Annotated in this window: 111 protein-coding genes and 2 pseudogenes (2 of these 113 running past the window's edge); 9 read left to right on the forward strand and 104 right to left on the reverse strand. The window is 40.4% G+C overall.

The window, feature by feature from the left end:
* Positions 1-903, reverse strand: the 5' portion of a protein-coding gene (locus H605_RS0104425; protein WP_029053100.1) for an NAD(P)/FAD-dependent oxidoreductase. It extends 222 nt beyond the left edge of the window; 903 of the gene's 1125 nt are visible here — the first part of the coding sequence; it begins with the start codon at positions 901-903; its stop codon lies off the left edge, out of view.
* 129 nt (positions 904-1032) lie between these two features.
* Here H605_RS0104425 and H605_RS0104430 point away from each other — a divergent pair, with 129 nt between their 5' ends.
* Entirely contained in the window at positions 1033-2133 is a 1101-nt protein-coding gene (locus tag H605_RS0104430) for a branched-chain amino acid aminotransferase (protein ID WP_376781596.1), read from the forward strand.
* A 50-nt stretch (positions 2134-2183) separates the two neighbouring features.
* Here the strand turns inward: H605_RS0104430 and H605_RS0104435 are convergent, their stop codons facing one another.
* From H605_RS0104435 to H605_RS0104475, 9 genes are all read right to left on the reverse strand, one after another.
* Positions 2184-2981 carry an ABC transporter ATP-binding protein gene (locus H605_RS0104435; RefSeq protein WP_029053102.1) on the reverse strand — a complete coding sequence of 266 codons (798 nt, stop codon included), beginning with the start codon at positions 2979-2981 and terminating at the stop codon, positions 2184-2186.
* A complete protein-coding gene (locus H605_RS0104440; RefSeq protein WP_029053103.1) occupies positions 2956-3999 on the reverse strand; it encodes an ABC transporter permease in 1044 nt (347 codons plus the stop codon). The genes H605_RS0104435 and H605_RS0104440 overlap by 26 nt, the downstream gene beginning before the upstream one ends.
* Before the next feature lie 23 nt (positions 4000-4022).
* On the reverse strand, positions 4023-5033 hold the full coding sequence (locus H605_RS0104445) for an ABC transporter substrate-binding protein (RefSeq protein WP_029053104.1): 1011 nt from the start codon (positions 5031-5033) through the stop codon (positions 4023-4025).
* A gap of 243 nt (positions 5034-5276) precedes the next feature.
* Complete coding sequence (locus H605_RS0104450) at positions 5277-6026, reverse strand: amino acid ABC transporter ATP-binding protein (protein ID WP_029053105.1); 750 nt, start codon at positions 6024-6026, stop codon at positions 5277-5279.
* 12 nt (positions 6027-6038) lie between these two features.
* Complete coding sequence (locus H605_RS0104455) at positions 6039-6698, reverse strand: amino acid ABC transporter permease (protein ID WP_029053106.1); 660 nt, start codon at positions 6696-6698, stop codon at positions 6039-6041.
* 109 nt (positions 6699-6807) lie between these two features.
* The gene (locus H605_RS0104460; protein ID WP_029053107.1) at positions 6808-7611 is read right to left on the reverse strand and encodes an amino acid ABC transporter substrate-binding protein; all 804 of its coding nucleotides are present in this window, start codon (positions 7609-7611) and stop codon (positions 6808-6810) included.
* Between the two features lie 168 nt (positions 7612-7779).
* Entirely contained in the window at positions 7780-9171 is a 1392-nt protein-coding gene (locus H605_RS0104465) for a SpoVR family protein (RefSeq protein WP_369823679.1), read from the reverse strand.
* The gene (gene yhbH / locus H605_RS0104470; protein WP_029053109.1) at positions 9168-10328 is read right to left on the reverse strand and encodes a sporulation protein YhbH; all 1161 of its coding nucleotides are present in this window, start codon (positions 10326-10328) and stop codon (positions 9168-9170) included. The genes H605_RS0104465 and yhbH overlap by 4 nt, the downstream gene beginning before the upstream one ends.
* 250 nt (positions 10329-10578) lie before the next feature.
* A complete protein-coding gene (locus tag H605_RS0104475) occupies positions 10579-12474 on the reverse strand; it encodes a PrkA family serine protein kinase (RefSeq protein ID WP_029053110.1) in 1896 nt (631 codons plus the stop codon).
* A gap of 163 nt (positions 12475-12637) precedes the next feature.
* Here H605_RS0104475 and H605_RS17380 point away from each other — a divergent pair.
* A pseudogene (locus H605_RS17380) lies at positions 12638-13500 on the forward strand (YitT family protein).
* Between the two features lie 38 nt (positions 13501-13538).
* On the opposite strand, the gene purU reads toward H605_RS17380, so the two are convergent.
* From purU to fdhF, 3 genes are all read right to left on the reverse strand, one after another.
* Positions 13539-14447, reverse strand: a complete 909-nt coding sequence (gene purU / locus H605_RS0104485; protein WP_051210464.1) for a formyltetrahydrofolate deformylase — start codon at positions 14445-14447, stop codon at positions 13539-13541.
* Positions 14448-14565: 118 nt separating this feature from the next.
* Positions 14566-15054 (reverse strand): helical membrane plugin domain-containing protein, encoded by a 489-nt coding sequence (locus H605_RS0104490; RefSeq protein WP_029053112.1) that lies wholly within the window; start codon positions 15052-15054, stop codon positions 14566-14568.
* Positions 15055-15072: 18 nt separating this feature from the next.
* Positions 15073-17997: a formate dehydrogenase subunit alpha gene (gene fdhF, locus H605_RS0104495; protein WP_037561583.1), complete on the reverse strand. Its 2925-nt coding sequence runs from the start codon at positions 17995-17997 to the stop codon at positions 15073-15075.
* Positions 17998-18259: 262 nt separating this feature from the next.
* Here fdhF and H605_RS0104500 point away from each other — a divergent pair, with 262 nt between their 5' ends.
* The 3 genes from H605_RS0104500 to H605_RS0104510 all read left to right on the forward strand — a co-directional run bounded on the left by H605_RS0104500 (position 18260) and on the right by H605_RS0104510 (position 20921).
* A complete protein-coding gene (locus H605_RS0104500; protein ID WP_029053114.1) occupies positions 18260-18601 on the forward strand; it encodes a Na-translocating system protein MpsC family protein in 342 nt (113 codons plus the stop codon).
* 15 nt (positions 18602-18616) lie between these two features.
* The gene (fdhD, locus tag H605_RS17385) at positions 18617-19441 is read left to right on the forward strand and encodes a formate dehydrogenase accessory sulfurtransferase FdhD (protein WP_037561585.1); all 825 of its coding nucleotides are present in this window, start codon (positions 18617-18619) and stop codon (positions 19439-19441) included.
* A 199-nt stretch (positions 19442-19640) separates the two neighbouring features.
* Entirely contained in the window at positions 19641-20921 is a 1281-nt protein-coding gene (locus H605_RS0104510) for an L-lactate MFS transporter (RefSeq protein ID WP_029053115.1), read from the forward strand.
* Between the two features lie 45 nt (positions 20922-20966).
* On the opposite strand, the gene ypfJ is transcribed toward H605_RS0104510, so the two are convergent.
* A complete protein-coding gene (gene ypfJ, locus H605_RS0104515; RefSeq protein ID WP_029053116.1) occupies positions 20967-21812 on the reverse strand; it encodes a KPN_02809 family neutral zinc metallopeptidase in 846 nt (281 codons plus the stop codon).
* Between the two features lie 216 nt (positions 21813-22028).
* Between ypfJ and serC the strand changes: the two genes are divergently transcribed.
* The gene (serC, locus tag H605_RS0104520) at positions 22029-23123 is read left to right on the forward strand and encodes a 3-phosphoserine/phosphohydroxythreonine transaminase (protein ID WP_029053117.1); all 1095 of its coding nucleotides are present in this window, start codon (positions 22029-22031) and stop codon (positions 23121-23123) included.
* 38 nt (positions 23124-23161) lie between these two features.
* Here the strand turns inward: serC and H605_RS0104525 are convergent, their stop codons facing one another.
* The 3 genes from H605_RS0104525 to H605_RS0104535 form a co-directional block, all read right to left on the reverse strand.
* A complete protein-coding gene (locus tag H605_RS0104525; protein ID WP_029053118.1) occupies positions 23162-24013 on the reverse strand; it encodes an STAS domain-containing protein in 852 nt (283 codons plus the stop codon).
* Between the two features lie 30 nt (positions 24014-24043).
* Complete coding sequence (locus tag H605_RS0104530) at positions 24044-24469, reverse strand: hypothetical protein (protein WP_029053119.1); 426 nt, start codon at positions 24467-24469, stop codon at positions 24044-24046.
* Positions 24470-24554: 85 nt separating this feature from the next.
* Complete coding sequence (locus tag H605_RS0104535) at positions 24555-24812, reverse strand: YqkE family protein (RefSeq protein ID WP_029053120.1); 258 nt, start codon at positions 24810-24812, stop codon at positions 24555-24557.
* 123 nt (positions 24813-24935) lie between these two features.
* On the opposite strand from H605_RS0104535, the gene H605_RS0104540 reads away from it, so the two are divergent.
* Positions 24936-25832: a hydroxymethylglutaryl-CoA lyase gene (locus tag H605_RS0104540; protein WP_029053121.1), complete on the forward strand. Its 897-nt coding sequence runs from the start codon at positions 24936-24938 to the stop codon at positions 25830-25832.
* A gap of 21 nt (positions 25833-25853) precedes the next feature.
* Positions 25854-26777, forward strand: coding sequence for an alpha/beta hydrolase (locus tag H605_RS0104545; RefSeq protein ID WP_029053122.1), 924 nt, complete (start codon positions 25854-25856; stop codon positions 26775-26777).
* Positions 26778-26845: 68 nt separating this feature from the next.
* Here H605_RS0104545 and H605_RS0104550 read toward each other — a convergent pair whose 3' ends face one another.
* The 6 genes from H605_RS0104550 to yneA form a co-directional block, all read right to left on the reverse strand.
* Entirely contained in the window at positions 26846-27082 is a 237-nt protein-coding gene (locus H605_RS0104550) for a YneF family protein (RefSeq protein ID WP_029053123.1), read from the reverse strand.
* Positions 27083-27192: 110 nt separating this feature from the next.
* Positions 27193-27633 (reverse strand): sporulation inhibitor of replication protein SirA, encoded by a 441-nt coding sequence (gene sirA, locus H605_RS0104555; RefSeq protein WP_029053124.1) that lies wholly within the window; start codon positions 27631-27633, stop codon positions 27193-27195.
* A gap of 144 nt (positions 27634-27777) precedes the next feature.
* Entirely contained in the window at positions 27778-29784 is a 2007-nt protein-coding gene (gene tkt, locus H605_RS0104560) for a transketolase (RefSeq protein ID WP_029053125.1), read from the reverse strand.
* Positions 29785-29892: 108 nt separating this feature from the next.
* Entirely contained in the window at positions 29893-30129 is a 237-nt protein-coding gene (locus H605_RS0104565) for a DUF896 domain-containing protein (RefSeq protein ID WP_029053126.1), read from the reverse strand.
* A gap of 67 nt (positions 30130-30196) precedes the next feature.
* The gene (locus H605_RS0104570; RefSeq protein ID WP_029053127.1) at positions 30197-30850 is read right to left on the reverse strand and encodes a YneB family resolvase-like protein; all 654 of its coding nucleotides are present in this window, start codon (positions 30848-30850) and stop codon (positions 30197-30199) included.
* Entirely contained in the window at positions 30847-31173 is a 327-nt protein-coding gene (gene yneA, locus H605_RS17390) for a cell division suppressor protein YneA (RefSeq protein ID WP_051210465.1), read from the reverse strand. Before yneA ends, H605_RS0104570 begins: the two co-directional genes overlap by 4 nt.
* A gap of 195 nt (positions 31174-31368) precedes the next feature.
* Here yneA and lexA point away from each other — a divergent pair, with 195 nt between their 5' ends.
* A complete protein-coding gene (gene lexA / locus H605_RS0104580) occupies positions 31369-31989 on the forward strand; it encodes a transcriptional repressor LexA (protein ID WP_029053128.1) in 621 nt (206 codons plus the stop codon).
* Positions 31990-32043: 54 nt separating this feature from the next.
* On the opposite strand, the gene H605_RS0104585 is transcribed toward lexA, so the two are convergent.
* From H605_RS0104585 to H605_RS0104980, 81 genes and pseudogenes are all read right to left on the reverse strand, one after another.
* A complete protein-coding gene (locus H605_RS0104585) occupies positions 32044-33303 on the reverse strand; it encodes a methionine gamma-lyase family protein (RefSeq protein WP_029053129.1) in 1260 nt (419 codons plus the stop codon).
* A 95-nt stretch (positions 33304-33398) separates the two neighbouring features.
* Positions 33399-33623 (reverse strand): RNA chaperone Hfq, encoded by a 225-nt coding sequence (gene hfq, locus H605_RS0104590; protein WP_029053130.1) that lies wholly within the window; start codon positions 33621-33623, stop codon positions 33399-33401.
* Positions 33624-33663: 40 nt separating this feature from the next.
* Positions 33664-34596, reverse strand: a complete 933-nt coding sequence (miaA, locus tag H605_RS0104595) for a tRNA (adenosine(37)-N6)-dimethylallyltransferase MiaA (protein ID WP_029053131.1) — start codon at positions 34594-34596, stop codon at positions 33664-33666.
* Positions 34580-35506 carry an alpha/beta hydrolase gene (locus H605_RS0104600; protein ID WP_037561588.1) on the reverse strand — a complete coding sequence of 309 codons (927 nt, stop codon included), beginning with the start codon at positions 35504-35506 and terminating at the stop codon, positions 34580-34582. Before H605_RS0104600 ends, miaA begins: the two co-directional genes overlap by 17 nt.
* A complete protein-coding gene (locus H605_RS0104605) occupies positions 35503-37143 on the reverse strand; it encodes a glycerol-3-phosphate dehydrogenase/oxidase (protein WP_029053133.1) in 1641 nt (546 codons plus the stop codon). Before H605_RS0104605 ends, H605_RS0104600 begins: the two co-directional genes overlap by 4 nt.
* A 27-nt stretch (positions 37144-37170) precedes the next feature.
* Complete coding sequence (gene mutL, locus H605_RS0104610; RefSeq protein ID WP_029053134.1) at positions 37171-38997, reverse strand: DNA mismatch repair endonuclease MutL; 1827 nt, start codon at positions 38995-38997, stop codon at positions 37171-37173.
* Between the two features lie 5 nt (positions 38998-39002).
* A complete protein-coding gene (gene mutS, locus H605_RS0104615) occupies positions 39003-41570 on the reverse strand; it encodes a DNA mismatch repair protein MutS (RefSeq protein WP_029053135.1) in 2568 nt (855 codons plus the stop codon).
* Between the two features lie 179 nt (positions 41571-41749).
* A complete protein-coding gene (locus H605_RS19695) occupies positions 41750-41962 on the reverse strand; it encodes an immunoglobulin-like domain-containing protein (protein WP_420804853.1) in 213 nt (70 codons plus the stop codon).
* 95 nt (positions 41963-42057) lie between these two features.
* Positions 42058-42198, reverse strand: coding sequence for a hypothetical protein (locus H605_RS18840; RefSeq protein WP_155979471.1), 141 nt, complete (start codon positions 42196-42198; stop codon positions 42058-42060).
* A gap of 114 nt (positions 42199-42312) precedes the next feature.
* Positions 42313-42870, reverse strand: a complete 558-nt coding sequence (gene cotE / locus H605_RS0104625) for an outer spore coat protein CotE (RefSeq protein ID WP_029053136.1) — start codon at positions 42868-42870, stop codon at positions 42313-42315.
* A gap of 120 nt (positions 42871-42990) precedes the next feature.
* A complete protein-coding gene (locus H605_RS0104630; RefSeq protein WP_029053137.1) occupies positions 42991-43425 on the reverse strand; it encodes a YlbF/YmcA family competence regulator in 435 nt (144 codons plus the stop codon).
* Entirely contained in the window at positions 43425-44972 is a 1548-nt protein-coding gene (miaB, locus tag H605_RS0104635) for a tRNA (N6-isopentenyl adenosine(37)-C2)-methylthiotransferase MiaB (protein WP_029053138.1), read from the reverse strand. Before miaB ends, H605_RS0104630 begins: the two co-directional genes overlap by 1 nt.
* Positions 44973-45119: 147 nt before the next feature.
* On the reverse strand, positions 45120-45389 hold the full coding sequence (locus H605_RS0104640) for a stage V sporulation protein S (protein WP_029053139.1): 270 nt from the start codon (positions 45387-45389) through the stop codon (positions 45120-45122).
* A gap of 92 nt (positions 45390-45481) precedes the next feature.
* Positions 45482-46279 (reverse strand): TIGR00282 family metallophosphoesterase, encoded by a 798-nt coding sequence (locus H605_RS0104645; protein ID WP_029053140.1) that lies wholly within the window; start codon positions 46277-46279, stop codon positions 45482-45484.
* Positions 46280-46346: 67 nt separating this feature from the next.
* Positions 46347-47906 carry a ribonuclease Y gene (rny, locus tag H605_RS0104650; RefSeq protein WP_029053141.1) on the reverse strand — a complete coding sequence of 520 codons (1560 nt, stop codon included), beginning with the start codon at positions 47904-47906 and terminating at the stop codon, positions 46347-46349.
* A 547-nt stretch (positions 47907-48453) separates the two neighbouring features.
* On the reverse strand, positions 48454-49515 hold the full coding sequence (recA, locus tag H605_RS0104655; RefSeq protein WP_029053142.1) for a recombinase RecA: 1062 nt from the start codon (positions 49513-49515) through the stop codon (positions 48454-48456).
* A gap of 166 nt (positions 49516-49681) precedes the next feature.
* A complete protein-coding gene (locus tag H605_RS0104660; protein ID WP_029053143.1) occupies positions 49682-50938 on the reverse strand; it encodes a competence/damage-inducible protein A in 1257 nt (418 codons plus the stop codon).
* Positions 50939-50953: 15 nt separating this feature from the next.
* Positions 50954-51532, reverse strand: coding sequence for a CDP-diacylglycerol--glycerol-3-phosphate 3-phosphatidyltransferase (gene pgsA / locus H605_RS0104665; RefSeq protein ID WP_029053144.1), 579 nt, complete (start codon positions 51530-51532; stop codon positions 50954-50956).
* A gap of 74 nt (positions 51533-51606) precedes the next feature.
* Positions 51607-52413, reverse strand: coding sequence for a helix-turn-helix domain-containing protein (locus H605_RS18345; RefSeq protein ID WP_051210466.1), 807 nt, complete (start codon positions 52411-52413; stop codon positions 51607-51609).
* Between the two features lie 27 nt (positions 52414-52440).
* Positions 52441-53235, reverse strand: a complete 795-nt coding sequence (locus tag H605_RS0104675; RefSeq protein ID WP_029053145.1) for a DUF3388 domain-containing protein — start codon at positions 53233-53235, stop codon at positions 52441-52443.
* 133 nt (positions 53236-53368) lie between these two features.
* On the reverse strand, positions 53369-54097 hold the full coding sequence (ymfI, locus tag H605_RS0104680; protein WP_029053146.1) for an elongation factor P 5-aminopentanone reductase: 729 nt from the start codon (positions 54095-54097) through the stop codon (positions 53369-53371).
* 2 nt (positions 54098-54099) lie between these two features.
* Positions 54100-55395, reverse strand: coding sequence for an EF-P 5-aminopentanol modification-associated protein YfmH (gene yfmH, locus H605_RS0104685; RefSeq protein ID WP_029053147.1), 1296 nt, complete (start codon positions 55393-55395; stop codon positions 54100-54102).
* Positions 55392-56666 carry an EF-P 5-aminopentanol modification-associated protein YfmF gene (gene yfmF / locus H605_RS0104690; protein ID WP_029053148.1) on the reverse strand — a complete coding sequence of 425 codons (1275 nt, stop codon included), beginning with the start codon at positions 56664-56666 and terminating at the stop codon, positions 55392-55394. The genes yfmH and yfmF overlap by 4 nt, the downstream gene beginning before the upstream one ends.
* A 209-nt stretch (positions 56667-56875) precedes the next feature.
* The gene (locus H605_RS0104695) at positions 56876-57829 is read right to left on the reverse strand and encodes an ABC transporter permease (protein WP_029053149.1); all 954 of its coding nucleotides are present in this window, start codon (positions 57827-57829) and stop codon (positions 56876-56878) included.
* A gap of 1 nt (position 57830) precedes the next feature.
* The gene (locus H605_RS0104700) at positions 57831-58877 is read right to left on the reverse strand and encodes an ABC transporter permease (protein ID WP_029053150.1); all 1047 of its coding nucleotides are present in this window, start codon (positions 58875-58877) and stop codon (positions 57831-57833) included.
* The gene (locus H605_RS0104705) at positions 58867-60435 is read right to left on the reverse strand and encodes an ABC transporter ATP-binding protein (protein ID WP_029053151.1); all 1569 of its coding nucleotides are present in this window, start codon (positions 60433-60435) and stop codon (positions 58867-58869) included. The genes H605_RS0104700 and H605_RS0104705 overlap by 11 nt, the downstream gene beginning before the upstream one ends.
* Before the next feature lie 273 nt (positions 60436-60708).
* On the reverse strand, positions 60709-61791 hold the full coding sequence (locus H605_RS0104710; protein ID WP_029053152.1) for a BMP family lipoprotein: 1083 nt from the start codon (positions 61789-61791) through the stop codon (positions 60709-60711).
* A 352-nt stretch (positions 61792-62143) separates the two neighbouring features.
* Positions 62144-64486: a DNA translocase FtsK gene (locus H605_RS0104715; RefSeq protein WP_029053153.1), complete on the reverse strand. Its 2343-nt coding sequence runs from the start codon at positions 64484-64486 to the stop codon at positions 62144-62146.
* A gap of 88 nt (positions 64487-64574) precedes the next feature.
* Positions 64575-66242 (reverse strand): ribonuclease J, encoded by a 1668-nt coding sequence (locus H605_RS0104720; protein ID WP_029053154.1) that lies wholly within the window; start codon positions 66240-66242, stop codon positions 64575-64577.
* Between the two features lie 113 nt (positions 66243-66355).
* Positions 66356-67246: a 4-hydroxy-tetrahydrodipicolinate synthase gene (gene dapA, locus H605_RS0104725; protein WP_029053155.1), complete on the reverse strand. Its 891-nt coding sequence runs from the start codon at positions 67244-67246 to the stop codon at positions 66356-66358.
* 46 nt (positions 67247-67292) lie between these two features.
* A complete protein-coding gene (gene asd / locus H605_RS0104730; RefSeq protein WP_029053156.1) occupies positions 67293-68318 on the reverse strand; it encodes an aspartate-semialdehyde dehydrogenase in 1026 nt (341 codons plus the stop codon).
* 117 nt (positions 68319-68435) lie between these two features.
* Positions 68436-69026 (reverse strand): dipicolinate synthase subunit B, encoded by a 591-nt coding sequence (locus H605_RS0104735; protein WP_029053157.1) that lies wholly within the window; start codon positions 69024-69026, stop codon positions 68436-68438.
* A complete protein-coding gene (locus tag H605_RS0104740; RefSeq protein ID WP_029053158.1) occupies positions 68999-69805 on the reverse strand; it encodes an NAD-binding protein in 807 nt (268 codons plus the stop codon). The genes H605_RS0104735 and H605_RS0104740 overlap by 28 nt, the downstream gene beginning before the upstream one ends.
* Positions 69798-70076 (reverse strand): YlmC/YmxH family sporulation protein, encoded by a 279-nt coding sequence (locus tag H605_RS0104745; protein ID WP_029053159.1) that lies wholly within the window; start codon positions 70074-70076, stop codon positions 69798-69800. The genes H605_RS0104740 and H605_RS0104745 overlap by 8 nt, the downstream gene beginning before the upstream one ends.
* A gap of 58 nt (positions 70077-70134) precedes the next feature.
* Positions 70135-71394 carry a M16 family metallopeptidase gene (locus H605_RS0104750; RefSeq protein WP_029053160.1) on the reverse strand — a complete coding sequence of 420 codons (1260 nt, stop codon included), beginning with the start codon at positions 71392-71394 and terminating at the stop codon, positions 70135-70137.
* Between the two features lie 83 nt (positions 71395-71477).
* The gene (gene pnp / locus H605_RS0104755; RefSeq protein WP_029053161.1) at positions 71478-73610 is read right to left on the reverse strand and encodes a polyribonucleotide nucleotidyltransferase; all 2133 of its coding nucleotides are present in this window, start codon (positions 73608-73610) and stop codon (positions 71478-71480) included.
* 139 nt (positions 73611-73749) lie between these two features.
* Complete coding sequence (rpsO, locus tag H605_RS0104760) at positions 73750-74019, reverse strand: 30S ribosomal protein S15 (protein WP_029053162.1); 270 nt, start codon at positions 74017-74019, stop codon at positions 73750-73752.
* 131 nt (positions 74020-74150) lie between these two features.
* The gene (gene ribF / locus H605_RS0104765; RefSeq protein WP_029053163.1) at positions 74151-75089 is read right to left on the reverse strand and encodes a riboflavin biosynthesis protein RibF; all 939 of its coding nucleotides are present in this window, start codon (positions 75087-75089) and stop codon (positions 74151-74153) included.
* A 12-nt stretch (positions 75090-75101) separates the two neighbouring features.
* Complete coding sequence (gene truB, locus H605_RS0104770; protein WP_029053164.1) at positions 75102-76013, reverse strand: tRNA pseudouridine(55) synthase TruB; 912 nt, start codon at positions 76011-76013, stop codon at positions 75102-75104.
* Between the two features lie 97 nt (positions 76014-76110).
* Complete coding sequence (gene rbfA, locus H605_RS0104775) at positions 76111-76461, reverse strand: 30S ribosome-binding factor RbfA (RefSeq protein WP_029053165.1); 351 nt, start codon at positions 76459-76461, stop codon at positions 76111-76113.
* Positions 76462-76483: 22 nt separating this feature from the next.
* Complete coding sequence (locus H605_RS0104780; protein WP_029053166.1) at positions 76484-76762, reverse strand: DUF503 domain-containing protein; 279 nt, start codon at positions 76760-76762, stop codon at positions 76484-76486.
* Positions 76759-79017, reverse strand: coding sequence for a translation initiation factor IF-2 (gene infB, locus H605_RS0104785; RefSeq protein ID WP_029053167.1), 2259 nt, complete (start codon positions 79015-79017; stop codon positions 76759-76761). The genes H605_RS0104780 and infB overlap by 4 nt, the downstream gene beginning before the upstream one ends.
* The gene (locus H605_RS0104790) at positions 78995-79345 is read right to left on the reverse strand and encodes a YlxQ family RNA-binding protein (protein WP_029053168.1); all 351 of its coding nucleotides are present in this window, start codon (positions 79343-79345) and stop codon (positions 78995-78997) included. Before H605_RS0104790 ends, infB begins: the two co-directional genes overlap by 23 nt.
* Positions 79342-79620 (reverse strand): RNase P modulator RnpM, encoded by a 279-nt coding sequence (gene rnpM, locus H605_RS0104795; RefSeq protein ID WP_029053169.1) that lies wholly within the window; start codon positions 79618-79620, stop codon positions 79342-79344. Before rnpM ends, H605_RS0104790 begins: the two co-directional genes overlap by 4 nt.
* 21 nt (positions 79621-79641) lie before the next feature.
* Positions 79642-80841 (reverse strand): transcription termination factor NusA, encoded by a 1200-nt coding sequence (gene nusA, locus H605_RS0104800; RefSeq protein ID WP_029053170.1) that lies wholly within the window; start codon positions 80839-80841, stop codon positions 79642-79644.
* Positions 80842-80924: 83 nt separating this feature from the next.
* On the reverse strand, positions 80925-81395 hold the full coding sequence (rimP, locus tag H605_RS0104805; RefSeq protein WP_029053171.1) for a ribosome maturation factor RimP: 471 nt from the start codon (positions 81393-81395) through the stop codon (positions 80925-80927).
* 141 nt (positions 81396-81536) lie between these two features.
* Positions 81537-85844, reverse strand: a complete 4308-nt coding sequence (locus H605_RS0104810) for a PolC-type DNA polymerase III (protein ID WP_037561594.1) — start codon at positions 85842-85844, stop codon at positions 81537-81539.
* Positions 85845-85908: 64 nt separating this feature from the next.
* Positions 85909-87603: a proline--tRNA ligase gene (locus H605_RS0104815; RefSeq protein WP_029053173.1), complete on the reverse strand. Its 1695-nt coding sequence runs from the start codon at positions 87601-87603 to the stop codon at positions 85909-85911.
* 18 nt (positions 87604-87621) lie between these two features.
* On the reverse strand, positions 87622-88881 hold the full coding sequence (rseP, locus tag H605_RS0104820; protein ID WP_029053174.1) for an RIP metalloprotease RseP: 1260 nt from the start codon (positions 88879-88881) through the stop codon (positions 87622-87624).
* Between the two features lie 36 nt (positions 88882-88917).
* Complete coding sequence (gene dxr, locus H605_RS0104825; RefSeq protein ID WP_029053175.1) at positions 88918-90072, reverse strand: 1-deoxy-D-xylulose-5-phosphate reductoisomerase; 1155 nt, start codon at positions 90070-90072, stop codon at positions 88918-88920.
* A 19-nt stretch (positions 90073-90091) separates the two neighbouring features.
* Entirely contained in the window at positions 90092-90886 is a 795-nt protein-coding gene (locus tag H605_RS0104830) for a phosphatidate cytidylyltransferase (protein ID WP_029053176.1), read from the reverse strand.
* Positions 90883-91674, reverse strand: coding sequence for an isoprenyl transferase (locus H605_RS0104835; RefSeq protein ID WP_029053177.1), 792 nt, complete (start codon positions 91672-91674; stop codon positions 90883-90885). The genes H605_RS0104830 and H605_RS0104835 overlap by 4 nt, the downstream gene beginning before the upstream one ends.
* 132 nt (positions 91675-91806) lie before the next feature.
* Positions 91807-92364, reverse strand: coding sequence for a ribosome recycling factor (gene frr, locus H605_RS0104840; protein ID WP_029053178.1), 558 nt, complete (start codon positions 92362-92364; stop codon positions 91807-91809).
* A complete protein-coding gene (gene pyrH, locus H605_RS0104845; RefSeq protein WP_029053179.1) occupies positions 92361-93089 on the reverse strand; it encodes a UMP kinase in 729 nt (242 codons plus the stop codon). Before pyrH ends, frr begins: the two co-directional genes overlap by 4 nt.
* Positions 93090-93168: 79 nt before the next feature.
* Positions 93169-94056 carry a translation elongation factor Ts gene (tsf, locus tag H605_RS0104850; RefSeq protein WP_029053180.1) on the reverse strand — a complete coding sequence of 296 codons (888 nt, stop codon included), beginning with the start codon at positions 94054-94056 and terminating at the stop codon, positions 93169-93171.
* 98 nt (positions 94057-94154) lie between these two features.
* On the reverse strand, positions 94155-94892 hold the full coding sequence (gene rpsB / locus H605_RS0104855; protein ID WP_029053181.1) for a 30S ribosomal protein S2: 738 nt from the start codon (positions 94890-94892) through the stop codon (positions 94155-94157).
* Between the two features lie 154 nt (positions 94893-95046).
* Complete coding sequence (locus tag H605_RS0104860; protein WP_029053182.1) at positions 95047-95559, reverse strand: helix-turn-helix domain-containing protein; 513 nt, start codon at positions 95557-95559, stop codon at positions 95047-95049.
* Between the two features lie 4 nt (positions 95560-95563).
* Positions 95564-95860, reverse strand: coding sequence for a hypothetical protein (locus H605_RS0104865; protein WP_029053183.1), 297 nt, complete (start codon positions 95858-95860; stop codon positions 95564-95566).
* A complete protein-coding gene (locus tag H605_RS0104870; RefSeq protein ID WP_029053184.1) occupies positions 95857-96633 on the reverse strand; it encodes a FliA/WhiG family RNA polymerase sigma factor in 777 nt (258 codons plus the stop codon). The genes H605_RS0104865 and H605_RS0104870 overlap by 4 nt, the downstream gene beginning before the upstream one ends.
* Positions 96634-96749: 116 nt before the next feature.
* Positions 96750-97244 carry a chemotaxis protein CheD gene (locus H605_RS0104875; RefSeq protein ID WP_029053185.1) on the reverse strand — a complete coding sequence of 165 codons (495 nt, stop codon included), beginning with the start codon at positions 97242-97244 and terminating at the stop codon, positions 96750-96752.
* Positions 97245-97877: a chemotaxis protein CheC gene (locus H605_RS0104880; protein ID WP_029053186.1), complete on the reverse strand. Its 633-nt coding sequence runs from the start codon at positions 97875-97877 to the stop codon at positions 97245-97247.
* Positions 97867-98334: a chemotaxis protein CheW gene (locus tag H605_RS0104885; RefSeq protein WP_029053187.1), complete on the reverse strand. Its 468-nt coding sequence runs from the start codon at positions 98332-98334 to the stop codon at positions 97867-97869. Before H605_RS0104885 ends, H605_RS0104880 begins: the two co-directional genes overlap by 11 nt.
* A gap of 13 nt (positions 98335-98347) precedes the next feature.
* The gene (locus H605_RS0104890; RefSeq protein WP_029053188.1) at positions 98348-100417 is read right to left on the reverse strand and encodes a chemotaxis protein CheA; all 2070 of its coding nucleotides are present in this window, start codon (positions 100415-100417) and stop codon (positions 98348-98350) included.
* Positions 100418-100432: 15 nt separating this feature from the next.
* Positions 100433-101511: pseudogene (locus H605_RS17400) on the reverse strand (protein-glutamate methylesterase/protein-glutamine glutaminase).
* A gap of 52 nt (positions 101512-101563) precedes the next feature.
* Entirely contained in the window at positions 101564-102430 is an 867-nt protein-coding gene (locus H605_RS0104900; RefSeq protein ID WP_029053189.1) for a MinD/ParA family protein, read from the reverse strand.
* A complete protein-coding gene (gene flhF / locus H605_RS0104905; RefSeq protein WP_029053190.1) occupies positions 102423-103535 on the reverse strand; it encodes a flagellar biosynthesis GTPase FlhF in 1113 nt (370 codons plus the stop codon). The genes H605_RS0104900 and flhF overlap by 8 nt, the downstream gene beginning before the upstream one ends.
* Positions 103535-105565 carry a flagellar biosynthesis protein FlhA gene (gene flhA, locus H605_RS0104910; RefSeq protein ID WP_029053191.1) on the reverse strand — a complete coding sequence of 677 codons (2031 nt, stop codon included), beginning with the start codon at positions 105563-105565 and terminating at the stop codon, positions 103535-103537. Before flhA ends, flhF begins: the two co-directional genes overlap by 1 nt.
* A 24-nt stretch (positions 105566-105589) precedes the next feature.
* Positions 105590-106681, reverse strand: a complete 1092-nt coding sequence (flhB, locus tag H605_RS0104915) for a flagellar biosynthesis protein FlhB (RefSeq protein WP_029053192.1) — start codon at positions 106679-106681, stop codon at positions 105590-105592.
* The gene (gene fliR / locus H605_RS0104920; RefSeq protein WP_029053193.1) at positions 106674-107450 is read right to left on the reverse strand and encodes a flagellar biosynthetic protein FliR; all 777 of its coding nucleotides are present in this window, start codon (positions 107448-107450) and stop codon (positions 106674-106676) included. Before fliR ends, flhB begins: the two co-directional genes overlap by 8 nt.
* 4 nt (positions 107451-107454) lie before the next feature.
* Positions 107455-107724 (reverse strand): flagellar biosynthesis protein FliQ, encoded by a 270-nt coding sequence (gene fliQ, locus H605_RS0104925; RefSeq protein ID WP_029053194.1) that lies wholly within the window; start codon positions 107722-107724, stop codon positions 107455-107457.
* A gap of 12 nt (positions 107725-107736) precedes the next feature.
* Positions 107737-108402 (reverse strand): flagellar type III secretion system pore protein FliP, encoded by a 666-nt coding sequence (gene fliP, locus H605_RS0104930; protein ID WP_029053195.1) that lies wholly within the window; start codon positions 108400-108402, stop codon positions 107737-107739.
* Positions 108395-109063: a flagellar biosynthetic protein FliO gene (locus tag H605_RS0104935; RefSeq protein ID WP_029053196.1), complete on the reverse strand. Its 669-nt coding sequence runs from the start codon at positions 109061-109063 to the stop codon at positions 108395-108397. The genes fliP and H605_RS0104935 overlap by 8 nt, the downstream gene beginning before the upstream one ends.
* A 9-nt stretch (positions 109064-109072) precedes the next feature.
* Positions 109073-109435 carry a response regulator gene (locus H605_RS0104940; RefSeq protein WP_029053197.1) on the reverse strand — a complete coding sequence of 121 codons (363 nt, stop codon included), beginning with the start codon at positions 109433-109435 and terminating at the stop codon, positions 109073-109075.
* Positions 109436-109457: 22 nt separating this feature from the next.
* Positions 109458-110633 (reverse strand): flagellar motor switch phosphatase FliY, encoded by a 1176-nt coding sequence (fliY, locus tag H605_RS0104945; protein WP_029053198.1) that lies wholly within the window; start codon positions 110631-110633, stop codon positions 109458-109460.
* Entirely contained in the window at positions 110626-111627 is a 1002-nt protein-coding gene (gene fliM / locus H605_RS0104950; protein ID WP_029053199.1) for a flagellar motor switch protein FliM, read from the reverse strand. Before fliM ends, fliY begins: the two co-directional genes overlap by 8 nt.
* Before the next feature lie 48 nt (positions 111628-111675).
* Positions 111676-112107: a flagellar basal body-associated protein FliL gene (gene fliL, locus H605_RS0104955; protein WP_029053200.1), complete on the reverse strand. Its 432-nt coding sequence runs from the start codon at positions 112105-112107 to the stop codon at positions 111676-111678.
* Positions 112097-112321, reverse strand: a complete 225-nt coding sequence (locus H605_RS0104960) for a flagellar FlbD family protein (RefSeq protein WP_029053201.1) — start codon at positions 112319-112321, stop codon at positions 112097-112099. Before H605_RS0104960 ends, fliL begins: the two co-directional genes overlap by 11 nt.
* Before the next feature lie 54 nt (positions 112322-112375).
* The gene (gene flgG, locus H605_RS0104965; protein WP_029053202.1) at positions 112376-113173 is read right to left on the reverse strand and encodes a flagellar basal body rod protein FlgG; all 798 of its coding nucleotides are present in this window, start codon (positions 113171-113173) and stop codon (positions 112376-112378) included.
* Between the two features lie 84 nt (positions 113174-113257).
* Positions 113258-113629 carry a TIGR02530 family flagellar biosynthesis protein gene (locus H605_RS0104970; protein WP_029053203.1) on the reverse strand — a complete coding sequence of 124 codons (372 nt, stop codon included), beginning with the start codon at positions 113627-113629 and terminating at the stop codon, positions 113258-113260.
* 17 nt (positions 113630-113646) lie between these two features.
* Positions 113647-114336: a flagellar hook assembly protein FlgD gene (gene flgD / locus H605_RS0104975; protein WP_029053204.1), complete on the reverse strand. Its 690-nt coding sequence runs from the start codon at positions 114334-114336 to the stop codon at positions 113647-113649.
* A gap of 3 nt (positions 114337-114339) precedes the next feature.
* Positions 114340-115343: the 3' portion of a flagellar hook-length control protein FliK gene (locus H605_RS0104980; protein WP_029053205.1), read on the reverse strand. 274 nt of this gene lie beyond the right edge of the window; the window shows 1004 of its 1278 coding nt (coding positions 275-1278); its start codon lies beyond the right edge, outside the window; it ends in the stop codon at positions 114340-114342.

The raw sequence follows: 115343 nt of genomic DNA on the forward strand, positions 1-115343 counted from the left end.
AGCCAATTCCGCCTTATTCAGTGCAGGTGCAACGGGTAGAACATTTGATAATACTTCCAATATCCCACCAGCTGTCGGTTGAATATCAAAATCATCTGTATCTTCGTGTGTTGCACCCGCCACGAATCTACCATCTTGGAACGGTACCAGGTACTGAGTGCTCGGTGGCATGATGACGGGCCACTCACCTGACGTCATATGCTTGGATTGTAAATGAAGTATTTGCGCTTTCTGTCCTGCTACTTGTAGCTTTTTACCTAATGGTTCTGTAAAATCACTAGCCCATGCACCTGCAGCTACGACGATTTGATCTCCTTCAATAATTTGTCCATCAACAACAACACCACAGACTTTTCCTTCTTTTATGTACGGGGTAGCGGAGCCATTTATACTTTGCACACCCCGTGTAACTGCCACACGTTTCAACGCATCGAGTAGTTGCTCGCCTTCGACTTTGGCTGCGCCAGAAATACGGACAGCTGAGTATTCATCAGATAACTCTGGAAAATAACTAGCTACCTGCTCTGGAGACAGTAATTCCACTTCTCCAATCTCGGGAGCGTGTTCTTTTCTTTTATTCAATAACTCGACTTTCTTCTCTAAACGACTTAAATCGGTATGAATCGCCAAGGCACCAACTTTCTTGTATCCTGTTTCCAGCTCGCCCTGCTCTTCCAATGAACGAATGAATTCTGGATAATAGGCAGCTCCAGCTGACGCTAATGCATACCAAGCTTTATTACGGCGCTGAGATGCCCATGGACAAATTATGCCTGCTGCAGCTTTTGTGGCCTGTCCCGGCTCCTGTCTATCGATTAGCACTACTTCTGCATGTTGCGTTGACAAATGATAAGCAGCGGAAGCACCAACGATTCCAGCGCCTACAATCAATATTTTTTTCATGAAAACTTGCTCCTTTATACAATAGTTTTGAATATCGACAAACTTTCTACTTTATTTTTTCTGAAAAAGCAGTATAATTACATTATTCGGAATTAAAGTTTTGGAATATTCTATATCTTAAGGGGTTTGATGATTATGACGAGATTACCTATGCAAATTCAACTTGCACAAAATAAAAAAGAAAAGCCTGATCCTAGCACTCTAGTTTTTGGGAAATCATTTACAGACCACATGCTCATTATAGACTATGAGGAAGGCAAAGGTTGGCATAATCATCGCATTACTCCTTACGCTCCTTTAACACTAGATCCCGCTGCAATCGTTTTGCATTACGGACAAACGGTTTTTGAAGGGATGAAGGCGTATCGATCTGAAGAAGGAACGATTCGTTTGTTCCGACCCGATCAAAATATGAAGCGCCTGAATTACTCACTTGACCGTCTATGTATGCCACGGATTGATGAAGAGAACGCATTGTACGCACTGAATCAGTTGCTGCAAATCGAGCAGGAATGGATTCCTACACTAGAAGGAACCTCATTATATATCCGCCCATTTGTCATTGCAACAGAAGCATTCCTAGGTGTAGCACCAGCAAAGAGTTATCAGTTTTACATGATTCTGTCCCCTGTTGGCTCATACTACAAGGAGGGAATTCATCCAGTAAAGATTCTCGTAGAAAATGAATTTGTCCGCGCTGCAAAAGGTGGAACGGGTAGCGCTAAAACTGCCGGTAACTACGCGTCCGCTTTAAAGGCGCAAGAGACAGCAGACAAACAAGGCTACTCCCAAGTTTTATGGCTCGATAGCGTAGAGCGTAAATATGTCGAAGAAGTTGGTAGTATGAATATCTTCTTCAAAATCAATGGTGAAGTCGTGACACCCGCAATCAACGGCAGCATTCTCGAAGGTATTACACGAAAATCAATCTTGCAGTTGCTACGACACTGGAATATGCCAGTAGCAGAGCGTCAAATCTCGATGGATGAAATTCGATCTGCCTATGAAAGCGGAGAACTGGAAGAAGTATTCGGCACAGGTACAGCTGCTGTTATTTCCCCCGTCGGTGAACTAAATTGGGATGGTTATAAAATGATTATCGCTAACGGCCAAACAGGCGAACTATCCACTCGTCTTTATGACACGTTAACGAATATCCAAACAGGTAAAGAAAAAGATCCATTTGATTGGGTATATGAAATCAAGAAACATGTAGCAAAGCTTGCCTAAAACGACGAAAAATCCCCTGTTTTCCATAATCGGAAAACAGGGGATTTTGTTTATACAGAAAGTAAAGCTGCATCGCTAGTAAGTTGTTCTCCACGAATGCGTTGGAATTCATCCATCAATTTCGCAATCGTCAAGTGCTGTTTCTGCTCTTCTTCCACCTCTAGAATGATTTGCCCTTTATCCATCATGATCAAACGATTACCAAGATCGAGCGCCTGTTGCATGTTATGCGTTACCATCAACGTCGTCAGTTGATCTTTCTCAACTAAACGTTTCGTTAAATCGGTGATCAGCTCCGCGCGAGACGGATCAAGTGCAGCCGTATGCTCGTCCAGCAACAATATAGAAGGCTGCGTAAAAGTTGCCATCAACAATGACAACGCTTGACGCTCACCACCTGACAGCAATCCTACATTCGCTGTCATACGATTTTCGAGATTTAAGTGCAATGTTTCAAGCGATGTGCGGAATAAATCTTTCCGTTTCTTATCTACTCCGCGATGCAATGAACGACGACGGTTGCGAGAATACGCCATCGCCAAATTCTCCTCAATTGTCATAGTAGGTGCTGTACCTGACATTGGATCTTGGAATACTCGCCCGATCATTTTAGAACGTTTGAATTCTGCTAAACGTGTGACGTCCTTGTTATCGATATAAATAGAACCAAAATCCGGTGTCAATGCGCCTGATATCATATTCATCATAGTGGATTTTCCTGCACCGTTACTTCCAATCACAGTAACGAAGTCACCCGGTTGTAAATGTAAGTTAATCTGGTCGAGCGCGACTTTTTCATCCGGAGTCGATTCATTAAAAATTTTATTGACTTGATCCAGCTTCAACAACGCTATGACCTCCTTGTGATGACTTCATCGCCATTCGTTTAGCTTGTCTTTTCGCTTTACGTGCCTTTTCCCGTCTCTTTTCGAGAATCTGCGGAATAATCAATGCCGCGATGACGATGACTGCAGTGATCAATTTCATATCACCTGAATCGAGAATTTTCACGCGTAGCGATAGACCGAGTACGATACGATAGATGACTGCACCGATAACTACTGCTAATGTGGTGCGGAAAATAGTTTTCGTTCCGAAGATTGCTTCACCGATAATAACAGAAGCCAACCCAATAATGATCATACCAATTCCCATGCCGTTATCTGCAAATTTTCCATACTGTGCAATTAACGAACCTGCGAAAGCTACCAGCGCGTTAGAAATTCCTAATCCAAGAATAACGAGAGTATCTGTATTGGCAGAGAAACTGCGAATCATTTTTTTATTATCGCCAGTTGCACGGATAGCCAAACCAACTTCGGTTTGCAAGAACCAGTCCGCAATGAATTTAATGATCACCACTACTAGAATCATCAAAACTACTGTTCCCCAAGTCGTTGGTAAATGCTCCAAGCCTAGTCCTGCTAAGAAGCCATTTATTGTTTCATCAATTCCAAGATTACTCCAGAAACCTTGGAACTTACTGAAAATCGTTTCTGAATTTAAAAGCGGAATATTTGGGCGGCCTACTGAGTTTTCAGAAGTCAGTCCCATTATCCGAAGGTTTATCGAGTAAAGAGCTATCATCATGAGAATTCCGGATAAAAGTGGATTGATTTTTCCTTTGGTATGTAATAAACCCGTTATACACCCAGCAAAAAAGCCGACCAAGATCGCGGTAAGTGTTGCAACAAGTGGATGATAGTCAAATACAATCATCGTAGCCGCTACTGCTGCACCTGTCACAAAACTTCCGTCCACTGTTAAATCTGGAAAATCAAGCACCCGGAATGTTAGATACACTCCGAGTGCCATGATCGCATAGATGATACCCTGCTCAACTGAGCCAAATACAGCTGAAAACATGCAAGATCATCTCCTAGTTTTATTTATTTTGCAATCTCTGCATTCCAATCATCTTGAATCTTTAAGCCGATTGCGTTTGCAGTCTCTTCATTCATCACTAACTTTAAGTTCTGTGGTAATTGAACAGGTAATGATTCAGGCGTTTCTTCACCCTTTAGAATCTTTACTGCCATTTCACCCGCTTCATAGCCGATATCGTAGTACTCAAAGCCGTATGCTCCAAGTCCACCACGTTTCACAGAATCGAATTCACCAACCATCATCGGAATCTTATTGTCGTTCGCAACAGAGATGACTGATTCCAGTGCGGATACTACTGTATTATCCGTGATGATATAGAATGAATCTACTGAACCAATTAATGATTCAGCTGCTTGTTTTACATCTGCTGAAGTCGCAACTGATGCTTCTACCACTTCCATATCCATATCTGCTAAAATTTCTTTCACATGATCTACTTGTAAGCGGGAGTTTTGCTCTCCTGAGTTGAAGATCATTCCAACTTTTTTCGCACCTACATTTTCTTTCAAGAATTTCATTGTGTTCGGAATTGCATCCGGATGGTTGTCGGTTGTTCCAGTAACATTCCCACCTGGCTCTTCATTAGATGCAACAAGTTCTGCAGCTACTGCATCTGTAACAGACGTAAAGATGATTGGAATATCTTGTGTCGCACTAGCTGCTGCCTGTGCACTTGGTGTAGAGTTAGCAAATATTAGATCTACGCCTGCGCCTGCCAAGTTGTTCGCAATTGTTGAGTTGGAGCTATTATCATTTTGTGCATTTTGTTTATCATATTCTACATTCAATCCTGCATCTTCAATCGCCTTTTGGAACCCTTCAAACGCCGCATCCAAAGACGGGTGTTCAACAATTTGTGTAACACCAATTGTATAATTTTCATCAGTGCTTGCTTTGTCATCATTTTTATCATCTGCTGCCGGATCAGATGACTCCTCTTTCCCACTACAAGCAGCTAGAATGAGCACGATACTGAATAGTGCAGCTACATAGGTCACCCAACGTTTCTTCATGTAAATCCCCCTCAACTATTATCTATTACCCGTTCGACATATTCTGAAAGGGTAATAATTATACGTAATCGTACCCTTTACAAAGTTATTCGTCAATGCATTATTCAATATTTTGCGTGAATTCTCACAAGTTAATGAACTATTAGATGAAATCTTTCATATATTACAACAATTTAGTTGGAAATTGTGCAATCTATATAAAAAATAGCGATGCGAGTATTACATTCGCATCACTATTTTTAGTTATTTACTTAACTCGTAATTCAGGAATCTCTTTGTGCGTATTTCTTTCGGTGATTTGATTACTTCATCTGGAGTACCTGATTCGACGATCATTCCATCGTCCATGAAGATCACATGATTTGCGACATTACTTGCAAATTCCATTTCATGCGTCACCACAATCATCGTCATATGCTCTTCCGCAAGATTTCTCATTACTTGTAATACTTCTTTCGTCAATTGCGGATCCAAAGCGGAAGTCGGTTCATCGAATAATAATATATCCGGATCCATCATCAACGCTCTCGCAATTGCTACACGTTGTTTCTGGCCACCCGATAGTCTAGAAGGTAATTCATCTGCTTTTGAAGCCAATCCGACCTTTTCAAGTAACTCAATACTTCTATGCCCATAATCGCCAGCTTTTTCTTTCTTCACAAGTTTCGGTGCTAGTTCCAAGTTCTGCTTTACAGTTAAATGAGGAAATAGGTTAAATTGTTGAAATACCATCCCCATTTTAGAATTGATTGTTTTACTATCGGCAGGATTTGTGTATATACCATCTTTCACAAGGTAATCCCCGTCAACTCTAATACTTCCGCCACCAACTTGCTCCAATTGAATCAAACTTCTTAACATCGTACTTTTTCCAGAACCCGAAGGTCCGATAATTGCCATTACATCATTTTTTTGAACATCAAACGATATATCCTTTAATACTTCCAATGGACCGAATGATTTCTGTAAGTTGCGTACTTCAATGAAAGACATAGTTTTCTCTCCTCAATCGTATTGCAGCTTTCTCTCTAAATACTTGAACACCACAGTCAATCCGAATGCTATTAGCAGGTAGATTCCCGCTGCAATGAAGAACGGAATGATTGTAAAGTCCCTGTTCACGACTGTTTGCGCATAGTGCAGCAGTTCAGGAACAGCTACCGCATATAAAAGCGCCGTATCTTTTACTAAAGATACCGATTCATTTGCAATAGGTGGTAGCGTTACACGAAACATCTGCGGCAAGATAACTCGCACAGTCGTTTGCCATTTCGATAAGCCGAGTACTTGAGAAGCCTCATATTGCCCTTTATCGATAGAGAGCAATCCACCGCGGAATATTTCAGCGAAATACGCAGAATAGTTCAAAATGAATGCTATTGTAGCGGCGACAAAACGGTCAAAAACTAAATACTCACCAATTACCGGCAGAAGTGGTAAACCAAATACAAAGAACAATAGCTGTAATAACAAAGGGGTCCCACGCATGACGTATATAAAGGTCTGCGCCAAATAAGAAATTGGTTTAATACTACTTCTTACGGCAAGTGTCAGCAAGAATCCGAGTGGAATGGATGAGACAATCGCTATTACAAATAATAGGACAGTCGCTTTAGCTCCTTCCAACATAGGAATCAGCATGGACATAAAATATTCATAACTCATTAGTAAATTCCTCCAAAAAACCATTCAAGGTTTTATGTACTTCTCTTACAATACAAATACCAACGGAAGTCAGAATAGCAACTTCCGTTGATATCATTTATTCTACTACTCAGCGAAGAACTTTGTCTTCTCCGAACCATTCTGTGGAGATTTCAGCGGAAGTACCATCTTCATTCATAGTGTCCAACGCCTTTTGAAGTTTTTCAAGCAATTTTTCATTACCTTTCTTCACTCCAACGCCATACTCTTCGACTGCCAATGATCCGTCAAGTTTCGTAAAGACGCCTTCTTCAGTTGTCATATAGTAATCAATGACGACTTCATCAAGTACAACTGCATCTAGACGACCTGTTTTTAAATCTGTTAACGCTAGAACATTGTCCGCAAATTCTGTAATATTCTTTATTTTTTCATGGATTGGGTGGCTCTCTAGTGCTGGTCCAGCAGATGATAATGCTTGCACGCCTACCGTTTTTCCATCTAGATCTTCAATTGCTTTCACATCAGAATCTACTAACGTCACGACGACTTGATTATTATCCAAATAAGGCTTCGTGAATAACACTTTCTCTTGACGCTCTTTTGTGATTGTATAGCCGTTCCAAATTAAATCGATTCGTCCACTGCTAAGTTCTGTTTCTTTCGTCTTCCAATCGATTGGTTGGAATTTTGCCGTAGCCCCCATATGCTCAGCCGCTGCTGTTGCCATGTCAATATCGAAACCGACTAAATTGTTTTTATCGTCACGAAATCCCATGGGTGCAAATTTGTCATCTACACCGATGATGATTTCCTTCGTTCCTTCTTTACCTGTGTCCGCTGTAGATTTTTCCCCGTCAGAAGACTTGTCCGAACATCCGGTCAACACAAGGAATAATACTGCAAATAATAAAGCGATAGTCGTCTTTTTCAATGATTTTCCTCTTTTCTCTACTCTTTAGTACGTTAATGAGTTAGTATACTATAAAAATAACATTAGATGCACGAAATGAAAAGTAGCAAAGTGAAAAAAACTGAAGGCAATCTCCATATTACTGGAGTTGTCTTCAGTCCAAGAATAAGCTGTGTCTATTGTCTTTCGTTATTTACTTCTCCTAAACACTTTGTGTCCATCGTATGAAAAGACTAGAGGTTTATTCTCGAGTACCGTTTCGATATGCACAATACGTCCCCAGAGTTGATGGATGTGGGGTAAAACATGTTCCAAATACAGTAAATCAAGTTCAGTGTCTTCGTAACGGTGAATAAGATACAATTCACCATTACGCATGTAGTCACCATCGTCTACTACTATATAAGGAAAGCCACCGTTCACTCGCTGTCCAATTAGTTGATTCCGAACAGCGTCGGTCTGTTTGTCAGAAACTTTGTATTGGTCTTCCTGCTTTTGAAATACGTACAGATCCTCTTGTTTGATCAGATCATCCGTCAAGTAATTGCGGATGAAGGATGTGTCATTTTCAATTTCACGTGCTTCGAATATTTTTTCCCGCCCTGTCATCGCTTCCTCGCCACGTCCACTAGCTTCTTTAGCCAGTATGTCATAACGTTTCTCTATATCTTCATACATTTTAACACCGAGATAATATGGATTAATTGAGGTCTTGGAAGGCTGCAGCACGCTGGCATTAAGTTTTGCGAACTCAATTGTCTCAGAAGGTGTTAAATCCATTTGGCGGAGGATGGTTTGATGCCAATAAGATGCCCAACCTTCATTCATAATTTTTGTCTCTAGCTGCGGCCAGAAATAGAGCATTTCCTCACGCAACATCGTCAAGATGTCTGCTTGCCATTCCGTTAGATTGCGACTGTTTTCAAGAATAAACAATAAGATATCTTTTTCCGGTTCTTTCGGATTCTTTTGGTGCATTTCAATCGCTTGCTGCCCAGGAATTGTTCGTTGATCTAGATCCCATAAATCTTCATATGCGGATCTTCGAGGTGGTCGGACAATAGAAGGTGATGGAATAATGTCCCGCATCATACTCGGATCCACATGTTCTTGAATGGCTAATACCGCATCAAGAAATGTTTCCACACATTTCTTACCATAGCGTACCTCATAGTCTACAATCCGTTCCGCTGTAGCGGCCATGCTTTCCACCATGTCTTTACGCGTCTTGGAGAAATAGATATTATTTTTGAAGAAATCACAATGTGCCAACACATGCGCAATAATTAATTTGTTTTGAATCAAACTATTTGTATTCAATAAAAATGCATAACACGGATTTGAATTTATCACTAACTCATAAATCTTGCTCAATCCAATATCATATTGCAGCTTCATCTTATGAAATTGTTTACCAAAACTCCAATGTGTGAAGCGTGTAGGCATTCCATAGGCACCAAACGTATACAGTATGTCTGCCGGGCAAATCTCATAACGCATCTGATAAAAATCGAGTCCAAATCCACTGGCAATCTCCGTAATCTCATCAATTGCATAAGATAGTGCCTGTTGATCAGTCAGCGTAATCCCTCCGTTCGCTTTTCGAAGAACTTCTTGAGAGCAAAGTAGACATCGCGATTTTTTTGCAAAATATAATAATTGAATTTGGGATGTTCAATTGATTTATACGCAGACATCAACGTAGACATTCTACGATGTTCATTGACTTCGGCATATCCAAACATGTTCGATATCGCCAATAATTCATCCACGTGTTCTAAGCATTTCTTATTGTCACTCGTCATATTCTCTCCGTCCGAAAAATGTACTGGATAGATATTATAACTTGTTGGTGGATAGAATTCTTTAATAACTTCGAGCGCTTTACTGTAAGCAGATGAACACCTAGTTCCACCACTTTCTCCTTTGTTGAAGAAATTTTCCTCTGACACTACTTTCGCTTCCGTATGATGCGCAATGAACTCAATTTCTACCGTTTCATACTTTGTCCGTAAAAACTTCGTCATCCAAAAGAAGAAACTTCGTGCCATATACTTCTCAAATTTCCCCATCGAACCACTCGTGTCCATCATGGCGATGACAACGGCTTTTGATTGTGGTTTTTCCACAGGATTCCATGTTTTAAAGCGTAGATCATCTTCCAGAATCGGTGCGACCTCTGCTTTCCCATTCATCGCATTACGTTTAATCGCAGATAATAGAGTTCGTTTTTTATCAATATTACCGATTAACCCCTTTTTACGGATGTCTGTGAAATCAATGTTTTCAATCGTTGTTACGGATTGCTCTTTTTGTTCCAAGTCTGGTAGTTCCAATTCTTTAAAGAACATCTCTTCCAACTCTTCAATCGAGACTTCAGTTTCATAGATATCCTGCCCTGGCTGATCACCTGCTTCTTTTCCTTTGCCTGGTTGTGCCTTCTTTTCTCCTTGCGCCACAACGTCTCCTACCGCACTATCCCCTTCACCTTGACCAACGTGCTTGGACTTTTCATGGTTGTAGCGAATTTTAAATTCATCTAATGAGCGAATTGGTATTTTGACCATGTCTTTTCCATTTGAAAGTATAATGTTTTCTTCACTAATTAAGTCGGGTAAGTTACTTTTTAACACTTCGTTTATTTTGTCTAAGTGGCGTTGCTGGTCCTGGTGGCCTTTGCGATGGAGAGACCAATTTTCTTCAGTGACAACGAATCGACTTTTCTGGTTTTCTTCCACTCGTATCCCCGCCTATCTTTCGAACAATTTGTTTCCTTATCATATGCGATAGCTGATTGAATATTGACAAAACGGTAACAAAACTAAAAAGAGACCTCATGATTTGAGGTCTCTTGGTTTTGAATTTGAACTAAAATACGTTACATCACAATGATAGTGCACATTGCATAACTACGTAGAAAATGCCTTACTTAGGCAGGAGTTGCAATCCCATCGTAGACACCACTTCTATTCACATTTCTAATCTGATTTAACGATTTAACAAACTTCCTACGTAACGCAGCAGGTCGTTTGCCGAGACGGAGTTATAGCCATGTTCGTCTACTAGCCGTGCTACAACTTCATTCATTTTCTTCAGTTGTGTCTCGTCTGGTGTGGTAGAAGTTGTAGTGATCTTCACAACGTCTTTTAGATCGGTGAATAGTTTTTTCTGGATTGCTTCACGCAAGCGGTCGTGGGAACGATAGTCGAAGCGTTGGTGTTTTCTTGCGTATGCGGAAATGCGGATTAGGATTTCTTCTCGGAATGCCTTTTTCGCATTCTCTGAAATTCCTATCTGTTCTTCTAGCGAACGCATCAATTTTTCATCAGGATTGACTTCTTCCCCTGTTAGCGCGTCGCGTAATTTATTTTTATTGCAGTACGCTTCAACGTTATCCAAGTAATTATCCATTAATGTTTTTGCAGACTCTTCATAGGAATAGACGAAAGCTTTCTGGACTTCTTTTTTCGCAATTTCATCATACTCTTTTCGCGCCATAGAAATATAGTTCATATACGTATCACGGTCTTCACTCGAAATGGAAGCGTGTTGATCAAAGCCGTCTTTTAACGAACGCAATACATCCAGTGCATTGATGCTTGGTACTTCTTTTCGAATAATTGCAGAAGAAATACGGTTGATGACGTAGCGTGGATCGATTCCGTCCATACCTTCATCTATAAATTCGTTCTTCAGTTCTTCTGCATCTGCATCGTTAAACCCTTCAACATTCTGTCCATCATACAAGCGTAATTTCTTCAAGCGATCGACACCCTGTTTTTTGGATGCTTTCAAGCGTGTCAAAACAGAAAAAATAGCGGCCACTCGCAATGCATGCGGCGCAATGTGGACATGAGCCATATCACTGTCACGAATCATTTTTTCATAGATCTTTTCTTCCGCACTTACTTTCAGATTATATGGAACTGGAATAACAATTAATCTTGAGTGAAGCGCTTCGTTCTTTTTATTACTAATAAATGATCGATATTCCGTTTCATTCGTATGTGCAACAATTAGTTCATCTGCACTAATTAGCGCAAACCTTCCTGCTTTGAAATTTCCTTCTTGTGTCAAAGACAACAAATGCCAAAGAAACTTTTCGTCAAGCTTCAGCATTTCTTGGAATTCCATCATGCCACGATTGGCCTTATTCAATTCCCCATCAAACCGGTATGCACGTGGATCGGACTCTGAACCATATTCAGCAATAGTGGAGAAGTCTATGCTTCCTGTCAAATCAGCAATGTCTTGTGACTTCGGATCGGATGGTGTAAATGTTCCAATCCCAACACGGCGGTCTTCTGAGAACAGAATGCGTTCCACTACTACATCTTCAATCTTACCTTCAAATTCTTCTTCAAGACGCAATTGATTTAGAGGCGATAAGCTACCTTCAATTCGTATTCCATACTCTTCAAAGAATGACTTCCTTAATGATTCCGGAATCAAGTGCAATGGGTCCTCATGCATTGGACACCCCTTGATAGCATACACCGCTCCTTCATCCGTACGAGAATAAGCTTCTAGCCCACGTTTCAACATTGTAACGATAGTAGATTTACCACCACTAACAGGTCCCATCAATAGTAATACGCGCTTCTTTACATCCAAACGCTTTGCTGCTGGATGAAAATACTCTTCTACTAAACGTTCTATAGACTCTTCCAGACCAAATAACTCTTTATCAAAGAAATTATAGATTTTCTTGCCGTCTTTCTTTTCAATTCCTGCGCTTTTTATCATCTCATAAATACGGGAATGGGCGGTTTGTGCCACTTCTTTACGCTCTTTTATTAATTCTAGATACTCCAAAAATGTACCTTCCCACTTCAACTCGTTTTCTTCTTTGCGATAATTATGCAACTGACGAATGATATCCAACATATCTCCTCCAATTAGGCTATGATGTTTTATTTTATGTTAGTGAAGAGTAAAAGATTCATCACGCACTTCCGAAGAAAAATTGAAAACCTTACATTCCTACTACTTTCTTTTTTAAAATTCCGTTAAGATAGAATAAATACGTTTTCAAAAGGGGAGTTTCATGAGAAAACAACATAAAAAAGAAACCGTAGGGCATTTACTTAGACGCTATTTATTCATTTCAATTGGTGTTGTCATTACAGCAGTTGCGTTAGATTTATTTCTAATCCCTAACTCCGTAATTGATGGAGGCATCATCGGGATTGCACTTATATTAAATTTCATTTCAGGAGTACCTTTTGGGATTTTAATTTTGATGTTAAACTTGCCGTTCCTGTTCTTTGGGTATAAACATATCGGCAAGAACTTCTTTTTCTCCTCTTCTTATGCGATTGCTTTGCTGGCCATTGTGGAATTCCCACTAAAAAAACTAGGTCCATTTGTAACAGACTCATTGCTAGCTACAGTCTTCGGGGGATTGTTATTAGGGGCGGGGGTCGGAACCATCATACGTAATGGCGGGGCGCTGGATGGGACGGAGATTCTTGGTATTTTACTGACAAAAAAATCCCATACAGTGTCGGAGAATTCGTCATGTTCTTCAACCTCTTCATCTTCGGATGGGCAGGCTTTGTTCTAGGACCTGAAAAAGCGATGTACTCGATTATTACATACTATATCGCCTCAAAAGCGATCGACATTGTGATTCAAGGCCTAGACGAGACCAAGGCCGTCTTTATTATCTCCGATGAATACGAAGAACTTGGTGAAGCGATTCGTTTACGACTGGGCCGGAGTATTACGAAGTTGCACGGCCGCGGTGGGTACACAGATAACGAAAAAGACGTCATTTATGTAGTCGTGACAAGACTGGAAATTTCAAAGCTAAAGCAAATCACTACCGACATAGATCCGTCTGCATTCCTAACTATCATGAACACACAGGAAACGCATGGAGCAACTTTCAAATCACCTATACATTAAAAAAACCGCCACTCATTCGGGTGGCGGTTTCGTGTCTCTTATTGGAAGACAATGGTTTTATTATTCTCTACAATCACTCGATCTTCAAGGTGCCACTTCACTGCCCGTGCAAGAACACGTCGTTCGATAGTGCGACCAATCTTCTTCAATTGAACAATATCGTCACGGTGATCCACGCGCTCGATGTCCTGTTCAATGATCGGACCTTCATCCAAATCGTTCGTTACATAGTGTGACGTTGCACCAATCAGTTTTACACCGCGTCCAAATGCTCTTTCGTAAGGACGCGCACCGATGAAGGCCGGTAAGAATGAATGATGAATATTAATGATTTGATTCGGGAAGTGACTGACGAATTCAGGTGTCAGTATTTGCATATACCGTGCCAACACAAGTACATCCACATCGTATTCTTCCATTAACTTCACTTGCTGCTTCTCCACTTCTTGGCGAATATCTTTGTTCGCAGGAATGTAGTGGAAAGGAATACCGAGTGCTTCGACCATTCCGCGGGCATCTTCATGGTTACTGATAACCACAACGATGTCAGTATTTAAATCACCATTCTGCCATTCCCATAGCAATTCCATTAAGCAATACGGTTCTTTGGAAACAAAGATCGCCGTACGTTTTAGTTCTACTGCGTAGGAAAAGTGATAGTCCATTTCATATTGTTCCGCAATGTTATTAAAATCTTCTTCCATTTCTTCTTTTTTATCCAATAGGTTGTCTAAATGGAATGCGATACGTAAATAGAACATGCCACCTTCTGGATCAGTTGAGTATTGGCTAGATTCAACGATATTTGCTTCATATTGCAGCAAAAATGTTGAAACTGCCGATACGATTCCCGGTTTATCCGAGCATTTCACAAGTAGTCTTCCGATGTTTCTCTGTGCTGTAGATTGTTCTTCTAAATGTGTTGCGATTTTACTTTGGGCCGACATGTTTTCATCTCCTACAAATAATGTTTCTTCATGAATAAGTTCCCCAGCCAGTAAGGCTAGGGAACGTGTGAACTCTTCTCATACAGTATGAAGCAAAGTGACGTTTTTCGCAAAAATCTTACTCCGCGGGTTTTTCTAAACCTCTCCCCATCCCTTTCAGGAAGTTCATACCGAATGTTAACGCACGATTGATATCAGGATCATTAATGGATTTCATCAGTTGAAGAAGGCCTGTTTTCTGCCCTTCTTCATTCCCTTGCTCCGCTTCAGATAATCCTGTTTGAACACTTTTTGAGAGCTGCTGAATCGTTGCTGGGTCTAATGCGGTTAGAATTCCAGCTCCTGCCATTAAATTATTGAGCAGGTTGGTAACAGGTTCTCTTGATACTTGACCTAACGCTATGCCGGTAATCTTTTCTTTTGAATGAAGCATTGCTTGTAATGCATCTAACGCGCCAATCTTATGCAATTCACCTGTGATCTCCATGATTTTTTGCAAAGACTCTTCCTGTTCAGCAATTTGTTTCTGTAGTTCAGCCAACTTATCCTGCTGAATTTCCAGTTCGGATCGTTCTGTTCTTTTAATAGAAGTTATCGGTGCCGCCATTGATATTCACCTCACTAATTATTGATCTGTTAATTGGACATATCCTGGTCGATTCCATTTCCGCTCTACTTCTACACCATTTTGAGGATGGCGTTTCTTGTCACGGTGGTTGCTCCTAGGTAGTGGATTATCTCCTTGCTTCTCGAGCACTTCCATGCGAACCTTCGTCTGCTTGTAAGCGGGTGTATTCGTTCGTTCATCAGTAGCAGGTCCTGTTAGGAAGTTGATAGCAGTTTGCTTATCAACTGAATTCATTGGTAAAAATAATTCATTTTTCCGTACTCTATCTGTTACCAATGCAGGTAGTTTTAATGCTCCATATGGAGAAATGAGTCTTACATAAGTACCTGTTACTACACCACGTTCTTTTGCCAACTCAGGTGAAATCTCTACAAATATATTGGGAACTTTTTCTTGGATACCTTCAGATTTATTCGTCATATTTCCTTCATGGAAATGTTCAAGCATACGGCCATTGTTGATATGAAGATCAAATTCATCAGGGAACTTTACTGGTTCAACCCAATCCGATAATGCAAAGCGTGCTTTCTTGTCTGGGAAGTTAAATCCATCTGTATAAAGAAGTGGTGTATTTTTCCCTTCTAGACTTCCCCAAAGGAAACTACCCCAACCTTCCAACATCTCGTAAGAAGCTTCTCCGAACATAGGACTCAAACTTGTCATCTCAGCGAATATATCACCTGGATGTGTGTAATTCCAGTTAGCGCCTAATCGATTGGCAACTTCTTGGATGATCCACCAATCTTGGCGGGAGTTACCTTTATTCGGCAACGCTTTATAAAGTCGTTGTACTCGGCGCTCTGTATTAGTAAATGTACCGTCTTTTTCAAGCGATGGCACTGCAGGTAAAATGACGTCTGCGTATTGTGCTGTGCGTGAGAAGAAGATATCTTGTACAACAAGAAAGTCGAGCTTTGACAGTACGTCATGAACATAGTTTGCATTGGAATCCACCAGTGCCATATCTTCCCCTACAATGTACATCCCCTTCATAACACCTTCATCAATCGAATGAAGCATTTGAATATTATCAAGACCCGGTTTACCTTCTATCTCTACACCATAAGCACGTTCAAATTTCTCTCGTGCTGCGTCGTCTGTAATGTGCTGATAGCCAGGCAGCCAACCAGGCAAACTTCCCATGTCACAGGCACCTTGTACGTTGTTATGCCCGCGTAATGGATAAGCACCTGCGCCTGGACGACGGTAATTTCCTGATGCCAGCAACAGATTGGAAATTGCCGCTGATGTATCGGAACCACCTGTATTTTGCGTAACACCCATTCCCCATAAGATACATGTACCATCTGCATCACGGATCATTTCAGCTGTTTGAATCAGCACTTCTTTTGAAACACCTGTTACTTTTTCTGCATATTCAAGTGTATAGCGATTTAATACTTCATTAAAATCATCAAAGTGAAGAACATTTTCGTCAATGAACTGCTGATCATGCCAGCCTCGGTCGATTAAGTATTTTGTCACCGCCATTAGCCATACTTGGTCCGTTCCTTGCTGAGGTGTCATAAAGATATCTGCGCGTTCAGCCATTTCATGCTTTCTGAGGTCAGCTACAATTAACTTTTGACCGTGTAGCTTATGTGCGCGCTTTACACGTGTCGCAAGAACTGGATGACCTTCTGCAGGATTTGCACCTACAATGATGACCAAGCCTGCTTCGGCAATATCTTTAATCGTTCCAGCGTCGCCACCCATTCCTACCGTACGGAATAATCCGTCTGTCGCGGGAGACTGGCAGTAACGAGAACAATTATCTACGTTATTTGTACCAAATACTTGTCGAGCAAATTTCTGAATGACATAGTTCTCTTCATTCGTGATTTTTGACGAGGAGATGACGCCGATTCCGTCTTTGCCATGCTCGTCACGGATTTTACCTAGATTTTTCGCAACTAAATCCAACGCTTCTTCCCATGATGCTTCAACAAAGTCGTCACCTTTACGAATAAGAGGCGTTGTGATCCGTTCTTCACTATTCACAAAGTCCCAACCAAATTTACCTTTGACACAAGTAGAAATCTGGTTGACAGGTGCATCGGAAACGGGTTGAATTTTTAATATGGTACGATCTTTTGTCCATACTTCGAATGAACAACCTACTCCACAAAATGTGCAGACAGTTTTCGTTTTATCGATTGTGGATTCTCTCATCGCGGATTCTACATCGGATATTGCCATGATACTGCTGTAACCTGGTTCTACATCCTTGATCAAATCAACCATAGGCTCCATCAGCTCGTCACTCATATTCGTCATAAATCCAGCTTCACCCAGCATCGTTTTTTCCATCAGGGCATTACATGGACAAACCGTAATACAATGGCCACAGCCTACACAAGAAGAATCATTAATCTTCGCTCCGCCATCCCATAGAACAATTGGACGATCACGTTCCCAGTCGATTGAAAGAGTTTCATTAACTTGTAAGTTTTGACACACTTCCACGCACTGACCGCAAGCTATACATTGATTCGGATCGTAACGATAGAACGGATGAGTGAAATCCACCGCATCTTTTGAACATTTCGGCTCGTATGGATATTTTTGTTCTTCCACTTCCATAAGTGCCACGGTATTATGTACTTTACAGTTTCCGTTATTGTTATCACAAACGGTACAATATAGTAAATGATTTTCTAAAATTCGATCCATTGCTTCCGTTTGTGCTTCCTTTGCACGCGGGGACGCTAATTTTACATCCATGCCGTCGACAGCTTGTGTTGAACAAGCACGTGTTAATTCACCATTTACTTCGACAATACATGTATCACATGTCTGTATCGGATCGACTTCTGGCAAATAACATATTTGTGGGTGCTCAATCTTATTTGCATTGATGATTTGAATGAGTGTCGACCCTGGTTCGAAGTTAAAAATCTTATCATTAATTGAAATTGACATACAGGCGTCCTCCTTCTCAAATAAAAAATCCACCATAAAAAAACCGTCATAACGATATTTTTTTATGGTGGAATAGCTTCTTAACAGAACTTGCTAAAGAACCAATCCATACTTACTATTACATGTAGGTTGATGAACTCCTAGCAATCACATACTAGATTTCCATCTGTTATGTATTTAGTATAAAGTAATAAAGCGTATAATACAATGCCTATTCTTAAATAATTAGATTATTCTGTAAATAATTAAAGGAAGTGTCCTTATGAAGAAAATTCATGAATTTAATGATATCATCCGTAAATTACGAAAAGACTTATTTGGCAAAGGTCCCGAACGAATTCATACAATATTTATTGATAATATGGTTGTCTCTACACTCTACGGTAATTTGACTCCGACAGAACAATTCATAGCAAGAACACCAGAGGGAAAAGAGATGGTCCATCGCGCACGAACTAGCATGATTCAGGCAGTCTATGCAAATGAGCCGCCGGAAGGGTTGGAACAATTAGTCGATGCGAAGTTTCTGCATTTATTCAGCGATTTTAAAATCGATGATGATATTGCGGTTTCAGTATTTTTATTCGATCGACCGATTGACTAAAAGGGAGGAAGTATTATGAAACAGCAACACCAACGTTCCATTATTCGATATCAGGATGGGACAGCCTTTGAAAAAGAAGATCCGGTCGCAGTTGAATATGCAATCACAATTAAACTAAACAATAAAGAATTTGCGACGATTGTATGTACACCAGAATATATCGAGGATATGACAGTAGGATTCTTGGCTTCAGAAGGAGTCGTACCGAAGTGGGAACAAATCAAAGACATTCGACTTGATCTGGAAAACGGCTTCATTTACGTCGATACTAACAAAGCCTATCCTTTCTTTGAACAATTGCAAAATAAGCGGTATATCACATCTTGTTGTGGCATGAGCAGACAAGGATTTATCTTTGCAAACGATGCACTGACAGCGAAAAAGATGGATGGTATTTCTGTTGAACTGACACCCGGACAAATATTTTCCTTGATGAATCAAATGGAAGAACAGGCAGAAATGTTCCGACATACTGGTGGCGTTCATAATGCTGCTTTATGCGCGCCTAATCAATTGCTATTATCTCGAATGGATATCGGCCGCCATAATGCATTAGATAAAATTTATGGTCACTGTTTGAAAAACAATATTTCTGTACGAGATAAGATCATTGTATTCAGTGGACGAATCTCCTCCGAAATTTTGCTTAAAGTCGCTAAGATCGGTTGTGAAATTGTATTATCAAAATCTGCACCTACTGAATTAGCTTTGAGCTTAGCAGACGATTTAGGAATAACGACGGTCGGTTTCATACGCGGAGGATCTTTTAACGTGTACACACATCCTGAAAGAATCGTTATGGGTGACACTACTCTTTTTTCCGACTACAGGAAAAAATAATATTGACAATTTTGTGAATTGATAATACTATAATCCTTAATCCTATGTTGCATTCCAGTAATTGCATAATTACATTCCTTTTCTTGCCACTTTATGGCTTAGTGATGTGTCAACTATCCATTTACGATACCGACTAGTCATGGGGTTAATTACTGGAATTAGAGCTGTGAAAGGGTTTGGTTAAAAAGGAGGGCTACGAATGAAAAAAACGAAGAACAGATGGCTAATCGCGTTATCTGCAGTAGGTATCCACATTTCCATCGGATCTGTTTATGCCTGGAGTAATTTCACTAATCCACTCATTGAAGAGTTTGGATGGACCACAAGCCAAGTACAGCTGACGTTTAGTATAGCCATTTTATTTCTTGGTTTATCAGCTGCTTTTTTAGGTCATTTTGTAGAAAAATACGGTCCAAGAAAAGCAGGATTACTTGCGGCTGTGTTCTTCGGAGTGGGAGTGACGGGTTCCGGACTCGCAGTAGGAATGTCTTCATTACCTATGCTGTATGTCTTTTACGGTATGCTCGGTGGAATTGGCTTAGGTGTAGGATATATTGCACCTGTTTCTACACTCGTCAAATGGTTCCCTGACCGCAGAGGTCTGGCTACGGGACTGGCTATCATGGGCTTTGGATTCGCGGCAGCTATCAGTAGTCCAATCATGGAATACTTGATCGTCAACGTAGGATTACAAAACACTTTTTATATTCTTGGTGTATCGTATTTCCTTATCATGTTGCTTTCTTCTCTTTATCTAGAAAAGCCGGAAGAAGGGTGGGCACCGCCTGGATTTATTGAAAAAGTTCGTTCAGGTAAAACTGATGTTAAAGAAGATCTTGCTCAATTAACAGCAAATCAAGCAGTCAAAACGAAACGTTTTTATTATTTATGGCTAATGCTCTTTATTAACGTCACGTGCGGTATTGCGATTCTATCTGCCGCCAAACCTATGGCGATTGACAGTATTGGTATGACGACTATTCAAGCAGCTGCACTAGTTGGTGTACTAGGTATCTTTAACGGGGCCGGAAGACTTGGCTGGGCTGCGATTTCGGATTATATCGGGCGCCCGAATACGTATACCACCTTCTTCGTCGTTCAGCTTATTCTGTTCGCTGTTTTACCGTTCACTACAAACGCAATTATTTTCCAAGTCATACTAGCCGTAATCTATACATGCTATGGAGGAGGTTTCGCTTCTATACCAGCGTATATTGGTGATATTTTTGGAACGAGACAACTTGGGGCTATCCACGGCTACATTTTGACAGCTTGGTCTGCTGCTGGTGTGGCAGGGCCGATGTTTGCCGCTTGGATGAAAGATACTACAGGTAGTTATGAAAGCAGCTTACTGTTCTTCGCTGGCTTATTCGCAGTCGCTCTAGTAATTTCCTTACTCATTCGTGTGGACATTAAAAGACTACGCAATGAAAAAGAAGAAATTATTCCAGCAGAACCTGCTATAGCCGCAACAAAATAAAAGATCGCGAACGTCATTTTAAAAACAAAATGATGTTCGCGACCTTTATTTTTCGGTTTGCTTAAATGTGTCTCCACCATCAATCGTACCTAATTCAAAGCCATGTTCAAACCAATAAATTCGTTGTTTTGCTGTACCGTGTGTGAAACTCTCTGGAACAACATACCCTCTTGCACGTTTTTGGATCGTGTCGTCACCAACCGCACCCGCGGCAGTAATCGCTTCTTGCAAATCTCCTTGCTCCAAGTAGCCCCGTCCTTTCGCATGATGTGCCCATACTCCTGCAAAATAATCTGCCTGCAACTCAAATCTCACTAAATATTTATTAAATTCCTCTTCACTCATTTTTTGACGTAACGGCATCACTTGATCCGAAATACCAAGTAGCGTCTGCACATGGTGTCCTACTTCGTGCGCTACTACATAGGCCATAGCAAAATCACCGGGTGCTTTAAATGTACTCTTTAACTCATTATAAAATGCTAAGTCAATATACAATTTTTGATCGCCCGGACAATAAAATGGCCCTGCAGCAGCACTTCCGTATCCACAGGCTGTATCCACTTGTCCTGAATAAAGAACTAGTGTAGGATTCTCATACTGAATTCCTTGTTGAGCAAATAACTCGGACCAAATATCTTCTGTATCCGCGAGCACAACCGAAACAAAATCCGCCAATTCTTTGTCTTGTTCGGTTTCCACGTACGGCTGATCGGGTACTGCTGAACTATTATCTAATAAATCAGTTGGATTTCCACCTAAAATGAGAAATAATATAATACCGACAATTCCAAGACCACCACCGCCTAATGCGATCGCACCTCCGCCTCTACCACTCCTCCCTCTTTGATCCTCTACATTTGAACTTTTTCTGCGTCCATCTGTTTTCATACTATCTCCCTCGTTTCGACTTTATCTGAGCTGATCTCTACATAATTATGTACATGCTGCTTGATTACAATTTACCCATTTTCTTAACGAAACAAACAAGACGAACATCTTATTGGTTGAGCGATTTATTGCGAATTGGCAGATAGCTATTCCCCATGTAGAGTTTTTCCTATATACTTTACTTTAGGTTTGTAAACTAATGAAGGAGTGATTTTGTTGAGTAATCAAAAGTCTGTCTATAATTTTAACGCGGGGCCATCCGCTCTTCCACGCGAAGTTCTAGAAAAAGCACAATCTGAACTAGTAGATTTCAAAGAATCCGGAATGTCTATTATGGAAATGAGTCACCGCAGTGCTACTTATGAACAAGTACATAATCAAGCAATTGAACGTTTGCGTTCGTTATTCGCAATTCCTGAAAACTATGAAGTATTATTCTTGCAAGGTGGAGCCAGTTTACAATTTGCAATGGTACCGATGAACTTCTTAGCCGAGGGTAAAAAAGCGAGCTATATCATGTCAGGCGCATGGTCAGACAAAGCACTTAAAGAAGCAAAAACAATCGGTGAAGTATACGAAGCAGCTTCTACAAAAGATGTGAATTATAATCGCGTCCCATCTTCCGAAGAAATTACATTTGAGGAAACGGATGCATACGTGCATATTACATCAAATAACACAATTTTCGGCACACAATTCCACGATTTCCCTTCCACTGGAAATGTTCCGTTGATCGCGGATATGTCAAGTGATATTCTGTCAAGACCAATCGATGTAAGTAAATTCGGAATGATCTATGCTGGCGCACAAAAAAACCTTGGGCCTTCAGGTGTTACAGTTGCAATTATTCGCAAAGACTTGTTGGATCATGCGAATAGCGGAATTCCGGCTATTTTGAAATATAGTACACATTCGTCAAGTAACTCTTTATATAACACACCACCGTCTTTCGGTATTTATATGTTGGGTGAAGTTCTTGGTTGGATGCAACAACAAGGCGGCTTGGAAAAGATCGCAAAGCGCAATGAAGAAAAAGCGAACTTAATCTATGACGTGATTGACAACAGCAATGGTTTCTATACAGGACATGCTGAAAAAGGCAGTCGTTCATTGATGAACATCACGTTCCGTGTAGCAGATGAAGAATTGGAAAAACAATTCTTACAAGAAGCCAAAGAGGCAGGATTCGTCGGGCTGAACGGCCACCGTTCCGTAGGCGGATGTCGTGCCTCAGCTTACAATGCAGTACCAGTTGAAGCATGTCAGGCCTTGCAGAAATTCATGCTCGATTTCCAAGAAAAATGTAAATAAATCATAAAAACCAAGTCACCTCATAAGTGACTTGGTTTTTACTGTTCCATAATTAGAAATTCTTTCGTGAATGCTAATTGCAAGGAACTAAATGTTTGGATATTCGTGAAATCTAAACCAAGCTCTGTCGAAGCTTGAGCAATTGCTGGCAAGATACCTGTGATCGTGCATTTTGTTCCTAATAAAGATAACACTTTTGTCACCTGGAAAATTTGTTGGGCTACCAGTGTATCAATTACGGTCACTCCCGATAAATCAATGAATAAATGTTCAATGTCAGCCTCTAAACTTTTTTCGGGAATACTTTCCAACAAAATGCGTGCTCGCAGTTCATCCATTTCTCCAATTAGCGGTACTACTCCAATTTTATCGGTAATTTTGATGACTGGTGAGCTCAATTCATTAATCAAACTTTGTTGAACATCGAACTTGCTATTGATATATTCATTATAGGTTTCTGCAAAACTGATATAAATCTGATCAAATGCATTATTAAGCGTTTCACTCCACCGCATATAATCTTCGAGTTTAATCTCATCTGCATTCACTAACTGAAATTTCTTTATTAAGCGCCAGTAAGTTATACGAAGCTTACTCAGAGCCTTTATTACTTCTTCTATGGGTGTATTGCTGTTCACTCTACTTAGAGCGACAACGGCTGCCCATTCTATTTTATTTTTTTCAAAGATTTCAGGATCATCAAGCAAACTACTAATGACTGTCAAATTCGTGAATTTATTTTGTTCCCGAAGTGTTTCTTCCATTTCAGGATGGGCACTAAGCGAATAAATTGAATCTTTTTCCACTTTTCTCATCGCTAGCCAGGAAGTAGTAATTTCAGGGAGTTTTCCTAGTAAATACTCGTAAAGTTTAACATCGAGCTGTTTCATTATATATCCTCCTGAACACGTTCTTCATTTCTATTGAATAAATACAATTAATTGATTATCTTGAAAGTCAAAGATATTTAATATGACCCCAAAAGCCGTTATGTACTTGTATAAAGATTCGTAATACGTGATACCATATTCTTTTTCATAGTGCGCAATTGGATAAATATACTGTTCTTCTGTTGGGATGGGCAAGTATTTCCAAGGTCTTGGAGAGGTCTTGGATTTTTCTGCATGTGCATCTAATAAAGTACTATAAAAATTCTCTACCTTTTCTTTTGATAGATCATAATATATAACAGAATCCAGTATTTGAATCGTTTCTAGATTCCTTTGCACCCAATGAACAATTGGATGCTCAATGGGTGCTAAATGAACACGTTTTAAATTATTTTGGGATGTAAGTTCGTTTTGAATATTTAGCTTCTCACGATACATAATATACAAAAACTTCATTAATTCCTCTCCTTTATAAAAGGTCTTTTAATAAAGCACTTCCTTAATTAGTATACGTAACCCCACACCTATTTATATAGTCTTCTTAATACTTTGTTCCATCATACCCATACTCATCTAGTAATTCTTCAAAACTTTTATTTTTTTCACGTTCTTTTCGCTCTTGAATACGCTTTTCTTTTTCCTGTTCCAATTTTATTTCTTCTTCCGCCTTCATTTCTTGTTTCATTCCTTTTAATTTAGCTAACACATCATCGCTCATTAGATCCGAAAGTGAAGTTGCAGAATCATCTACTGTATTGCTCTTTTGGTTAGTTGATGCTTTTCGTTGTTTTTTTGACATATTTTCACTACTTTCTATTTACTAAATAATTTGCATTTCATTGTTATTATCCAGTTAATTGTCAAGGGTTTTACATTGCCCTTACTCGCTTACATTACGTACAATAGATGGAGGGGGATGTTTATGTATAGTTTACCAAAAAACGTGACGTTAATCGAGGTTGGACCGCGCGATGGTTTACAAAATGAAAAAAACAGTATTCCTACTGATCAAAAATTAGCTTTTATACATTCTTTACAGCAAGCCGGCATACAGGAAATGGAAGTGACTTCTTTCGTATCGGCTAAGTGGGTTCCGCAAATGTCTGATTCTAAAGAAATTATGGACCGGGTATGTAAAACAGGCAGGCAACTTGTCCTCACACCGAACGCACATGGTGTTGAGAATGCCTTAAAAGCTGGCGCAGATAGTGTGGCGGTCTTTGTGGGTGTAAGTGACACATTCAATCGACATAATATTAATCGCTCCACTGCGGGAAGCGTGGAGACGCTACGACCTATTGTCAATCAGCTCAAAATAGATCATCACTTTGTTAGAGCCTGTATCTCCACAGCATTTCACTGTCCGTATGAAGGAGTTATTCCACCTGAACAAACTCTGGCCCTTTGCGAAAAATTTGTCGATATGGGTGTAGATGAATTAAGTGTGGCCGACACTGACGGTATGGCAAACCCTTTGGGAAGTTTTACTTTATTTAAAACACTAAAGACAAAGTTCCCAAATATTTTGATTACAGCACATTTCCATGATACGCGTAAATTAGGATTGGCTAATATTTATGCCTCTTTACAAGCAGGGGTTGATCGATTCGATACTTCTGCAGGTGGTCTTGGTGGCTGTCCTTTTGCGCCTGGTGCTACAGGTAATGTTGCAACGGAAGATGTGTTATATCTATTGCAGTCTGTCGGGATAGAAACTGGGGTTGATATGGATAAAATATGTGATTCAGTAGATGAAGTTGCACCTTATTTGTCACGTCCTATCGATACCGCAATGTATAACTTATATAAAAGAAAATAGTAAATAGAAGGGAGGATTTTGGTGAAACGTAGAGTAATGTATATTGTCGGTATTGCATCAAGTATTATTACAGCGTTTCTAACAATTTTCGGGATTCTTGTCACGAATCGACTGATGTATTTAAAAATAAAGGACTCTGAATTTATTTTGCAGCGCGAGATGATTGCTAAACGTTTTGATCATCAGTGGTTTGAAACCGTAAGAAAAGATGACATTTGGATTCCATCACCTAACGGTTATAACTTACGTGCAATTTTTTTGCGACCTTTAGATACAACGCGAACGGTTGTGATTTGCCATGGCGTAACGGAAAACAAAGTAAATTCCATCAAATATGCACGCCTGTTTGAACGCTTAGGATTTAATTCCGTTATTTTTGACCATCGGCGCCATGGTGATTCGGGTGGAAAAACAACGAGTTTTGGATTTTATGAAAAAATGGATTTGAAAGAAATTGTGACAGCTGTTCGTAAACGTGTAGGTAAGCGCGCTTTGATTGGCATTCACGGAGAATCTATGGGTGCTGCCACTACGCTGTTATACGCAGGTACGTATGAGGATGAAGCAGATTTCTATATATCAGATTGTCCATTTTCGGATTTCTCAGAGCAACTATTGCATATCATTCGTACAGAGATGCCATTTAAGACTTCCATGAGCTTGCGAATCGCCAATTTATTTTTAAAAATACGTGATGGCTATACTTCTGCAGCTGTGTCTCCCCGCGAAGTTATGAAGTTTATCGATAAACCCGTATTATTCATACACAGTATGGAAGATACTTTCATTTTGCCTCATATGACGGAAGAGTTATACGAATTAAAAGAAGGCGATAAAATGATGAAGCTTTTCACAAAAGGGGCACATGCCAAATCTTACAATGATAATCCCGATGAATATCTACAAACGGTTCATAGGTTTTTAAATCGATTCCGTTTATATTAATGACAATATTATACAGTAAAAACTAAAAAAGCTCCGTGTTAGCAAATTTGCTGATCACGGAGTTTTACTTATTTTTTTTTAGCAGGCTTATCTTGAACTTTGTTCATCTGAGCCATCATTTGATTAATTTTCTTTTGAGAAGGTTTCTGTCCCATTTGCATCATCATCATACGTAACATTTGTTCATTAATTGGCGGATTGTCCTTCAAATAATTCATCATATATTTACGTGCTATGAAAAAGCCGAGTGCTACTCCGCCGATCAAAGCGACGACGATCAATAAAATTGCTATCCATAAAGTCATTACTGCCAAACCTCCCTCATAAAAATAGTTCGATTACATACTACCAAGAAGGATTATACAACATAGCAGCAGTGAATAGCAATGACTGTACGCAAATTGTGCGGAAGTTTTTACATCATTGTATTTTCTAGAATCATGCGTTCAGAGTGTTTAAGTGGTTTGAGCCACCCACATTCTTCCTGTTCATTCATGACTGCAAAAAAACGATCTGTAGAAGATGATAGTGCTACAAATAAATCTAAGTCTAACATTCTTGAACCTTGGCAGTACACTTCTATACTGTGTGTACCCATTTTGATGAAGACCTCTCCCTTGATTAAGTGTGTCAATCGATATTCATTATGATATGAATCCAGTTCATCAAAATTTTTCCTTAAGGTATTCTGAATGATGCTATCCAGTTCCCTCTGATTCAACCGATCACATAAATATTCAATTTCTTGATAGCTTGTAGAAGGGCCTACTGTTAGCATCTCAAATAATAAACGTTCACGCCCCATTATGAAGGATTGATACGCTGACTTGATTTTAAAAATTTCATACTTTCTCATAACGAACACCTCCTACTATCTATCATAGAACTTGTCCTAAGTAAATCGTGTCAGTTTGCGGAAAACTTCATCACTATTATTGTCGTAAAGCTGCGCAAAAAAATACACGGCTCTTTAATAATAAGAGCCGTGCGTTGTGTATACTTAGTTATTTAATAGATTTGTCATTTCTTTTACAACATTTTCTACAGTAAAGCCATACTTTTCAATGACTAACTCGCCTGGAGCACTTGCACCGAAAGTATCAATTGCCATGACAGTTCCTTCATCACCTGAGTATTTATGCCACCCAAGTGAAGCTCCCATCTCAATCGCTACTCTCTTCTTAATGTTCTTTGGAAGAACAGAATCTTTATACGCTTGATCTTGCTTCTCAAATAGGTCCCATGAAGGCATTGAGACGACACTGACGTCGATATCATGCTCTTTTAGAGCTTTCTGTGCTTCAACCGCTAGACTTACTTCCGAGCCACTTGCAAGCAGTAAACCGTCCGCTTGTTCTTTAGTAGCAGGTGATACGACATACGCACCTTTTGGTACATATTCCATCGCAAGATCTTGTGATTTAGGCAATACTTCAAGGTTTTGTCTAGACAATACTAAGACAGTTGGCGTGTCTTTTGAAGTGGCAGCTATATGCCATGCCGCTGAAGTTTCGTTTCCATCAGCTGGACGGATGATAGACAATCCAGGCATTGCACGTAAAGAAGCCAATTGCTCAACAGGTTCATGTGTAGGTCCGTCTTCTCCGACCGCTACGCTATCATGTGTGAAGACATATGTTACAGGTAGGCCCATTAATGCAGACAATCGAATAGCAGGACGTACATAGTCACTAAACACGAAGAAAGTCCCGCCAAATACTTTCACTCCACCGTGAAGAGACATGCCGTTTAGAGCAGTCCCCATTGCGAATTCACGTACACCAAACCATATATTACGTCCAGCATAGTCATCAGCAGTGAAATCGCCCGCGTTCTTGATCGTCGTCTTGTTTGAACCCGCGAGGTCCGCACTACCGCCGAATAAAGCAGGAACTGCATTCGCCAACGCATTGATTGACTCACCAGATGCTGAACGAGTCGCTACAGAAGCACCTGCTTCATAAACCGGCATTTGTTCTTTTAAATCGCCAGGAAGTTCATTTGCAATTGCTTGTTTAAACTGCGCAGCCAGTTCTTTATGTTCATTTTCATAGCTTGCGAACAAATCATTCCATTGTTGCTCTGATTGAACACCAAGTCGATCCGTTGCTGAATTAAAACGGTCATAGACTTCTTCAGGAACGTAGAAGTCCTCTTCAAATGTCCACTTATAATACTCTTTCGTAAGTGCCATTTCATCTTCACCTAATGGGGCACCGTGTGCATCTGCTTTACCAGACTTGTTTGGTGAACCATAGCCGATCACAGTTTTCACTTCAATGATTGTCGGTCCGCCAGTATTGCCTTTTGCTTTTTCAATTGCATCAGAAACGGATCTTGTATCATTTCCATCTTCAACGCGTGCATAGTTCCAGCCATATGATTCAAAGCGCTTTCTAATGTTTTCAGAGAATGACATATCCAAATCGCCATCTAAAGAGATGTCGTTACTGTCATATAGCACGATTAGTTTATTTAATTGAAGGTGGCCAGCCATGGAAATTGCCTCTGCTGCTACACCTTCCATCAAATCTCCATCTCCGCACAGTGCATATGTGTAGTGATCGACAATATCGAAACCGGGTTTGTTATATGTTGCTGCAAGATGTTTTTCAGCCATTGCCATACCTACAGACATACCAATTCCTTGTCCAAGCGGTCCTGTCGTTGCTTCAACTCCTACTGTATGTCCATACTCTGGATGTCCAGGGGTCTTTGAATCCCATTGTCTGAAATTCTTTATGTCCTCAATAGTCAAGCCGTAACCGCTTAGATGCAACAAGCTGTAGAGTAACATCGAGCCGTGTCCCGCTGAAAGTACAAAACGGTCACGATTGAACCATTGTGGGTTTGATGGATTATGGTGTAAATGTTGCGTCCATAGTGTGTAAGCCATCGGTGCTGCACCCATCGGTAATCCCGGGTGACCAGAATTTGCTTTTTCAATTGCATCGATTGATAATGTTCGGATTGTCGTTATTGCCAGTTGATCGATTTTTTCGGTCATGCTGTACATCCTTTCCATCCTGTCTCATATGAGTGTTTTATAGTACATATTCCTTCTCTAGTGTAGTCAATTCTAGAGTTAATTACAATATTAATCCTTTACCTATCATCAATTTAACGGTTTTTGATTCGCTCTTGCTTGTTTAACTTTATCAGGTGTTACATCATTTCCTTCTGGATCCACTACTTTGACCGATTCGATCGTCTCACGCATGCTTGTACGGAATGATTCCAAGTATTCCTTTCTCAACCGCGTCTGTTCTTTTGCCTCTTCAATCGATAATCCTATTGTTTTCTTTTTATTTGCCAATTCATTAATACGCTTTATTTTCTTTTCTGATAGCATCTTTAAAACCCTCCAAAAGTTAGTCGTTTAATAAAATGTAAACAACCTGGAGGAAAAGTGCAACCTATTAGTGTTCTTGCGCTATAAACTCTTTATATCTTCTATGAACTGTCGCTTTACTGACCGCATGGCCTAATCCATTTAATACTGTTGCAATTTCTTCATATGTAAGACCTTTGTTACGAAGTGAGACAATTTCTTCTATTGGAAGTTCAAGTCTTTCACGCCCCGGTCCCTGGTCAATATTTCGCAAATTCTTTGATGGGTCATAGCCTCTGTCAACAGCACGCTTCATTCCTCTACGTATTTTTGCATTATGTAGTTTTCGTTGATATTCTTCTACGATTGCGAGAATTTCTAGTAACATGGAATCCATTTCATTCAGTTCAATCGTACCATTTGAATGATTGGTAATCACAGTCGTTTCACTTTTAGCAATTACATGCAAAATCGCAACCCTAGCATTCCCTCGTCCTAATCGTGTTTCATCTTGAATGAATACTGCATCCACTGTATCGTTTTGGATTTGATCCAACATGGATAGAAGACCTTCACGATCCATATCATATCCACTTTGCCGATCCGTATAGATGCCAACACAATCATAGGATAGCTCAGCAGCTAATTTTTCAAGCTCCTCTTGCTGTCTTACAATAGATTGTTCTTGTGTTTCTTTTTCCGTACTCACACGGCAGTATATTACACATTTCTTTTCTGTCATTTAGATCCTACTCCTATTTCAGCTACCCGGATATCTGTTTGTTTATTAATTTTAACAGGCACACGGAGTAATTCACCTGAAACGATTTGGTCAGTAGGTAATTCATTTAGTGAACGCACCTGTTCAATCCAGTGGTTTGTGGGTATATCTTCTGAGTAGTTAGAAGCCAGCTGCCAAAGTGTATCCCCTTCATTAATAACGATTTCTATGTAGTGATCTTCCTCGGCTATTTTATCAAATTGAACCCAGGCAAAAGATACACAAACTGCTAATAATATTGCGAAATAATAATTATTTTTGATAAATTCTTTAATAAACTCCATTTTAACTCCTCCTCGAATTTGCGTATTTAGAATGCACGTTCGGAATACTTGTTCTTAATTATAAGAGAACATATGATTCCATGTCAAGCAAAATTAGAACCTTTGTTTGATTAGTAATCGAACACATGTTATACTATATTCAAAATAATGGTTGAGTATACCATTGCTCTCAAACTAGTAGAAGAGGTGAATCTGTTGAAGAAAATATCAAAGAGACAAGAAGAAATACTTGCTTTCATAAAAGATGAAGTGCGTTTAAAAGGTTATCCCCCTTCCGTTCGTGAAATTGGAGAAGCTGTAGGTCTTGCATCAAGTTCCACAGTTCACGGTCACTTGTCACGACTCGAAAGTAAAGGTTTCATACGCAGGGACCCGACAAAACCCCGAGCTATTGAAATTTTAGATCCAGAAGGACTAGATGAACTAAAAAATGGCGTTATGCATGTGCCGTTGATTGGTAAAGTTACAGCAGGCAATCCAATTACGACGATTGAAAATATTGAAGAGTACTTCCCATTGCCGGATACATTTGGTTCCTCAGAGGATGAAATCTTTATGTTGGAGATTGTAGGAGACAGCATGATTGAAGCCGGCATCCTAAACGGAGACCGTGTGATTGTCAGACAAACGCACTCTGCAAGCAATGGTGAAATTGTCGTAGCTATGACAGAAGAAGATGAAGCAACCGTTAAACGTTTCTTTAAAGAAAAAGATTATTTTCGACTCCAACCAGAAAACTCTTCCATGGAGCCGATCATTGTAGATCAAGTTTCCATTCTTGGAAAAGTGATCGGTGTATTTCGGATGATTCATTAATGATAAAAAAAGTGTATCGAGAAACCTCAAGAGGTTTTCGATACACTTTTTTCTTTATACCAACTTCTTTTCAAGCAATTGTTCCATCGAATCTAGTATTGCAGATTTTACATGTTCATAAGTCAATCCACCTTGAATATATGCTGTGTATGGCGGTCTGATCGGACCGTCAGCTGTCAACTCAATACTGGAACCTTGAATGAACGTACCCGCGGCCATGATGACGTCATCAGCATAACCGGGCATGTAAGATGGCTCTGGGGCATATTGAGCATTAATTGGTGAGTTTTGCTGGATCATCTGACAAAACGCAATCATTTGTTCAGCATTTAAAAAGTTCACCGATTGAATTAAATCCGTTCGAAGCTCACTGTAATGCGGTGTTGTATCCATACCGAAGCTTGCGAAAAATGCCGATGTGAATAACGCGCCTTTAACCGCCTGACTGACTACGTGTGGCGCTAAGAAGAATCCTTGATACATCTCAAGTAACGTATCGAGTGAAGCCCCTGCTTCAGCTCCAAGGCCTGGAGAAGTCATACGATAAGCACACTTCTCAACCAAGTCTTTTCTGCCTGCAATGTAACCACCTGTTCTAGCAAGTCCACCGCCTGGATTTTTTATGAGCGAGCCTGCCATAAGATCTGCTCCAACTTCTACAGGCTCTTTCATTTCCACAAATTCTCCATAGCAATTATCTACAAAGACCACGACATCTTCTTTCATTTTGCGGATTTCTTTAATAATCGCTTCAATTTCATGGATTCTGAATGATGGATTACTTGAATAGCCTTTCGAACGTTGGATCGCTACGATTTTCGTCTTCTCTGAAATCGTCTCTTTTGCTTTCTCGTAATCAACAGAACCATCCTCGTTCAAATCAATATGCTGATAAGAAATCTGAAAGTCCTCAAGTGAACCCGTATCTTTGCCGTTGCCGGAAATGATAGATTCCAACGTGTCGTATGGTTTACCTGTAATATAAAGAAGTTCGTCACCTGGGCGCAATATCCCGAACAAGCTGATTGTAATGGCATGCGTGCCCGAGATAATTTGATTTCTTACAAGACAGTCTTCCGCTCCGAACACATCCGAATACACTTGTTCCAATACATCACGGCCACTGTCGTCATAGCCATAACCTGTTGAGCCTGATAAATGAAAGTCGCTTACTTGATTTTTCTTGAATGCCTGTAAGACTTTTCTTTGGTTAAAAAACGCAATTTCTTCTACTTTCTTCACATACGGAGCGATTAGTTCTTCCGCTTCTTGTGATTTTGTTAGTAATTCTTCATTAATGGGTGTAATTTGCATATGTAGTACCTCATTTCATTTGATCATATTCTATTTTACCAGATGAAGTCTATATACCAAATGAAAGACAACAAAAAAAACAGGCAAGCGCCTGTTTATTGTTCGTCTTTTAAAATAACTGGTTTTGCTGGAGCATACGTAGAAATAGCATGCTTATAAATAAGCTGTTGTTTACCATCTGTTTCTAATAGAACCGTATAATTATCATATGACTTGATGAGACCTTTCAATTGAAAACCATTTAGTAAAAAAATTGTAACGAATGTGTTGTTCTTACGTAAGGAATTTAAAAATGTATCTTGCATATTTCCTTGTGCCATTCAATTGCCTCCTTGTCCCTGTTACTTAGTTATTCCATACTCACTTCTGAAATTCCTTTATTATCTTACAAGATGTTTGAAAAACTTCTTCCCCCGACTGATTCGCATCTACCCACTGGACAGGCAATTTATTGCGGAAGTAGGTCAGCTGCCTCTTCGCGTAATTGCGTGTATTTTTCATTACCGCTTCTATTGCCTGCTCTTTTGTCAATAGTCCATCAAAATAGGAGATCAGTTCTTTATAGCCTATTGCTTGTACTGATTGATTTTGACGAATTCCTTTATTCCAGAGTTGCTGTACCTCATTAAATAATCCCGCTTGAACCATTTGTTCTACACGCAGATTGATTCGCTCATATAGTAATTCTCTAGGAAGATCTAATCCAATAATTAATGAATGATACATAGGCTGACTCCCTTGTTGTTGTTCGTGGTCTTGCTTTGTTTGACCGGTCACTTCGAGGATCTCAAGCGCACGCACTAGGCGTCTATGATTATTTGGATGAATTTTCTCTACACTTTTCGGATCCAATTCTGCTAGTCTTGCGTGCAATACATCTGCGCCTTCTGCTTCAAGCTCTCGCTCTAAACGCGCTCGCACTTTAGGATCAGCTGCTTGTTCTGTAAATCGATAATCGAATAAAACCGACTGAACATACATTCCACTGCCACCGACAATAATAGGTAATTTTCCGCGAGAGTGAATATCGGCAATCCATTGCCTGACCGCTAATTGATATTCCGCTACAGAAAATGATTCTGTTGGTTCTTTTACATCAAAGAAATGATGTGGAACCCCTTGCATCTCAGAACAATGAATCTTTGCCGTACCGATATCTAATTCTTTATATACTTGCATCGCATCGCCATTAATGATTTCTCCATTAAATAGTTTTGCAAGTGCCACGCTAAGCGCTGTTTTCCCTGAAGCAGTCGGCCCTACTACTGCTAGTACCTCAACGGGTAGGTTCATGTCGTTTCATCCATTCCACGATAGTTGTATACACTTGTTTATAGTTAGTTTCCTGAAGCATTTCATGTCTTCCACCTTCATAAAGCTGAACAGTGACTCGCTGTTGATTAGCTTTATCGAATTGTTTGGCTACTTTCCACACACCTTTAGCACGATCTCCTACTAAGTCATCTGTACCTGAAAGTAATAAAATTGGTAATTCATTCGGAATATTTAACAAGAATTCAGGCACTTCCAATGAATTCATTCCTTCAATCAACACACGAAATAGTTGAGCAGTCGGCACAAATCCACATGCCTCATCCTCTTTGTAATCAACTACACTTTCTACATCGCGTGATAGCCAAGCAAACTCGCCTTCACCAGGAAATTGTTTTGAATATCCGCCAAACACCAAACCGTTTAAAAATTTATCCGCTTGCTCTTTAGGGAATTTATTTTCTCTATACGCGGCGAATGCAATCGCAGCATGTGCAGTGAGCTTAGAATTGGTTCCAGTACCCGATAGAATAACTTTGCTTAGCGTAGAACCGTATAGCTGGATATAGCGCCTTGCAACGAAGGAACCCATACTATGTCCCAATAGTACTGCCGGCAGCTCTTTGTATTGTAGTTGATATGCTTGATTCACTTCAAACGCATCATCCACCAATTGGTCAAATGTGGCAGACCTACCTATATAGCCGTATACATGGCCGTTTTCTGTAGCCGTCTTACCGTGCCCCCTTTGGTCATGCAACGTAACGACATACCCTTGTGACTGTAAGTACTCTGCGAATCGTTTATAACGACCGCTATGTTCAGCCAATCCGTGAATGATATGCACACGAGCAACTGGCTTAGTTTCAGGTGTATAACTTGTACTATACACTTTGGTACCATCACGCATTTCTATCCACTGGTCTGTCATGAACTTGCACTTCCTTTCGCTTCCGCAATCGCATTTTTCAAGTCATTTTCATGAATAGATTTCTCACTGTCCGTGTAATGCAACAACTTTGCCATATAGTCGGTTACTTGTGTCGCCAATGACTCCACCACATCGATTTGGAAATATAAATCTCCTTTTCTACGAATAAAGAAATCACTTGGCGATGTGACCATTTCACGATGAATACCATATAAGATTTCTGCACGTAAACTTATTGGCAAATTGTTCTCCTCTGCTGAAATCGCGTGGGCGAATTGGAAAATTTCATCACTATTTCTTCCATAAAACGCAGCAAGACGCGCTCCTTGCTGTGGAGTTAAGCCGAACTGAGGCGCTCGTTCCGCCTGAAGATCAATAAATTGCTTCAACGTTGCATCGTCTATAAAGTCACTTCCTGAAACGGCGATATTCTTCGTTTCACATTTCTTGATAAATGGCTTTTCTAGCTGTTCATTAATTCGATCCACTACGACTTCCGCCATCTGCCGGTAGCCTGTTAACTTCCCTCCTGCGATCGTCAGCAATCCAGGAACTGTTTCCCACACTTCATCTCTTCTTGAAATTTCAGATGCATCCTTACCTTCTTGCGCAATCAATGGACGAATTCCTGCCCACGTAGATTCCACATGTTTTCGTTGAAGATGAATGCTTGGGAATATTTCGCGTACTGCATTAATGATGTAGTGTATATCATCTTCTGTCGCTGTAGGATGCTGTTTATTATCCGAATAAAATGTATCAGTCGTACCGATATACGTTTTATTATCTCGCGGAATGGCGAATAACATTCTCCCATCCGAGTTATCAAAATAAATTGCTTGCTGCAACGGGAATAAAGATCGATCTACTACAATATGGGCACCTTTCGTAATATGCAATCGTTTTTTATGTTTGCTGCTAATTTTCTTTTGCAACTCGTCAACCCATGGACCTGATGCATTGATCACGATAGAAGCCTCTACGGAAAATCGGTCGCCGGTTAGTTGATCACTTAAGACTGCCCCAACGATACGATCTTTCTCAAAGTTGAATTGTTCGCACTTCATATAATTTAGGCAAAGCGCACCTTTTTCTGCTGCTTTCTTCAGTACTTCAATCGTCAAACGTGCATCATCGGTCTGATACTCCACATAATGCCCGCCACCTTGTAGCCGTTCCTTTTTCAGTAATGGTTCAAGTTCAACCGTTTCTTCTTTCGTCAACATCTCACGTCGTTCTACAGGCTTTACACCTGCTAGTAAATCATAGATGAGAAGTCCAGCCGAAGTAGAGTACTTGCCATACGTTCCATTTTGATAGATCGGCAATAGCATAGGTCTTGATTTCGTGATATTTCGAGAATTACGGAAAACGATTTCTCGTTCCTTTCCCGTTTCTGCCACTATTTTCACTTCCAATTGTTTTAAATAGCGCAAGCCACCATGTATCAGTTTTGTTGAACGGCTAGATGTTCCCGCCGCAAAATCTTGCATATCAATAAGGGCAACCGAAAATCCTCTCGCAGCCGCATCCAATGCGATACCCGCACCTGTAATCCCTCCACCGACAACTAAAACATCGAATGAAAAGTTTCTCAAGTCCTGAATTCTGCTTGATCTTTCTAATGTAGAAAACATATAATCGCTCCTTTCTGATGTGCTCTGTTACATCACTCGTTTAAACATTTTCTCTAATTCATACGTTGTAAAATGGATCAATACCGGACGACCATGTGGACATGTATAAGGATTATGACAAGCCCCTAGATCAGTTAGTAATCGTTCCATATCTTCTTGCCTTAAGTAATAGTTTGCTTTAATAGATTTTTTACAACTCATCATAATGGCGCTTTCTTCACGCAATTTCTCGACATCGACTTTGCGTTTCTCAAGTACTTGCTCAATCATTTCTTCTATAATCGAGGTAGCTTGTCCTTCAGGGAACCATGAAGGATACTCTTTCACGGTATACGTCGCTGGCCCGAATGCTTCCAAAAACACACCGACATCTTCCAATGCCTCTTTACACTCTTCAATCTTTACTTGCTCATCAGCTGAGTAATGAAAAACAAGGGGTAAAAGCAATTGCTGACGTTCACCTGCATCCACCTGACCAAGTTTCACTTTAAAATATTCATATTTAATTCGTTCTTGCGCTGCGTGCTGATCGATCAAATAAAAGCCATCTTCATTTTGGGCCACTATATATGTCCCGTGAACTTGTCCGATCGGTGCAATTGAAGGGAAATGATTCATTTCCTGCTTTTCCTGCTCATAGACATCAGGCTCTTGCTGTACCGATTCTTCGTGCGGTTCAAAAATAGCTTCTGGGAAGACCGGTGTTGCTTGCTCTATAATAGGCTCTTCCACGTGTGCAATGGATGGCTGTATTTCTTGTCCTTCTAACGGAACCGTCACTTCCGGCCGGCGATAAGAAGGTGTCCAAATCGTCTGTTGTTCTGAGTCTCTTTTAACAGGCTTCTCTTTCTTTACAGCGTCAGGGATAATAGTGACTCCTTGAATAGCCTCTCTGATTGCCCCCTTTATTAAAGAGAGTAACTCCCCTTCTTTACTGATACGGATATGTCGCTTCGCGGGATGGACATTGACATCTGTCAAAATGGGATCTGCTGTAATATCAATGACCGCAATGGGAAACCTACCAATAGGTAAGTACGTATGCATCGCATCGATAGCTGCTTGCGTTCCCGCATAGCTTTTAATCCAACGACCATTCATTAGAAGTGAAATATAATTTTTAGATGCGCGTGTCATCTCAGGAAGTGTAATAAAACCCTTCACCTTGAAATCAGCATCTTCTTTTTGAAACGGTATCATTTTCCGCGCAACTCCGACACCGTATATATCTGATAATACCCGTAATATGTCTCCCGAACCCGATGTTCTAAGAACTTCATGATGATCGTGAGTTAGTGTAAAGGAAATGTCAGGATGACTCAGCGCTAATCGATTCAATAAATCTATCGTATGTCCGAGTTCCGTCTGAATGGTTTTCATATATTTTAAACGTGCTGGCGTATTGAAGAATAGATGTTGTATGAGAAAGTCTGTACCTTTTCGTAAAGCCCCCGCTTGATGTTTCAGTACTTTACCGCCCTCAATCTCTACAACTGCACCTTCTACACCATCTGAAGTCCATAATGATACTTTTGATACTGCCGCGATACTTGCTAATGCCTCTCCGCGAAACCCGAGCGTACGTATTCGAAACAAGTCATACTCATTAGTTATTTTACTAGTAGCATGCCTTTCGAAACAGCGGATTGCATCCTCTTCGGACATACCCTTGCCGTTATCGGTCACCCGAATCGAAGACAAACCTGCCTCTACTAGAGTTACTTCGATTTTAGTACTTTGCGCATCAATCGCATTTTCCACTAGTTCCTTGACGATGGAAGCAGGACGTTCCACCACTTCTCCCGCCGCAATTTTATTGGCTAGTGTGTCTTCCATGATGTGAATTTGATTCATCCGCTTCACCCCTTCTTATCTACCGTCAGGCGTTCTTTCCATTCCATCATTTTTTGCATCGTTTGCATCGGTGTCATATTCATCAAATCTATCGCTTCAATTTCGTCGAGCAATTTTTGTGTATCTACTGAAACAATCGGTTCGCTATCCGTATCAAACAAAGCGAGCTGCTCCGAAACAGAAGAAACGCCTTTCGTTGTACTATCCTCTTCAAATCGCTGTAATAAGGTTTTCGCACGTCCCACTACGTCTGCAGGAAGACCTGCTAGTTCAGCTACATGAATCCCGTAGCTTCGATCGGCTGCACCGGGTAATACTTTGTGTAGGAATACGACTTTACCATTTTGCTCCTTGGCAGCGACATGGACATTAAGTAAGCGATCTAATACATCCTCCAATTGTGTTAATTCATGATAATGGGTAGAAAATAGTGTGTTGGCTCCGATTTCCTCATGAATATACTCCATCATCGCTTGTGCGAGTGCCATCCCGTCATATGTTGAAGTTCCGCGCCCGATTTCGTCAAACAACAATAGGCTGTGGGACGACGCATGAGCCAATGCATATTGAGACTCCATCATTTCCATCATGAATGTACTCTGTCCAGAGGCTACGTCATCTGCGGCTCCTATTCGTGTAAAGATTTGATCTGTAATAGGCAGTGTAGCCTCTTCACAAGGGACGAAACAACCGATTTGAGCCATCACTACAGTCAAAGCTACTTGACGCATATACGTACTTTTACCGGACATGTTCGGACCTGTAATCAGCAACATATTTTCTTCTTCAGCTAGCGTACAAGAATTTGGGATATATAGTGAATGATTCATCATTTTTTCAACGACTGGATGTCGGCCGTTTTGAATGTCGACAGCCTTCCCTGTATGGAATTCTGGTCGGACATATTGATTCTTTTCGGATACCTTAGCAAATGAAAGTAAGACATCCAGTTCACTGATCACTGAAGCTAATTGTTGAATCCGTTGTACATCGTCCTTCACTTGATCGCGAATCGACTGGAATAAGTCCAGTTCCAATGTCCGGCTGTCCGCTTCCGCGTTTAGGATTAGTTCTTCTTTTTCTTTCAGTTCCGTCGTTATATATCGCTCCGCATTTGCGAGTGTCTGTTTACGTTCGTAGCGAGACAAGTCGGCTAAATGAATATTGGATTTAGTAATTTCAATATAATAGCCAAAGATCCGATTATAGCCGATTTTCAATGTTTTTATCCCTGTCAGTTGCCGCTCTTTCTGCTCAAGCTGTGCTAGCCATGTCTTTCCGTTACGGGATGCACTTCGAAGCTCATCTAGTTTTTCATGATAGCCATCCAAAATCAATCCACCGTCTTTACTAGATATCGGTGGGTTTTCTGCAATAGCATCCGTTAACAGTTGGAATGTTTCCCCGCAAGGATCCATTCGATCAGCAAAACGCTGTAACATAGGACGTTTCGATTCTTCAAGCAACTGTTTTAATTTCGGTATATGTGACAAGGAATTTCGTAGCTGCGCAAGATCACGTGCACTAGCACTGCCCATAGAAATTCTTCCTGCAAGGCGTTCCACATCATAAACGTCATGTAACTCCTCTAATAATTCTTCACGCAAGAAATACTCATCAACTAAGTTATTTACAGTTTCCAGACGTTCTTCAATCGCTTGGCGCTGTGCCAAAGGTTGATGAATCCACATCCGTAACTTCCTCGCGCCCATCGCCGTAACAGTTTCATCTAGTACCCAGAATAATGTTCCTTCCTTTTTACCGGTACGAATAGTTTGTACGAGCTCTAAATTCCGCATCGAGTTCGCATCAATTGATAACTTTGCATCTTTCTCTATATAGATGAAAGGTCGAATATGACCAAACACCATTTTTTGCATACGGAGTAGATACGATTGCAATTTACGGCAAGCTTCTTGCAACTCATCTGGGAGATGGTCATAAGTATCATGACCAATTGATCCTGAATGCTCCGTATCTTCAATTGAAAGCATAATCTCGCGACTTTCAAACAGTTCTGCCAAAATAACATGAAGTTGTTGATCAACGATAATTTCCTTCATGCCAAGAGCTTCGATTTCTGCCAGTAGCGTTCGCTCACTTCCTTCAATCAGCTCTACTTTTCCTTCTCCAGTACCGACGTCAAGATACGCTAATGCATAACATTGATTTCCTAAGCTATCGATGGCACCGATGAAATGATTGGCTTCGACATCAATTGTTTTACCTTCCGTTAATGTGCCAGGTGTAATAACTTTAACGACTTCACGTTTAACAATTCCCTTAACGTTTCGCGGGTCTTCCATTTGTTCACAGATCGCTACTTTATGACCTTTATGGATTAATGTTTCAATATATCCGGTCGCGGAATGATAAGGTATGCCGCACATTGGTATACGTTCCCGTGCACCTGAATCCCTGCTCGTTAACGTGATCTCTAATAATGCAGATGCGTTAACGGCATCCTCAAAGAACATTTCATAGAAGTCCCCCAAACGGAAGAATAGAAATGCGTCTGTATATTGCTCTTTAATTTTCAAATATTGTTGCATCATTGGTGTATGTTCAGACATGGTAAACCCTCTTTTTTTCGCTCATTTTCTATTCATTATACCAAACACCCTAAGGGTTAACGAATCAAAAGGGGTTGAAATAGTTCTAATAGGAAGATAGACATAAATAATTCTGTAGAAAACAAATTAAAACCATCCCCGCATTTGCTTTGCTAGAATGGCTTATAATTCTGTTGCCATTACTTACCAGGAGATCCAGGTATTAAAAATATTTTCTCTAGGCGATACTCGCCGGCTTCGAGTATTACTCCAAGAGTTTCTATAGAAAACGATTGTTGTATATTTTTTCTCGGCGCGAGCAAATAACCCAAATTAGTAAAATGTGGATTCTTATAAAACATGGAATCAGAATGCATCAGAGTGTACCACTCGTCATCTTTGAATGTTTCTATTTATTAGTATTCATCATATCCATACATGGTTTGATTGTCATTCTTCAATATCTTGTAGAATATCGGCATACCTTCCTCGTATTACGTTAAGAGATTCAGAATGTTAGACCTTGCTCATTCGATTCTACTTCCTGTTCGGGTGAAGGAGCTGTAAAAGTTTGTATTTCATTTCCTATCTCGTATGATGTCAGCAGTGTCAAGGCAAATAAAACGATAAGCCATTTTAACTTTACCATAGGTCCCTCCTATATATAGACTACATCTCCTATTGCAATATTAACTTGACCTGCATCATTTCTTCATCTTCATGCGAAAAAATCAAACAAAAAAAGCCGGTGAATACCCGGCTTTTAAAATGGTGAATCTTTACGTTGTGGTGGTTGGTGAGGCCTCTCTTGATTCGGCACTTCTTTATTCTTTTTATCTTCCATCACAACAGAAGAAGATTCTGCTTCTAGTATCGGCCATTCTTCATCATATGGATCGGGATGAATGGTTACAGAAACTTTTGTTTCACCAATCATCTCAACTAATAATTCTCTTTCAATGGAAATGGAGAAGTTTTGGCCACATTCAGAAATACTGGCCTCTGTGCAGTTGGGATGCTGTAATACCGTGACAATCGTTTCTTCTTTAGCGGATGTCGGCTCATCTCGGTAATGCAATGAGATCTTATCTTTATAAGGAATCGATTCAGTAAAGACAGACGTTTTGGAATGATCATGATGCGAGTACCAAACATTCACGTCAAAACTACCCGTCACTTCTACATACGCGCCGACTTTCTTTGCTTGTTGCGTGTGATTGATCACCCAGCAACCCAATATGCTGGAAGGACGATTGGGTGGCTTCAGCAACTCAGTAGTTTCCGATCGATGCTTCCCTTTGGCAATAACAGCTTTCGTCACAATTTGTCGTAAGTTTTTCAGTTTTCTTCCTCCTTCTTTGGCTTCTATCCATCCTATGCAACAGCAGCCCAGAAATTGAAAAAAATCGGCAAGGAATTTTCTCCTTAGCCGATTTTTTATTTAAGAAAGGGATTTTTTTTGCGTATTCTCTACGTATGACCCTGTTTCACCGCGTAATAGATCGCCGCCAGTAGACTCAATAATTTCATCTGTCACACTGTTTGCAATTGTATTGGAAACTAATTGAAGTAAGTTATTCACTTCGTCTTGAGATTGTTTAAATTCTTGTACCAATGGAATCGCATCAATTTCACCTTGAACTTGTTCAATTTTCTTTTCGATTGCTTTTAATGCACGTTCTTTTTCGTAGTTTTGGAAATTCACTGCCTGTGTTTGAAGAGATTTCATACTAGCAATTTTTTCACGTACTTTTTGATTTTCATTGATTTGTGCCTCTGCACGTTTATAAAATTCTACTTCTTCTGTGTTTGCCAACATATGTGCCAAATCGCGTGCTTTTTCTATGATTTCATCTTTCGTGAACTTCTTTTCCATTATCCCATCACCTTTTCTTGTTGGACTACTCCAATGAATTCACCATTGAGTGACCATGATTTTGCTTCTTTAATACGAACTTCTACGATCTCACCAATTACAGAACGTGGTGCTACAAAATTCACTAATTTACTTTTTTCTGTGTAGCCTGCCAGTACATCAGGATTTCTCTTACTTTCACCTTCAACGAGCACTTTAACAGTTTGTCCTTCGTATGGCTTCATTGCTTCTGCAGACATGTCGTTCACTAGTTTGAGCAGGCGTTGCAAGCGTTCTTTCTTCACTTCCATCGGTATATTGTCTTGCATTTTCGCAGCCGGCGTTCCTTCACGTGGCGAATAAATATATGTGAATGCCATATCAAACCCAACTTCACGATAGAGTGACAACGTTTCCTCGAATTGTTCTTCTGTTTCATTTGGGAATCCTACAATAATATCCGTTGTGAGCGATAAATTAGGAATTGCAGTTCTAATTTTATCAACTAGTTCCAAATAGCTTTCCCGTGTATATTTGCGAGCCATGATCTTCAATATATCAGTTGAACCTGATTGTACCGGCAAATGAATATGGTCAACCAAGTTCCCACCTTTGGCAAGCACTTCTATCAAGTGATCATCAAAATCGCGAGGATGACTCGTAGTGAAACGTATTCTCGGTATATCAATTAATCGTAACTCATCCATCAAATCACCAAGACGGTACGTAATATCATCAAAATCTTTTCCGTACGCATTCACATTTTGCCCTAGTAAGGTGATTTCTTTATACCCTTGGGCAGCCAACTGGCGAACTTCTTGAATAATATCTGCTGGTCGTCTGCTGCGTTCTTTACCGCGCGTGTATGGCACGATACAGTACGTACAGAACTTATCGCATCCATACATGATATTAACCCATGCTTTGATCTTACCATGCCGGACTTTTGGCAAGTCCTCAATTACGTCGCCTTCTTTGGACCATACTTCAATGACCATTTCTTTTGACATATATGCTTCATGTAAAATGTTTGGCAAGCGATGGATGTTATGTGTTCCGAAAATCATATCCACTTGATCATACGTTTTTAAAATTTTATTTACAACGGATTCCTCTTGTGACATGCAGCCACATACTCCAATTAATAAATCAGGGTTTGTCAATTTGAGGGGTTTATAATGACCTAGTTCACCAAATACTTTATTCTCAGCATTTTCACGGATTGCGCATGTATTGAGCAATATCACGTCTGCTTCTTTTACATTATCAGTTGCATCATATCCTAACGCCATAAGAATACCTGCAATCACTTCTGTATCATGTTCGTTCATTTGACAGCCAAATGTTCGAATAAAGAATTTACGACCTTGTCCCATTCCTTTAAAGCGTTGTTCTATTTGAAAGTTATCGTGATATTCCACTTCTTCTTTCCCGCGTTTTTTTGCGTCTTTTAGAGAAGGCCCGCTATACACAGACTCGAAATATTTGCTATAGTCTTTTTCTATGATGTCTGGTTTCGATTGATCTTTCGTTGCGAGTCCAGCTTGCAAGCGCTGTTCTTCATTCATTGCAGAAGCCCCTTTCTATTACTTATCGGGAAATAAGCATACCTGATGTTATTATACTGAACTTTTGTCTGATATGACAGCAAAGCGGGAAAATGTCGCTGGTTTGTCATGAAAAAAAGACCACGAATAATCGTGGTCTTTTATATTCTACTTACGATCTTTTTTTTCAACGAAAAGTTTGAGCGCCGTTCTAGCTTCCCCGTTGATTTCGATATCGGTGAAGGCGGGCGCGCAAATTAAGTCGCCTCCGCTTGGTGCTACGAATCCTCTTGCGATTGCAATTGCTTTCACTGCTTGATTTAATGCTCCAGCACCGACTGCCTGGATCTCGGCATATCCTTGTTCACGAATAACTGCAACCAATGCTCCTGCTACTGAGTTCGGATTTGAGCGAGATGATACTTTTAAGGGACTCACGATATTTCCTCCTTATTTTGCAATGTCTATGGAACGTGTATATTCCATACAACATCCTATGATAGGCAAGGAGGATTTAGACACCTAGATAATTAGTTTTTGAACGGATGATCTTCATTAATTCGAATTCGCTCAATTTTGAGTGCCTTGCCGGTTTTGTCATCCAATTCTACGAACATACCGTTTAACTGTGGTCTTCCACTTTTCGGTACCTCAAAGCGCGTTGGCAAGTTAGTATAGAAACGATATAATACGTCTTCTTTTCTCATTCCTAATATTTCATCATATGGGCCTGTCATGCCTGCATCTGTTAAATATGCAGTGCCTCCTGGTAAAATTCGATCGTCAGCAGTTTGTACATGTGTATGTGTTCCTACGACAACGGATACTTTTCCGTCTAAGTGCCAGCCCATTGCAATCTTTTCACTTGTTGCTTCTGCATGGAAATCTACAAAGACTAACGGTGATGTTTGCAAGGCTTCTTCCACTAATTCATCTGCTTTTGCGAATGGATCGTCATGTGGCGGCAAGAATGTGCGTCCATGTAAATTAATTACGGAAATAGTAACACCATTTTTTGTTATTGATGTCATGCCTTTACCTGGTGCTTGTTCTGAGAAGTTAGCAGGACGAATCAAGTAATCTACCTCATCAATGAAATCATAAATTTCCCGTTGATCCCATGTATGGTTTCCCATCGTGATCACATCTACACCAGCATGCAATAAATCATGATAGATGGATTTTGTAATTCCTCTGCCTGAAGCAGCATTTTCACCATTGGCGATAATCACGTCTGCTTGATATTTGCGTTTCAAGCGCGATAAATAATCAATTACCATTTCTCTTCCCATCGATCCTACGATATCTCCAATAAATAGTACTTTCATTTGTAACAACCTCTTTCCAAAATGAAAACAGCTTCCAAACGAACCGGAAGCTGTTTTTTGTTAGGTATTATTTTGCATACTCTACTGCGCGGGTCTCCCGTATGACCGTCACTTTGATATGCCCTGGGTAGTTCAATTCTTCCTCGATTTGTTTTCGTATATCACGTGCTAAGCGATGTGCGGTAATATCATCGATCTGTTCGGGGCGAACAATGATTCGCACTTCCCGTCCTGCCTGAATGGCAAATGACTTCTCTACACCTTCGTATGATTCCGAAATTTCTTCGAGTTTTTGCAGACGTTTTATATAGTTTTCCAATGTTTCACTACGAGCACCTGGTCTCGCTGCAGATAATGCATCTGCCGCTGCTACAAGTACTGCTATAACAGAAGTAGCTTCTTCATCACCGTGGTGAGAAGCAATACTGTTAATGACAACTGGATGTTCTTTATATTTCACTGCCAACTCTTTACCAATTTGCACGTGACTACCTTCTACCTCATGGTCGATCGCTTTACCAATATCATGAAGTAAACCGGCACGTCTAGCAAGTGTCACGTCTTCTCCAAGCTCTGCTGCCAGTAAGCCAGTTAAATAGGCTACTTCAATAGAGTGTTTCAAGACGTTCTGTCCGTAACTCGTACGGAAATGCAAACGACCAAGAATTTTAATCATATCCGGATGCAAGTTGTGAACACCTACATCGAATGTAGTTTGTTCTCCTTTTTCTCGGATTAACTCGTCCACTTCTCTTCTGGATTTGTCGACCATTTCTTCAATACGCGCAGGGTGGATTCGTCCATCCTGAACTAATTTCTCCAGAGCCAATCTTGCTGTCTCTCTTCGAACTGGATCAAAACCGGAAAGAATGACAGCTTCTGGCGTATCGTCAATAATCAGATCAATCCCTGTAAGCGTCTCAAGCGTACGAATATTTCGTCCTTCACGACCAATGATGCGACCTTTCATCTCATCATTCGGTAAATTAACGACGGAAACTGTAGTTTCTGCCACATGATCTGCCGCAAACCGTTGCAATGCTAATGATAGGATCTCGCGTGCTTTACGCTCAGATTCCTCTTTAGCCCGTTGCTCGGATTCTTTTGTCATGACAGCAATGTCAGTAGAAAGCTCTTCTTCTACTTCTTCCAAGATAATGTGCTTTGCTTCATCTCTTGTTAACGAAGAGATTCTTTCCAATTCAGTCTTCTGTGTAGTAACGAGTTGTTCCGCTTTGCGTTCCATCTCTTCAATATGCTGTTGTCTTTCTAATAGCGCATCTTCTTTGCGCTCTAGACCTGCTTCTCTTTTATTGAGCGCATCATCCTTGCGATCAAGGTTTTCTTCACGTTGTAAGAGACGGTTTTCCTGTTTCTGTAGTTCCGCCCTTCTCTCACGGACTTCTGTTTCTGCTTCAATCCGCAGTTCGTGAGTTTCATCTTTCGCTTCTAACAGTGCCTCTTTCTTCACTGACTCCGCTTCACGCTTCGCCTCTTCGACGAGTTGGTTGGCAGTATGCTTGGCACCAGTTACTTTTGAATCATTCACATTTTTCAATATAAAAAAGCTAACAACTGCACCGACGATGAGACTTAGCAAAACGGAGATGAGTATTTCAATACCCATTGAGGTCACCTCCTTCTGCTTATTCTTTTCTTTTCAGTCGGCTCGTATAATCAATTTTGCCACGGCGAATATATTCACTTTACTTGTTACCGGAGCTTCTCGGTAACGTCCCGACGATCTGTGAAAACGCCGAAGGCTTAACTTAATCCAACGGGTAGTAGAAAACCTGTTGTTTCGGGACTAAATTTCTATTGATGTCACTACTTTTTACTTAATTTTTTATATTGCTGAATTAAGTTAAAATCAATATACCGCCAAAAACAATTGATTGGTTTGTTAAATATAGGACGTATATAATACGCCACTTTAATTGTATAGTTGTATTTTTATTGTGTCAAGGAATGATAATGGAAAAATGATACTACTGAAGCTTTTTGTTTGGTTTGCTCGAGTATTCCCACTTTCCACTTCGCATATTTGTTTATTTGGAATTTTGGTTCCATGACTAGGCAAAGTACGTCATACTTATACATGTTAATTACTTCAAAATAAAGCTCTTTTTATAAAAAAACCGCCAATCGAAAATTGGCGGTTTTACATGAATAGCTTACTTGTCTTCAGAAAGTGTTAGTAAGTCATCAAGCTCATCTTCTTCATCATGCGCTGCGATTACATAGTTTGTAGCATTTAAACCGTATGATTCACGAATCTTGGCTGCGATTTCATCACGCATTTTCAAGTTTTCCTTCAAGAATTGCTTCGCGTTTTCACGACCTTGTCCTAAACGCTCGCCTTCATAAGAATACCAAGCACCACTCTTTTGGACAACTTCTAACTCTGAGCCAAGATCCAGAATTTCACCCTCTTTTGAAATTCCTTCACCATACATGATATCTACTTCCGCTGTACGGAATGGAGGGGCTACCTTATTTTTCACTACACGGATTCTTGTTTTGTTCCCCATAATATCATTAGCTTGTTTGATCGCTTCGCCTCTTCGTACTTCAAGACGAACAGAAGCATAGAACTTCAATGCACGTCCACCAGGCGTTACTTCTGGATTACCAAACATGACGCCTACTTTTTCACGAATCTGGTTAATGAATACAGCAATAGTATTTGATTTATTTATTGCACCAGAAAGTTTACGCAACGCTTGAGACATCAAACGAGCTTGCAAACCAACGTGTGCGTCTCCCATTTCGCCTTCGATTTCTGCTTTCGGAACAAGTGCTGCTACCGAGTCCACTACGACAATATCTACCGCGCCTGAACGAACAAGTGCTTCTGCGATTTCCAATGCTTGCTCACCCGTATCTGGCTGTGATAATAGTAAATCATCGATATTAACACCTAGTTTTTTTGCATAAACAGGGTCTAATGCGTGTTCCGCATCAATAAAAGCCGCAGTACCACCGCTTGCTTGCACTTCTGCAATTGCATGCAACGAAACAGTTGTTTTACCAGAACTCTCTGGTCCATATATTTCAATAACTCGGCCACGTGGATATCCGCCTATTCCTAATGCGGCATCCAAAGCCAGTGAACCGGATGAAGATGTATCAATTTGAAGATCTGTTTTTTCTCCCATTTTCATGACAGAACCTTTACCAAACTGTTTCTCTATTTGTTTTAATGCCATATCTAATGCCGCTTTACGATTGCTCAATTATAATTCCTCCTCAAACTCTTTTTCTACTCTTAGTATACCTTTTCTCAACGTAATACACAAGAATTAAACGAACGGGCATTCGATGAATTGGATATAGAAATTGAAAAACAAGCACAAAAAGCTGGGATGAATTGATTTTTGATAGCTAATTCAATAGCAAAATTCAATACTTCAGTTCTTTTTTCTCTTTTATTGTTTGAATGAGATAATGTAAAGCAAATTGAACGGAACGTTTACGATTTGAATTACGAGAACTTGATAGCTGTAGTTTGTAAGATGCTGTCTTCATACCTTCTGCTGCAATACCGATCCAAACTGTACCAGGTGGCTGTCCATCATGTGGTTCAGGGCCCGCTGCACCTGTCAGACTCACTCCAAATGTCGTGGTAAATCGTTCTCTAACACTTTCAGCCATAGCTTCAGCGCACTCTCCACTGACTATCCCATGGTAATCAAGCAATGAAGGTAAGATGCCTAATTGCTCGATTTTCATCTCTTTATTATACACCACAACGCCACCTTTTAGCGCGTTGCCAATTCCTGCTTCTGAACCAAGTTCCGCCATAAACATTCCGGTAGTTAGACTTTCTGCCGCAGAAATAGTCCAGTCATTTTGAAGCAAAAGTTCAGTTGTTTTGGAAGCAAGCGTATCCTCATCTACACCATAAATAAACTCCCCAACAATAGAGCGAATTTCTTGTTCTACAGGTAATATTAATTTTTGTGCTTCTTCTTCCGTTTTGGCTTTTGCGGTAATGCGTAGCTTGACCATGCCTGGTGAAGCCAGTGGTGCGATTGTAGGGTTCGTTTGCTTCTCAAGAACGGACTGGATACGGACTTCCAATTCCGATTCGCCAATTCCTTGCAACTTCAATACCTTAGAAGAAATTACATCGTGTTTTCCGTATACACCAAGTAAATATGGAATCGCTTCGTGTTCAAACATGGGCTCCATTTCATGAGGTGGGCCTGGCAATAAAATGTACTGTTTATCTTCTTTGCCTATTGCTATACCAGGTGCCATGCCATTTCGATTTGGCAATACCGTAGCTCCTTTTAATACAAGAGCTTGCTGTTTATTATTTTCTGTCATCACTTTGCCTACGTGAGTAAAATAATCTTCGATAGTCTTCATCGCCTCGTCATCAGTTACAAGCTCACAATCCAATTCACGAGCAATAGTTTGTTTTGTAAGGTCATCTTTTGTCGGTCCGAGGCCTCCACTAAAGATAAGAATATCTGCACGCTGCTGAGCTAATTGGATTGTTTGTGACAAACGTTTAGGATTATCCCCTACAACCGTGTGGCAATACACATCAATCCCAACTTCAGCCAATTTAGCCGATATGAATCTTGCGTTAGTATTGGTAATTTGCCCCAATAGAAGTTCAGATCCGACCGCAATTATTTCTGCTTTCATGAATACCGTTCCCCCTCACATTGACTCGACTAAAATTTTACGATTTTTAATGAAGTAATCAACACCTGACCAGATTGTAAACACTAGTGCTATGTATAACATAATCGTTCCGAATGGAATGCCAATCGCTTCGAAGAAAATATTATGCAATAAAAGAAATGTAATCGCTAGAATTTGCGCAACTGTTTTAATTTTACCTAATTGGTTGGCTGCTACTACTTCACCACCACCTGCTAAAATTAAACGTAATCCTGTAACCGCAAATTCTCTACTAATAATGATGATGACGATCCATGCAGGAGCCGTCCCCAATTCCACTAATAAGATAAATGCCGCTGAGACTAATAATTTATCGGCTAACGGATCCAAAAACTTCCCCATATTTGTCACTAAATTGTTTTTTCTTGCTAAGTAACCATCTAGCCAGTCAGTTGTAGAAGCTATGATGAAGATGATCGCGCCCACCAAATGTTCAATAGGCATTTCTACTCCACCTAACTGAATCATGCCCCATCCAAAGTCCACTGTAAGAAACAGGATGAAAATAGGGATCATAAATACTCTAGAGAGCGTAATCTTATTTGGTAAATTCATTACATGTCCACCTTCCTAACGGTACATTCTATTTGTAAAGAATAAAATAGTCACCTTTTTAGATGACTATTTTTCTATGGCTTTTTTAACACGATGTTTTGTGGAATGAGTTCTGTTGGGTAATCTACGCGTTGACCGTTAACAGTCAGTTCTGCGTTTTCGTAATTACCAACTCGTATTCTCAAACTTTCTGCATCGTTTGCTTCAATTTCAATTGTTTCGCCTTCTTGTACTACCCGGGCACCGCTTGGTTCAGGCATCCGTTCTACGCCGTCTTGGTCTGTTACTGAAATCCACGATTTTCCTGTCGCCTTGACAATCAATGTGATTTTATCAGCATCAGTCAATTTGAATATAGATGTTTCACCCACAGTCGAAGCGTGTTCAAATGGCTGCTTAGGTTTATCGACTCCCACTGAACCTTGTTCATCAGTCACAACTGAAGAACCGGGTTCCGATGACTCCTGATCTATATCTGGTTCTGTCGCTTTGTCTCTTAATAAAGTATAAACAATAACAAAAATCATCAAGATAAATAGTGCAACAATTATTTTTGGCATTGCTTCTCTTAACTGGTTATTCTGCTTTGAACCTGCACTACGTTGCATAGTAGCTGGTACAACGCTTTCCTGTTTCTCCTGCACTGCAGGTTCATACTCATCTTGATACAGACTCAGTATTTCATCCGCGTCCAAGTCCACCGCTTCTGCATACTGTTTAATAAAAACACGAACGTAGAAAGCGCCAGGTATAACTTGAAACTCTTCATTTTCAATTGCCGACAGATAACGTTGTTGAATTTTCGTACTGTCTTGCAAGTCTTCTAACGTCAATCCTTTTGAAATCCTCGCTTCTTTTAAACGAGCGCCAATTCCGATCAAACTTAACACCCACCTAACTCATTTCAATCAATTAAACATATTAAAACCGCCCATAGAATTACGGTTGGTTATCGGATCATTCTTTTCTAGAATGTCGTAACTGATTTCTTGATCCACAGTTGTACGTAACTCTATGATAATATCAAAATCTTCAATTGTATATTCAGATTGCTTCACGAACATATCCGGATGCTCGACTACTTTAATTGTCGGCAAGCCCATGATTTCCCGTACTAATTGCATATGACGTTCGTCAGAGGTTTTTCGTGTCACGATCCCATCAAGTATAAAGATGTTATCGTCTGAGAACTCATCCCCCATCATACTCGTTCTGATCGTTTGTTTAATCATTGTAGAAGACAAAAAGACCCATTTTTTATTGGCACAAACACTTGCTGCTACTACGGATTCTGTTTTGCCAACTCGTGGCATCCCGCGAACACCAATTAGCTTATGACCATCTTGTTTAAAAATCTCGGCTAAAAAGTCCACTAAAATTCCAAGCTCACTTCTAATGAATTGATAAGTTCTTCGGTCATCAGTACCGCGCTGAATATAGTGTCCATGACGAACAGCCAATACATCACGCAATTTAGGTTCCCTGATCTTATGGATGACAATCGCATCCATAGTAGAAGCGATTAACTCGAAACGTTTAATTTGCTGATCATGATCGGTGTGAACGAGCATACCACGGTATCTGCCATCCACCCCATTAATGGTCACGATATCAACTCGTAACATACCAAGCAAGGAAGCAATATCGCCTAGCAACCCAGGCCGATTGACTTGTAACTCATATTCGACATACCATTCTCCCATTCAACACACTCCTTCATAAAACTACTTTTTTCCAGAATGCACAAGTATGCACTTAGTTCTATAATAGCGGATAGCGAAAGCGAATAAAAGAAAAAAAGAAAAGGACAACTGGCATTGTCCTTTTCCCAAGGCCTTAAATATACCAGCCACCATTGATTTGAATTATTTCACCAGTCATATAGTCTGCTTTGCCACTCAGCATAAATTCGACCATATTCGCTATTTCCTGGGGAGTTCCGACTGACAAAAGCGGAATCTGATCGAGTACCATTTGACGCTCCTCCGTAGAAAACTCCTGATTCATGCGGGTGTCAATCCAACCTGGCGCAATGGCATTGACCCGTATGCCTGAATAGGCAGATTCCTTTGCATAGGCTTTAACGAAGGCATGCTGGGCACCTTTGACTGCCGAATACATTACCTCACCCGCAGCTCCCGCACTGCCCCATATCGATCCTATAAATGTAATATAGGAAACATCATACTTGCGTAGTTTTTCGGATAACAGCGCGATTAACCGGGCTGGATTCTGCATATGGACCTGCCACAATTCCGACATGTCCATTGCACTTGTATCCGATAATAGTTTTACGACTGCCTGACCGTTGGCTACCACAATTGCTTGAACGCTTTGAATGCTAGCCGCCAATTGTTCTGCTGCTTGCTCCACTCTAAAATCAGCTTGCACACTACGGAATTGCTGGGTAGGATACGTCTTTTCTAACTCCAAACGCAATAGATCAAGATGAGTTTTATTCGCATTATAATGCAAATACAAAGACCATCCTGCTTCCGCTAGTTGTTTACAGACTGCTTCCCCAATTCCTCCAGATGCCCCTAAAACAAGAGCAAAACGCGTCATACTCATTGTGTTTTCGGTGGCAGTACTTTGAAGATTGTATAGCTGCTGTCATCGGAGAACGTGGCAAATGCTTGTTTTAATTTATCCATTGATAATTTTTCCAAAGTCGGTACGACATCGAATAAATTCATATTGTTAAAATCATATCGTGTATATTGATTAGCGATAAATTCAATGGAGTTCAATGAACGCATAAATTGACCGATTTTCTTTCTACGCATTCTGTCTAAATCTTCTTCTTGCACCGGCCAATTGGTTTTTGCATCTTTAATCGTATGACGAATTAATTCTTCTAAGCGCTCCGGCTCATCAGTATCGGAACCAACCATCGCAAAACCGTAGCCTTCTTCCATGGAGAACTCATAAGAGAACGATTCATCAACTAAGCCTTCTGCATTCGCTTTTTCATAAAATGCAGATGTGCGACCGAATAGACTGTCTAGTACGAGGTTTGCTGACAACTCCGTTTCAAGCATTTCTTGGCCCTGTAGATCTGTCTCGGTACATTTCATACCGATATTCAATTTCGGTTTCGATACATCCATCGTCAATGTACGTCCAGGCACATCCACTTCTTTTGACTCAGACGGGAATTGGCGTTCGATCGCTTGAGGTTTATCGAATGATTTTTTTGCTTGATCTTCTTTAACAAATGCCATCATTTCCTCCGGCTTCACTGCTCCAACAATAAACAGTAGCATATTGGACGGATGATAGAACGTCTCATAGCATGTATATAAATGTTCAGCTGTAATATCTTGAATAGACTCTACTGTTCCCGCAATATCGATTTTCACTGGGTGGTTTTCATAAAGATTTTCAATTGTGCCGAAATATAGTCGCCAGTCGGGCTGGTCGTCATACATGGTAATTTCCTGGGCAATGATCCCTTTTTCTTTATCCACAGTTTGCTTTGTAAAATATGGCTGTTGAACGAAGTCGAGTAATACTTTTGTATTTTCTTTTAGTTTATTAGTTGCAGAAAAAAGATATGCCGTTCTACCAAATGTTGTATACGCATTTGCAGAAGCGCCATTTAAACTAAATTTCTGAAACACATCCCCGTCTTCTTTCTCGAACATTTTGTGCTCAAGAAAATGGGCAATACCGTCAGGCACTGTGATGAATTCATCTTTGCCGTGCGGTTTGAACGTACGATCAATGGAGCCGTATTTCGTTGTAAATGTTACAAATGTTTTAGAAAAACCACGTTTAGGCAAAATAACAACTTTCAGTCCGTTATCTAGTGTTTCAGTATAAATCTTCTCTTGTAGTTGATCAAAATTTATTTCTTTCATTTGGAAACATCCTCCTTACCTGACAGCAAATACACAATTTCCAATTGAATTGTATTCGCCATTTCCTTTATGTCTTCCAATGTGACCGATTCCCACTTTTCAATTAATCGTTCAGCAGTGAAGCTCTCGTCTAACTCTTTATATTGATCATATATTTCAATCTGACTACGCGCTGAATCATTTGCACTCAAAATACTGTTTTCTAGAAGTGCGATTGTCTGACTCAACTCGACCTCTGTACTCTCACCATTTTGTAATGCTGTCAGTTGTTCAAGAATTAGCTTAACAGCTTTCTCTTCTAAATCCGCATCGATACCCGCTGTCACGTAGACGATACCGTAATGCGAAGCAAACGCACTATTGGCATAGTATGCCATACTTTCTTTTTCTCGCACATTCATGAATAGTTTACTGTGGGCAAAACCACCGAAAACACCATTCGTTATTTGCATTTTATGGTAATCAGGATGACGGAATGATACCGGTGTATGGAAACCAAGATGAAGTTTACCTTGTTTCATGTCTTGTTTTTCTCTAACTGTATTCACAGAATCTGACACTTTTACATCCTGCAAGTCATTTTGTTTCGCTGCATCTCTTGCTTCAAACGGTAAGAACTGCTTGATTTGCTCAATGATTTCCTTTTCATCTACATCACCTACTACATAAATATCAATCAAATCATTATTGATCATATCTTCGTATGTAGCATAAAGACTTTCATTCGTAATTTCAGACACAGCAGCTTCTGTACCGTAAGCAGAAATGGATGCCGGATGATCTGGTCTCATAATTTCAAGCATACGTTTTTGTGCGAAACGTGTTTTATCGTCATAAATAGAACGTATTCGATCACGGACATTACGTTTTTCCCTTTCTGTAACATCTGGATCAAATGCTTTATTCGTTACATTGGGATCAAACACTACAGAACGAATCAATTGCCATAACTGTTTAAAAATATCTTCGCCTTCAAAAAACTCATCGTTCACACACTCCGTATATAGCGAAACCATATGTTGGGAGCTTCTTTTCGAAACGTCCGTAAATAATACCGTACCGTACAACTCGTCAAGCGCCTTGCGCATTGAACTTAATGTCGGATACTGCTTCGTTGAATTTTCCATCACGTTCGCCAATACCGTCCGTTCAGAAGCTTTTTTCTGATCCAGTGGCGCTTTCCACTTAATTGTTACGTTCACTGTTTTAAATTGTTTCGTTTTCCGTATATACAAATGAACACCATTTTGTAATTTTGTTTTATTGAACATACAAACACCTCGTTTACCTTATTATATGTATTCCTAGTCTCACTATACATTTTAGCCTGTCATTTGGAAAATGATACAACTTTTAAGTGCTGAAGGCAGAGTTTAGCGGAGATTGATGCTAGATACGAACGAAAATCTCAACTTAGTATTGCTACAACCTTAGAAAAGCTATCTGAAGAGTATGTATCTCCAGATAGCTTTTATAACTTTTATCTATTTCCTTTAACGTAAGGTTTACCAAGTGCTTTTGGTGCTTTCGCTTTTCCAAGGAATCCGGCAAGAGCCAGGATAGTTAAAACGTAAGGGAAGATATGGAAATACACTGCTGGGATATCCTCTAAGAATGTAATACTAGAAGAACTAATTGCTAGCGCCTGTGCAAAACCGAAGAATAACGCGGCTCCCATAGCTCCCAATGGGTGCCATTTACCAAAGATCATCGCCGCTAGTGCCATAAACCCTTGTCCATTAATGGTCGCATGTCCGAAATCATTTGTGATAGTTTGAGAATAAACTGCTCCACCTATTCCGGCAAGTCCTCCAGAAATAAGAACCGCGATATAACGGGTTTTCGTTACTTTAATTCCCATTGTGTCTGCCGCCATCGGATGTTCTCCTACTGAGCGAAGACGTAAACCAAATGGCGTCTTGTAAATAACAAACCATGCGATAAACGCAACGGCGATCGCCATAATAGAAGAGCCATAGACTAACTTAAAGAACATAGGGCCGATAACTGGAATATCCTCCAAAAAAGGTACATTGAATCTCGGAATTTTTTGTTGAATGAAATCGGTTTGACCTTTGCCGAAAATCATTTTTACCGAGAATAATGCAACAGCAAGACCTAACATGTTAATCGCGACACCTGATACTACTTGATCCGCTCGGAACGAAATAGATGCTATGGCGTGAAGTGTTGCAAACAATGCTGAAACGAGCATTGCTACAATTAATGCTATCCAAGGTGTCCAGGCCCCAAAGGTATCCGCGAAAAATAAATTGAATAAGATACCGATGAATGCACCCATAATCATGAGGCCTTCCAATCCGATATTAATGACTCCAGATCGTTCAGAGAACACACCGCCAATTGCTGTGAAAATAAGAGGAGCTGCAGAAGCAATTGTTATAGGTATGATGAAGTATAATACATCTAACATGTCACTTTGCCTCCTTCTTATTACGCAAACGTATGAGTCCTACACGGATGATGTATCCACAGGCAACGAAGAAAATAACCAATGCAATAATGATGGAAACAATTTCCACTGGAATGCCTGCTTCATTCGGCATATTATTCGCACCATATTTCAATGAGCCGAATAACGTTGCACCGAAGATCACCCCAAGTGGCGTATTCGCGCCAAGCAAGGCTACGGCGATTCCGTCAAAACCGATCCCTGTAAAGCCACCCATGGAAGACATGTTACCAAACGTACCAAGTGCCTCCATCGCGCCTCCAAGTCCAGCGAACGCACCTGAGATGACCATTGCAAGAATAATATTCTTGTTAGCGCTCATTCCTGCATAGCTAGCTGCATTATCGTTATACCCAACAGACTTCAATTCAAATCCTGTCTTCGTTTTCTCTAATATGAACCACATGACGACAACCATAGCTAATGCAACGAATATTCCGTAGTGCAATGTGGAGTAGTCCGTTAGATTAGATAAGAACTCTGACCGAAGTGAGGCTGATTCATGGATACGCTCCAATTTGAATCCACCACCGGAGAGTGTTTTTATTAATGCGTTAACTACATGTAAGGCAATGTAGTTCATCATAATGGTGACTATAACTTCGTGTACTTTCAATGTTGCTTTTAAAATACCAGGTACGAGTCCCCATAGCGCCCCAGCTGCAGCAGCTGCTATGAGTGCGAAAGGCAAGTGAATAATTTTCGGAAGATCGAATGCCATCCCTACGTAAGCTGCAGCAAACCAGCCAACGATTAGTTGTCCCTCTACCCCAATATTGAAAAGTCCAGTTCTAAATGCGAATGCTACTGCAAGTCCCGCAAGTAAGTATGGACTGATTTGACGGATGGTTTCACCGATTGCATAAGAATCACCAAAAATACCATTCCATAATGCCATATAGCCTGTGATTGGATTATAGTCACTGATCAGCATCACAATCGCGCCTACTAAGAGCCCTAAAAAGATCGAAATCATTGGGACTAGTATATTGATCATTCTATTCGACATGCTGTTCATCACCATCCTTTTCAGCAGCTAGTACTTTTTTCTCAGCAACATCTTTTGAATGGCCTGCCATCATTAATCCTAGTGCTTGTTCAGTTGTTTCTTGCGGAATTACCGTACCTACAATAGTTCCATCATAAATAACTGCAATTCTATCTGAAACGTTCATGACTTCATCCAATTCAAACGTTATGAGTAAAACCGCTTTTCCACTGTCACGTTGTTCAATCAGACGCCGATGAATAAACTCGATTGCTCCGACGTCCAAACCACGTGTAGGTAATGCCGCAATCAGTAAATCCGGATTTCTCAAGATTTCTCTTCCGATGATCAGCTTTTGCTGATTTCCTCCGGATAATGCTCTCGCTAATTCATGCGTACCTTGTGTTCTAACATCGTATTCTTTGATCAGTTCTTCCGCTCTTTCATTGATTACTTTGTAATTCATGATTCCACCTTTAGATAATGGTTCATGATAATACGATTGAAGCGCGGTATTATACGCAACTGAAAAATCTAGAATAAGTCCATGCTTGTGGCGGTCTTGTGGAATATGTCCAATACCGGTTTCAGTAATCTTTCTCGTTTTTTTATTTGTAACATCTTCATCATTAATAAAAATCTTACCGCTCTTCACTTTAGTCAAACCAGTGATGGCTTCAATTAATTCGGATTGACCGTTACCATCGATGCCGGCAATCCCAACTATTTCACCGCGACGCACAGAAAGATTGAGTCCTTTTAATTTAGCAACACCCCGATAGTCATTCACTTGTAGATTTTCTATCTTCAACACTTCTTCAGTCGGGTGTGATGGACCTTTTTCGGTTTTAAATGTGACTTGACGTCCAACCATCAACGTCGCCAATTCTTCGGGATTCGTTTCCGATGTGATAACAGTACCGATTCCTTTACCTTTGCGGATGACAGTTACTTTGTCTGAAACGTTCATAATTTCCGCCAGTTTATGGGTGATCAAGATGATTGATTTTCCTTCTGCAACGAGTTTTTTCATAATATTTAACAATTCATCAATTTCCTGAGGAGTTAAGGATGCAGTGGGTTCATCAAATATTAGGATATCTGCTCCACGATAAAGAGTCTTAAGAATCTCGACACGTTGTTGCATACCTACAGAAATATCTTCTATTTTCGCGTACGGATCGACATCTAGTCCATACATCTTTGAAATTTCCGCAACTTTTTTCGCAGAATCTTTAATGTTAATCATTCCAGATTTCGTTGGCTCACTACCTAAAATAATATTCTCGGTAACCGTTAAGTTCTCCACCAACATAAAATGCTGATGCACCATCCCAATTCCTAGATCATTTGCTACGTTCGGGTCAGTGATTGCTACATGTTCGCCTCGTACACGAATTTCTCCACCATCTGGTTGATATAAACCAAATAATACGTTCATTAAGGTAGATTTCCCAGCACCGTTTTCACCTAGCAGTGCGTGAATCTCGCCTTTCTTCAGTTGTAATGTAATATGATCATTCGCATAGAAATTTCCGAATTTTTTTGAAACATCTAGCATTTCAATTACATAATCCATCCCAATCACTTCCTTGCCCATAATTGAATTCCGTAGAATTAAGCAGTATAGCTTTCATCTTCAATAATACGTCATAAAGCTCCCGTATGAAAAGTTGAAAGCTTTTCCATTTCACTTTAAATAGCCTGCTAATACTTTTTATTATATTTAATTTATTAATCTTAGAAATTAATAAAATAAAAGTTCCAAATCAACTACCCAGGAACCTTTATTTTAGTAATTTAATGAAATAAAGGCCGGATATGAAAACCGGCCTTCAACTGTTTACCGACCTTATTTTTTCTTTTCTACAAACTCAGGTACTTCAATTTCGCCATTTGCAATTTTTTGTGCATATTCATCAATTTGATCCAATACATCTTGTGGAATTGCGCCACGTGAATCAGCAAGACCTAAACCATCATCTTGAAGACCATATACTTTTGTTTCCCCACCAGGGAAGTTCCCATTCATTGACAAGTCAGCAATATCTTTAACTGCTACATCAACACGCTTCAACATAGATGTAAGCGTAACGTTGTCATCTCCAACTTTACCTTCTTCATATTGGTCAGAGTCAACACCAATTACCCAAACATATGCATCTTTATCTGCTTGCTTACGTTCTTTCGCTTCTGAGAATACACCGTTACCCGTACCGCCAGCAGCGTGGAAAATAATATCTACGCCTGAAGAGTACATACGGCCTGCCTCAGCTTTACCAAGTTCTGCTTTATCAAATGCACCTACATATTTTGAGTCTACTTTGATTTCAGGTTTAACTGCCTTGACACCTTCAAGGAATCCAGCTTCAAAACGCTCGATGACAGGGTTGTCCATACCACCGATGAAACCAACCTTATCTGATTTTGTCATTAACCCAGCTGCTACTCCGGCTAAATATCCGCCTTCTTGTTCTTTAAAGAGGATGCTAGCTACGTTTGGAGCATCTACTTCACCATCAATAATAGAGAATTGAGTGTCTTTTTGTTGTGCTGCAATATCTTCAATTGCATCTTCCATTAAGAAACCTACTCCGTATATTAAGTTGAAGTCACGACGAGCCAAGTTGTTAAGATTTGTTGTATAATCTTCCGGACCAGTTGACTGCAGGTAATCGTATCCGCCAGTTCCTTTTTCCCATCCTTGATCTTCTCCGAATTCTTTAACGCCTTTCCATGCAGATTGGTTGAATGATTTATCATCAATCCCTCCAACGTCAGTTACCATAGCAAGTGAGAATCCGCCTTTCTCACCGCTGTCACCTGTTGCTGGCTTTTCCCCTGCATTGTCTTTATTATCAGAGCCACATGCTGCTAACATCGTACCTGCGGCTAACACTAAAGACATTGCTAGTCCAAACTTTCTTTTCGTCATCGATAATGACCTCCCCTAATTAATTTTGGTATTATGTTAGGACGTTATACGTCTTATACCTTTACTCACACTACTTTTCAGCTTGAATCTTTACTCTTAAAAAAGGTCACTGTTAATAGATTATTTGAAAATTCGTTACCTCGTACGTGATGACGTTCGTGATCACAGTGGATGTGTCGCTTTGCATGATAGCGCTTTCTGCTCTGCTAAATATTGGATGACACACTCAATTTCCATAGCCTGAAATGATTATTTCCTTCTACCTTCACTATAACATTTACTTAGGTAGAAGGAAATATCTAGCTGAAATCACGGATAACTTCGACTTATCAAAATAACAGCGAATGCTGCTTTACATTTCTAGCTCTGATTTAGTGAGTAGTACGTGCCTTGGCTTACTACCTTCAGGTGGTCCCACCACGCCACGCGCTTCCATTTGATCTACTATACGTGCGGCTCTGGCATATCCAACGCGGAAACGACGCTGAATCATCGAAACGGAAGCAGTCTGCATGTCCACTACCATTTGTACCGCTTCATCGTATAATTCATCGGTTTCTTCATGCGGTGCTACTACCTCTACTTCAGTAGGAATCATTTCTTCTTGATATTGAGCTTTTTGCTGCTCAATAACAAAGTTCACTACCGCTTCCACTTCCTCATCTGAAACAAATGCCCCTTGAATACGTGTCGGTTTTGAAGCGCCAGCAGGAAGGAATAACATATCCCCTCGCCCCAATAATTTCTCTGCGCCGGCACCATCCAGAATAGTCCGCGAGTCAATTGCAGAAGATACGGCAAACGCAATTCGAGAAGGAATATTCGCCTTAATAATACCTGTGATCACGTCAACGCTTGGACGCTGTGTCGCGATAATTAGATGAATACCCGCAGCTCTCGCCATCTGTGCCAGACGTGTGATGGAATCTTCTACGTCACTTGATGCCACCATCATTAAGTCGGCCAGCTCATCGACAATGACAACTATATACGGCATGCGTGGATGCTTCTCATCATGATCTTCATTCCATTGTTCAATGTGGTTATTATATCCTTCAATATTCCGTGTGCCTGTATGGGAGAATAACTCATATCTGCGCTCCATCTCCGACACAACTCGTTGCAGTGCTTGCGCCGCTTTTCTCGGATCTGTGACAACAGGTGCCAATAAATGCGGGATGCCATTAAATACATTTAACTCTACCATTTTCGGATCGATCATCATCATTTTCACTTCGTGTGGTTTCGCCCGCATGATGATACTCATAATAATACCGTTAACACAGACACTTTTACCGCTACCCGTAGCACCCGCAATTAATACGTGGGGCATTTTATTGAGTTCTGTCATCATGGCTTGTCCAGTCACATCACGACCTAAACCTACTAGTAACTTGGCCTCGGGTGGATTGTTTTCCTTAGATTCAAGCACTTCACGTAAACTTACCATCGCCACCGCATTGTTCGGGACTTCGATTCCAACTGCCGATTTACCAGGAATCGGCGCTTCAATTCGAATCCCACTAGCTGCCAATGCCAATGCTATATCATCCGCCAAACTAACGATGCGACTTACTTTCACGCCCGTATCAGGCAGGATTTCATATTTAGTGACTGCTGGTCCCAAATGGACTTGTGTCACTCTCGTTTTAACTCCAAAACTCAGGAACGTTTTCTCTAGCTTCTTAGCGTTTGCCTGGATTAAATCATATTCTCCAGATTGATCACTTGCTACAGGTGGTTCCAATAGTTTGGCTGATGGCAAAACATACGATTCGTTTTCTTGTTCTCCGCCCATTACAGGATAATCAGTCACAGGATCTTTAGGATCGAGTGTTGAGTCCTCTTGAGCTTTCGACTGCTTTTCCTGTACAATTTCTGGTTGCGTAGCCTGTTCAATTTTTGCCGTGAAGCTAGAAATAATCGGTTCACTAGCGGGCTCCGGATTTTCTTGTACCGCTTCCATTTCAGAAGTGTCTACAGGTTTCGGCTTACTCTTTCTATTACTGCGCGCACTTTCTTTACGTTTTTCTTCAGGAGACTTGACTGATTTCTTTTCCCTCGCTGCCCACTTCTTCTTTATATCATTCATCAAGATAGGTGTTTGCTCTACTAGGAACGGAATCAAAGCCTTTCCTGTCAACAGGATGATACCAATGAGCAGTAACAGCACACCAGCTACTGTAGCGCCCGATGAATCAACTAATGAATAAAACATCGCGAACAACACAGCACCTAGCATACCGCCCCCCAGAGTCCCTGTTTGGTCATGTATTCCATCATTTGTGATGAGTACTTTCCACGTTTCCTTAAGTGCAGAATTTGACATCAAAACTTTGCTTTCATATAATGTTTGAAATAAATGAACATGACTGAACAGTAGCATACTGCCTAAAATGAATAAACAACCGATTACGATCCGGTGTTTATATCCGCCAATCTGTCTCTTAATCATGAAAATCAACGCTTGCACAATTATTAAAAATGGCAACGCAACATACCAGTTACCTAATAAGAATCGAGAGAATGCCGATAAACCTCGACCAATGATACCGAATTCAAAGATCATAATTATGGCGATACCGATTAAGACGACACCTAGAATTTCAAACCAGAGCGGTTGCATTTGACTTTGCTGTTTTTTCTGTTGTCTTTTCTTCGCTGGCACTCTCTTTTTAGCACGTTTCTTTGCCATTTGCCAACCCCCTTTCTGAAAAAAAGATTTCCAGCCGTAAAGGCATGGAAATCCAATTGTTTTTTAATTCGCCAACAAACGGTATGGATCAGTATTCCATAATGATCGGAATAATCATCGGGCGACGTTTTGTTTGCTGATATAAATACGAACTCAATGTCTCACGGATCTCTTGTTTAATGTTTGTCCATTCAAACGTTTCTTTATTCACATACTTCTCGACAATTTTAGTAATCAGTTTTGTCGCTTCTTCAAACAGTTCCTCCGATTCGCGTACATAAACAAAGCCTCTTGAGACAACTTCAGGACCCGCCGCAATTCGTTTTTGCTTTCTGTTCAATGTCACAACGACTGTAAAGATTCCGTCTTGGGATAATAGCTTACGGTCACGCAACACGATGTTTCCAACATCACCCACACCAATACCGTCGATCAAGACGTTACCAGCCTGTACTCTACCTGCCATACGAAGCTTTTCATTCTTGAATTCAACAATGTCGCCTTTGTCCGCAATGAAGATACGGTTTTTAGGCAGACCAACTTCTTGAGCGAGCTTGAAGTGTGCAATCAGCATACGATATTCCCCTTGAATCGGAATAAAGTATTTAGGTTGCATCAAGTTTAACATCATTTTCAAGTCTTCAGCGGAACCGTGACCGGATACGTGTACATTTCGTGTGGACGTCAGTACAGTTGCTCCAGCCTTTGCTAATTCATTCATCATCTTGTACATGGAAATTTCCATAACAGGTGATGGTGTAAATGTTATCAATACTGTATCTGAACTTTTGATATTGATTTCTCTATGATGTTTACGGACGATTTTCTCCAATGCTTCTAGTGGCTCACCTTGGTTACCCGTTACAATAATTACGATATCTTGATCGTCATAGCGCTCCATGTCTTTTACTGGAATCACAATATCGTCTTCCACTTGTAAATAACCTAGTTTTAACCCGACTTCAAAGTAGCTCTCCAAACTTTTACCAACAACTGCGACTTTCTTTTTCTTTGCTGCTGCTTGGTCTAGTACTTGCTGAATTCGAATGAAGTTTGATGCATACAACGCTACTAGAATTCTTCCTTGTGCTTCGTGGAAAGTTTTAAAAAGACGTTTCTCGATTACAGACTCAGACGTCGTATAACCTGGACGCTCTGCTTCTGTAGAATCGGACATCAAGATAAAGACTCCCTCTTCACCAATTGTAGCCATTTTTGCAAAATCAGGGCGATATTTGCCTTTTGCTGCTTGGTCGAATTTGAACTCTCCTGTATTAACGATCGCACCTTCGCTTGTATGGAAGACAATTCCTAAAGAATCTGGAATACTGTGTGTCGTGTAAAAGAATGTCACATGCGTGCGCTTGAAGTTCATACGGCTTTTGCTTGTCACTTCAAAGAAACGGACATTAGATGGTGCCGGCATTTTCTTCAAATGTTCTTTCGCTAACGCTAATGTCAACTTTGTACCATAGACAGGAGCTTGTACTTTCTGTAGTAAATAAGCGATTGCCCCAATTGCATCTTCATGACCATGCGTTAAGAAGATTCCTTTGATCCGATCTTTATTTTCTTCTAGATAGGTCATATCAGGTATTACAAAATCAATACCTAGCATTTCCGTTTCAGGGAACATTAAGCCTGCATCCATAACAAATAATTCATCATCGATTTCAACGACATACATAGACTTCCCGATTTCCCCTACTCCACCTAGTGGAATCACTCTAATTAATTCATTTTGTATTTTCGTCACATTGTTTCCTCCTATATTCTATTCCCGCCCACAACGACTAAACACCATTATACGAGATAGTAGGCGTTCAGTACAAACAAAAAAAGCCGGATTGGTCGTCCGGCTTTTGTTAATTACAGAATCCGTGTTCTTTCTCCAAATTTTTCTAGCGCTTCATCGATAATCGCAGCTTCACTTTCGTCCATTTCTATAAGTGGTAAACGAACGCAGCCCATTGGTATGCCTGCTTTTTCTAGCGCATATTTCACAGGCACGGGATTCGGCGTCGAGAACAACGCTCTGAATACCGGCACTAATGAACGATGGAGGTCAGCGGCTTCTTTTATGTTGCCATTTTGGAACGCTTGAATCATTTTTTGCATTTCATTGCCTACTACGTGTGCAGAAACTGAAATGATTCCTCTACCGCCAATTGCAAGTAATGGCAATGTCAATGCGTCATCTCCACTGTATACTTCAAAATCATCAGCGGTTCCTTCAATGATTTCTGCCATCTGCTCCAAATTACCACTTGCTTCTTTGATCGCTTTAATATTATCAATTTTCGATAATGCAATAACGGTTTCAGGAAGCAAGTTGACGATGGAACGACTTGGAATATTATATAGCAATATCGGTAATGCCGTAACGTTAGCAATTTTCGAGAAGTGTGCATACATTCCTTTTTGGTCTGGCTTATTATAGTAAGGTGTCACGAGCATAATTCCGTCTGCCCCTGATCGCTCAGCAGCCTTAGTCAGCTCTATGGATTCCGCAGTATTGTTTGTCCCTGTGCCTGCAATCACTGGAATACGCTTATTCACAACCTTTACTACAAAGTCCAGTAATTCCTTCTTCTCTGTAACAGTAAGCGTCGGTGATTCACCAGTCGTACCGCTGACGATGACAGAATCTGTCCCATTCGCGATCAAATGCTCAAGCAAGACCGTTGTTTGGGCGTAGTCAATCGTGCCGTCAGGAGAAAAAGGAGTGACCATTGCTGTCCCTACATTTCCAAGTTGCACATAGATCATTCCTTTTCGTTATCATTCTAAACTCTACCTGCACAAGTTATTTAATAAGCGCCTCGGCGATTTGCACAGAGTTCAATGCAGCACCTTTCAATAAGTTATCGGACACAATCCAAAGATGGAATCCTTTTGGGTTATCCAAATCTTTACGGATTCTGCCTACAAACACTTCATCTTTATCTTCTGCATAAAGCGGCATTGGATATAGTTGTGAAGCCGGATCATCCTGCAAAACAATTCCTGGTGCATTTTCCATCAAAGACTGGATATCTTTAACTGTAACGTCGTCATGATCGATTTCGATGTAAACAGATTCTGAATGTCCGGATACAACAGGTAATCTGACACATGTAGCCGCTACCGACATGTTTTGATCGCTAAATATTTTCTTCGTTTCATTGATCATTTTTAACTCTTCCAATGTATAGCCCGACTCACCAAATGAATCAATTTGTGGAATGGCATTGAATGCAATTGGATAATGACGTTTTGCAGAAGCGGATGGTAATACTTCTGCTTCTATTTCACTACGATTCGCGAATTGTTTGCTTTGTTCTGCTAGCTCATCAATCGCTTCTACACCAGCACCTGAAACTGCTTGGTAAGTAGATACGATTAGCTTGTTAAGTCCGTATTGATCTTTAATAGGTTTCAATGCTGCTACCATCTGTATTGTAGAACAGTTTGGATTTGCAATGATTCCTGAATGGTTTTTCAACTCTTGTGGATTTACTTCCGGAACAACGAGTGGTGTGTTAGGGTCCATACGGAATGCACTTGTATTATCAATTACAACCGCCCCGCTTTTCACTGCATCTTGTGCGAACTTCTCTGAGATACTCCCACCTGCACTAAAGAATGCAATGTCGATACCTTCAAAAGCTTCTGGGGTTGTTTCTTGTACAATGTACGTATTTCCACCCGCTTCGATTTCATTGCCCGCAGAACGTTTGGATGCTAGTAACTTAATGGAAGTAGCAGGGAAATTACGTTCCACCAATTTCTCAAGTATTTTTGTTCCTACCGCTCCAGTAGCGCCGACAATTGCAACATTCACATTCTTCATCTATATCTTCCTTTCAATTATTAACAAGTACTATTAAGGAGAGTTAGTACTATCCTCGTCTCGTTAATTGTTATTGAACGAATTATAACATATTTTGCAGAATTTAAAAATCTATTATCATGCATTGTTATGAATTATCAGTAACGGCTGCAATTGCTTACTATCAATTGCGGATGCAACAGTAGCGGGTAGTAATGAGAAATCCGAAATTAAGGAGTTCGGTTTTTTTATGCAATCATCTTGACCGAATGGAATAAAGAACACATGTTTCATATTCAATAACTTCATAAGATTCATACCGTTAAGGCCTAGTGCATCATTAGTAGAAATACCAAGTACCACTGGTTTGCCATTACGCAATGTGGCTTTGGCCGCCATCAAAACAGGTGAGTCAGTAGCAGCATTAGCAAACCTACTCATAGAGTTACCTGTAAGCGGCGAAATCACCATGCAGTCAAGCGGATTGGATGGACCGAATGGTTCTGCTTCGACAATACTTGCCACTACCTTCTCGCCTGTCGCCTCTTCTATTCGTTTAATCCACTCCTCACCAGTACCAAAACGCGTGGCGGCATGAAGAACTGAATGTGTAATGATAGGAACGACAATCGCACCTTCTTTTTGCAGCGAAGCGATCATCGGAAGCAATTGGTCATATGTGCAATGCGAAGCCGTGATGCCTAATCCGATTCGTTTTCCTTTGAGCATTTAGTTCCCCTTTCGTCTATACTCATTCTCAAAACCGCGTCAACCAAAACAGCTGCCGCGTCCTCGGGAAAGTGCTTCCCGGGCAATTTGAGGTGTATGGTATAGTATTCAGAGGAATCTGCATGCTTTAGGCACCCGGGTGCTGAAGAGACATCAAAAATATGAACAGCACCACTTTGATTTGGATTGAGCCATTGTGCCGGTATAGTGTTCACCAAGTAACCATGAGTGAATCTTGTTGTTTCATCGAGCAGCAATGTGTTATAGCCTAATACTCCTGCTTCTGCTAGTTGCTCATCCGCACGGGCAACTATAGTGACAGTAGCCTGCAACTGATGCAACGTATGTGCAATCGCTTTTCCCACTCGACCAAATCCTGCAATGTAAAAATGCTTACCTGCAATCTGTCGTTTCGTTTGCTCATAAAAGACATGAACGAACGCTTCTGCAGTTAATTGAGCATTTCTCCAAATGAATTGCTCATTTTTCAGATAATTCGTATGCGAAATACCTTTCTTAGCAAGCTCTTGTCTCCAATCAGCTGAAGTATTACCGGAATAGACAGAAGAGCCTTCTTGCAAATAGTCGACGGGAATGCTTTGTTCCATTAACAATAAAGGTAGTAGAAGGTAGTCTGGCTTTGTATTCATCAGAGTGTTTTTTAACTGTTCATTAAACGTATCAGAACATACATACTCACTGTCAATCCCTGATTTTACTAATAGTTCATTCGCTATTCGTAGGCGTTGATCAGTCCCTACTACAAGCCATTTAGTCATACCCTTCTACTTCCTTTCTGTTCAATTCATGTGTTTTGCCAAATAAAATTCGGTCTTCTCCCACCAGTACAATTTCATGCCATGGAATATATTCAATAATATCCTGGTCTTTTTGACGAAAAAGTGTTTTCCCTAACTTCTTCCGAATTTCAAATCCAATGATCGCTCCTGTTTTGCGGTCGAACAGCAAGTCTGTTTCTGCCAAAAAGCCATATCTCATACCTTCTTCTACTTGAATCAGCTCTTTTTGTGCCAGTTCTGATAATCGCATGGAAGCCCTCCCTCATTTTAGATCTCTTTCATCATATGTATGAGAGGCCGGAAGTCGACTAGTTCTGCAGTTTTTTTAATTGTTGAATATTTGATTTAGGCGCGATAATGGATGTTGCACGATCACTTGCCAACATTTGCTGTCCAAGTCGATAGACACTTCGTTTTTCAACGCTTTCAATGTGTTTGACTACTTCATCAATTGTCTGATGTTTGCCAAGCACTAATTCATTGCGACCATTTCTATACATACGCGATTCAGAGCCTTCCAAACCAAGAACAAAGCTACCTTTAAGTTGCTCTTTAGCGTTTCGCAATTCTTTATCTGTTAGACCGTCATTTAGCACTTCAGCAATGACCTGGTCAATTGTACGATATGTCTCTTGAAAGTTTTCAGGAGAGGTTCCACAATAAATCACAAAGGATCCAGCATTTTTATACGCAGCATAATACGTATAGACAGAATACGCTAGTCCCCGGTTTTCTCGAACTTCCTGAAACAACCTAGAAGACATTGTTCCGCCGAGGATACTATCGAATAAGCTTAACTCGTAAATCTTATCGTGAGTTGAAGGCAAAGAAGGATAACCAAAACATACATGGGCTTGTTCAATATCTTTTGCTTTGATGATTTGTTGTGCCGTAAAGTTCGGCACACTTTCATCTATTATTGAAGCAGAAGCCTGTTGTTTACTTTGATAGCTTCCGAAGTTTGCTTCGATCAATTTGATTAAACGTTCATCATAGCTTCCTGCAATCGAAATAACCAAATTTTCAGGGCGGTAATGTTTCACCATGAATTCTTCGACCATTTCTTTCGTAAATGACTTAATCGTTTCAATCCGTCCTCCTACAGGCTTTCCAATTGCATCTTCAGGGAACATTCCCGCCCATAACCTTTCATCTACATCTTCATCGGGCATGTCTTCAACAGAGGATATTTCATCCAGAATGACAGATTTCTCTTTTTCCATCTCTTCTTCTTTGAATTGGGAATGGAAAAACATATCGGATAAAACTGTCAATGCGTACGAGGCGTGATGACTTAATACTGTAGTGTAATAGCATGTCATTTCTTTGGAAGTAAAGGCATTCAGATCGCCTCCAATCTGATCGAACTGCTCGGCAATCATTCGTGCACTTCGTGTATTGGTTCCCTTGAAAAGCATGTGTTCAATAAAGTGGGCAATACCTTCTTGTCCTTTTGTTTCATTTGCTGAACCTGCATGCACCCAGATCCCGATCGCAACAGACTGTAAATGTGGCATTTTTTCATGAATAATACGTACACCATTTGAACAATTATATTTTTGAATCATAGACTTCACTCCTTAAATAAAGTACAAAAAGCCTCCTTCGCCGCAACTTGTGCAGGAAGAGGCTTTTTTGACGGATTAATTAATTACTCTTTGCTAGCTTGTTCTTGTTTTTGCTCTTTTTCTTTTTCTTCTAGAATAACTACTTTTCGTGAAAGATTGACTCGACCTTGTCTGTCAATTTCAATTACTTTTACAAATAGCTCATCTTCTAATTTTAATACGTCTTCCACTTCTTTAGTACGTGCTTCCTGAATTTCAGAAATATGAAGCAAGCCATCTTTGCCTGGGAAGATTTCTAAGAATGCACCGAATTTCTCAATACGCTTAACTTTTGCTAAGTAGTACTCGCCTACTTTTGCTTCGCGTACAATATTTTCGATCATGTTCTTAGCTTTTTCGTTCATTTCAGAGTTTGGTGATGAAATATAAATCGTTCCATCTTGCTCTGTATCAATTTTAACTTGAGTTTCCTCAATAATTTTATTAATTACTTTTCCACCAGGTCCGATTACGTCACGAATCTTGTCCGGTTTGATATGGATTACTATAATTTTCGGAGCGTACGCAGATAATTCTTCACGAGTTGAAGAAATGGTAGTCAACATATGATTAAGAATTTTGATACGGCCGATTTTTGCTTGTGCTAGAGACTCTTCTAAAATCTGACGAGATAAACCGTCGATTTTGATATCCATTTGAAGCGCAGTAATACCATTGTTAGTACCAGCTACTTTAAAGTCCATATCGCCTAAGTGGTCTTCCATTCCTTGAATATCTGACAGAATAGAATAATCTTCATCTTTTTTAATCAATCCCATAGCAATTCCTGCTACTGGCGCCTTAAGTGGTACACCAGCATCCATCATAGCCATTGTAGAGGCACAGATTGACGCTTGTGAAGATGAACCATTAGACTCCAATACTTCTGCAACTAGACGCATTGTGTAAGGGAATTCCACTTCATCCGGTAGCATAGGCAGCAATGCCCGCTCTCCTAATGCACCGTGACCAATTTCACGACGGCCTGGACCACGAATCGGGCCTGTTTCACCGACACTGAAGTTCGGGAAGTTATAATGATGCATGAAGCGCTTCGATTCATCTGAACCTAAACCATCAATAATTTGATTTTCACCAAGCGCACCTAATGTACATACACTTAGTACTTGTGTTTGTCCACGTGTGAATAGTGAAGAACCGTGAGTGCGTGGCAATAGACCTGTTTCAGATGATAATGGACGGATTTCGTCAAGTCCACGGCCATCAGGACGAACTTTGTCGATTGTAATCAGTCGACGTACCTCATCTTTTACCATTTGCTCTAGAACAGCTTTCACTTGCTTAAATGTAGCTTCATCAGCTTCAGCTTCTGTGTAGTGCTCAAGAACAGCCGCTTTCACTTCGTTGATAGCTTCTTCACGCGCATGCTTTTCTTCAGTTTGAATTGCCGCTATTAGTTCATTTTCACAACGATCTTCTACTTCTTTACGAATGTCAGCATCCAGTTCAAATAATTCAATTTCGAACTTTGGTTTGCCAATTTCAGCTGTAATTTTTTCTTGGAATTCGACTAATTTCTTGATTTGATCGTGACCGAACATAATCGCTTCTAACATAATTTCTTCAGAAACCTCTTTAGCTCCTGCCTCTACCATGTTGATTGCATGTTTTGTTCCAGCAACAACTAAATCAATTTCCGATGTTTCAAGCTGACTCGGCGTAGGATTGACGATGAATTCTCCATCTATACGACCTACTTGAACGCCTGCGATTGGGCCATCAAACGGAATATCCGAGATAGATAAAGCCAAAGAAGAGCCGATCATTGCTGAAATCTCAGATGAACAATCCTGATCAACAGACATAACAAGTGAAATGACTTGCACATCGTTACGGAAGCCATCAGGGAATAAAGGTCTGATTGGACGGTCAATCAAGCGACTAGTCAATACTGCATTTTCTGAAGGACGTCCTTCCCGCTTGATAAATCCTCCTGGGATCTTACCAACCGAGTACATGCGTTCTTCATAATTTACTGTAAGTGGAAAGAAATCTAGAGGTTTTGGTTTCTTGGAAGCTGTAACCGTGGAAAGTACTGTTGTTTCGCCATACCGAACGAGCACCGCACCGTTAGCTTGCTTTGCAAGTTGGCCGGCTTCGATTGTAAGCGTACGTCCAGCCCAATCGAGTGTATAAACTTTTTTCTGTTCTGACATTGTAGAACTCCTCTCTATTGTAAACCTGTATACATCTAGTATGTAATTAGTAATAGTGTATCAAACGTGATACATGTATGCGAAATATTTTATCTTAATTCCATAGAAAAAAGCGGGCAAAGCCCGCTTCTCAGTCTTATTAACGGCGTAAGCCAAGTGATGCAATAAGATCACGGTAACGTTGAACGTTAGTTTCACGTAGATATCTCAATAGACGACGACGTGTACCAACCATTTTGTACAAACCACGACGTGAGTGGTGATCTTTCTTGTGAGTACGTAAGTGGCCGTTCAAGTTATTGATCTCTTCAGTAAGGATAGCAATCTGAACATCAGCCGATCCAGTATCATTTTCATGAGTCTTGAATTCGTTAATCAATTCAGCTTTGCGCTCTTGTGTAATAGCCATCCTTTTCACCTCCTAAATAAAAGTATCCCCGTCTCCCGAGCAAACGTTGGTGACTCGTGTTGCCAAGAAGAGGTTCGTGTATTGAACACTATTGTATCATATCACGGCATTATGTCAGTTGCAACAACCAACTAGTCACTTAATAAATCCTTTGCTGTCTGCTTGTCTTTTCCAATTTGTGTTTTTAAATCATCCAACGATTCAAATTTTTGTTCAGAACGTATACGATGCAACCATTCAATTGCCATTTTCTTTCCATAGAGATCTATATTGACGTCGAGCAGATGAACTTCAGCTGTAGGAATCCGGTGTTCTGGATCATGGAATGTTGGCTTTACGCCCATATTGCAAACACCTCGGTACCATGTATCTTCAATCAGGCAACGCACAGCATAGACACCATTAGCAGGTACTATATGTTCTTCAGCAGTTTGGATGTTAGCTGTAGGGAAACCTAACTGGCGGCCCCGTTTTTCTCCATGTATCACTTCGCCCGTTGTACGGAATGGACGACCGAGAAGTTCTGCTGCTGCTTCAACGTCACCCTTAGATAACAGTTGGCGAATTGCCGTCGAAGATACTTTATTGTCTTGATCAAAGGTGACTTTAGAAACGATCGTTGTTCCATACTTACCTTCCGATAGCTCTTGCATATCTTTCATCGTTCCCGAACCTTTTGAACCAAATGTAAAATCAAAGCCTGCAATAACATGCTTGACGCCAAGCTTTTTGATGAAGATGTCGATAAATCTTTGCGGTGAAAGACTAGCCAGTTCCCAATCAAAGCTGACAATGAAAAGCGTATCCACACCAAGAGATTCGAGTACTCTGATTTTTTCATCAATCGGTGTAATATAACCAACACTTTTCCCTGAAAATAGCTGTGACGGATGGGGATCGAATGTCATAACAGCTGTCTCGATTGATAAATCATCTGCAACTTTTTGTGCACTGCGAATGACTTCTTGATGTCCTTTATGTACACCGTCAAAAAATCCAATAGCTAACGAAGAAGCATCAAGTTGTCGAATATTTACCGAATCAGGATAACGTAATCTATAGATTTTCATTTCTATCTCTCCTTACTCACTAGCTAGCAACATTTTTTCTGGTTTCATTAAACCCGGCTTTGTTGGATGGTTTTGATAAATTGCCAGCACACGACCTTCGAACATCATCATGATGGAAGCGTGGTCAGTTAGCAATGGTACCGCAGGAAGCACTTGACCATTTCGTATGGATTCCAATGATGCCTCTTCGATTTCAAGGCGTGGAAAATCCGTCAATACGTCTTCGATAGGACGCAATATTGTTTGTACTTGATCTTGTTCCATCACTTGTGCCACTTCTGCTAGCGTTTTACAATGCGATTCATCAAAACTTCCTGAAACAGTACGGACTAATGAATCCATATGTGCTGGATATCCAAGAATTTCACCAATTTGCACAGCTAACGTCCGGATATAAGTTCCTTTACCACATTGCACTCTAATGGAAAATGTTACTTCTTCACCACTAAAAATTTGATCTCCATTTAATAATTCTATTTTATCGATCTGCACTTTACGAACTGGCCGTTCTACTTCGATGCCTTTACGTGCATATTCATACAAACGTCTGCCATTAACTTTTACTGCTGAATACATAGGTGGAATTTGTGTGATTTCTCCTGTTAACTGCTCCAAAGCGTCTATAATTTGGTTTCTTGTGAATTCCTTATGCGTCAAATCACTCGTTACGGTCTCACCTTGCGCGTCTTCAGTTTCCGTTGAGCGGCCTATAGATACCGTAGCAACATATTCTTTACCCGCATCCGTAATATAAGAAGCGACTTTCGTAGCTCTGCCTATACAGATAGGCAAGACACCTTCTACTTCAGGATCCAATGTACCTGTATGCCCCACTTTTTTTGTCCGTAATATCTTTCGAAGCTTAAAGACACAGTCATGCGACGTCATACCTTTCTCTTTCCACAAAGGCAGAATACCGTTCATCTTACCCCTTCTTCCTAAATTCATTCAGAAAAACTTGCTCTATGTAAGAAGGGAGGAAGTCATGCCGCCTACGCGACTATGAACTTCCTCCTCGTGTTTATTGTTCGTTTTCGTCATTTACTTTGCGGATCAAGCTTTCAATCCGGTTACCGTAAGCGACTGATTCATCAATTTCGAATTCGATTTCGGGTGTTTTGCGTAAACGGATTCTTTGACCAATTTCCGATCGAATGAAGCCTTTTGCTTTGGAGAGCCCAAGTAACGAATCTTCCTTTTCTTTATCTGTACCTAGAACAGAGATAAAAATTTTCGCTTGTTGTAAATCTCCAGTTACATCTACACCAGTCACCGTCACAAATCCGATACGTGGATCTTTTAGTTTTTGGCCGATAATGTCGCCCAATTCTTTCTTCATTTGCTCAGCTATACGATTAGCACGCACTGACATGGCAATTCACCTCGTTCTTTGCTCATAAGTAGTCTACTGTACACGTAGTCATTTCCCAATCAGGATTGGATTCAAACAGACGAATCGCACGTCTCACTTCTCGTTCTGCGGCATCTTTAGAGGATGCCACAGCGACTAAAGCGAATGTCGTACGTTGCCATAAATCCTGATGATCAATTTCTGCAACCGATACATTGTAGGAGTTTTTCACCCGATCCCTCATCCTATTCAAGACAGCCCGTTTATCCTTTAAAGAAGCCGCTGCTGGGATGTGGAAAGAACATTCAGCGTAAACAATCATACTCTTTTAATTTCTTCCATAACGTATGCTTCAATGATATCTCCTTCTTTGACATCATTGAATTTTTTAATTGTGATACCACACTCATAACCTTTTGCAACTTCTTTTGCATCATCTTTGAAACGTTTCAGTGTATCCAGTTCCCCTTCAAAGACTACAATATTATCGCGTAAAACACGAACGCCTGCGTCTCGTGTAATCTTACCGTCGATTACATAGCTTCCTGCTATCGTTCCGATCTTCGATACTTTAAAGGTTTCACGAACTTCCGCCTGACCTATTACCTTCTCCTCATACTCAGGATCAAGTAGGCCTGTCATAGCTGATTCGATTTCTTCAATTACTTTATATATGACACGGTGCAGACGAATGTCTACGCCTTCTGCTTCTGCAGCACGTTTTGCATTCGTATCTGGACGTACGTTAAATCCAATGACAATTGCGTTAGATGCAGCTGCTAAAGAAATATCGGACTCATTGATCGCACCCGCACCTGTGTGAATAATTTTGACATTAACGCCTTCTACTTCAATTTTCATAAGAGAAGAAGCCATTGCCTCAACCGCACCTTGTACATCTGCTTTAACAATTAAGTTCAATTCTTTCATTTCGCCCTGTTTCATTTGATCAAACAAGTTATCAAGTGTTACACGTGTTTTCTCCACACGCTGTTCTTGAAGTGCTTCTCCAGCACGTGTTTCACCGATTTGACGAGCAGTTTTTTCATCTTTAAAGACAACGAAACGATCTCCTGCAAATGGAACATCGCTCAACCCTGTAATTTCTACAGGGGTTGAAGGACCTGCTTCTTTTACGCGACGACCAAGGTCACTGACCATTGCCCGGACACGACCGTACGTATTTCCGACAACGATGGGATCTCCTACATGCAATGTACCATTTTGTACAAGCAATGTGGCTACAGAACCTTTCCCTTTGTCGAGCTGCGCTTCAATTACTGTACCTCTAGCTCTAATGGAAGGATCAGCTGTAAATTCGCCTACTTCAGCAATTAATAGAACCATTTCAAGTAACTGATCAATTCCTTCACCTTTTAGTGCGGAAATTGGCACAAAAATCGTATCGCCGCCCCAATCTTCTGCAACTAGGCCATGTTCAGTTAATTCTTGCATAACACGATCAGGATTCGCCGCAGGCTTATCCATTTTGTTAACCGCTACAATAATCGGAACTTCTGCTGCTTTCGCATGGTTGATCGCTTCAATTGTCTGTGGCATAACACCGTCATCTGCTGCTACAACTAGAATTGTCAAGTCTGTGACTTTGGCACCACGTGCTCTCATTGTTGTAAAAGCTTCGTGACCTGGTGTATCTAGGAATGTAATTTTCTTGCCACTAGCAGTAATTTGATACGCACCAATATGCTGCGTGATTCCGCCCGCTTCACCTTGTGTTACTTTAGTGTTGCGAATTGAGTCAAGCAACGTCGTTTTACCATGGTCAACGTGCCCCATAATGGTTACGACTGGCGGTCTTTCTGTTAATTCACCTGGCACTTCTTCTTCCTCTTCCGGATCTTCGAAGTAGATCTCCAAGTCTGTTACGTCAATACGGACCTCTTCCTCAACTTCAACATCGTACTCCGCACAAATTAACTCAATTGCATCTTTATCTAATTCCTGGTTAATGGTTGCCATTACACCAAGCATAAACAACTTTTTGATGATCTCAGAAGGTTCTTTACCTAATTTTTTAGCTAACTCTCCCACCGATAGTGACTCATAAAAAGTAATTTTATCCGGTAATGGTATTTCAACTTTTTGTACCGGTACTGCCGGACGGTATCTTCGACGCCCTTGGTTAATACCGCGTGCTGGTGGTCTTCCACCACGACCGCCGCCTGGACGTCCGCCTCCGCCAGCTGGACGAGGTGAACCTGCTCCTTGCCCTTGACGCGGTGACTGATTGCTACCTGTTTTCGGAGCTGAAGTAGATTGTCCTGAAGGACGATTTGAAGCTGGACGGTTAGTACCTTGTGCAGCAGTTGGTTTATTTGTATTACTTGGACGATCTGTTCTCTGGTTTGCCGGTTTGCTTGCTGGCTTAACAGTAGTTGCTTTCGCCTCAGGCTTTTTTAAATCTCCAAACTTTTCGTCTAATTTTGCAATAGATACTGGATCCAGTTCTTCCATATGGCTCTTTATTACAATATCACTTTTAATTAATTCAGCAGCAATATCTCTACTCGTTTTGCCTATTGATCTGGCATATTCATGTACTTTCATTTTCGTCATTAGCCCACCCCCGATTAAATTCATTGAGAAGCTCGGATAACTTTTTTGCAAACCCTTTATCTGTTAGTGCTAAGACGACTCGAGCTTCTTTTCCAATTGCATGCCCAAGTTCTTCACGGCTTCCAAATACATGCTTCTCAACGTTATACGTATTACATTTATTTGTTAATTTTTTTATTGTGTTCTTGGATGCATCACCTGATAAGATGACCAGATGCGCATCGCCAGACCGAACCGCCTGTACGACTAAATCTTCACCCGTTGCAATTTTACGTGCGCGAGCTGCCATACCAAGCAGTTGATAAATATTTGTCGGATCTTTTGTCATTTAATTGCCTCTCGACGAATTGCATGCAAAAGATCTTCGTAGACTTGCTCCGGTACTTTGACACCCAATTGATGCTCAATCGAGTGTTGCTTACGTGCTTTTTCTACGGCATCTTCCGTTTTAGAAACATATGTACCGCGGCCTGACTTCTTTCCTGTCAAATCTACGGATACTTCGCCTTCTTTCGTACGGACAATTCGAATCATTTCTTTTTTAGGTATCATGTCACCAGTCGCTGCACATTTACGCAAAGGGATCTTCCGATTGTTCGACATCAGCATGCAATCCTTTCCAAATCAATCTTCTTTGTCTTCATCTGCGTATAAATCAAAATCCTCAGCTGGTTCAGCTGGTGTTTCTTCTTCATACTCATAAGATTCCAAGAACTCAACTGCATCTGCATCTGCATCTGACTCTTCTACTGGAACAGCAAGAAATTCTTCGCGGGGATAGATCCCTAATTCTCTTGCATCCGTTTCACTCTTAATATCAATTTTCCAGCCCGTTAACTTAGCCGCCAACCTTGCATTTTGGCCTCTTTTACCGATTGCCAATGAAAGTTGATAATCCGGCACAACGACAGTAGTGGAGCGCTCTTCTTCATTTACTTGTACATCAATTACTTTTGAAGGACTCAAAGCATTCGCAACGAAGATTACTGGATCTTCAGACCACTCTACGATATCTACTTTTTCGCCATTCAATTCATTTGATATAGTTTGTACTCGTGCTCCTCTTGAACCTACACAAGAACCTACTGGATCTACTTCTTCGTTTGCTGTATAAACAGAGATTTTTGAGCGGTCTCCTGCTTCACGTGCGATCGATTTAATCTCTACTGTACCGTCATAAATTTCTGGTACCTCAAGTTCAAATAAGCGTCGTAATAGGCCAGGATGCGTTCTGGATACAAACACTTGCGGTCCACGCGCTGTTCTTTCGACTTTCGTAATGTATACTTTGATACGATCATGTGGTGCATATGACTCTGTTTGAATTTGTTCACTTGACGGTAACACCGCTTCTACTTTTCCTAATCCAACGAATAAGTTTTTCGGATCCATACGCTCTACGATTCCGTTGACGATGTCTTCTTCACGATCAATATATTCTTCATAGATTAAACCGCGTTCAGCTTCACGTACACGCTGTGTTACAACTTGCTTAGCAGTCTGGGCGGCAATTCGTCCAAAGTCACGCGGTGTGACTTCTTCTTCCACGATATCCGTAAGTTCATATACTGGATTAATGAGTTGTGCATCTTCTAAAGAAATTTGCAAACGCTCATCTTCTACTTCTTCTACTACGTCCTTACGTGAATAGACAGCCATAGTACCTTTGTTTAAGTTCAAGTCTACACGCACATTTTGTGCTTGGTTAAAGTTTCGTTTGTACGCTGTTACAAGCGCTGCTTCAATTGCATCGACTATTATGTCTCTTGAAATACCTTTTTGCTGTTCAAGAGCTGTCAGTGCCTCGAGTAGCTCACTACTCATGTTCATCACTCCTACATTCCAATTGTTATTGCTCTTGATTCTTCGCTCGCTAATGCAAGGCTAGGCAGTGTTTTATGCTTACTTTAAAAGTCTATTGCCAGTCTTGCGAGCGCAATTTTTGTTTTGTCAATTTCCACTAGTACTTTTCTCGTCTTGACCCGTATTTCCACTTTTGCATGGTCTGGTCCGTATCCGAGTAAATACCCCTCGAATTCTTTCATTCCATCAATTGGTTCATACGTTTTGATGAACACATATTGGCCTACGGCTTTTTCAAAATCTTCATCTTTTTTCAAAGGTCTTTCCGCTCCGGGAGAAGACACTTCAAGGAAGTAATTTTGCGGAATCGGGTCCACAATGTCTAGTTCCTCGCTTAGTTTATTACTGACAGCCGCACATTGATCGATGTCAATGTTACCTTCAGGCGTATCGATGTAGACGCGTAGAAACCAATCGCGACCCTCTTTCAAGAACTCAACATCAACCAGTTCAAGACCCAATTCTTCTACGATCGGTCTAGCTAACTGTTCGACTTCCTCTATAATTTTACTCAAATGGTATCCCTCCCGAAATTCAAAATAACAACAGAAAAGAGCGGGAAGCCCCACTCTTTTCCGCAAGACGTATAGCAAAAGTTGTTTTAATCGTATCACAAGGCCTTTTACAATGCAACTTAAGCAACCGTCACGAGCCCATTAGAATAGGGATAGTTGGTTCGCTTCAGGCATTCCTTCCATGCAACCGAGGTTATCCAGATATTCAACAACCGTTTTAGAAACCCGGCCTCTCTTCTGGAAGTCCTCTTTCGATAAAAACTCACCGTCTTTTCTCGCTTCAACAATCGTCTTCGCTACGTTAGTCCCTAGTGAAGGAATCGAGTTAAACGGCGGGATCAGTTTATTGTCTTCAATAAGAAACTGTGTCGCATCCGATTTATAGAGATCAGGTTTCGCAAATGTAAATCCTCGCTCAACCATTTCAAGTGCAATCTCTAAAACAACCACTAAGTTCTTTTCTTTTGGAGAAGCTTCCAATCCCTTAGCATTGATCTCTTTAACTTTCGCCCGAATACTTGCAGAACCTTTACACATCGTCATCAAGTCAAAGTCGGTTGCTCGTACGGTGAAGTACGTCGCATAATACATGATTGGATGATGTACTTTGAAGTACGCGATTCGTAGAGCCATCAATACGTATGCCGCGGCATGAGCTTTAGGGAACATGTATTTGATCTTCTTACACGATCCGATATACCAGCCCGGTACTTTATTCTCTTTCATCGCTTCTTCAAACTCAGGCGTCAACCCTTTACCTTTCCGCACAGATTCCATAATTTTAAATGCAAGAGAAGGTTCAAGTCCCTGATAGATCAAATAAACCATAATATCGTCACGACAGCCGATCACTTCTGACAGTTGACACGTTTTATTTTGGATTAATTCCTGTGCATTACCTAGCCAAACATCGGTGCCGTGTGACAGTCCGGATATCTGGATCAATTCGGAGAACGTAGACGGTTTCGTTTCTTCTAACATCTGTCGTACAAATCGCGTTCCGAATTCAGGCACACCAAGAGTTCCTGTTTTGCAGTCAATTTGTTCTTCTGTGACACCTAGAGAAGACGTACCACTAAACAACTCCATAACACCTTTATCGTCAGGAGGAATAGTCATCGCATCGATGCCTGATAAGTCTTCCAACATTTTAATCATTGTCGGATCATCATGACCTAGAATATCTAGTTTCAATAAATTATTATCGATGGAATGGAAATCAAAATGTGTGGTTTTCCAACTAGATTCAAGATCATTCGCCGGGAATTGAATTGGCGTAAAGTCAAAGATGTCCATTGTATCCGGCACAACAATGATACCGCCAGGGTGCTGCCCTGTATTCCGCTTCACGCCTGAGCAACCTTGTACAAGCCGGTCAATCTCTGCGCCACGCATTTGGATATCGTTATCATTCATATACCCTCGAACATATCCATATGCAGTTTTTTCAGCTACTGTTCCTATTGTTCCTGCCCGAAACACATAGTCTTCTCCGAACAGTTCTTTTGTATAGTTATGAGCATGCGCTTGATACTCACCACTAAAGTTCAAATCTATATCTGGAACCTTATCGCCGGCAAATCCAAGGAAAGTTTCGAACGGGATATCCTGTCCATCTTTTTTAAACATCGTCTGGCAATTCGGGCATTCCTTATCTGGCAAGTCATAACCTGAACCAACTGAACCATCATCAAAAAACTCATATGTCTTACATGACGGACAAACATAATGTGGTGGCAATGGATTCACTTCTGTGATTTCCATCATTGTGGCAACGAATGAAGAGCCGACAGACCCCCGCGAACCAACCAAGTAGCCATCATCCAATGATTTCTTTACTAGTTTATGCGAAATCAGATAAATAACTGAGAAGCCATTATCGATGATAGACGTTAATTCTTTTATTATTCGGGCTTCAACGATCTCTGGCAAGGTTTCACCGTATATTCGTTGTGCCATGGAATACGTTAGATCTCGTACTTCGTCTTCCGCACCTTCAATTGTTGGTGTATACAAGTCATCTTTAATAGGTTTCACATCACCTATACGATCTACAATTTTCAGAGGATTGTCTACTACAATTTCTTGCGCTACGTCTTCACCTAAAAACTCAAATTCTTTCAACATTTCATCTGTCGTACGGAAATGAACTTCAGGTAACGAGTGCCGATTCAATGGATTTGCCCCACCTTGTGAACGAACAAGTACTTTTCTATAGGTAGCGTCGGTTTCATCAAGATAGTGGACATTCCCTGTCGCACAAACTGGTAAACCGGTTTTCTTCCCAAGCTTAATCATCTTGCGCATAATATCCTCAAGGTTCCACTCATCTCGAATTAAATCGAGTTCGAGTAAATGCGAGTACACCGGCTTAGGATGGAGTTCCAAATAATCATAAAAACTCGCAATTTCTTCTACTTCTTCCATCGGTTTTTGCATTAATCCTTCGAATACTTCCCCTTTATCACAACCCGAACCGACTATTATTCCTTTTCGATATTTCACGAGTAACGAACGTGGTATACGGGGCACTCGATAGAAAAAGTCCATATGCGAAATTGACACGAGCTTGAATAGATTTTTCAGCCCTTCATCGTCTGTTGCAAGCAAAGTACAATGTGAAGGTCGTGAACGCTTATAGGCGTCTCCTTCACCGATATTCTTATTGAGATCATCAAGCCACTTGATGCCTTTTTCCTGTGCTTCTGATAGCAAGCGCAAAAATAGATGCGCAGTAGCTTCTGTATCGTAAATGGCACGGTGATGTTGCGTTAATTCAATATCGAATTTTTTAGCCAGCGTGTTCAAACGGTGGTTTCGCAATTCAGGATAAAGGAAACGAGAAAGCTCCAATGTATCGATGACTGGATAAGCAACTGTTTCTATTTTCGCACGTTTACATGAAGCATAAAAGAAGCCCATATCAAACGAAGCATTATGTGCAATCAACACTGCATCCCCGATAAATTCTATAAACTCTGCCATGACGTCTTCAACTTCTGGTGCGTTTTCTACCATGTCATCTGTAATGCCTGTCAGATTCGTCGTAACGGAAGACAACGGATGATGCGGGTTGGCAAAGCGTTCAAACCGGTCAACGATTTCTCCATCTTTCACTCGAACAGCTGCAAGCTCGATGATCGTGTCGTATACAGCTGACAAGCCTGTGGTCTCAACGTCAAATACAACATACGTATCCGTTTCAAGCAAACGGTGTTGCTCTTCATAGACAATCGGAACACCATCATCTACCAGATTGATTTCTAAACCAAACAACACTTTAATACCATGTTTTTTACCAGCGTTATAAGCGTCAGGGAAAGACTGAACGTTCGCATGATCTGTGATTGCAATCGCAGGATGTCCCCATTTAGCTGCTTGGGCAACTAATGATGAAGCGGAAACTACCGCATCCATTTGACTCATGGAAGTGTGTGCATGTAATTCCACACGTTTCCGTCCATCAGGCGCCTTGTCTTTACGTTCAATAGTAGGAATAACGGCAATATCTTGCGCCATCATGATTAAGTCCCTAACGAATGTATCGTTCTGTATACCGCCACGAGCTCGTACCCACATACCCTTTTTGAAAGATTTCATGATCTCCGCATCTTCATTATCACGTGAAAACATTTTGACTAATATGGAGTCCGTGTAGTCTGTTACTTTCAGTGTCAATAGTGAACGGCCACTCCGCAACTCCCGTACCTCTGCATCAAATACAAAGCCTTCAATAACCAAACGTCTTTCTTCATCTTGTATTTCATGGATTGGAATAATTGGCTCGCTAGCTTTGATCGGTGTACCAAGGGCCAATACTCTATCAGAATCACCTTGTTCACTTTTCATCGTTTCACGTTGTTGCAGCTGATGATACGCTTGCTTGGATAACAGATCTTCTTCTTGCTGTTTTTGAGAAAGAAACTGCTGGCGTTCTTCTGCTGCATTGTGATTTTCAACAATCGAAACCTCGAACATATACTTCGGAAAACCGAATTGCTGATATAGTGTCGATAATGTTTCCACATATTTATTTTTTAAAGTTTGACACTCCAAATCAGTTGAACAATTAAGTAATAATTTCTCGCCATGTACTTTGGGCTTTTGTTCCACTAGACATTGGCGCATAGGTGGAGATATATCTGCTAGCTCATCTATAATTAGCGGCCAATAATCCGTAATTAATTGTTCATTCACTTCATTTTTTCTTACTTCCATTTCAAGATGTACATTCGCTATAGCAGCAAATGATTCATGAACACGTTGTTGCATAATCTGGAATACCTCGATGGGTAACACTTCATCAAGTGTGATATTAAATTTCCACACTCTTGTTTTCTTCTGAACGGTTACACGGTTCAACTCTCCGTTTTGAAAATAGTTCATGAACTGATCATCTGTCAGTCCCGTCTGTTGCAGCAAAGTTAAAAACTTTTGGGCGGCATCCATTATATATTCCTCCGTTCTATCGCGAAAAAAAGGGAAGTACCGTTAACGGACTCCCCTTCTTGGATTAATCTGCACTAAAGAAGGATTGAAGCTTTTCCAACACTTCTTCCTTTTGCCAATCTATTGATTCACCACTGTGGCGGTACATGACTTCCACAATTCCCTCGTTAGCTCTCTTACCAATTATAATGCGGACTGGCAAACCGATCAAGTCAGCATCAGCGAATTTCACGCCCGCTCGTTCAGCACGATCGTCATACAACACATCGTATCGATAAGACTCTAGAACTGCATATAACTCATCAGCCAGCTGCGTTTGAACCTCATCCTTGACATTCATTGTAATCATATGAATATCGAATGGTGCTAAATGCTTCGGCCACTTCAAGCCTTTTTCATCATTGAACTGCTCGGCTATTGTAGCCAGTAAACGAGAGATTCCTAGGCTATAACTTCCCATAATGAAAGGCTTTGTTCTGCCATGTTCATTGAGGAATGTTCCTTTCATCTGCTCACTGAAAATGGTACCAAGTTTACGGAGATGACCTACACCTATTCCTTCAGTGAATTTGATCGTACCCATTCCGTCAGGAGAAGCATCTCCTTCTTGAACGAAACGGATATCCACATAATCATCAATGGCAAAATCACGTTCAGGATTGACGTTCAATAAGTGATAGTCGTCAATGTTTGCTCCTGCCACTACGTTGACCATTGCTTTGACTGCATGATCTGCATATACCCTTACACCAATCGGTAGTTTCACAGGACCGATCGAACCGGTATGACAGCCTAGTAATTCTTCAATTTGTTGTCCTGTTGCCAGCTCCATATGTTTTACGTTTAAAAAACGCTTTAATTTATATTCATTTACACAATGATCGCCTCGACATACTACCATGACAAAATCATTGTCCACTTTATACACCAATGATTTGATAATACGCTCAGGATTAACGGATAAAAATGAAGCAAGATCTTCAATAGTACGTTGATTCGGAGTGGAGATTTTTATCATCTCCAACTGTTTTTCTTTTGGTGTTTCGTAATCTACGTGAACTTCAGCAAACTCCATATTTGCAGCGTAGGAAGAACTATCGCTATATGCAATTCGGTCTTCACCGTTTTCAGTTAACGCTATGAACTCATGAGAACCTGTTCCACCATCCGATATAACCATGCGGAAATGCATACCGAGACGGGTTAACATATTGGTGTATGCTTGCATGACTTCCAAATACTTTTCATCCAAACTCTCTTCCGTTGAATGGAATGAGTAGGCGTCTTTTCTTATGAATTCTCTGCTATGAAGTAGACCAGCACGCGGTTTTATTTCGTCGCGAAATTTTGTTTTGATTTGAAATATGGTTAATGGTAACTTTTTATACGATCGTACTTCATCACGCAGTAAGTCAATGATCGCTTCTTCATCACTCGAACTCAATGCCAATTGATTGGTCTGTCTGTCAGCGACATGGAACATTTCCTTACCGTATGAATCCCACCGTTCGGTTTCTTTTAGAATACTCGAGCTTTGCAATGCTGGTAAAGAAATTTCTATACCTTCTATAGCTTCCATTTCTTGACGGATTATCGCTTCAATTTTTCTGAATACTCTTTGTGCAAGAGTTAAATATGTGTAAACACCATTGGCATTCTGTCGGATATAACCTGCGCGCAACAACAATTGATGTGAACGCATCTCTATATCGGATGGATTTTCACGCATTGTGGGTATAAATGTTTTCGATTGTTTCATCATATACATCCACCTTTTTTAGAAGAAAAATCGTTGTATATCATTCCATGTCACAACAAGCATCAAAACCATTAATAACATGATACCTACAAAATGCACCATGCCTTCTTTTTGTTTATCAATCGGTTTACCCCGTAAGCCTTCAAACAGGAAGAACAACAGCCTTCCGCCGTCTAACGCAGGCAATGGCAGTAAGTTCATGATCCCTAGATTAATACTTAGCACAGCGCCCCAATTCATTAAATTGAAAATGCCGTGTTGAGCGACCTCTTCTGTCGCTTTATAGATACCTACAGGACCAGACAACGCGTCTATTGTGAACTGACCTGTAACTAGCATACCTAATAATTCAAAGATCTTCACAGTCCACGTGTATGTTTGTTCGGCACCGAACACTATCGATTTAATGAATCCTTTTTCCAATGGACTTGAATACATCACACCAATTTGACCGAATTCCTGTCCGGCATCTTCCACTGTATCAGGTACTACGTCTAAAATTACTTGCTTACCTGCTCGATCGACTTCTATAGACATCGGAACTCCAGCACTTTTTTGAATCGCTTCAGAAAACTTCAGCCAAGAATCAATTGACTTACCGTCAACTGCTGTGACTAAGTCATCTTTTTTCATTCCAGCCATCTCTGCAGGCGTATCCGGTTTCACTTCTGAGATAATCGGTTCATTGGTTGGTACGCCATTCATTAACCCAAGAGCTAGGAATATGAAAAATGCCAATATGAAATTGAACAGCGGTCCTGCAAATATTGCCAACGCCCTGCTCCCCAATGACTTGGATTCAAACTGACGATCGTAGGGAGCAATTAATGTCTCTTGCCCTTTTTCGATAATCATAGCCGTTCTGGAGATTTTTAGATGAACCAATTGTCCATCTTCATCATATCCTTCAATATATAATTCTTTGTCCAGATCCGACTTCTCTACTTCCACGTTTAAAATATTCGGATTGGAAACATTTCGATTCAAGTAAATCTTTTCTATTTCGTCTTGAGCATTCAATAATAAACCTACGCGGTAACCTGGCTGTAATTCGACTGTATCGAAATCTTCACCAGCCATCCGTACATATCCTCCTAAAGGTAACAGGCGGATTGTGTATTGCGTTTCACCTTTACGAACGGCTAAAATTTTAGGTCCCATTCCGATAGCGAACTCTCGAACCATGATGCCAGCCTTCTTAGCAAACAAGAAATGACCAAACTCATGAAATGCTACAAGTGTCCCGAATATTACTATAAACGCAATAACCGTTTCCATTCAGTAACCACCTTCACCGGCTGTAACAGCCTGAAATTAATCTTTATACTTAACTATACCATAGACTCTTTTTCGCGTATCGCGATCTGTCTCCAAAATTTCTTCCAAATTAGGATTTTGAATAGTTTGATGTTGCTGCATCATCTGTTCAATAATTTCTTCGATTTGCATGAAGGAAATATGACCTTCCATGAACAGTTGAACCGCCACTTCATTGGCCGCATTCATCGCTGTAGGCATAGTGCCCCCTTCCCTACCTGCATCATATGCAAGTGACAAGGCTTTAAATCGTTCATAATCCATTTTTTCAAAATGTAATTTGCCGATTTCATCAAGACGAAGACGTTTAGCATCAGCCATTGGAATACGATCCGGATATGTTAGTGCGTATTGAATCGGAACACGCATATCAGGTGAACCTAGTTGTGCCATGACGCTTGTATCTTCAAATTCCACCATCGAGTGGATAATACTTTCTTTATGTAGTAGACATTCTATCTGATCATATGGCATCGCAAATAAATGATGTGCTTCTATCACTTCTAACCCTTTGTTCATCATCGTTGCCGAATCAATAGTTAATTTATTACCCATCGACCAGTTGGGATGGGCGAGTGCTTGTACCACTGTAACGTTCTGAAGTTGATCTCGCGTATAGTCCCTAAAACTCCCACCGGATGCTGTTAATATCAAGTTTGTGATACGTTTCTGATTCTCACCATTTAATGACTGGAATAATGCAGAGTGTTCACTGTCTACTGGAACAAGCGGAACGTTATAACGTTGTGCCGCTTCCATGACTAAATTCCCTGCAGCTACCAGCGTTTCTTTATTAGCAATAGCAATCGTCATGCCGGCTTTAATCGCAGCGAGTGTCGGTCTCAGTCCTACACTGCCGATGACCGAGTTCAGCAAAATGTCTGCTTCCATTCCAACCGCCGCTTCAATAAGTCCTTCGTCGCCATGAACAAATTGAACTTCAGGAAACTCATTTTGTAAGCGGACAGCGTCAGCTTCTTTCAAAACAGAAACTAATTTCGGATGAAATCTTGTAATGATTTCACTTACTTTTTGAATGTTTCTTCCTGCCGACATTGCCGTTAACTCAAAGCGATCAGGATGAGCCGCAATAATGCTTAATGTCTGAGTACCTATAGAACCCGTAGCACCAAGCAAATTGATTTTCTTCATATTATGAACTTCCTTTCCATTATCCTATGAATTGAACAAAATGAAGCAATGGGAGTACAAATAGTAAGCTGTCAAATCGGTCCATAATACCACCATGACCAGGCAACAACTTTCCTGAATCTTTTACGTTATAGAAACGTTTCAGTGCAGATTCAACTAAGTCTCCCATTTGACCTACAATGGATGCCACTATAGTTATGATAATGAATGACACGTATGACGTAGCGATAGGGTAAAACATATTAAAAATTAGCGTAATCACGATCGCAGAGATTATCCCCCCAATAAATCCTTCAATCGTTTTATTAGGTGAGATATCCGGCCAGAGTTTTCGTTTACCAATTTTACGTCCGACAAAATACGCACCCGAATCTGTTGACCAGATGATAAGTAACGCATAGCCTATGTACTCTAAACCAAATAAACGAGTTTCAATTAAATAATAGAATCCAATACCAACATACAAGGCACTAATTGCACTGAAAGCAATATCTTCGAATGTCCATTTATTTTTCATTACTACAGTATAAACCAATAACAATAATATCAATACATAGATCATTTCAAGTTTCTCTAATCTCATAGCGCTTTCTACCTGTTCTGTCCATCTAGATGGAAGTAAAATGACGAGTAGTAGTAACCAAGAGATAAATCCACCGACAGAAAAAATGGACATATTACGCATGCGTAGTAGTTCGTATAAGCCAATCGTAGATATTGCAAAAATCATCATAATAAATGGCAATCCACCGACGATAATTAACGGCACAAAAAATGCAAGAGCTACAATTGCGGTGATGATTCTTTGCTTCATCTTTTCTGATCTCCTTCCAAGCTTCCAAAGCGTCGATCCCTTTTTTGGAAAACTTCAATTGCCTGTAAAAAGCAGTCTTCATCGTAATCTGGCCATAATACATCCGTGAAAATGAATTCTGCATAGGCTAGTTGCCATAGCATAAAATTAGACAGACGCACTTCGCCGCTTGTGCGAATCAGTAAGTCGGGGTCTGGTAAGTGCGCGGTCATTAGTTTGGAACCAATGGAACTTTCATTCACTTCATCCACTTTTAATGTTCCAGCAGCCACTTCTTCTGCCAATTCTTTCATTGCATGAACTAGTTCCACTCTACTTCCATAATTCATCGCAAAATTCAAAACTAAACCTTTGTTATCTTTAGTTTGCTCTATTGCTTTCATAATCGCATTCTTTGTATGACTCGGAAGTGCATCCATATCTCCTATCATCTCTACTTTGATACCTTTTTCCATTAGCTCAGGTAAATACGTATTGAGGAACTCGCCCGGAAGATTCATCAAAAAGTCAATTTCTATCCTAGGCCTCTTCCAGTTTTCAGTAGAAAACGCGTAAAGAGTGAGTGCTTTCACACCCATAGCGTTTGCAAAATTGGTGATCTGACGAACAGTCTTCATTCCTTCGTGATGACCAGCAATTCGTGGCATTTTACGTTGCTTCGCCCATCTTCCGTTTCCATCCATGATAATCGCCACATGGTTAGGAATTTGTCTATTTTTAACAGCTTCCATCCGTTCGTCTAACAACTGAATGTCTGCCGTTTTTTTTCGCATTAGTTTTTTAAGCATAGCGTTCCCCCACTTGGCTCTATTCGGATACTCCTACTGACTATCCTACCAAATTGCATGGTAAATAGCATGCAAAAGAAAGAAAAGAGCGTCCTAAAAGTAGGACGCTCCTCCTTATAGAAAGTTCTGTACTCAGATTTCCAAGATTTCGTTTTCTTTATCTTTTGCTGTTTGATCGATCTTTTCGATAAACTCATCCGTCAGCTTTTGTACTTGTTCGTTATAACGGCGTAACTCATCTTCAGTAATTTCTGCATCTTTTTCAAGTTTCTTCAAGTCTTCATTGCTGTCGCGGCGGACATTTCTTATCGCTACTTTTGCATCTTCCGCTTCACGTTTTACATCTTTCACCAATTCTTTACGGCGTTCTTCTGTAAGTGCAGGTACAGCAAGACGAATAACTGATCCATCGCTAGAAGGCGTAATACCGATATCTGATTTCATGATAGCCTTTTCGATTTCACTGATTGTAGTCTTATCATATGGTTGAACGACTAACAAACGTGGCTCAGGCACCGAGATTCCAGCCATTTGATTTAGTGGCGTAGGAGCTCCGTAATATATAACGGAAATTCTGTCTAATAAGCTCGCGTTAGCTCTTCCAGCACGGATAGATGCCAATTGTCTTGAATAGGCGCTATGTGCTTTATCCATACGTTCTTTCGTCTGATTCATCACTTCTTTTGTCATTGCTTATTCCTCCTGACGACCGTCCCGATTTCATCACCAAGTACGGCTTTTTTAATATTACCATTATCCATAATTGAGAATACTACGAGTGGGATATCATTGTCCATACATAGAGTCGAAGCAGTCGAATCCATTACTTCAAGCCCTTGACTTATCACTTCAAGATAGGACAGTTCTAAGTATTTTGTAGCTGTTGAATCTTTCATCGGATCGGCCGAATACACACCGTCTACGTTGTTCTTCGCCATTAAAATGACATCCGCTTCGATTTCAGCAGCACGTAAAGCGGCTGTTGTATCTGTAGAAAAATAAGGGTTACCAGTTCCTGCTGCAAATATTACGACACGCTTTTTTTCTAGATGACGAATTGCTTTCCGGCGTATGTAAGGTTCAGCAACTTGTCTCATGTCAATAGAAGACATAACTCGAGTTTCTGTTCCTAGTTTTTCAAGAGCATCTTGAAGAGCAAGAGAGTTCATAACCGTTGCAAGCATTCCCATGTAGTCAGCTGTTGTACGGTCCATTCCCATTTCACTTCCGACTTTCCCTCGCCAAATGTTACCGCCACCTACTACTACTGCTACTTCTACACCAAGCTCTACTAACTCTTCCACTTGGCTTGCAACCGATTTAACAACCTCCGGAGACAATCCGTAGCCTTGTTCTCCAGCTAATGCTTCTCCACTCAATTTTAACACGATGCGTTTATATATTGGAATACTCATGTTGGCCCTCCTGCAATTTCCTATTCTCAAAAAAGAGGAACACATGATGGATGTGCCCCTCTGTACGATTGGATTATACTTAGTTACCTTTTACTTGGCTCATTACTTCGTCAGCAAAGTTATCTTCACGCTTTTCAATACCTTCGCCTACTTCATAACGAATGAACTCTACTAATGTTCCGCCAGTTGTCTTCACGAAATCGCGAACCTTTTGATCAGAATTCTTAACGAAAGCTTGATCTAAGACACAGATTTCCTCGAAGTATTTACCTAGGCGTCCTTCTACCATTTTCGCTACGATGTTTTCTGGCTTGCCTTCATTCAAAGCTTGCTCAGTCAAAATGTTACGCTCTTTTTCCACTTCGTCAGCAGATACTTCGTCGCGTGAAATGTATTTCGGGTTCATTGCTGCGATATGCATTGCTACATCTTTCGCTGCATCAGAATCTGTTGAACCTTCAAGAACAGTCAACACTGCAATTCGCCCACCCATGTGTAGGTATGGACCGAAAGCATCTTGATCTGTCTTCTCACGGATTTCAAAACGACGAAGAGTAATTTTCTCTCCGATTTTAGCTACTGCGTTTGAAATATGTTCAGACACAGTTAAACCATTTTCTAATTTCGCTACGTTAGCTTCTTCTACTGAAGCAGGTTTTGTAGCAAGTAAGAACTCAGAAATTTCCTTAACAAGTGTTTGGAAGCCTTCGTTTTTCGCTACGAAGTCTGTCTCAGCATTCACTTCAAGAATAACTGCTTCGTTACCTTGAATTAAAATATTTGCGACACCTTCAGCTGCAATACGATCCGCTTTCTTCGCTGCACTTGAAAGACCTTTCTCACGCATATATTCCATTGCTGCGTCCATATCTCCATCTACTTTAGTCAATGCTTTTTTGCAGTCCATCATACCTGCGCCTGTTTTTTCACGAAGTTCTTTAACCATTTGGGCTGTAATTGTTGCCATTTGACAATTCCTCCTATTAAATATCATTTAAAGTTGCTTATTGCTTTAAAAAGAGACGATAAGGGGTACGCCACTTATCGTCTCATCATTTACTCATTTCAGTCTGCAGTAACAGTTGCTGTTTCGTTTACTGTTTCAGCTACTTCGTCGTCTTCACCTTGACGGGATTCAATCAAAGCATCTGCCATTTTGCTTGTAAGTAAACGTACTGCGCGGATTGCATCGTCGTTCGCAGGAATGACATAATCGATTTCGTCCGGATCACAGTTAGTATCAACGATTCCAACGAGTGGAATATTCAATTTGATTGCTTCAGCTACCGCGATACGCTCTTTACGTGGATCCACGATAAAGATTACATCTGGCAAGCCTTTCATGTCACGGATACCGCCTAGGAATTTCACAAGACGTTCGTGTTCTTTATTTAATTGAGAAACTTCTTTTTTAGGAAGTACGTCAAACGTGCCATCCTCTTCCATTTTCTCAATAGCTTTCATACGTGCTACACGCTTTTGAATAGTACCGAAGTTAGTCAATGTTCCACCCAACCAACGTTGGTTAATGTAGTACATTCCAGCACGCTCTGCTTCTTCTTTGATAGCTTCTTGTGCTTGTTTCTTCGTACCTACGAAAAGAACTTTACCACCATCAGCACCGACTTGGCGCATGAAGTTGTAAGCTTCCTCCAATTTTTTGACCGTTTTTTGAAGGTCGATGATGTAGATGCCGTTACGCTCCACGAAGATATATTTCTTCATTTTTGGGTTCCAACGACGTGTTTGGTGTCCGAAATGTACACCAGCTTCTAGCAATTGTTTCATTGAGATTACTGACATGTTTAATTCCTCCTATTGGTTTTTTTATCCTCCGCGTACTTCCAGCGAATAAGTGACCATAATGGCACCCACTCATTCATCCGCACGCGTGTGTAGTAATACCATCTATTAAATTAACACAATCCTACGTTGTTTGCAACTACTGTGTTTAATTTCACTCAAACTTTAACAACAATTCGATTTCTGTCTTACCTTTTTTCAACTCTCTTGCAATATCCACTATTGATGTACCTTCCGCATAAAGCTGTTTCGCTTTCTGTCTATCGTCAAGTGGTTTAGGTTGAATTACTGGTTTCGTTTCTATTTCATTCTTTTCGATTTCAAGCGTCTTCTGATAAGAACGTAAAGCAAATTGTACAGGAACCGGATGTGGCTTCGGTTGTGGATCAGGCACTTCAAAACCTTCTGATACTGACTGCTCTTTTGGCGCTAAGTTTGAAGTGTGTTTCATTTGATATTCCGTTCGTTGATTCAGTTCATGAATCAAACGATCGTTTTCTTCTTTGATTTCTCCTAAGTAAGCTAATACGGATTGATCCATTTCTTTCATAAGCTGTTGTTGCTTTTTCTCCAGATTATTGAATTTCAATATTTTTAAGTACAGCAATGTCATGACCATAAATCCAATGATTTGTAAGATGAATAAGAGAGCTAGTAAAATCCCCATGATATTACCCACTATAATCAACAAACGAACCTTTAAACGGATGCTTGGCTTGCTGCTGTTCTTTCTCTATTTTTTCTAGATGTCGTTGAGACTCATCGTCAGGTTGCCGATCATCTCCATCCAACTTTGCATATGGATCAGATTTCATAACCGTTTCTCGACTTTTTAGCGTTTGCTTTTCTGTTTGCATATTGGCAACGTCCTGAGCAAGTTGAGACTGTTGCTGCTTTTGCTCCGCTATTTTACCTGCCTCAAATGTTTTAGGGATAGCAATTTGAAGTTCGATAGCTTTCAAACTCATAAAATCCCTCCATCCGTAATTTCATCCGCTAGTAGCGACCGTAACTTAAATAATGCTTTTGAATGTATTTGTGAGATCCTAGACGTAGAGAGACTTAATATTTCTCCGATTTCCGTCAGCGTCATGTCTTCTTGATAAAACAAACTAAGTACCAATTGTTCATTTTCATTTAGCTCTTTGATTTTCATTATCAATTCTTCAATCAATTCACCTTTAACGGCTTGTTGTTCTGGTGTTTTCGTTTGTTCGTCCTGCAATACAAAAGTCTGGTCTTGGTCATCGTCATCATTCATTTTTTCATCAATGGACAGTACATTGGCAAAATACTGCTCATGCACAGTTTGATAGACTTGATCAGTTGTAATACCTAAATGATCTGCTACTTCTTCAGGAGTCACCGTTCGCAAGTAGGTTTGTTCGAGCTTACTAATTTCATCATCCATTTTTTTAGTTTTTTCTCTCGAAGAGCGTGATAACCAATCTTCTTTTCGCAAACCGTCTATAATTGTACCTCGAATCCGAAATGATGCATATGTGTCAAATTTCAAGTCACGCGATGGGTCAAATTTTGTTAATGCATCGAAAAGCCCTTGGTAGCCAAGAGATTTGATTTCATCACGCGATACGTTTTTCGGCAGTCCAGCACTGATTCGTTGAACATGATAATTCACAAGCGGTGTATACATTCGAACTAACGTATCACCTGCATCAGGATCACGGTTTTCAATCCATAACTTCCACTGATGCCGTTCAGTTACATCTTGATTTGTCATCGAATTCACGCCTTTCCCGTCAGGTTCCTTCTACCGATTTTATCTCTTTATGTATAAGTATAACAAATTACAATAGATAAAGGCGACTAATGCATTAGCCGCCATCGTTCATACTGTTAAATTTCCTGCGTTCCAGCATTGACGGTGCGAATATACAGGGTACTCGTATCTGGATCGAATTCAATTGTACGACCACTCGATCCACCAGTATCTTCTGCAACAATTGGGATCGAATATCTTTTTAATTCTTTTTTTACCGCTTCTACATTACGCGGACCGATACGGATTGTATCATTTGAACCGAACTGAAACATTTGCGCACCGCCAGCAATTTTCGCTTTAATACTGAAAGGTCTAACTCCTTCTGATTTTAATAACTCCAACATAGCGTGGATGCCCGTATCTGCGAATTTCGCCACGTTCAGTTTTGTCGATTTACCCAACTCACTGTCAGGTAACATGACATGAACCATGCCTGCTATTTTCTTCGAAGAATCATACAGTACTACACCAACACACGATCCCAGTCCTGATGTGCGAATCGTTTGAGGAGATTTTGCAATGTTCATATCTGCAATCCCTACACGCACTACTGTTTGAACGCTTGCCATCTATAAGACACCCAACGAACTGAATATCGTGCGATAAGACGGCGGATCGGGTAACAAAAAGAAGTGGCCAGCTAAGCTCGAAACACCTTGTTTCCCTGCTTGTAAAATTTCCGTCTCAATGACGATGACTTCATCACTGTATTGAGATACTTCGATCAGGCCAAAGCTCACAATAGCACCCACCATATCTATACTTAATGAAGGTACGGTTGGATAGATGTTTAATGAAGTAAAATCAGAAAGCGCGGATAGGTAAGAACCTGACAGGATGTTTCCCAACTCTTGTAACGCAGAAGCTCCCATACCCAAATCCTCTACATCGGTAAATGTAAACGCTACGTCCCCTGTCAATTTGCGAATAAATTGTGTAGCCGATTCAATAGTCAGTACGAAAAACATCGTGCCGGTCAAATCTCCATCGATACGGAGAAAAATACCCGCCACTACTTTTTCCGTACCACCGGCTAAATCAAACATTTCATCAAATGTAACCAGTTCAACTTTAGGTACACGCATGTCAATTTTCTGACCTAGCAACTGAGATAGTGACGTTGCAGCGTGTGCTGCTCCAATATTCCCAATTTCCTTTAAGACATCCAGGTGCATTTCGGTGATGTCGTTTTTAGAATTCATCCGCATTCCCCTTCTTGATCGGTTGTAGGACTTTTTCCAAATTCAGCATGACCAACAAACGCTTCCCTACTTTCGCCACGCCTGAAATGAATTCGGACTCCACAGATCCCACTACTTCCGGTTGAGGGCCTATTGCACTTATCGGAACATCCATCACGTCATTCGCATCATCTACAATTAACCCGACTTCTGAACCCGCATGCGAAACGATAATAATGCAACTCGTCTCATCAAACTCTTTATATTCCATATCAAACCGTTCACGTAAGTCCACTACTGGCGTCACTACCCCACGTAAATTTAACACTCCTTTGACATAAGAAGGCATACGGGGAACACGTGTAATCGATAGTGACTTCTCAATGGATTCTACTACGTCAAGGCCAATTGCATATTCTTTATTCATCAATTGGAAGACGATCACTTTCATGTCGCTTACTTCTGTTGCTTTTGTCATGTCTCCACCTCGATTATTTAATCAATGCATTACAGTCAATTATTAATGCTACTTGACCATTTCCTAAAATCGTAGCACCAGATATCGCAAAGACACTCTGTAAATATTCGCCGAGTGATTTCAGTACAATTTCCTGTTGGCCAATAAATGAATCTACGACTAACCCAGCTAAACTTTCACCCTTACGAACAATTACAATCGATTGGAACTCATCTTCATCATTACTTCTATTCTTCATTTCAAATATATCTTTTAAGTCCACCAACGGCACAATTGTTCCACGGAAATCGATTACTGGCTGATTGTGGGCATTTAAGATATCTGCCTTTTGAATAATGGCAGTTTCAATTATGGACGACAAAGGGATAGCATAAATTTCTTTATCCAACTCTACTAACATTACCGAAATAATAGATAGAGTCAGAGGTAACTGCACCTGGAATAACGAACCTTTTCCTTCAGTGGAATCAATAGAAATATGTCCGCCAAGAGATTCGATTGTGTTTTTCACTACATCTAGACCGACACCTCGACCTGATACATCCGTAATGGAAGCCGCAGTTGAAAACCCTGAAGCTAATATCAATTCGGCTACTTGTTTATTCGTCAATGAATCGGCAGCTTCCGGACTAACAATACCCCGTTCAATTGCTTTACCTACCACGCGTTCACGGTTTACACCCGCTCCATCATCTTCGAGCTCGATAAATACATGGTTACCCGAATGATAGGCACGTAATGTTACAGTTCCAATTTCTGGCTTGCCATTCGCAATCCGTTCTTCTGGCATTTCGATGCCGTGATCCAGAGCATTCCGAATCAAATGAACGAGTGGATCTCCAATTTCATCAATTACGGTACGATCCAACTCTGTCTCAGCTCCGATAATTTCCAAATCGATTTTCTTATTGAGGTCACGTGCTAATTGCCGAACCATTTTTGGAAATCTATTGAAGACTGTTTCGACAGGTACCATTCGCATATTTAAAATAATGTTTTGTAAGTCACCTGATACCCGTGTCATTCTTTCTACGGATTCATTCAATTCAGGGTTATGCAATTCACTGGCAATCGACTGAAGGCGACCACGGTCAATGACAAGCTCTTCAAATAAGTTCATCAAAATATCGAGTCGATCAATATTTACCCGGATGGTTTTATTGGAATTGGAAGATGTCACCTTTTTAGTTTTAATAGTTTCCTTAGGTGCTTCTTTAGTTGTTATAGCTTTAGCAACAGGCATACTGGTTGTATCTATAACTTCCAGTTCAGCTTCACTATTATTCAATGGGGCTTGCTTATATTTCTGCACATACTCATCTGTGATGTGTGTAATATGTACATCTTCTATTTCAGAAACTTTCAGTACTTTTGCCTTTAAATCTTCGGCGTCTTCTTGAGTCAATAACACAATCGTAAACTTCTGATCGAAATCCTCATTTTCTAATTGTTCTACTGTAGGAATCGTTTTGATAACTTCGCCTGACTTTTCCAAGATTTCAAATGTCATGAATACCCGAGCTACTTTCAACAAGCAATCATCACGTAGTGTAACTGTGATCTCTAATGCATTAAAGCCTTGCTCAGCAGATTGAGAAATAACCGTCAACTCAAACTCATCATAATGAATGCCTGTCGAAGTTACGACTTCAATTAAAGCTTCCTCAGTTGTTGCTGCAGGTTCAGTTGCTAAATCAAGTGGTTGTCCAGCTTCAATCCGATTAAGAGTGTCCACTAACTTACTGACATCTTTTTTTCCGTCACCACCTGATTCGATGTCTTGTACCATTAGTTCGAGATCATCGACTGCTTCAAATACCACATCTAAAATTTCTGTTGTAACACTGATCTTCGAGTTTCGAATTGCATCTAGGACATTCTCCATTTTATGTGTTAAATTTGCAATGTCCTCATATCCCATTGTCGCTGACATTCCTTTAAGCGTATGTGCCGCTCTAAAAACTTCATTGACAATTGCCAGATCATCTGGATTATTCTCTAGTGCCAGCAACTGTTCGCTACAAGCTTGCAAGTGTTCTTTACTCTCTTCGATGAACATGTCCAAATACTGACTTACATCCATTGTAAAGCCCCCTAGTTACTTCAAATTTCCAATTATTGCTTTGGCGATCTGTTGTACATCTTTAATTTCGTCGCAAAGACCAGCATCAATTATCGCTTTGGGCATTCCATATACAACGGACGTGTTTTTGGATTCCGCTATAGTAATCGTCTTACATGAAGCACGTAATAATTCCATACCTTCTTTGCCGTCATATCCCATGCCTGTCATGATCGCCGTAATATATTCTAGTTCTTTATGTGTTGATGCTGATTCTAATAACACGTTTACTGCAGGGCGATGTCCAGAACGCGGCGCTTCGTCCCCGTCCAAAACAACTTGATAACCCTTTCCAAATTTTTCAAACTTCAAATGCAAGCCGCCTGGCGCGATATAAGCTGTCCCATTTTCGATCGGTTCTCCGTGTTCAGCTTCTTTAACTGTAATCTCACTCAGACCATTCAGTCGTTCGGCCAAAGATTTAGTAAATCCAGGTGGCATATGCTGGACAATTAGAATTGGATATGGAAATTCTGCTGGAAACCTTGTAATAACTTCTTGCAAGGCCCTTGGTCCACCTGTCGATGTGCCTATTATAACAAACTTCTTAGCAATAAGTGTCTTTTTTTAGGTATGTTTACTGTTTTCACAGGAATTATTGGAGCTTTTCTGCTTTCTTTCTCTATGTTTTGTCTACCTGTCGTTGCTGTATGACGCTTTTGTATTGGTGTTATTTGTCGCGTCAATGTTTGAATGACTACATTTGATGCCGCAAATACTTTCTCCACAATTTCTTTTTCGATCTCATGAAGATTTAATGAAATAGCACCACCAGGTTTTGCTATCACGTCGACAGCTCCGTATTCTATCGCCAGAACTGCATTTTCTGTATTATGTTTTGTCGTACTTGATAATATCACTACAGGGATCGGCATTTGATCCATAATGAACTTTAGAGCTTCCAGTCCATTCATTACAGGCATTTCAATGTCCATCGTAATGACATCGGGCTGAAGATCACGTACTTTTTCCACTGCGTCTTTGCCATTTCTAGCAATGCCGATCACTTCCATCATAGGGTGTTTATTCAACATGTCAGAAATTAACTTCCGCATAAAAGCCGAGTCATCTACAACGAGAACTCGTTTTTTCTTTGTGATGATCAAACTACACACGCCCCTTCAGAAAAACACCTTTAATTTTATCTAAGAATCCAGAGGTTTCAATAGAGGTGCACGGTTTGTTGCCGTGAATAAATGTGTCCGCAATCGCTAGCATTCGCTTGCTAACTTTTGCATTAGGATATAATTTGACGAAAGGGACTTGAGCGATTACCGCATTACGCACATGAATGTCGTCCGGTAAAAACCCTAAAACACTAGGATCTACGGATAAAAATTTTCGCATAGCTAGCTGAAGACGCGCAACGGAATCACGTCCATCTTGCTCCTTTAGAACACGGTTACTGACTATTTTAATAGTTTTGCTCGCATCTTGAAGACAGATGAACTTAATCATCGAATATGCATCCGTAATAGAAGTTGGCTCCGGTGTCGCAATTAAAACAATCTCATCCATTGCCAAAATCAAATCAATTGAACTCTTCGTTGCTCCTGCTCCCATATCGAATAATATGACATCATATTCCATCTGCAAAACAGAGAATGCCTCAATTAGTCGTTCAAACATCATGTCCGACCACTCGACCACACTTTCTAGGCCAGATCCACCCGCAATAAATGCAAGATTTTCTTCAATTGGTGTCACGACATTCTGTAATTGTTGCTGATCAGTCAAATAATCTTTTAGATGATACGTTGGTGTAGCGCCAAATAATATATGAATATTACCCATTCCGATATCCATGTCTACAATTAATACTTTTTTGCCTTTCGCAACGAGTGCATATGAGAAATTAGCAGTAAAGTTCGATTTGCCTACCCCGCCTTTACCACTGACAATGGCAATTGCGCGAGCCACTGGTCGTTGACTTTTCATCATTTTTAGTCGCAGTGCTTCCGCCTGATCATGCATTTGAATCACCTGCTAATAGAAGATCCAATATCTTTTCCAAGCTGGCTTCTGCCAAGTCCTCAGGTACTTCTTGTCCATCGGTGAAGTATGCCATCCCTAAATCGTATTTCAGCATCAAATTAATAATCGACCCGACTGAATTGGTTTCATCGGTTTTGGTAAATATGAATTTTTTGATTGGAAACTTATCAAATTGTCCAATGATAGTGTCCATATCCTGTTCCTTTGACGTAGTAGATAACACAAGAAACGTTTCCATATCTAATGAAAAATCAATGAGTTTCGATAAATCATCGACATATTTTGCTTCTTTATAATTTCGTCCTGCTGTATCGATAAATATGAGATCAAGATCTTTTAACTTTTCGATTGCGGTGCAGAAGTCTTGTTCGTTATAAGCAATTTCGACTGGTGCCTGAAGTAAATTGGCGTATGTTCGTAATTGTTCAATTGCCGCAATTCGGTACGTATCGGTCGTAATAAAACCGACTTTCTTTTTTTCTTCCAATAATGCACGTGCGGCGATTTTCGCAATAGTCGTTGTTTTCCCCACACCAGTCGGGCCTAGTACATTAATAAACTTTTTCTCATATGAGATTCCGCCGAAAGGTATGTTGCGAAGACGATCACTGAACCACGTTCTAATTAATTCTATTTGCTGTTCATCAGTAAAATCGATCTTATCTTGCTTCATTCGATTGAACACTAGATTGCCAATATCAGTGATATGTTCGCTTGCCAGACCTTGCATCTGTAACTTCTTCAATATAGGTAGTAGTTCATCAGGATACTTTTCAAATGACTGATCAACTGGTTGTATATCTTTCAGCATTTGCTTAATCTCCCGCATTTCTCGTTGCATACGTTCAACAGACTCCGGTTCTGCAACAGCTTGCACAGAACGGACTTGTGATTCATATGTACGCTCAGCATTCGTTTTATCATAACTTGCAACCACTTCTACTGAACGTTTACGAAAAAGGCCCAAAAAGCCTTTTGTTTTCGTAACGTTTGAACTTAGAATGACGGCGTCGTCTCCAAAATCTTCACGGACTTTCACCATAGCTTCGACCATAGTAGATGCTGTATACTTTTTCATTTTCATTAAATATCCACCACCCCTACACTTTGGACTTCCACTGATGCTTCTAATTCATTATAGGAGAGTATAGGTATCTGTGGGAAATACCGCTCCGTAATTTGACGTAAGTACATACGAATAGCAGGTGAACATAAAATTACAGGTGATTGGTCCAGCATAGCTACCCGTTCTACTTCTTGCGCAATTCGTTCCAAGATTAGTTGCGATTGTGATGGGTCAATAGAAAGGAAGTTCCCCTGTTCAGTCTGTTGGATACTATCAGCAATCAGTTTCTCTACTTTCCCAGAGACTGTTAATACTTTTAACGCCCCGTTACCTACTACAAATTGACTTGTGATCTGACGCGCCAGTGATTGTCGGGCGTATTCTGTCAGTACATCCACATCGGATGTGTACTTTGAATAATCTGCAAGCGTCTCAAAAATGATCGGTAAGTTTCGGACGGAAACTTGTTCGTTCAATAATTTAGCAAGCACTTTTTGTATCTCGCCAATAGATAATGGAGTCGGTGTAAGTTCATCAACCAAAATCGGATATGTTTCGTGTACGTGATCTACTAATTGCTTGGTTTCCTGACGTCCTAGTAAATCGGATGCATTAGCACGAATGACTTCAGTCAAATGTGTAGATACAACACTTGGTGGATCCACGACTGTGTAGCCCATAATTTCTGCATCTTCTTTCGCTTCTTCAGTAATCCATTTCGCCGGCAATCCAAACGAAGGCTCTACAGTATCTATTCCCTCTATTAAATCTTCGCCCCCAGGACTCATAGCTAGATAATGATCTAATAATAATTCTCCCCTAGCCATTTCATTCCCTTTAATTTTGATACGATATTCATTTGGTTGTAATTGGATATTATCCCGGATACGAACAACTGGAATGACGAGTCCAAGTTCTATCGCCAACTGACGACGAATCATAACCACTCGATCCAGCAAATCTCCACCTTGCGTTGCATCTACAAGTGGAATGAGACCATAACCGAATTCAAACTCAATGGGGTCAACATTCAGGAGGTCCACGACATTTTCAGGTCTTTTTAATCCTTCAGTCTCTACATTTTCTTCCATCTCTAATAATTCATCTGGGTCTTCATCTTCTTTACGTGACATCATAAACGCACCCATTGCGAGTGCACCTGCAATCGGAATGGTTAATACATCATTAATTGGCGTGGCTAGACCTAATAATAGAACGGTAATCGATGCTACATAAAGTAATTTAGGCTGTCCTAGTAACTGATTCGTTATGTCCGTACCTAAGTTTCCCTCTGATGCAGCACGTGTAACTACGATACCTGTCGCCGTTGAAATCAACAGGGCTGGTATTTGAGAAACAATTCCATCCCCGACAGTAAGTGTAGAGAACTGAAGTGCTGCTTCCGCAAACGGCAACCCCATCTGCACGACACCAATAATCATACCGACCAATAAGTTGATCATAACGATGATAATCCCGGCAATCGCATCCCCTTTAACGAATTTTGTCGCACCGTCCATAGCACCATAGAAATCGGCTTCATTACTTACTTTTTCACGCCGTGTGCGGGCTTCTATATCGGAAATCATTCCTGCGTTTAAGTCGGCATCAATACTCATTTGCTTACCCGGCATTGCATCAAGCGTAAAACGTGCTGCAACTTCGGAAACACGCTCCGAACCTTTTGTTATTACAATAAACTGAATGATGATCAAAATAACAAAAACTACTAGTCCCACAATAATATTTCCACCGGTAACGAATGTACCAAATGTGTCAACTACTCCACCTGCATTACCTTCCGACAGAATCGCACGTGTTGTAGAAACGTTAAGTCCTAGACGGAATAATGTGAGTAATAATAATAGCGAGGGAAAGATAGAGAATTGTAGTGCTTCCTGCATATTCATAGCAGTTAGTAAAACCATTAACCCAAGTGTGATATTGATAATAATCAAGAAACTTAATAACCAAGGTGGTAACGGGATGACAAGCATCGCAATGATCATAATAACCGCCGCGAGTACTCCTATATCTTTAAACTGCATGCCATCCCTACTTTCTTATATAACTTATATTTTCTTTTGAATTCGATATACATAGGCTAAAATTTCTGCGATTGCTTTAAAGAACTGTTCAGGTATTCGATCTCCAATCTCTACTTCGTCATACATAGCACGTGCTAGAGGTCGATTTTCTACCATGACAATATCGTGCTCAGCGGCAATCATTTTAATTTTTTGTGCGACAAAATCTGCACCTTTTCCAACAACGATTGGTGAATCCATTTGATCTTCATCGTACTTCAACGCAATAGCAAAATGTGTAGGATTGGTGATCACTACATCCGCTTCCGGTATCTCTTGCATCATCCGACGCATCGCCATTTCACGCTGACGCTGTCTAATACGCGATTTGATCAACGGATCACCGTCCATATTCTTACTTTCATCTTTAATATCTTGTTTAGACATTTTAAGATTTTTTTCATAATCAAATTTCTGATAAAGAAAATCCAAAATGGATATGAACAATAACACCAATGAGGCAATAATCCCCATCATTCCGACTAATTTCGCTACAGTCACCAGTGTTACTTGTGGTGTTCTAAAAGCCAAGTCGAGCACTTGTCCCAAATTGCTCCATATAATAAGTGTTGTAACGGTTCCAATAAAAGAAATTTTTAATATGGATTTCAATAACTCTACTATTGCACGAATAGAAAAAATTCGTTTTAACCCTTTGATTGGATCAATTTTCTTTAAATCAAACTTTAACGTCTCTGCAGTGAATAAGAGACCAAATTGTAGCAAGTTGGCTGCGATACTCGCAATAACTGCGATCAACATAATTGGCAATAAAATGATAGCCATTTGTTTAATAACGCTTATGTATACTAACATGACCTGTTCTTGATCCATGGATTTTATTGGAATAAAGTGCGTAAAAGATTCTCGAAAAAAAACAAAGAAATTATCCCGGATAAAACCTGCAGCAAAGAACATAAATATAAAAATTGAAAGGAGTACAATCGCAGCCGTTACGTCTTGACTCTTTAGTACTTGCCCTTTCTTTCTGGAATCTTCTCGTTTTTTCGGAGTAGCTTTTTCTGTCTTCTCACCGGCAAAAAATTGTAAATCTAGCCTTAGTAACAAGTCAGCCACCTCCGAGCAGAATCATTAGACTTCTCATTGTCACAATCATGACTTCAAAAATTTTCTTCATTACGATGATGAAGACACTGGACATCGTCACAATTACCAAGAAACTGACACCAATTTTAATTGGGAACCCAACTACAAAAATATTCAGTTGTGGCACAGCACGTGCCGTTATACCAAGTGCTAAATCGACTAGGAATAATGTGGCTACGACTGGAATCGCCATTTGAAATGCAATTGCAAAGGATTTTGCAAACGTCAAGACAATAAATTCTGCCATGTTTGGACTACCAAAAGGAGGCCACATAGCTGTAATTGGTACAAACTCATAACTGTAAAATATTCCATCTAATAGCAAATGATGTCCATTAACTACTAGTAATAATAACATCGCCAGTGAATTAAGAAATTGTCCAAGCAATGGAGACTGTGCGCCTGTTTGCGGATCAATGACGTTCGCAATGGCAAATCCCATCTGAAAGTCAATCAACCCACCAGCCACTTGAATAGCCGACATAATAATAAAAGCGGCAATGCCGATTGATAAGCCGACTACCGCTTCTTTAAGTACAAGTAATATGTATTGACCATTGATTTCCAGTTCAGGCATTGTAATAGAATAAGACATCATCCAGGCCAATATTGCCCCGAACAGTAACCGTTGTGTAGCTGGAATGGTCTTGTATGAGAATAATGGCAGTGTTACGAAGAAAGAGGTAACACGAGTTAAGATAAGTAAAAATGCAGGTAAGGACGGAATCAGTTCATTCATTTAATCACCCGATATACCTGGAAAGATTAGAAAAAATTTCGCTCGCATAATTGATAACATACGATAACATCCAAGGCCCAAAAAATATGATAGCAACCATAACCGCTACAATTTTCGGTACGAATGCCAAAGTTTGTTCTTGAATTTGTGTAGTTGCCTGAAAAATACTTACGGCAAGCCCTGTCACTAAAGCTACAATTAGGAGAGGTCCTGATGCAAGGAGAATAACCCAAACTGAACGTTCTGCAATGGATATAACAAATTCACTCGTCATTCAAATTCCTCCCTAAAAGCTTTGTAGCAATGACTGGATAATGAGATACCAACCGTCAACTAGTACAAATAACAAAATCTTGAACGGTAAGGAAATCATTACCGGCGGAAGCATCATCATACCCATAGACATGAGCACACTGGCAACAATCATATCGATTACGAGAAATGGAATAAAAATCATAAAGCCCATTTGAAATGCTGTCTTAATTTCACTGAGGGCAAACGCAGGTACCATCATCGTAAGCGGAATATCTTCAATCGTATCTGGTCGCTCCATCTGGTTATAGCGCATGAATAATTCTAAATCTTTCTGCCTTGTATGTTGACTCATAAATTCTTTAAATGGTACGCTTGCCCGCTCGTATGCTTCGTCCAAACTGATTTCTTCATCAAACAATGGTGTTAACGCCTCCTCGTTCACTTGAGATAACACAGGCGACATGATGAAGAATGTTAGAAATAATGCTAATCCAACCAACACTTGGTTGGGAGGCATTTGTTGCGTAGCTAGCGCTGTCCGTACAAATGACAAAACAATAATAATCCTGGCAAACGAAGTCATCAGGATTAAAATTGCAGGTGCAAGTGACAATACCGTAAGTAATAGCAACATCTTAATGGAAGTAGAGACATTGGTGGGATCACTGTCAGAAAATGTGTCCAGAAAATCAACCATCGCGGTCGCTCTCCTTCCGATTTAAACGTTTTAACTGTTCTTTACGATCAGCTTTGATTTCATCCATTTTGGAAGAAAACAATTGACTGAATGTAGCTTGTTCTGAAGCAGAATGCTCTGCCTTTGAGAAAAATCGTGAGTATAGTTGTGAAAATATACCCTTCTGAATATCATTTCCTTGATCATAACGTGCAAGTAACTCAGCAATTTCATCTGGATCTTCTATTTCCCGTAGCAGCTGTACATTTTCTCCAACACCGACCACAAAATAATGATTACCCATTTTCACTAGTTGAATAGATTTATTTTGACCTAACGGAACTCCGCCCATATTCGTCATCAGTCGATTGGAGTCGAAATTTCTATTACGTTTGTTCATGAAACGTAGTAACCACACGAGTAAACCGATTACAAATACAAACGCAAAAATAGTTCGGATATAGTCTTTTACTGTAGGACCTTTAGGCTCGTCCAACTCAGTACTTGGCACTAAATTTTGATTATTATTCTCTGCAACTGGTGCTTTTTCTTCGCAGTTTTTACCTTTTCCAATACAGTCTGATACGCTGACGTCAGGATCTGTTTCTGCATAAGCAAATGGCATGATGGCAAAACATAGAATGAGTAGTAGTACACATTGGATTACTCGTTTTACATTCATAATTTACAGTTAGCTCAACGCTTTGTCGATCGCTTCAATCACACGGTCCGCCTGGAATGGCTTAACGATAAAGTCTTTTGCTCCGGCTTGAATTGCATCGATTACCATTGCTTGTTGTCCCATTGCGGAACACATGATGATAGTTGCAGATGGATGTGTACTTTTAATTGCTTTCAGCGCAGCAATGCCGTCCATTTCAGGCATCGTGATATCCATTGTTACCAAGTCTGGCTTCAGTTCATTATACTTTTCGACGGCTTGAGCACCGTCTGCTGCCTCTCCCACTACTTCATAATCATTCTTTGTTAAAATATCCTTGATCATCATGCGCATAAATGCCGCGTCATCTACTACCAAAATTCGTTTTCCCATTCATAATCCCTCCAAGTATCTTCTATCGTAAATTATTTAATCGATCCATTTGACTTAAAATATCTGTAATGCGGACTCCAAAGTTTTCGTCAATTACGACTACTTCCCCTTTCGCAATATAGCGATTATTGACTAATATATCGACAGGCTCCCCTGCCAATTTATCTAGTTCAATAATTGAACCTCCAGACATTTCGAGAATTTCTTTAACAGAACGCTTCGTACGTCCTAATTCTACTGTTACTTGAAGAGGTATATCAAGTAGTAAATTTAAATTGTTTGATTCTTCCTTGTTTAAAGAAGGTGCTTGAAAACTGGCAAACTCTGCTTGCTGGACATGCACAGGTGCTTGAGTCTGTCGTGGTGCAGAAGGTTCCTGGACAGGTGGCGCTTGATATTGTGATTGTGGCTGTACAGGTGTAGGTTCTGGTTCATATGCAGGCTCCGGCTCAGAATATGAAGGTGCTTGCGAATTAGGTGGTACTTCCGTCACGGTTGCCGCTTCTTCTTCCCCCATTAGTGAAGATACTAACTTTTTGCCGAATTCCAGTGGGAATAATTGCATAATATCAGAATCAATCAACTCGCCAACTTTTAAATTGAAAGACACACGAATTAATAAATTATGCGCAGGAATATTTTCGGTTCCCTGGTCTATTTGGATATTCATCAAATCAATAGTAGGTGGTGAAATATCTACTTTTTTGTTGAAGATAGTAGACATCGAAGTCGCAGAAGATCCCATCATTTGATTCATCGCTTCTTGCACCGCACTCAAATGAATTTCACTTAGCTCTTGATTCGGCGCTGTCCCGTCTCCACCCAACATGAGGTCTGCAATGATTGCTGCATCACTTTGTTTGATCACCAACAGGTTGACGCCGCTTAATCCTTCGGTATATTCGACCTTGATGGCTACATATGGATGGACGAAATCATCTTCCAGGTTATCACGTTGAATTAGTGAAATTTGTGGTGTTGTGATTTCTACTTTTTGCCCAAGCAAAGCGGAAAGCGCGGTTGCTGAACTGCCGAACGAGATATTTCCCACTTCACCTAATGCATCTTGCTCCATTTCGGTCAAATAGTTGCTAATATCGATAAATTTGGGTTCAGGTTCAGTTGTATCTGCAGGTTCTAATGTTTCACCCCGTAACAACGCTTCAATCTCTTCCTGTGAGAGAATATTATCACTCATCATCGTTATCCTCTCCCGTATTCAAAATTTCCAGTATTTGAACAGCCATACGATTACGTAATTTTCCTGGCTGTGCTGTGAATTTAGGCTTTTCCCCTATTCTTATCGTTAGAGGTTCCTCAATGCTAGTATCCAATGAAATTACATCACCAAGCTGCAGATGCAAGAAATCTTCGATAGATATTTGACCTTTCCCAAGGTCAGCTACTATAGGGAGTGATGCATTTTTAATACGTCTTTCCAATTCTATGCTTTGTTCAGCAGTAGGTTCTTTTTTATTCGTCTGCATCCAGTACTGCACAGAAAGGTTCGGAATAATCGGTTCCAACACAATGTGTGGAATACACATGTTGATCATGCCGCTAGATTCACCAATCATAATATTAAATGAAATAACGACCACCGTTTCGTTCGGTGAAATCATTTGAAGAAATTGAGGATTGACTTCCATCTCTGTCAGATACGGATCAATGTCAATTAGCCCTGACCAAGCTTCCCGTAAGCTGTCAAATGAACGTTCAAACAAATTGGTCAAGATCTTCGTTTCAATCTCTGTCATATTTTCCGCTTTTCCTGAACTCGACCCAAAACCACCCATTAGTCGCTCCAACATTGAATACGCGACATTCGGATTGACTTCCATCAAAATATTCCCTTCAAGCGGTGATACATCAAATATATTGATTAATGTCATATTCGGTATCGAGCTAATAAATTCTTCAAACGGAATCTGGTCTACCGACATCACATTGATTTGCACATACGTACGCAGCTGGGCCGAGAAGTACGTCGTCAGTAGTCTAGCGAAGTTCTCATGAATTCTTGTCAAACTCCGAATTTGATCTTTAGAGAAACGAAGAGCACGCTTAAAGTCATAGACACGTACTTTTCTAGTTTCTTCTTCCTTTTTCATTTCCTCTGCTGACATTTCACCCGTCGATAAAGCAGACAGCAGTGCATCTATTTCATTTTGGGACAGTACATCTGCTGACATAGGTCCACCTCCCATCGCGCATACATCTCTCGTAGATCACTCCAGCCCTCACTGGATGATATATGAAACAATATACACCTTTTGTATTTCACCATCTTGCATCAGCTCGTTTAACTTCGCTTTTATAGTGTCTTCAAATTGCTGTTTCCCCGCTTTCCCTTCAAGATCTTTTGTAGTCATTTCCGACAGCTCTTGAATAGCTAGGTTCTTCACTTGAAAATCGCGTTTCGTCAATTCCTCCGCTGCCTTTTTACTGTCTGTCTGGATTTTCAGAGATATACGGACAAAATTACGGCCAGACAAGTTCGTTGTAATTTCTTCCATATCCACTGATGACTCAATAATTTCATCAATTGACGGTGCTTTTTCTTCTCCATCACTGTCTTTATTGAAATTCAATATCAATACGACCGCCACGACACCGATCAACGTAATACTCACTAAAATGATCAATGAAATCGTCAATAATTTATTCTTCATCTTCTTCATCACCCCGGATATGCGGATTGGATAGTAGCTGGACCGCTTGATAAAATTCAATGATTCGGCTGTTTACTTCTTCGGCTGAATCCAGAACCACGTACTTTGATCCAGTCGTCAACGTAATCGTCGTATCTGGAAACGACTCGACTCTCTCTATGTACAATGCGTTTAGTGTGAAAGTCGTTTGATTCAATCTTGTCACTTTAATCATATGTAAGGGGCCAGGCCAAGGCCGGCCCGATCCTCCTTTTCAAACTATGCTATGTTATCGTTTCAAGTTTACTAGTTCTTGTAAGATTTCATCTGACGTAGTGATAATCCGTGTATTGGCTTGGAAACCACGTTGTGCAACGATCATTTCTGTGAATTCTTCGGAAAGGTCTACGTTGGACATTTCTAGGGAGCCGGATTTGATTGCACCTCGGCCATCTATTAATGGTGCTCCCGTTCCATCTTCCGCTACTCCTGAGTTAGCACTTTCTTGATATAAGTTTCCACCAATTTTCGTCAAACCGCCTGGATTTGAAAACTTGGCTAACGCCACGACATCTTCACCTTCTAAAATTCCATCAAGTACATATTTAACTACACCATCTTGCCCAATTGAAAGTGATGTTGCTTCTAGAGGCACTTCAATTGAACCTCCGCCCTCTTTAGAAAGATATCTTCCATCTCCATCCACGATATTTCCATCTTTATCAAGATAAAAATTTCCTGCACGAGTATATAATTTTTCATCATTTCCATCCTCAACTATAAAAAAACCGTCTCCTTCAATAGCTAAATCTAGCGTGTTACCTGTAAATTGTGTAGATCCAGGACTATGCATTGTATCAATAGTTGCTAACTGCGCTCCTAATCCCACTTGCTTAGGATTCACCCCACCTCTAGTATCACCAGGACCAGTAGCCCCTGCCACAGTCTGCGAATACAAATCCTTAAATACCGTACGCCCCTTTTTAAAGCCATACGTATTCACGTTAGCAATATTGTTACCAATTACATCTAATTTCGTTTGGAAGTTCTTTAGTCCAGAAATTCCTGAGTACATTGAGCGAATCATAAATAGTTTCCCCTCTCGGTTTTAGAGTGCACCGCGTCATTCAGTCGGCGGTGCAGTTGGCATCCTGTTAAGGTCCTGCCGTGTTTAGCTGAGTAGTATCGTGCCGTCTATATTCGTAAATAGTTGATCTTTCGCTTCCATGCGGTTCATCGCGGTGATAACGGTTGAGTTCTTTGCACTAACAATGAGTGCGGCTTGATCAGTCAACACGAGTGAGTCACGGATTCCTTTCCTCTTCGCCTCGTCTACTTTTTCTGAGATACGCGCCCATTCTGCGTCGGTCATTTGAATGCCACGTTCTTGCAACCGGTCGTTCGCATGTTTACTAATCTTTAATTTCTCTGGCTGCGTCGCTTGCTGTAAGTGTTCAAGGAATGACTGCTTAGATTGCGCTTGTATCTGTCCTTGGCGTATGAGTGGCGGTGATGGAATGCGATGGGCATTGATCTTGTTCATGACATCGCTCCATTCAATTATTCACTGATAGTTGTAAATTGATTGCCTTCAATCTTCGTACCGTCTTGTAATACATAATGTAGACTGCCTTCTTTATTTGTAACAGATATGACTTTCCCCGTACGTTCTTCTTCGCCTTCCATATAGCCCACTGTCTTCCCAATCAGCATACTGGCTTGTACTAGACTGTTTGGTTGACCGACTGCTCCAGAGCCTGAATTAGATCCATTGCCCATTACTTCAGAAATGTTTCCAGGTGATAATTCCTTACCATCCGCCATCGTGAAGATTACTGAACCGTCGATATACTTGATTGACTGTATAATGCCAGTTCCTTCATTGATGATCGGCTGGTCGTCTTCACCTTTTTTATCTGATACTTCATGCCAACGTATTTCTTTTCCTACGAAACTATTGTACTGAATTAACTGACTCTGATTTTGTGAATCTGCGAACTTCTCAAATGCCTTTGCTAAGTTCATAGTTTGTTCCAATGATGAAAACTGCGCCATTTGCGCGACAAATTCTGTATCTTTCATTGGGTTCGTTGGATCTTGGTTTGCCATCTGGGCAATCAAGATTTTCATGAATGCGTCTTTTCCCATTGTATCGGGTCCCGTTTTTCGCTGATCCCGTTGCTTATTGACTAAATACATCGAGTCAGTGATCGCATTTTTCGTTGTTGCAGCATTTGTTCCTTCTGGCAATGTTTACACCTCCAGTTCAATCATGAATTCTCGGAATGTTTGTTCCTGTTCATTTTGATTTTCATGTTGTTTTGCAGCTTGATCTTTTTGTTGCTGATTTTGCTTATTGAATGCCTGTTCTCGATCACTCTTTGACGGATCTTGTAACGTTTGTGATAAATCGATTCGCTCTACTTGTAAGTTCTGTTGATTGAAGGCATGTCGCAACTGATGCATTTGGCTGTCGAGCATTTCACGTGCCATCGCAGTGGATGCTAAGATTCTCGCAGTCATTACACCATTCACTTCCAGCAATTCAATCCGGACTTGCCCGAGATGTTCTGGGTACAGCTTGATTGAAATACGGTTCATTCCATTCGTCTGACCAAAATTTGCTCGATTTAGCACAGCTTGGAATTCACGCATCAAAGCTTCACTTCGACTTTCCGGAACTTTCTCTGAAGCGTTCATTTGGAATACCGGCGTTGTACCAGTCTGTGAAGCGATTGAAACCGGAGCTACTGTTTCACTAGGCCTCGACTGTTGATCTTGTTGCATTGTGTCTGCGGAAGATTGTTCTGTCATGAACCGAATGATATGTTGCATAGCCGGTGGAATTTTTAGAGGTTGTACGGTCGTTTGTTCCAGTTGACTTGAAAATTGTGAAAGAATCGGCTGAATCGTTTTCACGAGATCTTCTTGTTTTGTATATAAATCCATTTCGGGTGCTGCTAATTCAATTGCTTTAAGTAATACCATCAATTCCACTGAGTCTTTAGGTGGTATGTTCTCTATAGCAGCTTGAATTTTTTCAGTAGGTAATTTCTGTAAAACATCGAGCGCGAACCAAATATCTTCTGTTGCGGCCATCTGATCCAGTTGTTCTTTGGACATACCGGCATCTTCTAGGACGTTTGTAATTGTTTCTATTAGTTTATCAGGTTTTTCACTAATAATATGTGCTAATTGTTGCAGACTAGGTAATTTCTCTAAGTTTGATAGATCAGTTAACTTAACTGGAGTATTTT

This window comes from Sporosarcina ureae DSM 2281 (assembly GCF_000425545.1).
Taxonomy (GTDB): Bacteria; Bacillota; Bacilli; order Bacillales_A; family Planococcaceae; genus Sporosarcina; species Sporosarcina ureae.

Excerpts from the sequence above, each read along its gene's own strand:
- H605_RS0104430 (WP_376781596.1), top strand. The coding sequence starts at position 1,033 with ATGATTATGACGAGATTACCTATGCAAATTCAACTTGCACAAAATAAA.
- H605_RS0104440 (WP_029053103.1), bottom strand. The coding sequence starts at position 3,999 with ATGTTTTCAGCTGTATTTGGCTCAGTTGAGCAGGGTATCATCTATGCG.
- H605_RS0104445 (WP_029053104.1), bottom strand. The coding sequence starts at position 5,033 with ATGAAGAAACGTTGGGTGACCTATGTAGCTGCACTATTCAGTATCGTG.
- H605_RS0104450 (WP_029053105.1), bottom strand. The coding sequence starts at position 6,026 with ATGTCTTTCATTGAAGTACGCAACTTACAGAAATCATTCGGTCCATTG.
- H605_RS0104455 (WP_029053106.1), bottom strand. The coding sequence starts at position 6,698 with ATGAGTTATGAATATTTTATGTCCATGCTGATTCCTATGTTGGAAGGA.
- purU (WP_051210464.1), bottom strand. The coding sequence starts at position 14,447 with ATGTCGGCCCAAAGTAAAATCGCAACACATTTAGAAGAACAATCTACA.
- H605_RS0104490 (WP_029053112.1), bottom strand. The coding sequence starts at position 15,054 with ATGGCGGCACCGATAACTTCTATTAAAAGAACAGAACGATCCGAACTG.
- fdhF (WP_037561583.1), bottom strand. The coding sequence starts at position 17,997 with ATGTCAATTTCAATTAATGATAAGATTTTTAACTTCGAACCAGGGTCG.
- H605_RS0104500 (WP_029053114.1), top strand. The coding sequence starts at position 18,260 with ATGAAGAAAATTCATGAATTTAATGATATCATCCGTAAATTACGAAAA.
- fdhD (WP_037561585.1), top strand. The coding sequence starts at position 18,617 with ATGAAACAGCAACACCAACGTTCCATTATTCGATATCAGGATGGGACA.
- H605_RS0104510 (WP_029053115.1), top strand. The coding sequence starts at position 19,641 with ATGAAAAAAACGAAGAACAGATGGCTAATCGCGTTATCTGCAGTAGGT.
- ypfJ (WP_029053116.1), bottom strand. The coding sequence starts at position 21,812 with ATGAAAACAGATGGACGCAGAAAAAGTTCAAATGTAGAGGATCAAAGA.
- H605_RS0104525 (WP_029053118.1), bottom strand. The coding sequence starts at position 24,013 with ATGAAACAGCTCGATGTTAAACTTTACGAGTATTTACTAGGAAAACTC.
- H605_RS0104530 (WP_029053119.1), bottom strand. The coding sequence starts at position 24,469 with ATGAAGTTTTTGTATATTATGTATCGTGAGAAGCTAAATATTCAAAAC.
- H605_RS0104535 (WP_029053120.1), bottom strand. The coding sequence starts at position 24,812 with ATGTCAAAAAAACAACGAAAAGCATCAACTAACCAAAAGAGCAATACA.
- H605_RS0104540 (WP_029053121.1), top strand. The coding sequence starts at position 24,936 with ATGTATAGTTTACCAAAAAACGTGACGTTAATCGAGGTTGGACCGCGC.
- H605_RS0104550 (WP_029053123.1), bottom strand. The coding sequence starts at position 27,082 with ATGACTTTATGGATAGCAATTTTATTGATCGTCGTCGCTTTGATCGGC.
- sirA (WP_029053124.1), bottom strand. The coding sequence starts at position 27,633 with ATGAGAAAGTATGAAATTTTTAAAATCAAGTCAGCGTATCAATCCTTC.
- tkt (WP_029053125.1), bottom strand. The coding sequence starts at position 29,784 with ATGACCGAAAAAATCGATCAACTGGCAATAACGACAATCCGAACATTA.
- H605_RS0104565 (WP_029053126.1), bottom strand. The coding sequence starts at position 30,129 with ATGCTATCAGAAAAGAAAATAAAGCGTATTAATGAATTGGCAAATAAA.
- H605_RS0104570 (WP_029053127.1), bottom strand. The coding sequence starts at position 30,850 with ATGACAGAAAAGAAATGTGTAATATACTGCCGTGTGAGTACGGAAAAA.
- yneA (WP_051210465.1), bottom strand. The coding sequence starts at position 31,173 with ATGGAGTTTATTAAAGAATTTATCAAAAATAATTATTATTTCGCAATA.
- H605_RS0104585 (WP_029053129.1), bottom strand. The coding sequence starts at position 33,303 with ATGCAAATTACACCCATTAATGAAGAATTACTAACAAAATCACAAGAA.
- hfq (WP_029053130.1), bottom strand. The coding sequence starts at position 33,623 with ATGGCACAAGGAAATATGCAAGATACATTTTTAAATTCCTTACGTAAG.
- miaA (WP_029053131.1), bottom strand. The coding sequence starts at position 34,596 with ATGAACCTACCCGTTGAGGTACTAGCAGTAGTAGGGCCGACTGCTTCA.
- H605_RS0104600 (WP_037561588.1), bottom strand. The coding sequence starts at position 35,506 with ATGACAGACCAGTGGATAGAAATGCGTGATGGTACCAAAGTGTATAGT.
- H605_RS0104605 (WP_029053133.1), bottom strand. The coding sequence starts at position 37,143 with ATGTTTTCTACATTAGAAAGATCAAGCAGAATTCAGGACTTGAGAAAC.
- mutL (WP_029053134.1), bottom strand. The coding sequence starts at position 38,997 with ATGAATCAAATTCACATCATGGAAGACACACTAGCCAATAAAATTGCG.
- mutS (WP_029053135.1), bottom strand. The coding sequence starts at position 41,570 with ATGTCTGAACATACACCAATGATGCAACAATATTTGAAAATTAAAGAG.
- H605_RS18840 (WP_155979471.1), bottom strand. The coding sequence starts at position 42,198 with ATGGTAAAGTTAAAATGGCTTATCGTTTTATTTGCCTTGACACTGCTG.
- H605_RS0104630 (WP_029053137.1), bottom strand. The coding sequence starts at position 43,425 with ATGGAAAAGAAGTTCACGAAAGATGAAATCATAGAAAAAGCACGCGAT.
- miaB (WP_029053138.1), bottom strand. The coding sequence starts at position 44,972 with ATGAATGAAGAACAGCGCTTGCAAGCTGGACTCGCAACGAAAGATCAA.
- H605_RS0104645 (WP_029053140.1), bottom strand. The coding sequence starts at position 46,279 with ATGAAAGTACTATTTATTGGAGATATCGTAGGATCGATGGGAAGAGAA.
- rny (WP_029053141.1), bottom strand. The coding sequence starts at position 47,906 with ATGGGTATTGAAATACTCATCTCCGTTTTGCTAAGTCTCATCGTCGGT.
- H605_RS0104660 (WP_029053143.1), bottom strand. The coding sequence starts at position 50,938 with ATGAAAGCAGAAATAATTGCGGTCGGATCTGAACTTCTATTGGGGCAA.
- pgsA (WP_029053144.1), bottom strand. The coding sequence starts at position 51,532 with ATGAATTTACCAAATAAGATTACGCTCTCTAGAGTATTTATGATCCCT.
- H605_RS0104675 (WP_029053145.1), bottom strand. The coding sequence starts at position 53,235 with ATGGGAGAATGGTATGTCGAATATGAGTTACAAGTCAATCGGCCTGGG.
- ymfI (WP_029053146.1), bottom strand. The coding sequence starts at position 54,097 with ATGACGCGTTTTGCTCTTGTTTTAGGGGCATCTGGAGGAATTGGGGAA.
- yfmH (WP_029053147.1), bottom strand. The coding sequence starts at position 55,395 with ATGAAAGAAATAAATTTTGATCAACTACAAGAGAAGATTTATACTGAA.
- yfmF (WP_029053148.1), bottom strand. The coding sequence starts at position 56,666 with ATGTTCAATAAAACAAAATTACAAAATGGTGTTCATTTGTATATACGG.
- H605_RS0104695 (WP_029053149.1), bottom strand. The coding sequence starts at position 57,829 with ATGTTAGATGTATTATACTTCATCATACCTATAACAATTGCTTCTGCA.
- H605_RS0104700 (WP_029053150.1), bottom strand. The coding sequence starts at position 58,877 with ATGTCGAATAGAATGATCAATATACTAGTCCCAATGATTTCGATCTTT.
- H605_RS0104705 (WP_029053151.1), bottom strand. The coding sequence starts at position 60,435 with ATGGATTATGTAATTGAAATGCTAGATGTTTCAAAAAAATTCGGAAAT.
- H605_RS0104710 (WP_029053152.1), bottom strand. The coding sequence starts at position 61,791 with ATGACGAAAAGAAAGTTTGGACTAGCAATGTCTTTAGTGTTAGCCGCA.
- H605_RS0104715 (WP_029053153.1), bottom strand. The coding sequence starts at position 64,486 with ATGGCAAAGAAACGTGCTAAAAAGAGAGTGCCAGCGAAGAAAAGACAA.
- asd (WP_029053156.1), bottom strand. The coding sequence starts at position 68,318 with ATGAAGAATGTGAATGTTGCAATTGTCGGCGCTACTGGAGCGGTAGGA.
- H605_RS0104735 (WP_029053157.1), bottom strand. The coding sequence starts at position 69,026 with ATGCTCAAAGGAAAACGAATCGGATTAGGCATCACGGCTTCGCATTGC.
- H605_RS0104740 (WP_029053158.1), bottom strand. The coding sequence starts at position 69,805 with ATGACTAAATGGCTTGTAGTAGGGACTGATCAACGCCTACGAATAGCG.
- H605_RS0104745 (WP_029053159.1), bottom strand. The coding sequence starts at position 70,076 with ATGCGATTATCAGAACTGGCACAAAAAGAGCTGATTCAAGTAGAAGAA.
- H605_RS0104750 (WP_029053160.1), bottom strand. The coding sequence starts at position 71,394 with ATGATTCAAAAATATAATTGTTCAAATGGTGTACGTATTATTCATGAA.
- pnp (WP_029053161.1), bottom strand. The coding sequence starts at position 73,610 with ATGTCAGAACAGAAAAAAGTTTATACACTCGATTGGGCTGGACGTACG.
- rpsO (WP_029053162.1), bottom strand. The coding sequence starts at position 74,019 with ATGGCTATTACACAAGAGCGCAAAGCTGAATTGATTAACGAATTCAAG.
- ribF (WP_029053163.1), bottom strand. The coding sequence starts at position 75,089 with ATGAAAATCTATAGATTACGTTATCCTGATTCGGTAAATATTCGACAA.
- truB (WP_029053164.1), bottom strand. The coding sequence starts at position 76,013 with ATGAACGGTATTCTGCCTTTGTGGAAAGAGAAAGGTATGACGTCGCAT.
- rbfA (WP_029053165.1), bottom strand. The coding sequence starts at position 76,461 with ATGTCAGTGCGTGCTAATCGTATAGCTGAGCAAATGAAGAAAGAATTG.
- H605_RS0104780 (WP_029053166.1), bottom strand. The coding sequence starts at position 76,762 with ATGATTGTTTACGCTGAATGTTCTTTCCACATCCCAGCAGCGGCTTCT.
- infB (WP_029053167.1), bottom strand. The coding sequence starts at position 79,017 with ATGACGAAAATGAAAGTACATGAATATGCCAGATCAATAGGCAAAACG.
- H605_RS0104790 (WP_029053168.1), bottom strand. The coding sequence starts at position 79,345 with ATGACAAAAGATCCGACAAATATTTATCAACTGCTTGGTATGGCAGCT.
- rnpM (WP_029053169.1), bottom strand. The coding sequence starts at position 79,620 with ATGTCGAACAATCGGAAGATCCCTTTGCGTAAATGTGCAGCGACTGGT.
- nusA (WP_029053170.1), bottom strand. The coding sequence starts at position 80,841 with ATGAGTAGTGAGCTACTCGAGGCACTGACAGCTCTTGAACAGCAAAAA.
- H605_RS0104810 (WP_037561594.1), bottom strand. The coding sequence starts at position 85,844 with ATGGATGCCGCCCAAAAGTTTTTAACTTTGCTGCAACAGACGGGACTG.
- H605_RS0104815 (WP_029053173.1), bottom strand. The coding sequence starts at position 87,603 with ATGAAACAATCGAAAACATTTATACCCACAATGCGTGAAAATCCATCC.
- rseP (WP_029053174.1), bottom strand. The coding sequence starts at position 88,881 with ATGGAAACGGTTATTGCGTTTATAGTAATATTCGGGACACTTGTAGCA.
- dxr (WP_029053175.1), bottom strand. The coding sequence starts at position 90,072 with ATGAAGAAAATCAATTTGCTTGGTGCTACGGGTTCTATAGGTACTCAG.
- H605_RS0104830 (WP_029053176.1), bottom strand. The coding sequence starts at position 90,886 with ATGAAGCAAAGAATCATCACCGCAATTGTAGCTCTTGCATTTTTTGTG.
- H605_RS0104835 (WP_029053177.1), bottom strand. The coding sequence starts at position 91,674 with ATGCTTAAAAAACTAATGCGAAAAAAAACGGCAGACATTCAGTTGTTA.
- frr (WP_029053178.1), bottom strand. The coding sequence starts at position 92,364 with ATGACAAAAGAAGTGATGAATCAGACGAAAGAACGTATGGATAAAGCA.
- pyrH (WP_029053179.1), bottom strand. The coding sequence starts at position 93,089 with ATGAGTATTCCAATATATAAACGCATCGTGTTAAAATTGAGTGGAGAA.
- tsf (WP_029053180.1), bottom strand. The coding sequence starts at position 94,056 with ATGGCAACAATTACAGCCCAAATGGTTAAAGAACTTCGTGAAAAAACA.
- rpsB (WP_029053181.1), bottom strand. The coding sequence starts at position 94,892 with ATGTCAGTAATCTCAATGAAACAATTGCTAGAAGCTGGTGTACATTTC.
- H605_RS0104860 (WP_029053182.1), bottom strand. The coding sequence starts at position 95,559 with ATGGGGATTTTACTAGCTCTCTTATTCATCTTACAAATCATTGGATTT.
- H605_RS0104865 (WP_029053183.1), bottom strand. The coding sequence starts at position 95,860 with ATGAGTTTGAAAGCTATCGAACTTCAAATTGCTATCCCTAAAACATTT.
- H605_RS0104870 (WP_029053184.1), bottom strand. The coding sequence starts at position 96,633 with ATGACAAATCAAGATGTAACTGAACGGCATCAGTGGAAGTTATGGATT.
- H605_RS0104875 (WP_029053185.1), bottom strand. The coding sequence starts at position 97,244 with ATGGCAAGCGTTCAAACAGTAGTGCGTGTAGGGATTGCAGATATGAAC.
- H605_RS0104880 (WP_029053186.1), bottom strand. The coding sequence starts at position 97,877 with ATGAATTCTAAAAACGACATCACCGAAATGCACCTGGATGTCTTAAAG.
- H605_RS0104885 (WP_029053187.1), bottom strand. The coding sequence starts at position 98,334 with ATGACAAAAGCAACAGAAGTAAGCGACATGAAAGTGATCGTCTTCCAA.
- H605_RS0104890 (WP_029053188.1), bottom strand. The coding sequence starts at position 100,417 with ATGGATGTAAGTCAGTATTTGGACATGTTCATCGAAGAGAGTAAAGAA.
- H605_RS0104900 (WP_029053189.1), bottom strand. The coding sequence starts at position 102,430 with ATGCATGATCAGGCGGAAGCACTGCGACTAAAAATGATGAAAAGTCAA.
- flhF (WP_029053190.1), bottom strand. The coding sequence starts at position 103,535 with ATGAAAATGAAAAAGTATACAGCATCTACTATGGTCGAAGCTATGGTG.
- flhA (WP_029053191.1), bottom strand. The coding sequence starts at position 105,565 with ATGCAGTTTAAAGATATAGGAGTACTCGCGGCGGTTATTATGATCATT.
- fliR (WP_029053193.1), bottom strand. The coding sequence starts at position 107,450 with ATGAATGAACTGATTCCGTCCTTACCTGCATTTTTACTTATCTTAACT.
- fliQ (WP_029053194.1), bottom strand. The coding sequence starts at position 107,724 with ATGACGAGTGAATTTGTTATATCCATTGCAGAACGTTCAGTTTGGGTT.
- fliP (WP_029053195.1), bottom strand. The coding sequence starts at position 108,402 with ATGGTTGATTTTCTGGACACATTTTCTGACAGTGATCCCACCAATGTC.
- H605_RS0104935 (WP_029053196.1), bottom strand. The coding sequence starts at position 109,063 with ATGAATGTAAAACGAGTAATCCAATGTGTACTACTACTCATTCTATGT.
- H605_RS0104940 (WP_029053197.1), bottom strand. The coding sequence starts at position 109,435 with ATGGGAAAACGAATTTTGGTAGTAGATGACGCGGCATTTATGCGCATG.
- fliY (WP_029053198.1), bottom strand. The coding sequence starts at position 110,633 with ATGAGTGATAATATTCTCTCACAGGAAGAGATTGAAGCGTTGTTACGG.
- fliM (WP_029053199.1), bottom strand. The coding sequence starts at position 111,627 with ATGTCAGCAGATGTACTGTCCCAAAATGAAATAGATGCACTGCTGTCT.
- fliL (WP_029053200.1), bottom strand. The coding sequence starts at position 112,107 with ATGAAGAATAAATTATTGACGATTTCATTGATCATTTTAGTGAGTATT.
- H605_RS0104960 (WP_029053201.1), bottom strand. The coding sequence starts at position 112,321 with ATGATTAAAGTGACAAGATTGAATCAAACGACTTTCACACTAAACGCA.
- flgG (WP_029053202.1), bottom strand. The coding sequence starts at position 113,173 with ATGATTCGCTCAATGTACTCAGGAATTTCTGGACTAAAGAACTTCCAA.
- H605_RS0104970 (WP_029053203.1), bottom strand. The coding sequence starts at position 113,629 with ATGAACAAGATCAATGCCCATCGCATTCCATCACCGCCACTCATACGC.